Here is a 96,386-nt window from a genome sequence, read left to right as displayed (position 1 = left end):
TCGAAGGAATCAGCATCAGCGGCGTCGGCCACCAACTCCCCATGACCGGCCAACTCGCCTACGCCATCACCTTCCTCGGCCTCGACGGAACCTCCACCAACCCCACCCCCACACCGACCCCCACGCCCACGCCCACGCCGACCCCCACTCCCACGCCCACGCCGACTCCCACCCCGACGCCGACCCCCACGCCCACGCCCACTCCTACGCCCACGCCGAGCGGCGGACCGGGTGCCTGCCGCGTCAGCGACACGGTCAGCGCGTGGAACACCGGGCTGACGGAGAGCATCACCATCACCAACACCGGCTCCTCCGCCGTCAACGGCTGGTCGCTGGCCTTCACCCTTCCGGGCGGGCAGACGATCACCTCCGGATGGAACGCCACCTACACGCCCACCAGCGGCCAGGTCACGGCGAAGAACGTCGACTACAACGGCTCGCTGGCGCCCGGCGCCTCCACCACCATCGGCTTCCAGGCCACCCACACCGGTAACAGCGGCGCTCCCACCGCCTTCACCCTCAACGGCGCGACCTGCTCGGTTTCCTGAGCGAACCGGAGGCGTTCCCCGGACCCGGAAGGCGCAGGACGACCTGCGTCCCCCGGACTCCGGGGGACGCCTCCGGCGTCATTCGAGCGTCGTCGCCCGCCCTCCGGGGCCGCGGATGCCGTCGAGGACGAGCTGGAGATGGCGTCGCCAGTCGCGGTGGCCGCCCGGTTTGAAGTACATCGTCGAGATGACGCCGCTGGCCACGACGGTGAAGTCGGCCAGGGTGAGGTCGGCGCGCACCTGGCCGGAGGCCACGGCGCGGTCGATGACGCGGGTGACGGCCGCGGCGAACTCGGCCTTCTGCCGTCCGATGCGCTCCCATTCGAGGTCGTCGGAGCCCATCAGCGCCAGTTGGAAGGCCGCGTCGCCGTCGGCGGCCTCCAGGTAGCCGCGCAGCATCGCCTCGAAGGCGTCGCCGGGGTCGGTGATCTGCTCGGCGGCGCGCGCCAGGTCCGCCATGCCGTGGAACCGCTCGCCGACCATCGCGATGAGCAGCGCCTGCTTGTTGGGGAAGTGGCGGTAGAGGGTTCCCATGCCCAGGCCGGCGCGGGCCGCGATGTCCTCCATCTGGGCTTCGCGCCCGTGCCGGGCGAACAGCTCGCCGGCGGCGGCCATAATCCGCTCACGGTTGCGGCGCGCGTCGGCGCGCAGGGGTCGTTCGATCTCAGTCATCGCTCACATGTCTCGGTCGCCGCTTGACAACCGGAATCTTAGTTCCGTAACGTGCGTGGCGCTAACAGGAAGAGTAGTTCCGGTTCCGCTAAGCCCACAGCGAGGTCTGAGGTCTCATGATCGTCATAACCACTCCCACCGGCCAGATCGGCCGCGAGGTCCTCCAGAACGTCCTGGACGGCCCAGAGCCGATCCGGGTCATCGCCCGCGACCCGTCCCGCCTCTCCCCCCAGGTGCGCGAACGCGTCGAGATCGTGCAGGGATCGGCGGACGACGCCGGCGTCGTCGACAAGGCGCTCACGGGCGCTGACACCGTGTTCTGGGTTCTCCCCCCGAACCCCCGCGCCGAGAGCCTCCCGGCCCACGTCCTGGACTTCGTCCGGCCGCTGTGCGACGCGATCGGCCGCCAGGGCGTCAAGCGGGTGATCGGCGTCTCCAGCCTGGGCCGAGGAACGGCGAGGAAGGCCGGGCAGATATCCGCGATCTTCGCCATGGACCATCTGGTCGAGAGCATGGGGGTGAGCTACCGCTCACTGTGCCCGCCGGGGTTCATGGAGAACATGCTCAGGCAGGTCGCGCCGATCAGAGACCGGGGCGTGTTCTCCCTCGCGATCTCCGGCGATCGCAGGGTCCCGATCTGCGCCACCCGCGACATCGCCGCAGTCGCGGCGGACCTGCTGCTCGACGGCTCCTGGACCGGGCAGGAAAGCGTGCCGATCCACGGCCCCGAGGACCTGTCCCACGACGACATGGCACAGATCATGTCCGAGGTGCTGCGACGGCCGATCCGCTACCAGCAGGTGACCGGCGAGGAGTACAAGGCCACCCTGATCCGGCACGGCGCGACCGAGGCGTGCGCCCAGGGCATCGTCGACATGTCCGCCGCGGTCGACCAGGGCCTCTACGACACCGACCCCCGCACCCCCCGGTCCACCGGCCCCACCACCTTCCGCCAATGGTGCCAGGACACCCTCAAGCCCGCCGTCCTCGCCTGAAACCCAAGGACGAATCCCCCGGGGCGGCGCACCCCGCGCCGCCCCGGGGGTGTCGGGTCAGTCACCGAGGAGGGCGTCGGTGAAGACCTCCGGGTCGAAGGGGGCGAGGTCGTCGGGGCCTTCGCCGAGGCCGACGAGCTTCACCGGGACGCCCAGCTCGCGCTGGACGGAGATCACGATGCCGCCCTTGGCCGTGCCGTCGAGCTTGGTCAGCACGATGCCGGTGATGTTGACCGCCTCGGCGAAGACCTGGGCCTGGCGCATGCCGTTCTGGCCGGTGGTGGCGTCGAGGACCAGCAGGACCTCGTCGACCGTGGCCTTCTTCTCGATGACGCGCTTGACCTTGCCGAGCTCGTCCATCAGGCCGGTCTTGGTGTGCAGGCGGCCCGCCGTGTCGACGATGACCGTGTCGACCTTGTCGTCGATGCCCTTGGACACCGCGTCGAAGGCGACGGAGGCCGGGTCGGCGCCCTCGTCCTTGCGGACGACCTCGGCGCCGACGCGCTCGCCCCAGGTCTGGAGCTGGTCGGCGGCGGCGGCCCGGAAGGTGTCGGCGGCGCCCAGCAGCACCTTGCGGCCGTCGCCGATCAGCGCGCGGGCGAGCTTGCCGGTGGTCGTGGTCTTGCCGGTGCCGTTGACCCCGACGACGAGCACGACCGCCGGCCGCTCACCGTGCGGGGCGGTGTGCAGCGTACGGTCCATGTCGGGGTTGATCAGGGCGAGGAGCTGCTCGCGCAGCAGGCCGCGCGCCTCGTCGTGGCTGCGCGAGCCGAGGACCTTGACCTTGGTGCGCAGCTCTTCGACCATCGTGCGCGTGGGGCTCACGCCCACGTCGGCGGTGATGAGCGTGTCCTCGATCTCGTCCCAGACCTCGTCGTCCAGGCGGTCGCGCGACAGCAGCTCGAGCAGGCCCTTGCCGAGCGTGCTCTGTGAGCGGGCGAGCCTGGCCCGCAGCCGCACCATGCGGCCGGCGGACGGGGGCGGGATCTCGATGGCCGGCGCGGGCGGCGCGACGGGTTCGACCGGCTTGACCGGCGGCGGGACGGTGGTCGTAAGGGTGTCGTCCTCGATGACACCGGTGGCCGGAGGCCGCCTCTCCTCCGGGATCGTCGGCGCCTCCGGCGGCGCGACGGGCGGAGCGTGCCTCTGGCTCGGGCGGAACAACAGGAACATCCCGCCCGCCGCGAGCAACGCGACGACGATGACGATCAGAATGATGCCGAGGTACCCATCCACAAGAAGTCAGTTTTCCAGACGGGCGGCCATGCTCACGCCCCGGCTTGCCCGCGCCGCGCCGGTTACACCGATATGAAGCGTTCAACGCCCCTCATCCCCACCCTGCCGCCCGGCGCTCCCCCACCCCCGGCGCCCCGCGCGTCCCCTGAGCGTGGCCGCAGCATGCACACGGGAGAACCGCCGGGTGGGGTCAGGCGGGTTCGCGTTCGCGGAGGCGCTGGCTGACGACCTGGGTGACGCCGTCGCCGCGCATGCTGACGCCGTAGAGGGCGTCGGCGATCTCCATGGTGCGCTTCTGGTGGGTGATGACGATGAGCTGGGAGCTCTGCCGCAGCTCCTCGAACAGGGTGAGCAGCCGCTGGGTGTTGGTGTCGTCCAGCGCCGCCTCGACCTCGTCCATGACGTAGAACGGCGACGGCCGCGCCTTGAAGATCGAGATGAGGAACGCCACGGCGGTCAGCGAGCGCTCGCCGCCCGACAGCAGGGACAGGCGCTTGACCTTCTTGCCCGGCGGCCTGGCCTCGACGTCGACGCCGGTGGTCAGCATGTCGGAGGGGTCGGTCAGCAGCAGGCGCCCCTCGCCGCCGGGGAAGACCCGGGTGAAGATGGTCTCGAACTCGCGGGCGACGTCCTCGTAGGCGGCCGTGAAGACCTGCTCGACCCGCTCGTCGACCTCCTTGACCACGGTGAGCAGGTCGCGCCGGGTCTTGCGCAGGTCTTCGAGCTGGGAGTTGAGGAAGGCGTGCCGCTCCTCCAGCGCCGCGAACTCCTCCAGCGCCAGCGGGTTGACCTTGCCGAGCTGGGCCATCTGCCTGTCGGCGACGCGGGCGCGCTTCTCCTGCTCCTCGCGGACGTAGGGCACCGGCTCGCCGTCGCCGACCGGCACGGGCTGCTCGGGGCCGTACTCGGAGATCAGGGCGTCCATCTCGACGCCGTACTCCTCCATGGCGCGCTGCTCCATCTGCTCAAGGCGCAGCCGCTGCTCGGTGCGGGCCACCTCGTTGCCGTGAGCCCGGTTGACCAGCTTGTCCAGCTCGGACGCCAGCTCGCGCACCCGGACGCGCACCGCCTTGAGCTCGGCGTCGATCTCGCCGCGCGCCCGCTCGGCGTCCTCGCGCTCGTCGGCGGCCAGGGTCAGGGAGGTCTCCAGCACCCCGAGCGCGCGGGCCGCGCCCCGGACGACGGCCTCGGCCACCTGGGCCTGGGCGCGGCGGCGCTCGCGCAGCGCGGCGGCCCCGGCCCGCTCGTGGCGCTCGCGCTCGGCCGCCCTCATGAGCTGGTCGGCGCGGCCGGCGATGCCGCGGACGCGCTCCTCGGCCGTGCGGACGGTCAGGCGGGCCTCCATCTCGGCCTGCCGGGTGACGTCGCGGACCCCGGCCAGCTCGTCGCGGGTCTCGGTGGTCGGCTCCGCGGCCAGCTCGTCGGCGTACTCGGCCTCGGCCAGGCGCTCCTCCAGCTCGACGACGCCGGCGAGGTCGCGGTCGCGCGCCTGCTCGGCGGCGGCGACGCTGCGGGCCAGCCGGTCGCACTCGTCGCCGGCGGCCCTGGCGGCGGCGTCGAGCTGGGCCAGGCGCCGTGCCGCGAGGGCGACCCGCTGGTCGGCCTCGCGCTGCCTGGCCCGCACGCGGTCGAGCTCGCCCTGCGCGGCGTTCACGCCGGCCTGGGCGGTGTTGACGCCGGTCTGCGCCTGCGCGGCGCGCGCCTGGACGGCCTCCACGGCCTGCTGGGCGGCGCGCTCGGCCTCGGCGGCGCGTTCGAGCTCGCCCGCGGCGCTCTCGGCGGTGGCGCGGGCCTGCTCGAGATCGGCGACGGCCTGGTCGAGGGCGGCGCGCACCTGGAGGGCCGAGCCCGCGCCTGCGCCCGAGCCGCCGTGCGCGAAGAACGCGCCCACCAGGTCGCCCGACCAGGTGACGGCCCGGACGTCGGGGCGCTGCTCGACGATCTTCCTGGCCACCGGCACGTCCTCGACGACGACCACGCCGGCCAGCAGGCTCTCGACGGCGGGGCGGAAGGCGTCGGACACGCTCACCAGGTCGCAGACCCACTCGGCGTCCTCGACGGGCACCGGCCTCGCCACGGCGGCATCGGAGGCGACGACCAGCGCGGCCCGGCCGGCGTCCTCGGCCCGCAGCAGCTCCACCGCGTCCACGACGGTGGACAGCGACTCCACCGCGACGGCCTCGGCGGCGGCGCCCAGCACGGCGGCCACGGCCACCTCGGCTCCCGGCCGCACGGTCATCATCGCGGCGAGCGGCCCGAGCACTCCGGACAGGCCGGCGGACATCAGCGCCGCGCCGCCGTCGGCGCCCCCGGCGAGCCCCATGCGCAGGGCCTCCCCGCGGGCCTCCAGGGCGGCGATCGCCCGCTGGGCCTCCTGGTCGGCGGCCCGCGCCGCCCCGACGGCCGCGCGGGCCTCCGCCAGGGCCCTGCGCGGGGGCTCGGCGGCGGCCTTGGCCTCCTCGACGGCGGCCCGCGCCTCCTCCACCGCGGCCTTGGCCTCCTCGACGCCCTGCTGTGCGCGCGCCAGCTCGTCGGCGAGGGCGGGGTCGGCGGCGGGCTCGGCCTCCTGCTGCGCGTCGTGCTCCTCGCGGGCCCGCTCGCTCCTCTGACGGGCCTCCCCCAGGGCCTTGGCCAGGCGCCCGATCTCCTCCTCGGCGGCCCTGGCGCGGCCCCGCACGGCGGCCACCTCGCCGCGCAGCCTGGCCAGGCTCTCGCGGCGGTCGGCGGCCTCGCGCGCGGCGGCGGCCAGGCGGCGCTCCTCGACGGCCAGAGCGCTCTCGGCCTCACCGCGCCGCCAGACGGCCTGTTCGAGGATCTCCTCGGCCTGCTCGAGCTCGGCCTTGAGCGCCTCCTCGCGCTCGCGCACCTCGGCGGCCTCGCGCTCGTACTCCTCGGGGTCACGCCCGCGCCGCTCGATGGAGGCGGCCTCGACGGCGTGGCGGTGCCGCTCGGCGGCCAGCGTCTCCACACTGTGGAAGCGCTCCTTGAGCGCGGCCAGGCGGTAGTAGGTCTCCTGGGCGACGGCGAGGCGCGGCTGGGCGGCGCTCTCGGCGGCCTCCAACTCGGCCTCGCGGCCCTGCCCCTGTTCGAGGCCGGCCTCCACCTCGGCGCGCCTGGCGCGGACGGCGGCCTCGTCGGCGGCCTCACGGTGGAGGTGGTCACGCAGGCGGACGACGTCGTCGGCCAGCAGGCGCAGCCGCGCGTCGCGAAGGTCGGCCTGGATGACGGCGGCCTTGCGGGCGATCTCGGCCTGGCGGCCCAGCGGCTTGAGCTGGCGGCGCAGCTCGGCCGCGAGGTCCTGCACGCGGGTGAGGTTGGCCTGCATGGCGTCCAGCTTGCGCAGCGCCTTCTCTTTGCGCTTGCGGTGCTTCAGGACGCCCGCGGCCTCCTCGATGAACGCCCTGCGCTCCTCGGGGCCGGCGTGCAGGACGGTGTCGAGCTGGCCCTGGCCGACGATGACGTGCATCTCGCGGCCGATGCCGGAGTCCGACAGCAGCTCCTGGATGTCCAGCAGCCGGCAGGTGTCGCCGTTGATGGCGTACTCGCTCTGGCCGGAGCGGAACATCAGCCGGCTGATCGTGACCTCGGTGTAGTCGATCGGGAGGGCGCCGTCGGTGTTGTCGATGGTCAGCGTCACCTCGGCGCGCCCCAGCGGAGGCCGCGAGGAGGTGCCGGCGAAGATGACGTCCTCCATCTTGCCGCCGCGCAGGGACTTGGCGCTGTGCTCGCCCATGACCCAGGCGAGGGCGTCCACGACGTTGGACTTGCCCGACCCGTTGGGGCCGACGACGGCGGTGATGCCGGGCTCGAACTTCAGGGCGGTGGCGGAGGCGAAGGACTTGAAGCCGCGCAGCGTGAGGTTCTTGAGATACACGCGCGCCGACCTCCCCGTTCCGCTCGGGGACCGCCTTCCTGCCTCCCGGGTCCCTTCCGCTCTTCGGGGCACACTACCGGCTCGGGACGCCCTCGGGTGTGCTCACCGGGTATGCGGCCTGCAACGGAGCACGCGGAACCGGCGCGCGCAGCGCCGAGCCAGTGCCGAGCCAGTGCCGGGCCGGTGCCGGGCGCGCGGGGACGCCGGACCGGGCGGGGCCGGCCGCCGGAGGTGTGCGGCCGGGCGAGGCCGGCCACCGGAGGTGCCGGAAAATGACAAGGGACGCCTTTGCGGGGCGTCCCTGACAGTGTGTTGCCGTCCGTACCGAACCTCAGGTGAGGGCCGGCTCGCGATCTTGCAGGCGAGAGAACGCCTCATCTCGCGACTGGGCCGCGAGAGCGTCGTTCTGGGCCTGGAGCCTTGTGAGCTCTGCCTCCAGATCCCGGATTCGCTGCTGGAGACGGCGCATTTCCGAGACCATTCGAGGGTCGAGACCGCCGACGTGGCCGAGTAGAGCCTTCGCCATGGTTAAGGGTCCTCCACGCTGAGTGACCAAACTGGTTCGCGCACTTCTTGCCGCGGGAGGGGTGCGCGTGTTTCCTATCAAGAGTCGCACCGGCAATGGAGGCGGTCAAGTTGAACGCTCTCCATGAATGCGCCAATGGGCACTCCCGACATGTAAATATACCGCATTTAGGGGGTTTAAGGGAAGCGCCTACCGCTCCACGAATCCACCAAAACCACCGCGAACCGGTGACCAGCGCTCCACCACGGTATCTACCCGCCCCGGGGTGTCACCACCCCTGAGCAGGGCGAGAAGCTTCTCACAGGCCTCGCGCGGCCCCTCGGCGACGACCTCGACCCTGCCGTCGGCAAGGTTCGACGCCGACCCGACCAACCCCAGCTCAAGAGCCCGGGACCGCGTCCACCAGCGGAAACCCACCCCCTGCACGCGACCGCGCACCCATGCGTTGAGACGGATGTCACTTGCGCCGGGCGCGGCGTCCCCGCTCATGTCGCCACCCGGGGTTGACAACGGGGGCAACTGTAGGAGGACCTGTTCATGAAAGCCTCCCGGACGACCGGTGCGCCACAGCGGGGGCACGGCTCGCCCTCCCGGCCGTACACGTTGAGCGACCGGTCGAAGTAGCCGCTCTCGCCGTTGACGTTGACGTACAGGCTATCGAAGGACGTGCCGCCCTGGCCGAGGGCCTCGGTCATCACCGCGCGCGCCGCCGCCAGCAGCTCTTCGACCTTGCGCCGGCTCAGCGACCGCGTGGGCACGCCGCCGTGCAGCCCCGCCCGCCACAGCGACTCGTCGGCGTAGATGTTGCCCACCCCGCTGATCAGCGACTGGTCCAGCAGCGCCCGCTTGACCTCGGTCTGCCGGGTGGCGAGCCGCATGGCGAACATCTCCTCGTCGAACGCCTCCTCCAGCGGATCGGGCGCGATGTGCGCGATCGGCTCGGGGACCGGCCGCTCCAGCGGCAGCAGAGGAGCCACCAGCACGTGGCCGAAGGTGCGCTGGTCGACGAACCTCAGCTCAGGGCCGCCGTCGGAGAACCCCAGGCGCACCCGCAGGTGCTTCTCCAGCGGCGAGCCCGGGTCGACCACCAGCAGTTGGCCGCTCATGCCCAGGTGCGCCAGCAGCGCCTCGGACGCGCCGTGCCGGGCCTCTCCCGCCGGACCGGCCTGAGGAAGATCCGCTCCGGCGTCTCCGCTGTCCTGCGGGAGATCCGCAGAGCCGCCTGCCGGGGCCTCGGAGCCGTTCAGCGCCTCGGCCAGGGGCAGCCACAGGTATTTGCCCCGCCGCTCGGCCGAGACCAGCGTGCGGCCCGCCAGCCGTCCGGCGAACTCGGCCGACCCGGGCGCGTGCCTGCGGATCGCGCGAGGATGCAGGACCTCGGCGAAGGCGATCGTGCGCCCGGCGACCCAGCGTTCCAGCCCGCGCCGGACGACCTCGACTTCCGGCAGCTCCGGCATGGGTCAGCTGGCCTTCTTGTCCCGGGCCTCGGCGGCCGCGCGGATGGCGTTCCAGGCGGCCTCCGCGGCCTGCTGCTCGGCCTCCTTCTTGCTGCGCCCTGCGCCCGAGCCGTACTCCTGGCCGCCGACCTTGACGATCGCGGTGAACGACTTGGCGTGGTCGGGCCCGCTCTCGTCCACGTGGTACTCGGGCACGCCCAGCATCTCGGCGGCGGTGAGCTCCTGCAGGGAGGTCTTCCAGTCGAGGCCCGCGCCGAGCGAGGCCGACCGCTTGATCAGCGGGTCGAACAGCAGGTGGACCACACGGAACGCCTCGTCCAGCCCCTTGTCGACGTAGACGGCGCCGATGAGCGCCTCGAGGGTGTCGGCGAGGATCGAGGACTTGTCGCGCCCGCCGGTGCCCTCCTCACCCCGGCCGAGCCGGGTGAACCGGCCGAGGTCCAGGGCGCGCGCGACGTCGGCGAGGGCGCGCATGTTGACCACGGCCGCCCGCAGCTTGGCGAGCTGGCCTTCGGGAAGATCGGGATGCCCCCGGAACAGGGTGTCGGTGACCACCAGGCCCAGCACCGAGTCGCCGAGGAACTCAAGGCGCTCGTTGGTGGGCAGGCCACCGTTCTCGTACGCGTAGGAGCGGTGCGTCAGCGCCCGCTCAAGAAGCTGCTCGTCCAGCTTGACGTCCAGGACGCGCTCGAGCTCGTCCCTGGCGATCTCTACCGGTATGGGCTTCCCACCTGCGGCCACGTCTCCTCCTCGGACGGTGTCTCTCTGGCCGTCACGCAGCACGTCACGACCATGGTCGCGATGGCGGATGGAACGCGGGTGCCCGAAAACGTGGTGGACGCCGGGAGATTGCGGCGGCCCCGGCGCCCACCACGGCCGCGGGCGAACCGCCACCGCACGCCTTTGAACGGTGGACGGTCGTCCCGGCCGGATGCGGGGCATCCGGCCGGCTCACCGGCCACCGCAGGCGTGATCAGGCCGACGGCTCGATGACCTGTCGGCGGTTGTAGGTGCCGCAGGTCGGGCATGCCACGTGCGGCAGCTTCGGCGACCGGCACTGGTTGCAGCTCACGAGCGCCGGCGCGGCGGTCTTCCACTGCGCGCGGCGGGAGCGGGTGTTGCTCCGCGACATCTTCCGCTTGGGGACGGCCACGTCAACCCTCCTGGGTCTTGTTGTTCTCGATGTTCAGGCCCTGCAACGCCGCCCAGCGGGCGTCGGTCTTATCGTGCCGGTGGTCCGGGCCGGCTTCCGCCAGCTTGACCCCACACTCCACGCAGAGACCGGGGCAGTCTTCACCACAGACCGGGCTCAACGGCAGTGCGAGCACCACCGCGTCGCGGAACGTCGGCTCGAGATCGAGGAGTTCACCGTCGAGGAGTGAGTCGTCCTCGGCGGCGTCTTCCGCCGAGTAGAAGAAGAGCTCCTGGAAGCCGACCTCGATCTGCGAGGTCAACGGATCCAGGCACCGCGAGCACTCGCCGGTGAGCGGGGCTCGCGCCGTGCCCGTGACGAGCACGCCTTCCATCACTGCCTCGAGCCGGATGTCCAGCTCGATCTCGGCGTCCACGGGGACGCCGATCATGCCGACGGTGAGATTCGCCGGAGCCGGGAGGGAACGGGAGATCTCGCGCATGGACCCCGGCCGTCGTCCCAGATCATGGGTCGAAATCACCCAGGGGGCCCGGGGGTCGAGGCTATGCAGCGTCTTCCTGCTCTCTTGAGGCATGGCGAATCACCGCCGTCGTACAAGGCCGATGAGAAAGAATACCAGCACTCAGCCGCGGAGCCGTTCGACCAGCATCCGGTGCACCAGATCCGGCACGAGCCCCGAGACGTCCCCACCGTACCGGGCGATCTCCTTCAGCCTGCTCGACGACAGGAAGGAGTACTCGGGGTTGGTCGACATGAACAGCGTCTCGACGCCCGACATGCGGTAGTTGAGCTGGGCCATCTGCAGTTCGTAGTCGAAGTCGCTGACCGCGCGCAGGCCCTTGACGATCGTCGGGATGCCCTGCTGCTTGCAGAAGTCGACCAGCAGCCCGTAGAACTTCTCGACCCGCACGTTGCCGTACTCGCGGGTCACCTCCTCGAGCGTCGCGATGCGCTCGTCCACGGTGAACAGGCTCTTCTTCTCGACGTTGATCAGCACGGCGACGACGACCTCGTCATACAACCGGGACGTCCGGCCGATGATGTCGAGATGGCCGTTGGTGACGGGGTCGAACGACCCCGGACAGACGACGCGACGCAAGGCGTACCCCCAGTTTCACTGGTTCCCGGCGGCGCGACCGTACCAAACGGACGCTTCGCCATAGCGACGGACCCTCTCCTCGCTGAATCCCGAGGGCCAGACCAGGTCCTTCCCCCGCGACTCGCGCTCCACCGCGACCAGGGCGTCCGAAGCCAGCCAGCCGTTGTCGCGCAGCCGTTCGAGCACCTCGGCGACGGCCTCGTCCTTCACCGCGTACGGAGGGTCGGCGAACACGAAGTCGTACGGCTCGGCGCACGGGAGCGCCACGACGCGCTCGACCCGGTCGCCGGTCACGACCGCCCCCGGCAGGCCCAGCGCGGCGATGTTCTCCCTGATCGTGCGCACGGCCTTGACGTCGGACTCCACCAGCAGCGCGTGCGAGGCTCCCCGCGACAGCGCCTCCAGGCCCACCGCCCCGGACCCGGCGTACAGGTCGAGCACGCGGGCGCCGTCCAGCGGGCCGAGCAGGGAGCCGACGGTGGAGAACAGCCCCTCCCTGGCACGGTCGCTCGTCGGGCGGGTGCCACGGCCGGGGGGCACGGCGATGCGGCGTCCGCCGGCGGTTCCTGCGATGACTCGGGTCACCCGCCCATTCTCGCCGCAGCCCGAGCCGCCCCCGCACCGGCCGGGACACGCGGTACGCCCCCACGCCCACCGCGGCCACGCGCAGCCCACGCCCGCCAGAGCCGCGGGGCCGCGCCCGCCGGGGCCACGGGTACGCCCACGCCCGCCGGGGTCACAGGTACCCCACGTCCGCCGGGGTCACGGGACGTCACACGCCCGCCGGGGCCCGAGATGGGGCCCTCGGCCGGCCCGAGAGCCAAGGTCAAGAGTGGCCAAGTGTCGTCGACGAATGCGCAAGGGTCGTTCCGCACGGCGGCCTGAGCCCACATGATGAGTTCTGCGGCCTTCATGGTGACCCAGGGGAAGGCCGACCGGCGTGATCGTGAGCCCTTCCGCGCGCCGGTGCCCTCGGCACCTGACCCGAGGGTGGGCCCAGCCGGGGACGGCATTCGGGGGGAGGCCGTCCCAAGGCTGGGCCCTGGGTCATTTTCTGTGTTGCCGTGTTGCTCGGCCTCGCTCCGCTCGGCGGGCTCGGGGCGCCTTTGAGGCGGCGCCGTTCGTCGTCGTTCACGAGCGCTCGTACCTCGCACTCGCTCTCTCCTCCTCACAGCACCGCCGCGCCCCGAGCACACCCTTGTGGCCGGGCGGACCGTCCCTCATCACCGGTCAAAGCGGTCCTTTCTGCCGGCGCCGGGTCGGCGGGTCGTGGTACGGCGAAGCCGGCGCCACACTACGTCGAGCAACTTGGGCCGTTCACCCACCTCTGGCAGCGATCATGCCTTTTCGAGGTATTCGGCGCGGTCGTCGCCGAGGAGGCGGTCGATCTCGGCGCGGAGCGCCGGGTGGGCGGACAGGTCGGGATCGGCGGACAGCAGCAGCCCGGCCTCCTCGCGGGCGTCCCTGATGACGTCCTCGTCGCGCAGCAGCCGCAGCATCTTCAGCGACGATTTGCGCCCGGACTGGGCCGCGCCCAGCACATCGCCCTCGCGCCGCTGCTCCAGGTCGACCCGGGACAGCTCGAACCCGTCGAGCGTGGCGGCGACCGCGTCGAGCCGCTCGCGGGCCGGGGTGCCCGCCGGGAAGTCGGTCACCAGCAGGCACAGGCCGGGCAGGCCGCCCCGGCCCACGCGCCCGCGCAGCTGGTGGAGCTGCGACACGCCGAACCGGTCGGCGTCCATGATCACCATGACGGAGGCGTTGGGGACGTCCACGCCGACCTCGATCACCGTGGTGGCCACCAGGACGTCGACCTCGCCGCGTGTGAAGGCGCGCATCACGGCGTCCTTGTCCTCGGGAGGCAGGCGCCCGTGGAGGACCTCGACGCGCAGGCCGGCCAGCGGCCCGCCGGCCAGCAGGGGGGCGACCTCCATGACGGCCAGCGGCGGGCGGCGCTCGCCGTTCCCCTCCCCCGCCTCGGCGGCCTCGCTCAGCTCGGCGAGGTCACCGGGCCCGGCCAGGTCGCTCAGATCGCCCTCGTCGCCCTCCTGGTCGCCGATGCGGGGGCAGACGATGTAGGCCTGGCGGCCCAGGCCGACCTCCTCGCGGATGCGCTCCCAGGTGCGTTCGAGGAAGTGGGGCTTGTCGGCCGCAGGGACGACGTGCGTGGTGATCGGGGCCCGGCCGGAGGGCAGCTGGCTGAGCGTCGAGACCTCCAGGTCGCCGAACACCGTCATGGCCACCGTGCGCGGGATCGGGGTGGCGGTCATCACCAGGACGTGCGGCCGTCCGCCGCCGGCCTTCTCGCGCAGCGCGTCACGCTGCTCGACGCCGAAGCGGTGCTGCTCGTCCACGACGACCAGGCCGAGGTCGGCGAACTGGACGTGCTCCTGGAGCAGGGCATGGGTGCCCACGACGATGCCCGCCGCGCCGGACGCGGCCTCCAGCAGGGCGGCGCGGCGGCCCGCCGCGCCCGTGGAGCCGGTGAGCAGCGTCACCGCCGTGCCGCCGAACATGCCGCCGGTGCCGAGGTCGCCGAGCATGCGGACGATGGAGCGGTGGTGCTGCTGCGCCAGCACCTCGGTGGGGGCGAGCAACGCCGCCTGGCCGCCGGCGTCGACCACCTGGAGCATCGCCCGCAGCGCCACGACGGTCTTGCCCGCGCCCACCTCGCCCTGGAGCAGACGGTGCATCGGGTGCGCCAGCGCCAGCTCGGCCGCGATCTCTTCGCCGACGATGACCTGGCCCTCGGTGAGCTGGAAGGGCAGCCGGCCGTCGAAGTCGGCGAGCAGCCCGTCGTCCCTGAGGGGCCGGGGGGTGGCGGGCCACGCGGCGGCGGCCTGGCGGCGCTGGGCCAGCACGGCCTGCAGCATGAACGCCTCGTCGAACTTGAGCCTCTTGCGCGCCCTCGCCACGTCGCCCTGGTCGCGCGGCCGGTGGACGGCCTCCAGCGCCTCGGCCAGGCCCGGCAGCCGGTGGCGGGCGCGCAGGTCGTCGGGCAGCGGATCGGGGATCGGGCCCAGCGTGTCGAGCACGACGCCGATCGCCCTGCGGATCACCCACGAGGTGATGCCGCCCGCCGCCGGGTAGATCGGCACCGGCGCGGCGGCGAACTCGGCCGCCGAGGACGACGAGGACTCGACCTCCTCGAACGGCTCGAACTCGGGATTGCTGAGCTGCCACTTGGCCCGCTCGCCGTGCCCGAACCGCCCCACCTTGCCGGAGAACATGGCGCGGGTGCCGGGCTTGAGCCGGGTCTCCACCACGTGGGACATCTTGCCGAAGAAGGACAGATAGATCTTGTTGCGCCGCCCGTCGACGACCTCGACCTCCAGCCAGGTGCCCGACCGGTTGCGCATCGGCTTGCGCATGAGGCGGGAGACCTCGCCGACCACCGTGACGTGCTCGTCGACCTCCAGGGCGTCGAGCGCGGTGAGCTCGCCCCGCTCGGCGTAGCGCCGGGGGTAGTGGCGCAGGAGCTCGCCGACCGTGGTGATGTTGAGCGAGCCCTCGAGCGGCTTGGCCGTCTTTGGATCGAGCGCCTTGATGAGCGGCTCGTCGAAACGCGTCACGTCAACCAGTTGTACCGCTCGCGGCCGACAAGAACCCCCGCGACGGCCCCGCTCGACGCCGTACGCGCGGCGCGGCGCCCGTCGGCTCGGCCTGGCCGCCCAGGGCGCCGCGGCCGGGCCGGGCGGGCACGGGGGCGCCGCGCACGCCGGCCCGGCGGCCTACTCGACGCCGATGAGCAGCGGGTAGCCGCCCTGGCCGCCCTCGTGGACGACCGTCTCCAGGTCCGGCCGGGCCGAGGCCAGGTGCTCACGGACGGCCCGCGCGGGCCGATCGCCGTCCGCCCCCAGGATGAGCGTCACCAGCTCGCTGGCGGCCGACAGCATGCGGGAGGCGGTCGTGACGGCGACGGCCTCGACGTCGGAGCCGATCAGGGCCACGTCGCCGTCGATCACGCCGAGCACGTCGCCCGGACGGCACAGGCCGGCGCTGGTCATGGCCTCGCGGTCGGCCACCCAGACGTGCCCGTGGCGGGCGTGGCCGGCGCTGTCGGTCATCGCCACCACGTCGTCGTCGAAGCGCCGCAGCGGGTCGTGGACGGCCAGGGCCGCGAGCCCCTGGACGGTCGCCTTGGTGGGCAGCACGCTGACGACCACGCCCTCCTCGCGGGCGATCGCCGCCGCGCCCATGGCCACCGCGTTCACGCCGGTGTCGTTCGGCAGCACCGCGACCTCGGTGCCGGCCTGCCGGATCGCGTCCAGTACGGCCCCGAGCGCGGGGCTCGAGCCGGGCTCGCGGCGCACCACCACGGCTCCGGCCCGCTCGAACAGGCGCGCGATGCCGTCGCCCGCCGCGACGGCCACCACGCCGCGCCCCTGGCCGCGCCGGGGGGCGTGCGCCGCGGCCTCCAGGTAGGCGATCTTGACGCGATGCGGCCGCCCGGCCCGCATCCCCGCCTCGACGGCCGCCCCGGCGTCGTCCACGTGGACGTGCACGTTCCACAGGCCGTCCCCGCCGACGACCACCAGCGAGTCGCCGAGGCGGTCGAGCTCCTCGCGCAGCGCGGCGACGGCGGCCTCGTCCGCATCCAGGAGGAACATCACCTCGTAGCCGAACTCCTCGACGTGCCCGTGCTCGCCCGGCCCCACAGGGGTGAACCGCGCGGCCGGCGCGGGCACCTCGTACCGGCCGACATAGGAGTCGGTGATCACGGCGGCCAGGCTCTCCAGGACGACGGTCATCCCGGCGGCGCCCGCGTCGACCACCCCGTTGCGGGACAGCACGTCGAGCTGCTCGGTGGTGCGGCCGAGGGCGGCGCGCGCGGCGGACGCGGCGCTCCTGGCGACCTCCGCCAGCTCACCGGCGGCGTCCAGGCCGTCCGCCGCCTCCTCCGCCTCCTGCGCGGCGCGGGCCGCCGCGCTCAGCACGCTCAGCACGGTGCCCTCCACCGGGCGCGCCACCGCGCTCCTGGCCAGCTCGGCCGCCCTGGCCAGCGCCTCGCGCAGGTCGCGGCCGACGCCCTTGGCGGGTTTGAGCACCTCGGCCATGCCGCGCAGGGCCTGGCTGACGATCACCCCCGAGTTCCCCCGCGCGCCGATGAGCGCGCCGTGCGCCAGCGTGCCCCAGGTGGCCTCGGCGTCCGCGTCGTGCGGCAGCCCGTCGAGCGCCTCGGCCGCCGACAGCATCGTCAGGTGCAGGTTCGTCCCGGTGTCGCCGTCGGGGACGGGGAAGACGTTCAGCGCGTCGATCTCGGCGCGGACCCTGCCGAGCGCCTCGGCGCACAACCTGGCCCAGCGGCGCACCGCGGCGGGGTCGAGGATCCGCAGCGACTCCCCGGCGTCGGCGGGCTGCGAAGGCATGGGGGGCTCCCTCCTGCGCGCGGCGAATCGACCCCGCGCGGCACGTCGCACGGTGGTTCGCGCGCACGGGACCGCGCCGGCTCCGATGATGCGCTACGGTTGGTGATACGAGATTATCCCCGTTCGCCCGCCCCTCCGTTTGGTGAGCACCGGGCGACATCGGATACCCTCGTGTGGCCAGCCGGTAGTCCCGGCATGCCCGACCGCCGCTTCTACCTCGGTTTCGGGCCTATTGACTGATCTAAGGAGCGATGACCGTGGCTTCCGTCTGCGACGTTTGCGGCAAGGGGCCGACTTTCGGCAACAACATCTCGCACTCGCACCGCCGCACCCGCCGCCGCTGGAACCCCAACATCCAGCGTGTGCGCGCCATGGTCGGTAGCACGCCGAAGCGGCTGAACGTGTGCACCTCCTGCATCAAGGCGGGCAAGATCGCCCGCTAGCACCGGCTTCGATGGCCCGCCACCCACCATGGGTGGCGGGCCATCGCCGTTCCCGGACTCCCTCGGCCAGCGCCCGTGCGCCTGCCGGGCGCGCCCTGTGCCTGCGGGCGCGCCTTTGTGCACTACGGCGCGTCCCCTGGCGCTACGGGCGCGTCCTGAGACGGTCAGGCGAGTGAGCAGACGCTCCTGAGCCCGCTGGCGTGCCCCCGAGACGGTTCTGGTGGGGTGTGCAGGCGCCCCTACGCCCCAGGTGCGCCCTGAGAAGTCCAGGCGAGTGAGCAGCGGCTCTCTACGTCGGCAGGCGCGTCTTGAGCGCCTCAAGGGAGCGGGCCAAGCGCCGCGTGTGTCTCCGCGGGCGGGTTCTCGGCCGGATCAAGGCCCGTGCGGCCGGATCAGGCCCGTGTGCCCCCGCGCCAGCGCCAGGCGTGGTCGACGGGGCCGATGCCCGCGCCCAGGGGGAACCCGTGGGCGATCGCGCCGGTGACGTACTCCTTCGCCTTGGCCACCGCGCCCGGGACGTCCTCCCCCAGCGCCAGGTGGGAGGCGATGGCGGAGGCCAGCGTGCATCCGGTGCCGTGGGTGTGCCGGTTGTCGAGCCGCTCGGCCGAGAAGCGGTGCTCGGTGACGCCGTCGGTGAGCAGGTCGACCGGGCGGCCGGGCAGATGGCCGCCCTTGATCAGCGCCCAGGCGGGCCCGAGGGCCAGCACCGCCTCGGCGGCCGGCCGCAGGTCGTCCTCGTCCTCGACCTTGAACGAGGTGAGCTGCTCGACCTCCCACAGGTTCGGCGTCACCACGGTCGCCACCGGCAGCAGGCGCGAGGTCACCGTGTGGACCGCCTCGGGGGCGAGCAGCGGGTCGCCGTGCTTGGACACGCCGACGGGGTCCACGACCACGGGGACCTCCACGCCGGCGAGCACCTCGGCGACCACCTCGACCAGTCGCGGGGAGGCCAGCATGCCGGTTTTGACGGCCTGCGCGCCGATGTCGCCGAGCACCGAGTCGAGCTGCGCGCGCACCGCCTCGGGCGGCAGTTCCCAGTAGCCCTGCACGCCGAGGGAGTTCTGCGCGGTCACCGCCGCGATCACGCTCATGCCGTGGACGCCCAGCGCCAGCATGGTCTTCAGGTCGGCCTGGATGCCGGCGCCTCCGCCCGAGTCGGAGCCGGCGACCGTGAGCACGCGGGGAGGAGTCACGCGTCCATCAAACCAAACTCCCCCTCCGTCCCGGGGCCAGGAGGGGCCGCTATGCCGCTGGGAGCCCGCTGGAGGGGGGAGAGGAGGTGGCTTACTGAAGGGAGATCTCGGGGGCGACCTCGGAGGAGAAGGCGTCGTCGGTGCGGAGGCGGCAGCTGCCTCCGGTGAGCTGGCAGGTCTCCGGGGAGGCGGAGTCGCCGTCGGCGGTGAACGACACCACGACCGTCTCGCCCTCGCCCAGCGTCGCGGCCGAGGACAGCACCAGGAGGTCGCCCTTCTGCGTCCATTCCGCCCCGTCGGCGCCGGTCACCTCGCCGCCGACCGGCACACGGACACTCCAGCCGTCCAGCGCGGCCCCGGTGTTGGTGATCGTCAACCGGCCGGTGTACCCGGCGGGCGTCACCGCCGACACGCCGAAGTCGACGGCCACCCGGCCCGGCGCGACCAACGGGTCGGCGTCATCGGCCTCAGGCGTCGCTTCGGGCGAGGTGGTGATGTCGGTTTCCTCTGGGTCCGGCGTGGGGTCCGCGGTGTCCTCCTGCGGGCTCGGCCGCCCGGTGGGGGTCGTCCGGGTGCGCTCCGGCGTCGGCCGGGCCGAAGGCTGCGGCGTCCGGTGGGCGGGCGGACGGCTCGCGCCGGAGGTGGGCGCGGAGGAACGGCGGGACGACGAACTGGGCGACCCGGCGCTGGGGGAAGCGGACGCCTCGTCGGAGGGGGCGCCGGTGTCGGGCGTCTCGGTGTCGCTGGGCGGGGTGTCCTGCCGCTGTGGCTTGCCGGGGGCGATGGCCGCGCAGACCTGGCCCTTGGGGCAGTCCGGCGGCCGGACCAGGTCCACCTGGCCGGAGGACAGCTTGACGCCGATCACGGCGGTCGTGATGGCGGTGACCACGGCCACGGCCGACAGCGCCGCGAGGCGCCCCCGCCGGGGCTTCGGGCGGTCCTCGCCGTCCTGGCCGCGCCGCCGGCCGCGCCTGCGGCCTCCGCCGTCGTGCGGGCCTTCGGTGGCGGGGCCGCCGGAACGCTCGTCACCGCCCGGCGCCAGCCCGACCCGCAGGATGTCATCCTCCGAACGCGGCCCCGGTCCCACGCGCGGAGGGTCGCCTTCCGAGCTCGGCCCCGGGCCGACGCGCGAAAGGTCGTCCTCCGACCTCGGCCACGGGACGACGCGGGGAAAGTCGTCCTCGTAGCCGGCCCCGGGACCGGCCCTCAGGCTGTCGCCGGAACCGGCCGGGTAGCCGGCACGCGGCGTGTCCCCGCCGGCGGCGGACCAGGGCGACATCCGCGCCAGGTCCTCCCCGAAACCAGAGCGAGGCCCTCCGGCCGGCACGTCCTCGCCGGGAAGCGGCCCAGGGACCACCCTCGGCATGTCCCCGGCGGGCGGCGGCGCGTGGGCCGTTCGCGGCGCGTCCTCGGCGGGACCGGCCGATTCCGGCTCGTCGCCCCAGGCGGTCGGCCAGGCGGGGGTGGGCACGGCGTCCCACGCACTGGACCTCGACGGCTCGGCCTCCCCGCCCGCACCCGCGGACGACTCCGGCCACGCCGAAGGGCCAGGAGGCGGCGACTCCGGCCACGCCGAGGGGCTCGCGGACGCGGGCTCGGACCACGCGGAGGGGCTAGGGGACGAGGGTTCCGGCCACACCGTGGCCCCTGTGGACGGCGGCTCGGACCACGCCGAAGGAACAGGAGACGGCGGCTCAGGCCACGCCGAAGAGCCGGGAGACGGCGACTCCGGCCACGCCGTGGCGCCCGTGGACGGGGGTTCGGGCCAGGTTGGGGTGCCAGGGCCGGAGGAGGCGCCGGAGGCCGGCGGGGGCCAGGCGGGGGTGCCAGGGCCAGGGGAGGCGGCGGAGGCCGGTGTGGGCCAGGACGGGGCGTTGGGGTCGTCGTCGGGCCAGGCGGCGGGGGCCAGCCATTCCTCGGTTCCCCGGTCGTCGTCGCGCCGGCTCGAGGCTCCGCGCTCGTCCGCCCCGTCAGGGTCGGACCCTCGGCCTCGCGATGACGTGTGGCGTCCCCGTCCCATGAAGCGCCTTCCTCCTAGAAACCACAGCGCGTCACTTCATAACACCTTCAACACGTCTTTGTCACAATTTTCACGTTAATCACGGAAGTGATCCCAGCCACTCCTCTGCCCCACCCGCCCTCTGACCTGCACGCCTTCCCCCTCCGCCACCCGCCCGATGATCTTCCACTCAGCGGGCAGCGAGACGTCCGGCGGGAACGCGGCGACCAGCGCGTGGTCCTCGCCGCCGGTCAGCACCCACTCCACCGGGTCCTGGCCGAGCTCGGCCGCGGCGTCGGCGAGCAGTGCGGGGATGGGCAGGGAGGCGGGGTCCACCTCGACGCGCACCCCGCTGGCGGAGGCGATGTGCCCGAGGTCCTGCACCAGCCCGTCGCTGACGTCGGCCATGGCGGTGGCGCCGAGGACGGCAGCCCCCGGCCCGCACGCGTACGGCGGCCTGGGACGCCGGTGGGCGTCGGCCAGTTCGGGGAAGGCGTCGTCGGCGCGGCCCGCCAGCAACAGCGCGAGCCCGGCCGCGGCGTGGCCGAGCCGCCCCGCCACGGCCACCACGTCGCCGGGACGCGCTCCGGAGCGGGTCACGGGGGCACGTCCGCCGAGGTCGCCGAGTGCGGTGACCCCCAGCACCACCAGGTCGGACCTGGCGATGTCGCCGCCCGCCACGCTCGCGCCGACCAGCGCGCACTCCTCGCCGAAGCCGTCGGTGAGGCCGTCCACCCAGTCGGTCGCGGTGTCCCCGGGCATCCCGAGGCCCACCACCAGGGCGGTGGGATCGGCGCCCATGGCCACGACGTCGGCGAGGTTCTGCGCCGCCGCCTTGCGCCCGATGTCGTACGCACTGGACCAATCGCGACGGAAGTGCCTACCCTCGAGTAGGAGATCTGTCGTCACAACCACCCGTCCATCAGGGGCGCGGACCACCGCGGCGTCGTCCCCAGGACCGAGCAATACCGCCGGAAATTGTGGCAAACGTCCGGCAATACGGGCAATGATCCCAAATTCGCCAAGATCTGCGGCTGTGATAGCACACCTCCAGGTCTGTTGCATGTACGGTTGCGATTCGGACTGATCGAGTAACGGCACTGAAACAAACCAGCTTCGCCCCCGCGGGAGGACGTGATGGTGCAGGCCTACATCCTTATCCAGACAGAAGTCGGCAAGGCCGCCGCGGTCGCAAGCGCGATCGCGGGCATCCAGGGTGTGACACGCGCCGAGGACGTCACCGGCCCGTACGACGTGATCGTCCGCGCCGAGGCCAACAACGTGGACGAACTAGGCAAGCTGGTCGTCGCGCAGATTCAGGCCGTCGAGGGGATCACGCGTACCCTTACTTGTCCGATCGTGCACATCTGAGCGTCGAGGTCTTCGGGGGGAGCCATGGGGCGGGCCGTCGTGGCCGCGTCGTGCCTGGCGGCGCTGTCCCTGACCGCCGGCTGCGGCGCGGCGGTCCGGGTGCAGCCTCCGGCCCCCCAGGGTGCGACGGCGGCCGCCTGCGCGTCCCTGGACGGCCGGCTCCCCCGCACGCTCGACGGCGCGGAGCGCGTCCCGTCCGAACCCCCCTCGCCGTACGTGGCGGTGTGGGGCTCGGGCGAGATCGCGCTGCGCTGCGGCGTGCCGCGCCCCGCCGCGCTCGATCCCACCGAGCAGGTTCCCGAGATCAACGGCGTGCCGTGGTACGCCGACCCGGCCAGGCCGTCGCTGTTCACGGCCCTGGTCCACGGCGACTACGTCGAGCTGACGATCTCCTCCAGGCACCAGGCCGCGGCCGTGCTCGTCGACCTGGCCGCCCCGATCAAGACGGCGTTCCCCGGCCACTGAAACCCGCGGCCGAACCCGACGCCCACCGCGACCCGCGCGCCGACGCCCGCCACGACTCGCACGCCGACGCCCGACGTCCCTGACCGGAGCGGCCGCCGCGGGCGGGCCGACGGCCCTTCCGCCCGCGATGACGCGCTCCGGCCGTTCCACCCGCGGCGACCCCCTCCGGCGGCTCAGCGCAGGCCGACGGGGCGGTGCAGCGCGAGCTGGATCAGATGGTCCACCAGCTCGGCGTAGGAGAGACCCGTGGCCGCCCACAGCTGGGGCGCCACCGACATGGCCGTGAAGCCGGGCATCGTGTTGATCTCGTTGAGGATCAGGTGCCCCGTCGGTGTGTAGAAGAAGTCCACGCGCGACAGCCCTTCGCACCCGAGCGCCTCGAACGCCCGTACGGCCATCGCCCGAAGCTCCTCCGCGACCGCCTCGGGGATGTCGGCCGGCACGCTGAGCGCCATGTCCGACCCGATGTACTTGGCCGAGAAGTCGAAGAACTCGTGCGACTCTTCCACCAGCACCTCGCCGGGCAGGCTCGCCCGCGGCGGTTCGTCGCCCGGCCACTCCAGCACCGCGCACTCGATCTCGCGGCCCTCGATCGCCGCCTCGACCAGGACCTTCGGGTCGTGCTCACGGGCCAGCTCCACGGCCCGCTCCAGGTCCTGGACGTCGTCCACCCGGGTGATGCCCTGGCTGGACCCGGCCCGGGAGGGCTTGACGAAGACCGGCATGCCCAGCGCTTCGACGTCCTTGAGCACCCGGTCGCGGTCCAGGCGCCAGTCGCGGTCGCGCACGACGACGTACGGCCCGACGGGCAGCCCGGCCGAGGCCAGCAAAGCCTTCATGTACGCCTTGTCCATGCCCACGGCGCTGGCCAGCACCCCCGAGCCGACGTAGCTCACGCCGGCCATCTCCAGCAGTCCCTGGATGGTGCCGTCCTCGCCGAACGGGCCGTGCAGCATCGGGAAGACGACGTCCACCTGTCCCAGCGAGGCCGGGATCGTCCCGGCGTCCAGCGCCACGAGGGGACCGCCTCCGGACGGCAGCGCGAGCGCCGTGCCGGCCGGGTCCACGCTGGGCAGCTCCTCGCCCTCGATCTCGAACCGCTGGTCGTCGGTCGCCAGCACCCACCGCCCGTCCGGCGAGATGCCGATGGGCACGACGTCGTACTTCGACCGGTCGATGGCCGAAAGGACACTGCCCGCGCCCATGAGCGACACCGCGTGCTCGGAGTTTCGGCCCCCGAAGACCACCGCCACCCGTACGCGCGGCTGGGATTCCTGCTGCTCGTTCATGATGCCCGAATCTACCTTGCGTCACTGTCGTCCCTGCTTGTCAGGTGCGCGGCGCGTCGTCCCATGACGCCCGCCGACGGACCGGAATGGTCAGGCGCGGGTGGCGGTGTTCGAGCGCAGGGCGTCGAGCGCCTCGGTGACGTCGGCGATGAGGTCCTCGGCGTCCTCCAGGCCGATGGAGAAGCGCACGGCCCCCGCGTCGACGCCCGAGCCGGCCAGGGCGGGCTCGTCGAGGCGGCGGTGGGTCGTGGAAGCCACGTGGGCGACCTTGGTCTCGGCGCCGCCGATCGAGGCGGCGATGCGCGGCAGCCGCACGGTGTCGGCCAGCGCGACCCCGGCCTCGTAGCCGCCGTTCGGGACGACGGTGACGCACGCCCCGTACCTGGTGCCCTCGGGGCCGGCGTCGAAGAGCTGGCGGGCGAGCTGGTGGCCCGGGTGGCCGGCCAGGCCGGGGTAGTCGACGCGGCGCACCGCCGGGTGCTTGGCGACGGCCGCGGCGAAGACCATCGCGGTGGCGCACATGCGGCGCACCCGCAGCGTCAGCGTCGCCAGGCCCCGGCGCAGCAGGAACGCCTCGTCGGGGGCCAGGGCTCCGCCGGTGTCGATGCGCACCTCGCGGATCTGCGCGATCAGGTCGGGACGCCCCACGACAGCGCCGCCCGTGGCGTCGTCGTGCCCGCCGATGTACTTGGTGGCCGAGTGGACGACCAGGTCGGCGCCGTGTTCCAGGGGCCGGCAGACCACGGGGGTGGCGAAGGTCGAGTCGACGACCAGCAGCGCGCCGGCGTCCCGGGCGATGCGGTAGAGCCCGCGGATGTCGGCGACCGCCATCGTCGGGTTGCTCAGCGTCTCGGCGTAGATGATCTTCGTGGTGCGGCGCACGGCGGCATGGACGCGGCGCAGGTCGGCGTAGTCCACGAAGTCGACCGACACGCCGAACCGCGACAGCACGTTCGACAGCAGCGAGTAGGTGCCGCCGTAGACGTGGGCGGGCGCGACGACGTGCGCGCCGGCCCGCAGGAACGTCATCAGCACCCCGCTGACGGCCGCCATACCTGAGGCGAACGCCTGCCCGGCGACGTCCTCGGGGGCCGCGGCGCCCTCCAGCGCGGCGATGCCCGAGGCGAACGCCGCCACGGTGGGGTTGTCGACCCGGCTGTAGGCGAACCCCGGCGCCCGGTCGCCGAGCACGTCGGCGTACTCGGCGGAGCCCTCGAAGCTCCACGCGGAGGTGCGCCAGACGGGCAGCCCGATGGGAAGCTGGCGGGAGGCCGGGACCGGTGGCAGGTGGACGGCCCGGCTGTTCTCGCCGAGCCTCCTGCGCATGCGTCGGGAGGAAGTCACACGCCGTACCGTTCGGGCTTGGGAGTCCGTGACATCAGCAGCATCGCGGCCTCGCTCGGGGTCATTCCGTCATGGACGACGCCCACCACGACCTCGGTGATCGGCATCTCCACGTCGTGCTTCCTCGCCAGGTCGAGGACCGACTCGCAGGACTTGACCCCCTCGGCGGTCTGCCTGGTGGCCGCGATGGTCTCGGCCATGGTCATGCCCCGGCCGAGATTCTCGCCGAAGGTGCGGTTCCTCGACAACGGGGAGGTGCAGGTGGCGACGAGGTCTCCCATGCCGGCGAGGCCGGCGAAGGTGTGCGGGTCGGCGCCGAGCGCCGCGCCGAGCCGGGAGATCTCCGCCAGGCCGCGGGTCATCAGCATCGCCCGGACGTTGTCGCCGAGCCCCATGCCGGCGGCCACGCCCACCGCGAGCGCGATGACGTTCTTGACCGCGCCGCCGAGCTCGACCCCGACCACGTCGGTGTTGGTGTAGGCGCGGAACCACGGCAGGTGGCAGGCCTCCTGCAGCCGCGCGGCCACCTCGTCGTCGACGCTGGCCACCACGGTCGCGGCCGGCTCGTGCCTGATCAGCTCGCCCACCAGGTTGGGCCCGGAGACCACCGCCACCCGCTCGGCGGGGACGCCCGCGACCTCGCAGATGACCTCGCTCATCCGCCGCGAGGTGCGCAGCTCGATGCCCTTCATCAGGCTGACGAGCACCGCGTGCGAGGGGATGTGCGGGCTCCACTGGGCCAGGTTGCCGCGCAGCGTCTGGGAGGGCACCGCGAGCACGACGAAGTCGGCCCCCTCCATGGCCTCGACCGGGTCGGTGGTCGCGCGCACCGTCGCGGGAAGCCGCACGCCGGGGAGGTACTCGGGGTTCTCGCGCCTGCGGTCGATGGACTCGACCACCTCGGCCCGCCGTCCCCACAGGGTCGTCGGCGTGCCGGCCTCCGCCAGGATCATCGCGAAGGTCGTCCCCCACGAACCGGTTCCGAAAACGACGGCCTTGGTCATCTGCTCACCGTACGCCCACTCCGCGGCACATGGCCGTCTCTGACGGTCACGGCCGGATCGTTCACTGTCATGGCCACCGCGACGCCGGCGGACGAGGCCGCCGGCGCGCCGTCACCCGGCGCGGGTCTCGGGCTCGCCGAAGGGGGCGTCGGGCGCCTTCTCGCCGCGCAGGTCGGCGAGCTGGGAGGTGATGGCGGCCATGATGTCGGCCGTGGCCTCCTTCAGGACCTGGGAGCGCATCGGCAGGCCCGCGTACTTGGACAGGTCGACGGGCGGCCCGGCGATCACCCGGAAGGTCTTGCGGGGGAACAGCCGGGGCTTCTTCTGGCCGTACGGGAGCAGCTCCTGGGCGCCCCAGTGGGCGACCGGGATGACCGGGACGCCGGTGGCCAGCGCCAGCCGGGCGACGCCGGTCTTGGCGCCCATGGGCCAGAACTCGGGGTCGCGGGTGATCGTGCCCTCGGGGTAGAAGATCACGCAGGAGCCCTCCCTGAGGGCCTGCTCGGCGTCCTTGAGCGAGCGCGCGGCGTCGGTGCTGCCGCGGTGCACCGGGATCTGCCTGCACTTCCTGACGATGGTGCCGACGACCGGGATGTCGAAGACCCCGGACTTGGCCAGGTACACCGGCCAGCGGCCGTTGTTGTAGGCGAAGTGGGCGAACAGCAGCGGATCACTCCACGACAGGTGATTGGCCGCGATGATCACACCGCCCTTGCGGGGAACGTTGGAGCGGCCCCGCCAGTCGCGCTTGGTGAAGAGCAGCAACACCGTCTTCACGATCACGGTAACGAGGGCTTCCCAGAAAATGGGCGGACGTCCGGGGCGGCTCATCGACTCCTCCAGTCATGCCTGTGCGCCCTAAGTCTCCCGGGTGCCTCCACGGAATGTCGAGGCGGGATGCTTAAGCCATGCGCCGTACGCAACCTGGCGGGCCCGGCCCGCGGCCCGGCTGGACCATGGTGGTGCCGGTCAAGACCCTCATCGCCGCCAAGACGCGCCTGGCCGCGGCGGCGGGTCCGCACCGGGCCGCGCTGGCCGTGGCGATCGCCTGCGACACGGTCGCGGCCGCGCTGGCCTGCCCGGCGGTGGCCCGCGTCGTGGTCGTCACCGGCGACCCGGTGCCCGCCGAGGCGCTGTCGGCGCTCGGGGCGCACGTGGCGCCCGACCCACAGGCCGGGTTGAACGCCGCGCTGCGGGCCGGCGCGGCGCATGCCCTGGGGCTGGCGCCGGACGGGCCGGTCGGCGCGCTCCAGGCCGACCTGCCGGCCCTGCGCCCGGCGGAGCTGGGCGTGGCGCTGGCGGCGGCGGCCGAGTTCGACCAGGCGTTCGTCCCGGACGCCGCGGAGGTCGGCACCACCTTCTACGGGGTGCGCCCGGGCGTGGCCTTCCGGCCGCGGTTCGGCGGGGAGTCGCGGGCCAGGCACCTGGGCGGCGGGGCCAAGGAGCTGACGCCCGACGGCATCGTGTCGGTCCGCACGGACGTCGACACCCCCGCGGACCTCGCGGCGGCCCTGGCCCTCGGCGTCGGCCCCCGCACCCGGGCGGTGGTGGAGACGATGAAGGAGTCCCCCACCCGGGAGACTCCTTCCTGACTCTCCTTCCAAGGCGATTCCAACGGATGGGCCACAAGGACCCGCGTCCCGAGCCGCCGAGCGAAGCGGGGCCGGAAACTACGCCTCTTCCTGTTCGCGGGCGTGCTTGGGGAGCAGGAAGGCGACCAGGAACGTCAGCAGCAGCATGCCGTCCACGACCCACAGGATCGTCTTCATCGCCACGCTGAAGCCCTGCTTGGCCGCCTCGGTCCCGGCCGACGCGACGGCCCTGCCGATGGCCGCGCCCGCCTCCGGCCCCTTGGCCGCCGACGCCGCGTCGGCCTGCAGCCGCTCACAGGAGGCGGGCACCAGCACCGGGTCCTTGGCGACCGCGCGATCGTGCACGCAGGCGCGCACGCCCTCGACCAGGCGGTCCTGCGGGGCGCCGGTCACCTGGACGACGGCCAGTTCGGCGCGCAGCTTCGGCGCGGTGTCGTCCGCGGCGGCGCCGACGTTGCCGCCGAGCAGGCCGAAGAAGACCGTGCCGAGGAGCGCCACGCCGAAGGCGCTGCCGAGCTGCTGGACGGCGGTGAGGGTGCCCGAGGCCGAGCCGGTCTCGTGCTGCTCGACGCCGGCGAGCACGATGTCGAAGAACGGCGCCATGAGCAGGCCCATGCCGATGCCGGTGACCGCGAGCGCGGGGGTGAGCTGCCAGGGGGTGACGCCGACGCCCGCGAGGTTGAGCGTGACCAGGATCGCGAGCACGCCGACGGCCATGAGCAGGGTTCCGCCGTGCAGCAGCTTGCGCCCGTACTTCTGCAGGGGCTGGGCGATGCCGAAGCCGACGACCATGCCGAGCGACCATGGCACCATCGACAGGCCGGCCTTGAGGGTGGAGTAGCCGAGGCCGATCTGGGTGTAGAGGTTGAACACCAGCGTGAAGCCGATCATGCCGGAGAAGAAGACCAGCCCGGTGACCAGGCCGCCGGTGAAGGCGCGCTTGCGGAACAGGCTCGGCACGACGAGCGGGTCGCCGCCGGCCCTGGCCTTGCGCGACTCGTACCACCCGAAGACCGCGAACACCACGACGGACCCGGCGATCATCAGCAGCGACCAGAGCGGCCAGTCGTGCTCGCGGCCCTGCACCAGCGGGAAGATGATCAGCAGACCGGCCAGCGAGGCGAGCACCATGCCCGCGACGTCCAGTTTGAGCGGGTGGGGCGAGCGCGACTCGGGCAGGAAGCGCAGCCCGAACAGCACGGCGGCCAGGCCCAGCGGCAGGTTGATCAGGAAGATCATGCGCCAGCCGGTTCCCCAGAAGTCGGCGTCGACCAGCCAGCCGGCGAGGATCGGGCCGCCCACCGAGGAAAGGCCCATGACCGGGCCGAACATGCCGAACGCCGCCTGCATCTCCTTGGGCGGGAACATCTCCTTGATCATGCCGAGGCCCTGCGGCAGCATGACCGCGCCGAACAGCCCCTGGACGACGCGCGCGGCGATCAGCAGTTCGGGGCCCTGGGCCACGGCGCACAGCAGGGAACCGAGGGTGAATCCCGCGGCGCCGATGATGAACATCTTCTTGCGGCCGAAGATGTCGCCGAGCCGTCCGCCGGTGATGAGGCCGACGGCCATGGCCAGGGTGTAGGCGGCGCCGAGCCACTGGATGACGGCGGCGCTGCCGCCCAGTTCGGCGCGGATGGTCGGCGAGGCGATGTTGGTGACCATCGCGTCCAGCAGGTCCATCACCTCGGCGGCGAGGATCACGAACAGGGCCGCCCACCGCCAGCGGTAGGGCGCCGTCCCGGGTGGCGCCGCCGGCGCGGTCGCGTCTGTGGTGGTCATGAGAACTCCTTCTGCGGGGGGTCGGCGCCGGGCGGCCGGCATCGTCGATCTGAACAGTGTTCACCATAGCCGATCGCCGTTCTACAATTGAACGACGTTCGCTGGCCTGTTCGGCGTTCTCAAGATATGTCGCATTCGACCGCGACACAAGATATATCGCGAAAGAGAGCGGCGTTCACCACTGCGAGCGGCGTTCGACCGGCCAACTAGACTCCGTGGGTAGCGATCAGGAACGAGGCGGTGAGGCATGAGCGAGCCACGGAGTGAGGAGAACGAGGTCCCCGCGCCCCCGTGGGAGCGGTCACGCAGGCGCGCCGCCCCCGCGCGCGTGCCGCTCACCCTCGGCCGCATCGTCGATGCCGCCTTCACCGTCCTCGACCGCGAGGGGTACGACGGCCTGAGCATGCGCCAGGTGGCCGCCGAGCTGGGCGTCGCGGTCTCGGCGCTGTACGCCCACGTCGCGAGCAAGGACGAGCTCCTCGAGCGCATGTACGCCCGGCTGTTCGAGGGCCAGGAGCTCCCCGAGCCCGACCCCGCGCGCTGGCGCGAGCAGGTCAGGGACTACGCCGTCCAGGGCCGGGCACGGCTGCTCAGCCACCGCGACATGGCCCGCATCTCCATGGCCCATGTGCCCTTCAGCCCCGAACTGCTCCCGCACGTCGAGCGCATGCTCGCCATCTTCCGCGCCGCCGGGCTGCCCGACCGGGTGGCCGCCACGGCGGGCGACATGATCTCCACGTTCCTCGAGGGGTTCACCTACGAGCAGAGCATGTGGCAGGAGCGCCAGCGCAACACCGACGCGCGCACCTGGGAGGAGATGCGGGCCACCATCAAGGCGTACTTCGACACGCTGCCGCCCGACCGCTTCCCGAACCTGCTCGCCATGGCGGACATGATGTTCGGCGGCACCTACGACGCCCGGTTCGAGCTGGGGTTGGAGATCATCATCCGCGGCCTGGCCAGCTACATCGAGCCGGGAAGCCCGGCGGGCCAGAACGGCGACACCGACGCCCCGGTGGAGGGCGGTGGCCCGGGTGCCCCCGGGGACGGCGGTGGCTCCGGTGCTGCCGGGGACAGCGGTGGCTCCGGTGCCCCCGGAGAGCGGTAGCGCTACAGGCGGGTGATCCGCCGGAAGGCGACCAGCACCGGCACGTGCGCGAGGGCGATGACGCCCGCCGCCGCCCACAGAGTGTCCCCGACCCCGCGCCACTCCCCCACCAGCCCGCCCAGGATGCCGCCGAACGGCATGGCGCTCCACATCAGGAACCGCATGGAGGCGTTCATCCGGCCGAGCAGGCGCGGCGGGCACATCGCCTGCCGGTAGCTCAGCTGCGTCACGCTGAACACCGTCCCCGCGAGCCCGGCCACGGCCAGGCCGAACGGGAAGAGCGCGACGCGCCAGCCGGGCGCGGCCAGGCACGCGACGAGGGTGGCGGGCAGCGCGACCGCCGCCGCGCCGTACAGCGTGCGGCCCGTCCCCCAGCGGGCAACGGCGCGCGGGGCGGCCACGGCGCCCAGCAGGCCTCCCACGGCCGAGGCGGAGATCACCGCGCCGTACAGGCCGGGGCCGAGCCGGAGCTCGCGCAGCACGAACAGCGCCTGAGCCGACGTCCACGCGCCGTACCCCAGCATGTTGAGGGCGCCGACGAGCGCGATGACGCGCAGCACCGGATGGCCCGCGACGTATCGCACCCCCTCGGCGACCTCGGTGAACAGGCTCGGCCTGCCGGAGTCGGCGCGGGGCGGCGGCGTCCCGGCGGCGGGGATCGCGCTGAGCATCACCGCCGACAGCGCGTAGCTGACGGCGTCCGCGAGCAGGGCCAGCGGCGCGGTGACCACCTGGACGAGCCACCCGCCGAGGCCGGGCCCGGCCAGCGACGCCGTCGAGCGGATGGTCTCGATGGTCCCGTTGCCCCGGGCGAGGTGGCGCCGGTCGACGATGGACGGCAGGAAGCTCATGTGGGCGACGTCGAAGAACACCGTGCCGACCCCGGTGACGAACGCCACCGCGTACAAATGGGGCAGCGACAGGCCGCCGGCCACCACCGCCACGGGGATGCTCGCGAGCGCCACCGCGCGCAGCAGGTCGGCCGCGACGAGGATGCGCCTGCGCGGGAGCCGGTCGGCCCACACCCCGGCGGGCAGTCCGATCAGCAGGAAGGCCGCCATCTGGGCGGCCGTCAGCAGGCCGACCTGCAGGGGCCCCGCGTGCAGGCTCAGCACCGCGACGAGCGGCAGGGCGACGAGACTCACCTGCGCGCCGGCCTGGCTGACCGCGTCGGCGCCGACGAACAGGACGTACGACCTGCCGCGCCACAGACCACCGGATCCACGAGGTCCACGGGATCGGTCGGGCGCGACCGGCGCATCGGACATATCCGCCGCATTCGGCACGTCCGCCAGATCTGACACGTCCGCCAGATCTGACACGTCCGCCGCATCCGACCCGTCCGCCATATCCGGCCCGTCGGGCGTGTCCGGCGTGTCGGTCCTGTCGGTCGTGGCCATGGACGGCACCATGGCCGCTCTCCGGGGACCGGTCAAACGAATATCGGCGGAGTAGACTGGCCGGCGTGCAGGCCACGGTGCGGAGCTTCGACCCGGACACCCGGTCGGGCTCGCTCTTCCTCGACGACGGCAGCGAGATCCCCTTCGGCGCCGCGGCCTTCGACGCGGGCCCGCTGCGGCTGCTGCGCCCGGGCCAGCGGGTGAACTTCGCCCTCACCGACGGCACCGTCACCGTGATCACCCTGTCGACCTTCCCTCTGCCCGAGAGCGGCGCGTAACGCCCCTCGCGGAACGTCCCCGGGCGAGGTCGGCCCCGGACACGCGGAGCCCGGTCGAGGACCCTCTGGTCGGCCCTCGGACAGAGCACGCGGAGCGCCGGGCATGGACCCGGACAAAGTGCGGAGCGTGGGCAGAGGGCCGGGCGCGGAGCGCGGGCAGAGCGCGCGGAGCACCGGCGGAGGGGCGGGCACGGACGGCGGCGCCCGGGATCCCTGGTGGGGATCCCGGGCGCCGTTATCGCCGGTCAGGTGCTCATGGGTCAGGTGATCACTTTTTCTTGGCGAGCTTCTTCCCCGCGGCGTTCACCTGGTCCTTGAAGTCGGCGCCGGGCCGGAACTTGGGCGCCCAGCTCTCGGAGACCTTGATGGGCTCACCGGTCGAAGGGTTCCTTGCCTGGCGGGCCGGCTTGTGCGCCATCTCGAACGCTCCGAAGCCCGTGATAGAGACTTTGTCCCCGTTCGAGACAGCGTGCTGGATGGCCTCGATTATGGCGTTCACGGCCTCTGTGGCCGTCTTCCTGTCGCCGACCCGATCGGTGATCGCGTCGACGAGTTCTCGCTTGTTCATCTAGCTTGCTCCCCCTGTTACCGCTGTCTGAGGATGAACATCGCGGCCGGCAGTGCGCGACCCCGTTCTCACCCGGTGTGCCAGGTGCGGGGTTTCGGCACGCACCCACCAGTCAACGGTCAGAAACCCCTTACCCGCTTGAAATTAAAGGACACACGGCCAGGACTCAATCACATTCCGCGATGTTTCGCCTACCCGGCGTGTCGGATTCGGCTTCGAGGTCGGCGAGAAAGGCGTCCAAGCGGGCGCAGGCGTGATCGACATCACGCTTCGCACTGTCACATATGGCCACAAAGCGGCGCGCGAAGCGTTCCTTGTTCTCAGGGGACATGCGTGCGGCGGCCACCCGACGGTAAACGTCGCGCAACCGCCGCGCCAGCTCGTCTTCGGAGCCCGCGGTGTCGTTCAGACGGTCGTCGGCAGCCATGGCTGCCGACCATTCTCGTACGCCGCCACATCGTCGGCGTGCGTCAGGGTCAGCCCGATGTCGTCCAGCCCCTCCAGCAGGCGCCAGCGGGTGTAGTCGTCGATCTCGAAACCGGCCGAGCCGCCGTCCCAGCGCACCTCGCGGCCGACCAGGTCGACGGTCACCTCGGTGGCCGGATCGGCCTCGACGGCCGCCTGCAGCGCCTCGACGGTCGCGGCGGGCAGCACGACCGGCAGCAGGCCCATCTTGGTGGCGTTGTTGCGGAAGATGTCGCCGAACCGGGCGGCGATGACGGCGCGGAAGCCGTACTGCTGCAGCGCCCACACGGCGTGCTCGCGCGAGGAGCCGGTGCCGAAGTCGGGCCCGGAGACCAGCACCGTGGCGCCGGCGTAGACCGGGTCGTTCAGGACGAAGGCCGGGTCCTCGCGCCAGGCGGCGAACAGGCCCTTCTCGAACCCCGTGCGGCTGACCTGCTTGAGCCAGACCGCCGGGATGATCTGGTCGGTGTCCACGTTGCTGCGGCGCAGCGGCACGGCCCGGCCGGTGTGGGTGGTGAAGGCTTCCATGGTCGCGAGCTCCTTACAGGTCGGCGGGCGCGGTGAGACGGCCGGTGACGGCGGTGGCGGCGGCGACGGCCGGCGACACCAGGTGGGTGCGCCCGCCCTTGCCCTGGCGCCCCTCGAAGTTGCGGTTGGAGGTGGAGGCGCTGCGCTCGCCCGGCGCGAGGGTGTCGGGGTTCATGCCCAGGCACATAGAGCACCCGGCCTGCCGCCACTCGGCGCCCGCGGCCTGGAAGACCTCGTGCAGGCCCTCGGCCTCCGCCTCGGCCCTGACCTGCATCGAACCGGGGACGATCAGCGTGCGCGTCTTGACCGTGCGTCCGCGCAGCACGTCGGCGGCGGCGCGCAGGTCCTCCAGGCGGCCGTTGGTGCACGAGCCGACGAAGACGGTGTCCACCTCGATCTCGCCGAGCGGCGTCCCCGCGGTGAGGCCCATGTATTCCAGGGCGCGCTGGGCGGCCGCGGGGTCGGAGGTGTCCTCGGGGGCGGGGATCGCGCCGGTGAGCGGCGCGCCCTGCCCCGGGTTGGTGCCCCAGGTGACGAACGGCGACAGCGTCGAGGCGTCGATCTCGACGACCGTGTCGAAGACGGCGTCGTCGTCGGTGCGCAGCGAGCGCCAGTACTCCACCGCGGCGTCCCACGCCTCGTCCGTGGGGGCGTGCGGACGGCCCTGGAGATAGGCGAACGTCGTCTCGTCCGGCGCGATCATGCCCGCGCGGGCGCCCGCCTCGATGGACATGTTGCAGACGGTCATGCGGCCTTCCATCGAAAGGTCGCGGATGGCCTGGCCGCGGTACTCGACGATGTGGCCCTGGCCGCCGCCGGTGCCGATCTTGGCGATGATGGCGAGGATGAGGTCCTTGGCGGTGACGCCGTACGGCAGGGCGCCGCTGACCTCGATGGCCATCGTCTTGGGCCGGTAGGCCGGGAGGGTCTGGGTGGCCAGCACGTGCTCCACCTCGGAGGTGCCGATGCCGAAGGCGAGCGCCCCGAAGGCGCCGTGGGTGGAGGTGTGGGAGTCGCCGCAGACGATGGTCATGCCCGGCTGGGTGAGACCGAACTGCGGGCCGATGATGTGCACCACGCCCTGGCCGGCGTCGCCCATCGGATGGAGGCGGACGCCGAACTCGGCGGCGTTCTTGCGGAGGGTCTCGACCTGCGCCTTGGAGACCGGGTCGGCGATCGGGCCGAGCACGGTGGGAACGTTGTGGTCCTCGGTGGCGATGGTCAGGTCGGGCCGGCGCACCTTGCGCCCCGCCATGCGAAGGCCGTCGAAGGCCTGCGGGCTGGTCACCTCGTGGATGAGGTGAAGGTCGATGTAGAGCAGGTCGGGCTCGCCGTCGGCACGGCGGACGACGTGCTGCTCCCATACTTTCTCGGCCAGTGTGCGACCCATGTCCTGAACGCCTCCTTGCGTCTCGGTCCCCCGGAAAACGTCTCATATGACAAGACGGAAATTTCGGGATATGGACAGCCTACCCGCCCCTCTCCCATATGCCAGTTGCATCTCGGATAGCGAGACGGCAGTATCGGGGTATGGACAACTCTAGCGGAGTCGGCGTACTCGACAAGGCCGTCCTCGTGCTCAACGCCCTCGAAGCGGGCCCCGCGTCCCTGGCACAGCTCGTCCAGGCCACCGGCCTGGCCCGTCCCACCGCCCACCGGCTGGCCGTCGCGCTGGAACACCACCGCATCGTCTCCCGGGACACGCAGGGCCGCTTCATCCTCGGCCCCCGCCTGTCCGAGCTGTCCACCGCGGCGGGCGAGGACCGCCTGCTCGCCGTCGCCTCTCCCGTCCTCACCCAGCTCCGCGACCTGACCGGCGAGAGCGCCCAGCTCTACCGGCGGCAGGGCGACGAGCGCGTGTGCGTCGCCGCCGCCGAGCGGGCGAGCGGCCTGCGCGACACGGTGCCGGTCGGCAGTTCCCTGCCCATGACCGCCGGCTCGGCCGCCCAGGTGCTGCTGGCCTGGGAGGAGCCCGACCGGCTGCACCGCGGCCTGCGCGGGGCCAAGTTCACCGCCGCCACGCTGGCCAGCGTGCGCAGGCGCAGCTGGGCGCACAGCGTCGGCGAGCGCGAGCAGGGCGTGGCCAGCGTCTCGGCGCCCATCCGCGGCGCGGGCGGCAAGGTCATCGCCGCCGTCTCGGTCTCGGGGCCGATCGAGCGCCTCACCCGCACGCCGGGCCGCATGCACGCCGCTCCGGTCGTCGCCGCCGCCGAGCGCATCACCGAGGCGATGCGCCGCGCCAACTGATCGGTGACCGGCCGGGAGCGCCCGGCCGACGGCGCCGTCCCCGACCCGTGCGAACTGATTAGAGACGGCCGCCGCCAAGCACTAGCCTGGCGGAGTGACAGATCGCATCGAGGCAGCCGCGACGGAGCTGCGTCCCCTCCTTCAAGAGTTCATTCTCTGGGCACCCGACAACGCACCGGACAGTGATCCCGACCTGGTGGGACCCGCCGCTCTCTGGCACCGCCTGATCGCTCGCGACGACGTCCACCTGTGGAAGCGCGAAGACCTGCGCATGGTGCTGGTCGAACGCCTCCCGCAGGTCGTCGAGGATCCCGACGCGGCCGCCGACGGCATGGTCCCGGCCGTGCGCTCCTACCTGACCTTCCTGTCCGAGACCGGCCGCCTGGCCGAGGGCTCCGACGACCTGGACGATCTCCTCGACGAGCTGGACGCCGTCGAGGAGGACTTCGTCGAGGCCATGGAGGAGGTCCTGGGCGAGCGTGACTGGGAGGAGGAGGACGACGAGCTCGACGAGGAAGAGGTCGAGGGCCTCGGCGACTTCGAGCCCTTCACCGACGAGCTGGCCGATCTGCCCACCATCCGCCTGCGCCCCGACGCCGAGCTCGCCGACGCGGCGCGCGAGGTCCCGCTGATCCACAAGGCTCGCGACCTGGCCGTCTGGGTCGGCAGGTCGCGCAAGGTCGGCGAGGACAGCCTGCTGAGCGACGACGAGATCAGCCAGGCCCTGGCCGTTCTCGGGCTGCCCGAGCCGGACGAGAAGCCGTTCGCCCACGCCGTCCCGGCCCTGTGGAACCTGTGGAACCTCGCCGTCGACCTCGAGTTCCTCACCCCCGACGGTGAGGACACCGTCAGCGTCGACGCCGACACCGCCGCGTGGCCGTTCGAGAACGACGAGGACGTCCTGGACGCCTGGATGCTCGGGCTCCACTCGGTCGACTACGGCGACCCCGAGCTGGACGACGACGATCTGACGCTCTCGCTCTCCGGCCTGACCCGCGCGCTGCTCGTCAGGCTGCTGGTCGCCGAGGGCGAACGGCCGCTCGGCGAGCTGCGCGAAGAGCTCGCCGAGGCCGCCGCCGAGTTCGACGACCTCGGCAGTGCCGCCTGGGAAGAGGCCGGCGACCCGCTCGCCTCCGTCGTCGAGTGGCTGTCCGGCTACGGCATGGTCACCGTCGAGGACGACCGCGTGCGGCTCACCGCCCTCGGCACCGAGGGCGTGGTCCACCTGCTGGACGACGACGACATCGAGGTGGACGCGCGTCCCGCGATCGACGCGATGACCGCGCTCGACCTGCTGTCGCTCAGCGCCGACCTGCCCGAAGAGGAGGCCGACGCCGAGTTCGCCGCCTGGATGCGCCTGCGCGAGCCCGCGACGGCCGCTGAGGAGCTCCTGGAGGCCGCCGCGGAGGACGAGGCCGACGCGCTGATCCGCGTCCAGGCGGCCAGCCTGGTCGGCTCGCTCGGACCGGTCGCCGTCCCCGCCTGGCGGGAGGCGCTGAACGAGCCGTCGCTGCGGCCCTACGCCGCCACCCACCTGGCCCAGCTCGGCATCGACGACGCGCCGGAGCCGAGCCAGAGCGACACCCACTGGCTCATCCTGGACATGTGGACGATCTCGGCGGGCCTCGGCCGGCCCGAGTTCGTCAGCAGCCTGCACGACATCGGCCCGGCGCCCGTGCTCAGCAGTCTGCTGGAGGTGATCTGGAAGATGCCGCACCCGCACGTCGAGGAGCTGCTGGAGGCCATCAGCGAGGCCCACCCCGACAAGCAGGTCGCCAAGGCCGCCAAGCGCGCCCTGTTCAAGGCCCGCTCCAAGGCCGCGCCCGACGCCGCCGAGTAGGCCGCCGGCTCCTGCGCTTGTCCCCGCGGACCGACCGTCCGCGGGGACCGACCGTCCGCGGGAACCCGCGCTGCGGAAGAAGAGGGGCGGAAATGCGAAAAACCCCCGGAAGACGAGCTTCCGAGGGTTCCCGAGCTGCGGTGTAGCCCCGACCGGATTCGAACCGGCGCTACCGCCTTGAGAGGGCGGCGTCCTAGGCCACTAGACGACGGAGCCAGGCCGACAGGCCTTGCGGCCATGTCACTGCAGAGTAGTCCCGACCGGATTCGAACCGGCGTTACCGCCTTGAGAGGGCGGCGTCCTAGGCCACTAGACGACGGGACCCTGCAGCTGTCCTAATCGACGGAGGCGCCCTTGCGGACGCCCCGGCAACGGCCGTAACTCTACCGCACCCCGCAGAGCACGACCAAACCGTTACCGCCCACCGGCCACCGGCCCAGGCCCGGCCCGGCCCGGTCGGCCCAGGCCCGGCCAGGTGAGGCTGCACGCCGCAGGACCGCGTGATCGACCAGGCCGAGCCGGCAGCGGCGGGCGGGCGAACGGGCGCCGAAAAAAACGAAGCGCCTATGTCCTTCACGGACATAGGCGCTCAGCAGGAAACCTGCTGGGGTACCAGGACTCGAACCTAGACTAGCTGAACCAGAATCAGCCGGGCTGCCAATTACCCCATACCCCATTGCTCACGGCCCCTGCTCGTCGCCGGGCCCGCTCGCGACTTCCGAAAGAATAGCCCAGCTTGGGGGCCAAGACCAAAACGATTGCCCAACCACGAGATTCCCCCTGGTCGGCCCCTGAAGCGGGCGGTCGTCCACAGGATCGCCGCTTGATGTGCCGAGCACGGCCAGGCTGTGTAACGCTGCAAGGAGAGCCGTCGCCACGTGAGGAGCCCGCGCGTTGACCGAGAACCCCTTCTTCGCCCCCAGTGCCCTGCCCTACCGCCTGCCTCCGTTCGCGGAGATCCGCGAGGAGCACTACGCGCCCGCCTTCGAACGCGGCATGGCCGAGCAGCTCGCCGAGGTCGAGGTCATCGCGGCCGGCGAGGAGGCGCCGACCTTCGACAACACCGTGGCAGCGCTCGAGCGGTCCGGTGAGCTTCTGTCGCGCGTCTCGACGGTGTTCTTCAACCAGGCGTCCTCCGACACCAACCCCGCCGTCCAGGAGATCCAGAAGGACGTCACGCCCAAGCTCACCAAGCACAGCGACGCCATCCACCTCGACCGGCGGCTGTTCGCGCGCATCAAGGCCATCCCCGTCGACGGCCTGGACGCCGAGGAGCGCTTCCTGCTCGAACGCTACGTCACCGACTTCGTCCGGGCGGGCGCCGAGCTCGAGCCGGCCGATCAGGAGCGGCTGAGGTCTCTCAACGAGGAGCTGTCCACCCTCTCCACCCGTTTCGAGCAGAACCTCCTCGCCGCCACCAACGCCGCGGCCATCGTGGTCGAGGACGCCGCCGAGCTGGACGGCCTGTCCGAGGACGCCATCAAGTCCGCCGCCGAGACCGCGAAGTCCCGGGGCCTCGATGGCAAGTACGTCCTCACCCTGGTGCTGCCCACCGGCCAGGCCGCGCTGGAGGAGCTGACCGACCGCGCCCTGCGCGAGCGCATCCACCGCGCCTCTGTCGAGCGGGGCCTCGCAGAGAACTCCGAGCTCGTGGTCCGCATGGCGAAGCTCAGGGCCGAGCGGGCGGCGCTGCTCGGCTACGAGAACCACGCCGAGTACGTCGTCGCCGACCAGACCGCGCCGGGCACGCGCGCCGTCACCGAGATGCTCGCCAAGCTGACCCCCGCGGCCGTGGCCAACGCCCACCGCGAGGCCGACGAACTGCGCGCCGAGGCCGGCTTCGACATCGCCGCGTGGGACTGGTCGTTCTACGCCGAGAAGGTGCGCGAAGCGCGCTACTCGATCGACAGCCGCCAGATGCGCCCGTACTTCGAGCTCGACCGCGTCCTGCGCGACGGGGTCTTCCACGCGGCCGGCAAGCTCTACGGCCTGCGGTTCGCCGAGCGCTCCGATCTGGTCGGCTACCACCCCGACGTGCGGGTCTTCGAGGTGACCGACGAGGACGGCTCCCCGCTCGGGCTGTTCCTCGGCGACTTCTACGCCCGGGCGTCCAAGCGCGGCGGGGCGTGGATGAACAGCCTGGTCAAGCAGTCGGAGCTCGAGGGCACCCGGCCGGTGGTGGTCAACAACCTCAACATCGTCAAGCCCCCGGCCGGCGAGCCGACCCTGATGACCTGGGAGCAGGTCAACACGATGTTCCACGAGTTCGGGCACGCCCTGCACGGGCTGTTCTCGGCCGTGCGGTTCCCGAGGTTCTCCGGCACGGCCGTGCCGCGCGACTTCGTCGAGTATCCCTCGCAGGTCAACGAGATGTGGGCCACCTGGCCCGAGGTGCTGGCCAACTACGCCCGCCACCACGAGACCGGCGAGCCCATGCCGCAGGACCTCGCCGACCGCATGCTGGAGGCCCAGAAGTTCAACCAGGGCTACGCCACGGTGGAGTACCTCGCGGCCACCCTGCTCGACTGGGCCTGGCACACCTTCACCGAGGAGCCCCGCGACGCCCAGGAGTTCGAGCGGCAGGCGCTGCGCAACGCCGGCGTCGACCTGCCCCTCGTGCCGCCGCGCTACCGCAGCACCTATTTCGCCCACATCTGGGTGGGCGGGTACAGCGCGGGCTACTACTCCTACATCTGGAGCGAGGTCCTCGACGCCGACACGGTGGAGTGGTTCAGGGAGAACGGCGGCCTGACCCGCGAGAACGGCGACACCTTCCGCCGCGAGCTGCTGTCCAAGGGCGGCAGCGTGGACGCCATGACCGCCTTCCGCGCCTTCCGCGGCCGCGACCCGCGCATCGAGCCCCTCCTGGAGCGCCGCGGCCTCCTGTGACCCACGCCGCGCCACGGACGCGTCCGGGCCCGAAGGCCCGGACCGCGCCCGGGAGTCTCAGCTCACCGCGCCTGGGATTCTCAGGTCGCCGCGCCCTGCAGCTTGGCCAGGGCCGCGCGCAGGCGGTCCAGGGCGCGCTCGCGGCCCAGCACCTCGATCGACTCGAACAGCGGGAGCCCGACCGTCCGGCCGGTGATCGCGACCCGCACGGGGGCCTGGGCCTTGCCGAGCTTGAGGCCGTGCTCGGCGCCGACCTCCTCAAGGGCGGTCTTCAGAGACTCGGGGTCGAACGACACCGACTCCAGCCGCTGGAGGTAGCCCGCCAGGATGTTCTCGGCGCCCGGCTTCATCGCCTTGTCCCAGCTCGCCTGGTCGAAGACCGGCTCGTCCAGGAACAGGAAGTCGACGTTGGCCGTGATCTCCGACAGCACGGCGATGCGGGTCTGCGCCAGCGGCGCCACCTTGGCGAACGTCTCGCGCCCCCACGAGGGGTCGAGCCAGGGCTCGCAGCGCGCGATGAAGGTCGCGAGCGGCAGCGCCCGGATGTACTCGCCGTTGAACGCCCGCAGCTTCTTCTCGTCGAAGAACGCCGGGGAGGGGTTGACGTCTTCGAGCTTGAACAGCGGCACCATCTCAGACCACGGCATGATCTCGCGGTCGCCGCCCGGCCCCCAGCCGAGCAGCATGAGGTAGTTGACCATCGCCTCGGGCAGGTAGCCCTCGTCGCGGTAGGACTCCAGCGCCACCTTGTCGCGGCGCTTGGACAGCTTCTGCCGCTTCTCGTTGACGATCACCGGGACGTGCGCCCACACGGGAGGCTCGACGCCGAGGGCCCGCCACAGCAACTGCTGCTTGGGCGTGTTGGACAGGTGCTCCTCGGCGCGGACGACGTGGGTGATGCGCATCTCGATGTCGTCGATCACGTTGGCCAGCACGAACAGCGGAGAGCCGTCGCCGCGGGCGATGACGAAGTCCTCCATGGCCTTGTTCGGGAACTCCACCCGCCCGCGGACCAGGTCGTCCACCACGGTGATGCCCTCGTCGGGGGTGCGGTAGCGCACCGCCCCCTCGGCGAGCCCGCGGTCGCGGCAGAACCCGTCGTACCCCTGGTGCTCGGAGCCGGTGCGGGCCTTGACGTCCTCGCGGGTGCAGGTGCAGTGGTAGGCGTTGCCGTCCGCGACCAGCTTGGCGGCGGCGGCGCGGTGCTGCTCCTCGTACGCCGACTGGAAGTAGGGGCCCTCGAAGTGCGGGGAGTCGCCGTGGATGCCGATCCAGGAGAGGGCCGAGATGATGCCCTCGGTCCACTCGGGCCGGTTGCGGGCGGCGTCGGTGTCCTCGACGCGCAGCACGAAGCGGCCGCCCGACTGCTCGGCCAGCGCCCAGTTGAACAGCGCGGACCGCGCGCCGCCCACGTGGAACATGCCGGTCGGCGAGGGCGCGAACCGCACCCTGAGCGTGGGCTCCGCCGAGCCCTCCTGCAGATCAGTCACGGGAGACCACCCGGTTGGTGAGAGTGCCGATGCCTTCGATGCCCACGCTGACCTCGTCGCCGTCCTCCAGCGGGCCGACTCCCTCGGGCGTGCCGGTGAGGATCACGTCGCCCGGGATGAGCGTCATGACGTCGGTGATGTAGGCGATGAGCTTGGGGATGTCATGGATGAGCTGGGAGGTGCGCCCGCTCTGCTTGAGCTCGCCGTTCACCGTGGTCGTCAGGGCCAGGTCGGCGGGGTCGAGCTCGGTCTGGATCCACGGCCCGAGCGGGCAGAAGGTGTCGAAGCCCTTGGCCCGCGTCCACTGCCCGTCCTTGCGCTGAAGGTCGCGGGCGGTGACGTCGTTGGCGCAGGTGTAGCCGAAGATGACCTCGTGGGCGCGCTCGACCGGCACCTCGCGGCACAGGCGCCCGATCACGACGGCCAGCTCGCCTTCGTAATCGACCCGCTCGGAGAGCTTGTGCGGGTAGGCGATCGCCTCGCTCGGGCCGATCACCGACGTGGACGGCTTGCTGAAGATCAGCGGCTCGGCCGGCGGCTCGCCGCCCATCTCGCGGGCGTGCTCGGCGTAGTTCTTGCCGACTGCGATGATCTTGCTCGGCAGCATCGGCGTCACGAGCCGCACTTCCTGCAGCGGGTAGCGCTCGCCGGTGAACTGGATCGCGCCGAACGGATGCCCGTCGATCCTGGAGATGAACTCCTCACCCTGAGCGCCCTCGACCACGCCGAACGCGACACCCTCACCTGTGGAGAACCTTGCGATACGCACCCTCCAAGGCTAGTGCCGCCCACCGGCCCCCGCTGCCATCGCCACCAGCACCCCGCCGAGCCCTCCCCGGGCACCGGCGCGAGTGGCCCAGGTCACTCCTCGGCCGCCGTTTCCGCCGGCAGATCGGGCAGATCCTCGATCGAGAAGTCCGCCGAGCAGCAGGCCAGGTGCCTGGTGATGGCCTCGTTCAGCTCGGCGGACGGGGTGGCACGCGCCAGCGCCTCCGCCAGTTCCTCATGGGTCGCCCGGAGCGAAACAAAGGTCCTCAGCGTCGCCTGGACAGGTTCACCATGATCACTGATCATCGACTCCAGCAGTGCCGTACGCGACGCGGAGGCGTCCGGCCGTTGACCCAGCGCGTGCACGGCAAGCCGCCGGATCAACATGTCTTCTTCGATCCGAGCGCACTCCATCAGCGCCGCACGTACCGCGACGTCCCCGTTCAGTCGGTCCAGCACCAGAAGGGCATTGACCTGCATGTCGATGGACCCGTCGGTGGCGGCGGTGATCAGTAGGCGCCGCGCCTCGGGTTCGTCGGCCAGATTCGGCAGGACCGTGATCGCCGCGGCCCTGCTCTCGCGTCGTTCGTCGACGGCCATCGCCAGGATCACGTCTCGCACCTGGGGGTCGCCGGCCGCTTTGCCCAGAGCGGTCACGGCGGCCCGCTGGACCTTGCCTTCGGAGTCGGCGCAGAGTCCGATGAGTGCCGTCCGGACAGCGGGATCATGGACGGCGCCCGCCAGGGCCTCCGCCGCCGCAGTACGGATCTCCTCGTCCTCGTCGGCGGTGCACCGCAGCACGGCCGCGCGCACGCCCGGATCGGCGACCGCGCCGGCGCCCGCGCGCACGGCGATGGCGCGGATCTCCGGGTCCGGGTCGGCCACCGCCCGCATCAACGCCTCACGTACATCGGGGTCGTCCGGCGGCGCATGGCCGAGTGCGGCGAGAGCGGCCGCGCGAAGCTCATGATCGCCACCGGCCGCGTACCGCAGCAGGAGGGCCAGCCCACCGGGATCACCGGCGACGTCCCGGAGATGCCCCCGGGCGACGATGGCCGGCTGATCATGATCCGTGTACCGGATCACGCTGTACTCGTCCCTGGTCCAGCGCAGGATCGACGGGAGCACGTCGGGGTCGGCGGCGATGCCGCCGAGTGCGCGCGCCACGGCGGTCTGGACCTCCGTGGCCGCGTCGGCGACCCGGTCCAGCACCGCCCGGCGGACCGCCGGGTCGTCCAGCATGCCTGACAGCGCCGTCACCGCGGCGGCACGGACCCGCCAGTCCTCGTCGGCCGTGCACTCCAGCAGCAGGGGCGGCACAGCGGGGTCGTCCAGAGCGCCCGCCAGACCCGCCACCGCCCCGGCGCGTACCTTTCCTCCAGGTTCCACGGCATGCAGCAGAGTGGCGCGGTGGTCCGGGTGGCCGAAGAACCGCTGGAGGGCTTCCTGCGCCGGGGACATCAGCGACGGCCACGCGACCGGCAGTGCACCGTCTGTGTCGAAGGCGGATCCTTCGCGGGAGTAGCGCGCCTGCACCATCGTCAGCAAGGCGTCCGGCAGCCGACGGTCGCCCGGGATCAGCGCGACGGCGATCCCCGCCGCCACCTCGACAACCGCTCTCCAGGGCTGGTGCGCCCCGCGCCGGAGGAACCATGCCAGGTAGGTCTCGCGTCCCGGCCATTCCGAGCCGAGAGTCTGGACGGTGGTCAGGATCTGCAGGCCGAGCACCACGGCGAACAGGTCCCGCGTGTCGCCGCCGTATTCCAGTGTCTGCACGATACGCACGATCACCCGGCCGCCCGCCTCCTCCAGTTCGGCCGAGGGGCGTTTCTCCGCCAGGCACTGGGCGGCGAGGATGACGTTCCACGGCAGATCGCCGCCGGAGATGGTCCAGGGCCAGGGCCAGTTGACCTGGTCGGCCAGGTAGGTGACGATCTCGGCGGTGCGGGCGTCGGTGACCATGCCGGCGATCAGGCGCAGCACCTCGCGCCAGGCCGGGTCGTTCCAGTGCGCGCCGAACACCTCGGTCTTGAGCTCGTCCAGGCTCAGCGTGCCGTCGCGTTCGAGCTGCCAGCGGTAGGCCTCGGCGCAGAAGTACTCCAGCAGGGCCCGGTGTACGAACCCGTACAGCTCGGTGCCGTACCGGCTGAGGACGAAGTTGCGCTCGCGGAACTGACGGATCATCACCCGGGCGATGCGCGTGGCCTCGGCCGGCGGGTGCCGGAACCGGGTCGTGAGGTAGTCCTCGAACTCCTCCCGCAATTCCTCGGCGGTCAGGTAGTTGCCACCGGTCCCGCCCCGGCCGCCGAGCTGCATGCGCAGGGCGACCCGGCGCAGCAGCTCGCCCTTCTCCTCCTCGCCGATGTGGTCGACGTGCGGGCTCTCGTCGCGCAGATAGCGCTCGACGTCCCAGCGCTGCACGAGCACCGTCGCGGCGTACTCGTACACCTTCCAGCGCTCGCGCGGCAGCTCCTGGTGCCGTCCGATGATCGCCAGGATGGTCAGCAGCAGCGGGTTGCCCGCCATCTCGCGCACCGACCGGATGTTCTCCACCGCGTCCGCGATGCGCTCGGTACGGCTGACCGCGTCGGCGGGGCGGTCGTGCAGCGCGAGGTGGTACCAGGAGGTGAGGAAGGACCTGATCTGCTCCGGGGCGAGGTCCTGCAGGGTGGCGTGGGCGAACCCGGCGTCCGCCAGGGTGGCCTTGGCGTAGCCGATGATCCGCGAGGTGACCAGGACGCGGGCCGACGGGTATCGCTCGGCGAACCCGGCGATGCGGCGGGTCACGGTGGCCCGCTCCCCGGGGTCGAAGATCTCGTCCAGGCCGTCGAAGACGACCAGTGCGGGCCCGCCGGCGCCAAGGTAGACGTGCAGGTCGTCGCTGGTCAGGCCGAGCGACTCGGTGTGGCACAGGTGGTCCAGGTAGTCGAGGAACCTCGCGCGGCCCGACCCCGCGTAGGACTTCAGCTCGACCAGCAGCGGCAGGTGCCCCTTGAAGGCCGGCAGTTCGGCACCGGTCCCGGCGAGCGCGAGCATCAGGTAACGGGCCAGGGTCGACTTGCCGGCGCCCGGGTCGCCGAGCAGCACGGTGTTGCGGACCTCGCCGCCGGTGAGGAACTCCAGCACCTTGCGCCGAGGGCGCTCCCGGTAGGCGGTGGCGAGGCGACGGACCTCCTCGCGGTCGACATGGTCTGGAAGATCACGCGCATCGAGGTTCCCTTCGGCGCGGATCCACTGCCACAGCTTCTTGGGCAGGTCCAGCGGCGGCACGTCCTCCCGGACGTCCTGTTCCACGAACACCGAGCCGAGGGCGAAGCGCATCTCGTCGGCGTACCGCGGCGGGGTCAGCGTCTCCAGGTCCAGCCTGCTGTACTGCCGGATGAGCCGCTGGTAGTAGGTCCGGACGGCGCCGGAGTCCAGGTGCGGGGCGGACGGCAGAGCGGGTCGCTGATCGCCGAGCGTGAGGTGGACGGCCGCCGCGACCTGGCGGCCCAGCTCCTGCGGAGAGGTGAAGAAGCTGATGATGTGCCGGTCGGCGAGTTCCGCGCGTAAGGCCTCGATGCGGGTGACGTCCGTGTCCATCTTCGATCGAGGCCAGGGGGCGTCCTCGTGCAGCAGGAAGATCAGCACGGGTATGCCGGCCTCGACCGCCGCCCGGTACTCCAACTCGGTGATCGCCCGATCGTGGCCTGGCGGGACATATCCGTAACGCCAGGCGAAGATGCCGACGTAGAGGTCGCAGTCCCGTACGTCCGCCAGGCACTTCCCGGTGGCGGGACGGGCGTCGGCGACGTACGCCTCCATGGCGAGGTCCGCGACGCGCATCTCGCGCAGCGCCTGCCGTACGACCGCGCGCTCGTCCCGCAGATCCCGGTAGGTCGAGGAGACGTACGCCTTCTTCATCACCGATCGCCCCAACCTGATCCCATGGAATTCCCGAAAAACGGCACGCCGGAATTGGCCCATGTGGAGACCTCGCCTCCGACCGATCCCGTACAGCCCCTCCCGCGTCGGCACCGCCGCCCGCCACCCTGATCAAAGGCCGGAATTCCCCCGATCTCCGGCGCAGCACGAGTATCCAGGAGAAGGCCCACCTATATCGCAGAAACCGAACATCAGCCGGCGCCGGAGATGGCATTGCGTCCGCGTGGGCGACGGGGGCGGATCGTAGGGTGGCTGTGCCGGGTCAGGGTCCGTCACCACGTTCCGCGCGCGGGCGGCCGCGGGCCTGGCTACGACGTCACGTGGCGAGGAGTGGACATGTCGGTTGTGAAGATCAACGCTCTGATCGTGCCCGACGAGATGCGGGAGGAACTGGAACGCCGGTTCGCGGGACGGGCGGGGATGGTGGAGTCCTCGGACGGCTTCGAGTGGTTCGAGCTGCTGCGTCCGCTGGAGGGCACCGACCGCTACCTGGTGTACACGCGGTGGCGCAGCGAGGAGGACTTCCAGCGCTGGCAGCAGAGTGAGTCCTTCCAGCGGGGCCACGCGCGCGCCGCGGCCGACGCCGCCGCCCAGGGCCAGGCGTCCGGGCAGGGCCACGGCCACGGCGAGGCGGCCGAGCAGGGCCAGGGCCATGGGCACGGTCAGGGGCACGGCCATGGCCAGGGGCCGGCCGCGACCGGCTCGGAACTGTGGACCTTCGAGGTCGTCCAGAGCACCGGCCACAAGAAGTCCTGACCGGCGCGCGGCGCGGTGAGCGGTCCCCCATGACCACCGGAGGGCGACGCCTCGGGAGTGCCGACCGGCGGTCCCGGTGGTGCGGTCCGAATGCGGGCCGCACCTGGGAGAAGCCTGTGTCCGACGCATCTGGTTGTTAACGATGCGGCGGAAGAGGCGCGAGCGACTTGACCTGTTCGTCATGATTCGGACAGCATGATCCGCCCCCATCTTCGGTCACGGAAGGAACTGGCGTGCGCCGCCGGACACGAGCCCTCGCTTTCCTCACCACCCTTCTGCTGACCTGGGGCTGGACCTTCCAGGCCGCGCCCGCGGGCGCCGACCGCTCCGCCGGGGCCGCGGCGGTGAAGCAGAGCGCCGAATGCCAGGGCGACTGGCTGCCCGCCACGCCGACCTCCGCGCAGGTCATGTCCGGCGAGGTGCAGTTCCTCGACCTGCCGCCTGTCAAGATCGGCACCACGATCAACTGGCGCTGGAGCCCGTACAAGAACCGCTCCTGGGACATGGTGTTCTCCTCCCTGCGCTGGGTCGGCCGGCTGGTCGCCGACTACGAGACCTCCGGGGACGAGAAGCTGCTCGACCGCGCGACCGCGCTGGTCAAGAGCTGGGTGGAGAGCAACCCCCGGGGCAGCTCGCGCGCCAGCGCCTACGCCTGGGACGAGCACCCGATCGCGTTGCGCGCGCCCGTGCTGGTCTGCCTGAGCCGCCACGTCAAGGCGTCCTGGCTGACCGGCAGTCTGGTCGACCACGCCAGGATGCTCTCCGACCCGGCCCTGTACGAGAAGGGCCACAACCATGGGATGGACCAGGACATCGCCCTGCTGCGCATCGGCTGCCGCACCGGGCACAAGGAGTGGACCGACCTGGCCGTCCGCCGCATGACCGGCTCGGTGAAGCTCGACATCGACTCCCAGGGCGCGCTGCAGGAGCAGGCCCCGCGTTACGGCATCTACGTGCACGAGCGGCTGAAGGTCGGCATGGAGGCCATCACCGACTGCGGCAGGAAGGTGCCCTCCGAGATCGAGAAGCGCTGGGAGTCGCTGGAGGGGTACATCACCCACGCCACCGAGCCCAGCGGGTTCATGGTCCCGATCGGCGACGGCGGCGCGGACGTCAAGCCGGCGGGGTACAAGCACGCGAACAAGACCGTGCAGGTGTTCCGGACCGGCTACGTCTTCGGGCGGACGGCGTGGGACAAGCCCGAGTCGGCGTACTACTCGATCAGGTTCGGCCCCGGCCTGAAGTTCCACGGGCACGAGGACCACCTGGGCGTGACCTACTACGCACAGGGGCACGACGTGCTGGTGGAGGCCGGGTTCCACTCCTACGAGCGGACGGCGTACCGCTACTGGACCATGTCGCCCGAGGCGCACAACGTGCCCGTCGTGGTCGGCAAGCCCTTCCGCGGGCGCACGGCGACGTCCCTGACCCGCTCGTCGATCAAGGACGACCGGCAATCGTACAAGCTCACCGACAAGGCCTACGGCGTGAGCAGGAACCGCTCGGTGCTGGTCAACCACGGCGACGACCTGATGGCCGTGCTGGACACGGTGGCCTCCGGCGCGAAGACCCGCAGCTACTGGCACCTGGACCCGGCGCTGACCCCGGTGTCCACCAGCGGCGGCCGGGTCGTCGTGAAGGACAAGTCGGGATGGAAGGCCACGCTCGTACAGCTCGCCATGCCGTCCTGCGCGCCGATCGGCGGACAGTCGGTCGTGCGGGCCCAGACCAACCCCTACCAGGGCTGGATCTCACCGTCCTACATGGCCAAGGTGCCCGCCTCGGTGGTCGTCTCCCCCGCGGCCGGCGACCTGCTCACCATCGTCGTCCCGGGCACCGCCGAGCCCAACGTCACCTGCTCGGGCACCCGCGTCACCGTCGAGACCTCCGACGGCCGGACCTCCTTCCGCGCCTCCGCCGGCACCCTCTCCTGAAGCGACCGGGAGGGCCTCGCGGGGCCCTCCTGGAACCCGCTGTCTCCCCCATCGCGGGTCGCATCGTGGCCGGCCGACGCCCGCCCGCCCTTCCCACCACTGTGGAGAAGACCTTCAGGAACGCCCGCCGTCGCACCTTCGACCCACGAACGCGACCTATCCGGGCTTGTCCGGCGGATACAGCTTGTCGAAGGCGATTCCCGTCAGGACGGAGACGGCGACCGCGATCATCCACGGGTCGATGCCGGTGGCCTGGTTGATGAACTGGGCCGCCTCGCCGAAGTTCAGACTCGCATCCGCGCATGCGGCCAATGCCATCGCGAACGCGGCGCCGGTCATCACCCTGCGCCGCGATGCTCGTGAAGCGACGGAGAAACGTGCCTGCGGAGCCGCGAGCACGCCCGGCACTCCCAGGGATGGCGCCTGCTCAGGTAAGCGCGCGAGCAGATGTGGATTCGGCCAAATAGCGGAGCCGGGCATGCGGAACAGCGGCTCCCATTCGGGCCGCTCGGGGACGGCTTCACGAACGGTCTCGGTGAAGAACGTGAAATCGCCGACGAAATCGACGAGCCACTGGACGCACACACTGCGCGTGTCGAGATCGAAGTACGAGATGAAGAAAAGCGGCGCATTGCCGCTTCCATCGGCTGTCGCCGGAGGCGCCGGCGGACGCCCAGGGGGCGCGCCATGTCCAGAATGGACCAGGAGCCGGGGAGGAGAACGGACAATGCGCCCGGCAGCCGGGGAAAGAGTCGCCACTGTCACCGCCCGACTCTACCTCCACCTCCCAAGAGACGGGCAGATGCGTGACCACCCCATCTCATAGCGCGGAACCTTTACACACCCCGTCCCCTTCCGCCGATCATGTCCATCTCTTGAAGGTCGGGCCAAGACGCTCACCGTGCCCTGGCGGTGACCACAACGGCACACCAGGCAGTCCCTCTTCGGAGCGGTCGACCCTCCTGTCCGATCCGGCATGTATACGGCGTACATATGGAGCGTATACGGTGTAGACATGACGGAAGGACAGACCGCGGAACGCATCGCGGCGGCGGCGCGGGCGATTCTGGTCGAGCGGGGGGCCGATGCCGTCAGCATGCGGCGGGTGGCCGAGGCCGCCGGCATCACGCCCATGGCGATCTACCGCCACTACCCGAACAGGGACGCGCTGCTGCGGGCCGTCGCCGAGACCTCTCTCCGTGACCTGGCCCGGCACTGGGGCGGGCGCAGCCGGGGAGACGACTGGGACGGCCGGATGTTCGGCCTGCTCGACGACTTCCTCGACTTCGCCCTCGGCACCCCGCACCTGTACACGTTCCTGATGACGGAGGAGCGGGACCAGGCCCGCCGCTTCCCCGAGGACTACCGCAGCGGCGACGCGCCCCCGTTCAGCCAGATCGTCCGAGGCATCGAGGAAGGGATGCGCCTGGGAATTTTGCGGCCGGACGACCCCCTGGAGGTGGCGCTGGCCCTCACCGCGCAGACCCAGGGCCTCGTCCAGCTCTATCTCGGCCGGCGCATCGGCATGTCAGAAGAGGACTTCCGCTCCCTGTGCGAGCGCTCAGCGAGAAGGATGCTCAATGGACTCACCTCTTAGCGCACCAGAGAACACCTCACCGGAAGCCGCCCGAACGAGTCTGGACCGCGTAGACGCCGGTGGAGGGACGATCCGTTCCGCCTCCTCGGCGAGTGGCGCCTGGTCGTGGGCGGCCGCCGCGTGCTCGGCGGTGCTGCTGTACCTCGGCACCGGCCTGTCGCCCGTCGCGGCGCTGACATGGATCGCGCCCCTGCCGATCTTGCTGCTCGCCCCGAGGGTGACCGCCCGCCGGGCCACGGCGCTCGCGTTCCTGGCCTACCTGGCCGGCAGCGCGAACAGCTGGGACTATTTCCTGCGCCCGCGCCCCTCCCTCGCCGTCCCGCTGCCCGCCGCCCTGAGCATCCTCATCGGCGGCTCGGTCCTGTTCGCGACGGCGGTGCTGCTCTTCCGCGCCCTGATCGTCCGGCGCCACGCCGTGCTCGCCACGCTGGCGGCCCCCGCCACCTGGGTCGGCGTGCTCTACCTCACCTCGCTGGCCAGCCCCTCGGGCGTCATGGGCACCCTGGCCACGACACAGGCCGACGTCACCACCGTGGTGCAGATCGCCTCGGTGACCGGGTTCTGGGGCGTCGAGTACCTGGTTCTGCTCGTGCCAGCCGCGATCGCCGCCTGTTCCGCCACCGGCATCCCCGTCATCGCACGGCTGCGCGCCGGGGCCGCCGGGCTGGTGATATCGGCCCTCGCACTCGGATACGGGACGTTCCGCCTGCACGACTCGCCCGCCGCCGCGAGCTCGCGGCACGTCGTCGTCCTCGCCCGGGACCAGGGCCACTGGGCGGCCGATGTCGCGACTCCGGAGGGGCGCGAGCTGGTCGCGGCCTACGCGGAGCGCATCGCGGGCCTTCCGGAGGGATCCGGGATCGTGGTGCTGCCCGAGGCGGGGTTCGCCGCCGACGACGCGAGCCTTCCCGCCCTCGTCGGCCCGATGGAACGGGCGGGCCGCGCCCGGGGGGCCGACATCGTGATCGGCCTGCTCCACACCACAGGGGGCGTCCGGTACAACTCCGCGCTCGCCGTCCCGGCGGGCGGCGGCGCCCCGGCCGAGTTCCACAGGTGGAACGCCGGGATGGATCAGGTGAGCCGGACCGGCCACGACCTCGCCTACCTGCCGGGCACCCCCTGGGCCGGGATGGTGGTCTGCGGGGACGTCAACTTCCCCCGCCCCACCCGCGACTACGCCGCCGCCGGGGCCCGGCTGCTGGCCGTCCCGGCCTCCGACGAGGACGTCGACGGCCGGCAGCACAGCCGTACGGCGCTGCTGCGCGGCGTGGAGAACGGCCTGGCCGTGGCCTGGTCCGACCAGCGCGGCGTGCCGATGATCTCCGACTCGTGGGGACGGGTGCGCGCCGAGACCAGGACCAGACCCGACGCCGGCCCCGACTCCTTCGCCATGGCCGCCGCCACCGTTCCCGCCGGCCCGGGAGCCACTCCCTACACCCGCTTCGGCGACTGGTTCCCCTGGCTCTGCCTCCTCACCACCCTCGCCGCCTCGCTCTTCGTCGTGGCCGCCAGGCTGCGTGAGAGGCCGGGGCGGGCTTGACCTTGCCACCGGCGTCAACCTCTAGCATCGTCCGGTCCGGACGGCCCGGACCAGGTCGGACGCCGGACGGCGATCGACCCGTTCCGCCCCTCCGGGAGTGACCCGTTGAGCACCTCGCCCACCGCCGACGACCGCGCATCACTGCTCGACCACGACCGCCGCTTCTTCGACGCCCTGGTCGCCGCCGACGCCGCCGAGCTCGCTTCCCTGCTGGCGGACGACTTCGTCATGGTCGCCGTCGGCGACGGCGCGGTCGTGACCAGGGACGACCTGCTGACCGCGGTCTCCACCGGAGCGGTGCGATTCCCCGTCATCGAGTCCTTCCCCGGCGAGGCCGTCGTCCGGCGCGTCGGCGGCACCGGCATCGTCGTGGGACGGACCGGGATGAGCTTCACCGGCCCGGACGGCGCCCCCTTCACCGCGGACAGCCGGTACACCCACGTCTTCACCACCACACCGACCGGCGGATGGCACCTCCTGTCGGCCCAGGGAACCCAGATCAAGCCGCCCGTGGCGGGTGAGGCGGCGGCGGTGTGACGTCGGCGGGTGACCGGCCGCCTGGGTTGGTGCACACGCTACGGGCGGTTGCCGGTTAGGCGAGTGCGGCGGCGCGTTCCTTGGCCGCCAGCAGCACCGTGAGAGCGGCGTCGAGCTCAGCGGGATCGATGCCCTCGAAGGCGGCGTCGGTGACCTCGCGCGAATGCGCGTACAGGGCCGCGAAGTGGTCGTCGCCGGCTTCGGTCAGTTCCGCTGTAGCGGGAGAGTTCTCGGGCCGGTATGCGACGTGGCCCGCCGCGGCGGCGCGCTCGAGCACCCGGAGGGTGTCCGCCTCGGCCAGGTCCATGCGCTGATTGAGTTCCTTGGCCACCTCGTCGATGGGCAAGGGAACGTTCTTCTCCTTCAGCAGGGTCAGGAGCATCTGGGTGGGGAAGTCGGAGTCGAGGTCCGCGAGGGCGCGACGGTGCAGCTTGCCGATCAGGCGCGCGGTCTCGCCGAGCGCGCGGCCGAAGCTGGGGCGCGATTGGGGGTTCACGGTCATCTGAGTCTCCTTGTGACGTGCCGGTCGAACGGGAAGGGATGGACAACAGCACTCGACCGCCCTGATGGCGGACCCCGTCATTGGTCACTCTAATGATGGAGCGACCAATGTTGGCGTGGCCAACATTACACGAGATTGATGGTGCCGCCAACAATCGATTACTCTGGCGAGGTGAACAGCACCGCGAACCCGACACCCGCCCGGCTGCGCACCCTTCCGAGCTGGGTGATCAATCAGACGGCGATCGCGGCCAACCGGCTGACCGACCGTGCACTGGCCGGCACGGGTTCCCGCCGGCACCACTTCGCGATGTTGGCGGCCCTGGACGAGTTCGGCCCATCCAGTCAGGCCGATCTCGGTCGATGCACCGGGATCGATCGCAGCGACGTGGTGGCGGCGGTCACCGCGATGGCCGAGCGAGGTTTTCTCGAGCAGCGTCCCGACCCTGCCCACGGCCGGCGCAATATCGTCACGCTCACTCCCGCGGGGAAGGACCACCTGGAAGGGCTCAGCGCCCTCCTCGCCGACGCCCAGAACGAACTACTGCACGCCCTCTCCCCGGCGGAATCCAGAACGATCGTCGAGCTGCTCACACGAGTCCTCGACAGCCGCTGACCATCACGAGGACGCCGCGTCGCGCTCCGCGGCGTCGCCGCTCCCCCGCTCATATCTCACCTCGAACCAGACCGTGCGCCCGGCGTCGTCCTGGTGTACGTCCCACCGCTGGGAGATGAGCTCGACGAGCATCAACCCTCGGCCGCCCTCTCCGAGCGTTTCGCCGCAGACGCGCGGCGCGGACTCGCCTCCGGCGTCCACCACGTCGACGTGGACGAGGTCATGGCGGTCTTCGATGGCGAGGGTCACCTTTCCACCGTTCCCTGAATCGGAATGGAGGATGGAATTGGTGACGACCTCGGACACCAGCAATGTGACGTCGTCAATGGCGGGATGAGCCTCACCGAGTTTCGCCCTGACGAACTCCCTGGCCTGTGACACCGACTCCGGGGAGCCGGCCAGTTCGATAACGCCCAACAGCCGGCCTGCCGCCATGCGCGAACACCTTTCCTGCGCCGGTAATGGACACGCGTCCTGAGGACTTCACCGCACCAGAATGTCAACGCACGGCTACCATCGGTAGTGAATTCGGCGCACACCCCAGGCACAGTAGGGGTGATCCAGGGGGTGAGGCGTCTACCCGAATGCCATTCTCCCCGGCAGGTGAATATGACAGCTTCTAATGAGATAAATCCGCATGACTCCCCGCGCGCCCTGTTCGTCTTCGAGCTGCGCCGGCACAGGACCGCCGCCGGCCTCACCCAGAAGCAGCTCGCGGAACGCATCGGATTCTCCGAGTCCATGGTCGCCATGATCGAGTCCCTCAAGCGGACCCCGTCCCAGCGCTTCGCCGAACTCTGCGACCAGGCCCTCGACCTCGACGGCGCCATGACCAGGCTCCACGTCGCCACCACCTGGCACAAAGCCCCCGAACACTTCAGACCCTGGCTGGAAGAAGAACAAGACGCCACCGCCCTCCACGGCTGGGAGCCCGTGCTCGTCCCTGGCCTGCTCCAGACAGAGGCGTATGCGAGAGAGTTGTTCGCCGCCGAGCCCGGCATCGGTACCGACGAGATGGACGAACGCCTCGCGAGCCGCATGCAAAGGCAGACGGTCCTCGATCGCGAGGATGCCCCGTTCGTCGTGGCCCTGATCGACGAAGCCGTCCTTTATCGGCCCATCGGCACCGCCGAAGTCCGCAAAGAACAACTGACACATCTATTGGAAGTCGCTCAACGCCCTCAAGTGACCATTCAGATAGTGCCTCGCGCGGCGCAGGCACTCTGCGGACTACTGGGCGGATTCATCATCGCCGAGCGCAACGGCTCCTCGTACGCCGCATACGTGGAAGGACAGCCCAACGGGCGCATCGTGGATGATCGTCCCACGATCGCCAGATTGCTCCGTAGGTATGACGCTCTCAGCTCCGAAGCCGTACCGTACAGACAATCACTCAAGCTCATACACGAGGCGGTGGACCAGGATGCATGATCTTCGGGACGCTCAGTGGCGAAAGAGCACCTACAGCGGCGGCGACGGCGGCAACTGTGTCGAGGTGGCATCGAACCTGACCAGCATCGTCGCCGTACGTGACACCAAGAACCCGTCCAGCCCGGCCCTGGCCTGCACCCCCGCCAACTGGTCGACTTTCCTGAGCGGCCTGAAGAACGGCGCCCTCGGCGCCTGAACCAGCCCCTCCCCTGCAACGCGGCATCGCCCCCACACGGACCGACACCGGCCGACACCGCCTTAACCTCGGTACTCCCGTACACCTGGGCCGGTCAGAAGGGCGCCGACGCGGAGGGAAGATGGTCGGCGAATACGGCGCCCTCCTACGGCGAACAACTTGGCCACCGCCCTGGTCGGCCGCCGTAGTAGGCGCCGCACTCACCGACCTGCATCCCACCGCCCCGGCGCCGAACCAAGCACCACTGATCGAGAGGTAAGGCGAAGCCCCGCCCGGCACAGTGTCTGGAACGACTTGGACGTCCGGGGAGCGCGAGGGGCCGGCAGGCCCCTCGCCGGGGGTTCGGGGGCGTGCCCCCGAGACGACACGGCCCGAGCGCTGAATGCGCGAAGCGCGCCGTGGCTCGGACCATGCCTTACGCACCTCAAAAGGCCGAGTGCCCTTGCGCGAAGCGCGCCATAGCTCGGACCTAACCCGCGCCCTCCGAGGACCCGAGCACCGTTGCGCGTAGCGCGCCGATGGCTCGAGCCATGCCTTATGCGCTGGTGCGGGAACGGGCGAGCCGGGACAGGGCGGCCTGGATGACTTCGGGGCCGTCGTCGTCGTGGGTGCGGCTGCGGGCGAAGAGCCACAGCGGCTCGGGGTAGTGGTACCGGTCCAGGTCGCCGGGGACCAGCAGGTGCAGGTCCACGAGGGACTCCAGCAGCGCGGCGGTGTGGCCGAGGGGCAGTTCGAGCACGGCCGCGGCGGCGGCGAGGGAGATCTCGGGCTCCTCCGCGACCGACAGCAGCCGGAACGCCCGGGCCTGCGCGGGTGAGAGCCGCTCCAGCACCGACGCGTACGGCCGCTCGATGGCCCGGCACTCCGCCGGGAGCACTGGCGAGCCAGGAGCGGGCCTGCCGATGCGCTGCCTGGCCTCGGCCATGCTCCAGCCCGGCCGGGAGGCGATCCGCGCGCCGACGGCCTGCACGATCTGCGGCAGTCCGGCGGTGCGCCTGGCCAGTTCGCGCACTTCGCCGGGCTCGGGCCGCACCCGGTCGGCGCCGATGATCCGTTCCAGCAACGCGACCGCGTCGTCCTCTTCCAGCCCGGCCAGCCGCAGCCAGTGGGCCGACGCCAGGTCGTACAGCCGCTGTCGCGCGGTGACCAGGACGGCGGGCCCGCCCGGGCCGGGCAGCAGCCGCCGCACCTGCTCGGCGTCGCGGGCGTCGTCCAGCACGACCAGCAGCCGGCGGCCGGTGGTGAGCGTCCGCCACAGCGCCATCCGCTCGCTGAACGACTCGGGCAGCCCCGTGTCCAGGACGCCGACGCCGCGCAGCAGCTCGGCCAGCGGCTCGCCGGCGGTGCCGAGGTCGACGAACAGTTGACCGTCGGGGAAGTCCGCGGCCACCTCGTACCCGAGGTGCACGGCGAGGGCGGTCTTGCCGACGCCGGCGAGTCCTTCGAGGCCGACCACCGGGACGCTGGCCCGGGACGGGGTGAGAGCGCCGGCCATCAGGGACCGTTCCTGATCACGACCGACGAAGTCCGGCAGGTCGGGCGGAAGCTGGGTGGGACCGCCGGGCGCGGCGACGGCGGACGGCGGAGCGGGCGCGGCGGGGGCGAGCAGCGCCGGGTCGGAGGCGAGGATGCGGCGCTGCATCTCCCGCAGGTCCGGACCCGGATCCAGGCCGAGTTCGCCGGCGAGCAGCCGCCGCGCGTCCTCGAACACGGCGAGCGCGTCCGCCTGCCGGCCGGACCGGTAGAGCGCCAGCATCAGCAACTCGCGCGGCCGTTCGCGCAGCGGCTGCTCTCCGATGACCTGCGCGAGCCCGGCGGCGGCCTCGGCGTGCCGGCCGGAATCGATGTCGGCGGCGGCCAGGTCCTCGATCGCCGTCAGCCGCAGTTGCTCCAGTCGTACACGCTCGAACTCGGCGTAGTCGCCGTTGACGCCGGCGAGCGGAGTGCCGTGCCACAGGCTCAGCGCCGCGCGTAGTGCGGTCGCCGCCGCGGGCGCGTCACCGGCCCGGCGGGCCTCCCTGGCGAGGCCGAGGTGCCGCTGGAACTCGGTGAGATCGAGATCGCCGGTGCGTAGCGCATAGCCGCCGCCGACCGACTCGATCACCGCGGTCGAGTGGCCCGGGTCGAGCACCCGGCGCAGCCGTGAGACGTAGGAGCGGACGACGCCGACGGCGGCCCGGGGCGCCGCACCGCCCCAGATCGCGGCGATCAGCTGGTCGGGCAGGGCCGGCAGGCCGGTCTGCAGCAGGAGGATCGCGAGGATCGCCCGTTGCTGCGGGCTGCCCAGGTCGATCTCGTCGTCGCCGCGCCAGGCGCGCACCGGCCCGAGCACTTCGAAGCGCAGCCGCTCCCCCACCGATGACTCCCTCCAGCCGCTCCCCCTGGTCGTCACCGGCAACGACCTGCGACAACCCGGTATTCCGCCTCAGCCGGCGCCGAGGAGGTCGGTGAAGGGGGTTGGCGTGAAGGGGTCGCGGACGTCGGGCGCGGCCCGTCGGCGGATCTCGGCGGCGAACTGGGTCGCGGCGCGGTCGATCCGGTGGGCCAGCAGGTCGGGTGCGGCGGCGCCGCCCCAGTCTTCCGGCGCCGCGAAGACCGACGTGGGCACGACCACGGCTCCCAGATAGGCGAACAGCGGCCGTACCGTGCTCTCCAGCACCAGCGAGTGGCGCGCGGTGCCGCCGGTCGCGCCGATCAGCACCGGCTTACCGCCCACCGCGTGGTCGTCCATCAGATCGAGGACCTCGAAGAACGCCTTGAACAACGAGCTGTGGGAGGCGGCCAGCGTCGGGGTCACGGCGATCAGGCCGTCGGCCGCTGCGACCGTTTCCAGCGCGGTCCGCAGTCCCGGGTCCGGAAAGCCGCTGACCAGGTTGTCCACCAGGCCGTGCCCGTGCTCGCGCACCTCGATCACGCGCGTCTCGACCTGGTCTCCCCACTCGCGCAGCTCACGCTCGGCCGAGGCGGCCAGCCGGTCGGCGAGAAGCCGGGTCGAGGAGGGGCGGCCGAGCCCGGCGGAGACCACGGCGATGGTGCGCCTCGTCGGCCCCGCGCTACCGTCGCCGGTCGGCCCTGTCACCGCTCCGCCGCTTTGGGCGGTTCGCGCGGCCACCGTTCGGTCCCTTTCGACGGTCCACGCGCCCGTCGCCGCGCCGCCCTCACCGGCAGACGTGCTCATCGCTTCCCCGCCATCACCGGTTGACGTGCTCATCGCTGGGCCGCCTTCAGGGACTCGTGCGTCGGAGCGTCCGGGATGTGTGCCGGTCGGAGGGACGCGAACTCCTTGCGGAGGACCGGAACGACCTCCTCGCCGAGGAACTCGATCTGGTCGAGGACCGCGTGGTGCGGCAGGCCCATGCCGTCCACGTTGAACAACTGACGCTGGTAGTCGCCGAAGTCCTCCCGGAACCGGAGCGTCCGGTCGATGATCTCCTGCGGGCTGCCCACCGCCAGGGGCGTCTGCCGCATCGTCTCCTCCAGCGACGGCCCGTTGCCGTACGTCGGGGAGTTGTCGAAGAACGGCCGGAACTCGGCGATCGCGTCCTGCGACCTTCGCCGCATGTAGACCTGCCCGCCGAGTCCCACGATCGCCCGGTCGGCCGGTCCGTGCCCGTAGTGCTCGAAGCGGGTGCGGTACAGCTCGATCATCCGGCGCGTGTGCTCCTTCGGCCAGAAGATGTTGTTGTGGAAGAACCCGTCACCGTAGTAGGCGGCCTGCTCCGCGATCTCCGGGCTGCGGATGGAGCCGTGCCAGACGAACGGCGGCACGCCGTCGAGCGGGCGCGGGGTCGAGGTGAACGACTGCAGCGGCGTGCGGAACCTGCCCTGCCAGTCGACCACGTCCTCGCGCCAGAGCCGGCGCAGCAGGGCGTAGTTCTCCACGGCGAGCGCGATGCCGTCGCGGATGTCCTTGCCGAACCACGGGTAGACCGGGCCGGTGTTGCCCCGGCCCATCATCAGGTCGACCCGGCCCTCCGCCAGGTGCTGGAGCGTGGCGAAGTCCTCGGCGATCTTCACGGGGTCGTTCGTGGTGATCAGCGTGGTCGACGTCGACAGCAGGATCCTGCTGGTGCGCGCCACGATGTAGCCGAGGATCGTGGTGGGCGAGGACGTCACGAACGGCGGATTGTGGTGCTCGCCCATCGCGAAGACGTCGAGACCCGCCTCCTCCGCCTTCAGCGCCGTCTCCACCATCCGTCTGATGCGCTCATGTTCGGTCGGTGCGCGCCCGGTGGCGGGATCGGGCGCGATGTCGCCGACCGTGAAGATGCCGAACTGCACGGCGATCACCTTTCAGGAGTAGGCCGTGACCGATGGTTCCGGTCACGTCCCGATGAAAGCGCCGCGACGATGACAGCCGCTGCACGTCCGATTCACGCGCCCTGCACGCCCCGCGCGAAGCGCACCACCGCAGGACCGCGTCACGCGAGATCATTTGCGGTACGTGCCGCGCATCGACCGCTGGGAGGCTCCGTGGATGAGGTGTCCGTCCGGGACATGACGGTGGAGGACGTCCCGGCGGTGTCGGCCGTCCGGGTCACCGGCTGGAAGACCGCCTACGCGGGGATGATTCCCCGCGAGTTCCTGGACCTGATGACCGTCGAGGCCGACAGCGAGTACCGCAGGAGCGCCTTCCGGAGCGACTCCCCGGTACAGAACCTCGTCGCGGAACGGGACGGGACGGTGGTGGGCTGGGCCGCGCTGGGCCCCTGCCGCGACGAGGGCTGCACGGCCCTGGACGGGGAGATCTACGCGCTGTACGCGTTGCCGGACGCGATCGGCACGGGCATCGGCCGCGCGCTGATGCGCGAAGTGCTCGCCCGCGCCCACCGCGCGGAGTTCACCACCCTGCGCCTGTGGGTGCTGGAGGCCAACCGCCGCGCCCGCCGCTTCTACGAGCGCGCCGGCTTCCACGCCGACGGGGGACGGTCACTGTGGAACATCGGCCTGACGTCGGTCCCCGAGGTCAGCTACGTCCGCGATCTTCTCGGCGACTCCGGCGCCCGGCCCGCAGCGGGCTGAACCCTGTGTGACGGGCCGAACGCCAGGCCGGCCGAGCGCTACGCGGCGTGGCCCGCCCGCAGGAGGCCGTAGGTCACGGCCTGCTCGAGCGCCTGCCAGGAGGCCTCGATGATGTTCTCGTCCACGCCGACCGTCGCCCACTCGCCGCTGGCGTCGCTGGAGGTGACCAGGACGCGGGTGACGGCCCCGGTGCCGTGGGTGCCCTCGACGATGCGGACCTTGAAGTCGATCAGCTCCACCTCGGCCAGCTCGGGGTACAGCTTCTCCAGGGCCAGGCGGACGGCGCGGTCGAGCGCGTTGACCGGGCCGTTGCCCTCGCCGGTGGCGACGATGCGCTCGTCCTTGGCGTGCAGCTTGACCGTGGCCTCGCTGACCACGTCGCCGCCCGGGCGCCGTTCGACGATGACCCGCCAGGACTCGACGGTGAAGTGCCTGCGCCGCTCGCCGGTCACGGTGTCGCGCAGCAGCAGCTCGAAGGAGGCGTCGGCGGCCTCGAAGGTGTGCCCGCGCGACTCCAGGTCCTTGACCCGGTCGACCAGCTCGCGCGACTGCTGGGAGGTGAGGTCGTAGCCGAGCGCCTTGCCCTTCAGCTCCACCGAGGCCCGCCCGGCCATGTCGGAGACGAGCATGCGCATGTCGTTGCCGACCTCGGCGGGGTCGATGTGCTGGTAGAGGTTCGGGTCGACCTTGATCGCACTGGCGTGCAGCCCGGCCTTGTGGGCGAACGCCGAGACGCCGACGTAGGGCGCGTGGGAGTTGGGCGTGACGTTGGTGACCTCGGTGATCGCGTGGGCGATGCGGGTCATCTCGGCCAGGGACTCCCGGGGCACCAGGTCGAAGCCCCGCTTGAGCTGCAGGTTGGCGACGACGGTGAACAGGTTGGCGTTGCCGGAGCGCTCGCCGTACCCGTTGGCGCAGCCCTGGACGTGAGTGGCGCCCGCCCGCACGGCGGCCAGGGTGTTGGCGACGGCGCAGCCGGTGTCGTCGTGGCAGTGGATGCCGATGCGGGCGCCCGTGCCGGCCGCCTGGTGGACGACGTCGGCCAGTTCGTCGGGCAGCATGCCGCCGTTGGTGTCGCACAGCGCGATGACCGAGGCGCCGGCCTCGGCGGCGGTGCGCAGCACCTCCAGCGCGTAGGCGGGGTTGGAGTTGTAGCCGTCGAAGAAGTGCTCGGCGTCCAGGAAGACCCTCTGCCCCTCCGCGCGCAGGTGGGAGACCGTGTCGCGGATCATCGCGAGGTTCTCCTGGAGGGTCGTGCGAAGGGCCAGTTCGACGTGCCGGTCGTGACTCTTGGCGACAAGGGTCACGACCGGCGCGCCGGATTCGCGCAAGGCGGCGACCAACGGGTCGTCGGCCGCCTTCACTCCGGCTCGGCGGGTCGCGCCGAACGCGGCGAGCTGCGCGTGCTTCAGGTCGAGCTCGGTCCGAGCCCGCCGGAAGAATTCGGTGTCCTTGGGGTTGGCCCCCGGCCAGCCGCCTTCGATGAAGCCGACGCCCAGGTCGTCCAGGTGGCGGGCCACGGCGAGCTTGTCGGCGACGGTGAGGGACAGCCCCTCCTGTTGCGCGCCGTCGCGCAGCGTCGTGTCGTACACATGGAAGCGGTCGTCGGCCATGGTTTGTCTCCTTCGCGGGGTGCCTTCTTGCGTTCGCCGCGCGCGATGTCCGCCGTCGGGCCCGGAAAGCCGGCCCAAACAAAAAGACCCCTCACGGACGTGAGAGGTCTGCGCGCCGGCGGTGTCCCTTTTCAGCCAGCGCGCCTGCTGATAATGAGCAGACCGTAGAACATGGTGCCCGTAGTCTGCCACACGCCGCCACCATATGGCACATCGATCTCACCATCCGGACGTCCGCCGTCACCGCCGCCCCGCCTGCCCCACCGGCATCCACAGGCATTCTCGATTTCCGGCGGACCGCAACTCACCCCCCTTACGCTAAGCGACGGTAAAGCGACGTTACGCAACCCACCTGGAGGGGATGATGCGCCTATGGCCAAGGTCCTGGACAAACCCGCCGCACCACCGATGGGAGATCAAGATATGCCGCCCATCACTCCACATATCGGCACGGCGCCCCTTGATGCAGCAGCGACGGACGACTACGCACAGCTGGAGGAGATCTATCTCGATCTCGACACCCGCCTGGGCAAGGCACGCAAGCTGGAGATCATCGACGGCCGGATCGTGGTGAGGGAGATGCCGACCGGAGAGCACAATGACATCGTCTTCCTGCTTCTTTCCCAGCTGCTCGCCGTCGCCGTCGAGCGCGGTTGGAAGGTCTGGAACGACATCGCCATCTTCCTCGGACCCCAGATGGACCGCTACCGGCCAGACCTCACCGTGGTCCCGGCCAACCCTCCGATGTGGGGCAGCGACCAGGTACATGGCTATGCGTCCCTACTCGCCGTGGAGGTCGTCTCCAAAAGCAGCGTCCACGACGATCACGTGACCAAGCCCAAGAACTGCGCCGCGGGCGGAGTCCCACTCCTTCTGGTGATCGACGGATTCGAGCGAAAGGCTCGACTCTTCAGCCGCCCCGCTCCAGACGGCTACGAGCAGCAGACCGAGGTGACTCTGGGAGCTCCGTTGGAGCTGCCGGAGCCGTGGGGCTTCATACTCGACACCGGCAAGCTGGGAGGCTGAGAGAAGCGAACGTCCAGCCCGGTCACGGACGACCGGGCTGGACGTGGTGGGTCAGCAGATCTTGTGGACCCAGTTGTGGGGGTCGGGGCGGGTGCCGTACTGGACGCCCATGAGTTCGTCGCGGAGTCGGAGGGTGAGCTTGCCGGGGGTTCCGTCGCCGACGGTCCAGCCGCCGTCGACGCCCTTGACCGAGCCGACCGGGGTGATGACGGCGGCCGTGCCGCAGGCGAAGACCTCGGTCAGCTCGCCGGACTCGCAGCCCGCGCGCCACTCGTCGATGGAGATCTTTCCCTCCTCGGCGGTCAGGCCGAGGTCGTCGGCCAGGGTGAGCAGCGAGTCGCGGGTGATGCCGGGCAGCAGCGTCCCGGTGAGGTCGGGGGTGAGCAGGCGGTCGCCGAAGACGAAGAACAGGTTCATCCCGCCCATCTCCTCGACGTAACGGTGCTCGAAGGCGTCGAGCCAGACGACCTGGTCACAGCCGTTCTCGACGGCCTGCCGCTGCGCCACGAACGCGGCGGCGTAGTTGCCGCCGCACTTGGCGAACCCGGTGCCGCCGGGCGCGGCGCGGGTGTAGTCCTGCGACAGCCACACCGAGACCGGCTTGACGCCGCCGGAGAAGTACGCCCCGGCCGGCGAGGCGATCACCATGTACCTGTAGGTGCGGGAGGGGTAGTTCACCCCGAGCGCCGGCTGCGTCGCGATCATGAAGGGGCGCAGGTAGAGGCTGTGGCCCTCGGTGGTCGGCACCCAGTCGCGGTCGGTCTGCACCAGCAGTTCCAGCGACTCCACGAAGGTCTGCTCGGGCAGCTCGGGCATCGCCATGCGGGCGGCCGACCGGTTGAAGCGGGCCGCGTTGGCGTACGGGCGGAAGGCCACGATCGAGCCGCCGGACTGCCGGTAGGCCTTCAGCCCCTCGAACAGTTCCTGGGCGTAGTGGAACACCGAGGTGGCCGGGTCGAGCGTCAGCGGCCCGTACGGGGTGAGGCGGGCGTCGTGCCAGCCGCGTCCCTCGGTGAAGTCGATGGAGATCATGTGATCGGTGAAGGTCTGCCCGAAACCGGGGTCCGCCAGTACGCGCTCGCGCTCGGCCGGAGTGCGAGCGGCGCCGGAGAGCTGCACGTCGAAGCTGAGCTGCTGAGCGGTCGTCATGTCGGATCCTTCTCTGCTCTGTCGGTCGCGCCTGCATCCATTCTGCGACGGACCAGGTAACGGGAAACTACTGCATCAAATGGGCATACGGGAGTGTGTCGGTATGGCCTTGCCCCGGTGGCTCACCTGGTGCGCAGAACGCGAAAACGCGCACGGCGGCCCCGGGCGGGGGCCACCATGCGCGTCGGTCGGCGTAGGGCGGCCCCTCAGCCGGTTACTCGTGCGGTGATGTCGTCGCCGATCTCGCGGGTGGTGCGCGAGACCCAGTCGGCCTGGCGCTCGACGAGGTCGACGGCCACGGCCTGCTCGATGCGGGCGGCCTCGGCGGTCAGCCCGAGGTGGTCGAGCATCATGGCGACCGACAGGATCGCCGCCGTCGGGTCGGCCTTGCCCTGCCCGGCGATGTCGGGGGCGCTGCCGTGGACGGGCTCGAACATGCTGGGCGCCCAGGACGCCGACCCCGGCGTCGCGGGGTTGACGTTGCCGCTGGCGGCCAGGCCGATGCCGCCCGCGACGGCCGCGCCGAGGTCGGTGAGGATGTCGCCGAACAGGTTGTCGGTGACGATGACGTCGAAGCGCTTGGGGTCGGTCACGAAGAACATGGACGCGGCGTCGACGTGGCAGTAGTCGGTGGTGATCTCGGGATACTCGGCGGAGACCCGCTCGACGACGCGGGCCCACAGATCGCCCGCGTAGGTCAGCACGTTGGTCTTGTGGACCAGCGTGAGCTTCTTGCGGGGACGGGTCATGGCCTTGTCGAAGGCGTAGCGCACGACGCGCTCGACGCCGAAGGCGGTGTTCAGGCTCTCCTGCGTGGCGATCTCCTGCGAGGTGCCGCGGCGCATGACGCCGCCGGCGCCGGCGTAGGGGCCCTCGGTGCCCTCGCGGACGACGATCATGTCGATGTCGTCGGGGCGGGCCTTGCCGAGCGGGGTCTCGACGCCGGGGAAGAGCTTGACCGGGCGCAGGTTGACGTAGTGGTCGAGCTCGAAGCGCAGCTTGAGCAGCAGATCGCGCTCGAGGACGCCGGGCGGCACGCTCGGGTGGCCGACGGCGCCCAGCAGGATGGCGTCGTACCCGCGCAGCTCGGCCAGGGTCTCCTCGGCCAGGATCTCGCCGGTGGCGTGGTAGTGGGCGGCGCCCAGCGCATAGGTGGTGGTCTCCACCTTCAGACCGAGGGCCTGGAGGACCTTCAGCCCTTCCGCGACCACTTCACCGCCGATGCCGTCTCCTGGGATGACGGCCAGACGGATGTCGTGAGAATCCCGCATGCACGTAGCCTACCGGTCCGTCTCGACGGCCGGGCACGTCATCTCACCGCTCGGACACGATCGGCGCGTCAGAGCGGGGGAACCTGGGCGACGGCTCGCTCGAAGACCAGGTCGCGGGCCGCGGTGAGGCCCACGGCCATCGCGCCGAGCAGCACCGCCTCCGTGCCGAGGTCGGAGGCCTCGATCATGGGGACGCGCAGCGCCACCAGGTCGCGCAGGCAGTCGGTGACCGGGCCGATCAGCAGGTCGCCCGCCTGGACGCCGATGCCGCCGCCCAGCACGACGAGCTGGGGGTCGAGCACGGCGATCACCCCGGCCAGGGCGTGCGCGATGTGGTCGGCCTCGATGGCGACGACCCGGCGGGCGACCGGGTCGGCGGCCCGTGCGGCGTCGAAGACGTCCTTCGCGCTGGTCACGCCCTCCATGCCGAGCCGGGTGGCGAGCGCGACCACGCCGTCGGCGGACGCCACGGACTCCAGCATGCCCCGGCCGCGGTTGACCAGCGGGTCTCCCTCGCCGACCGGCATGTAGGAGATCTCGCCGGCGGCGCCCTGCGCGCCGCGGTAGAGCTTGCCGTCGATGACGACGCCCATGCCGATGCCGGTGCCGATCCAGACCAGGGCGAAGTGGTCGACCCCCTGGCCGAGGCCGTAGGCCCCCTCTCCGACGGCGGCGAGGTCGACGTCGTTCTCCACGACGTACGGCGCGTCGGCGGCGACGCCCGCCAGCAGTTCGATCGCTCCGGGCCGATCCCAGCCGGGGAGGTTCGGGGCGAGCTGGAGCGAGCCGGTCTCCTTGTCGTGGATGCCGGGCGTGCCGAAGACCGTCAGCGTGATGTCCGCGAGCGCCGCGCCCGCCTCGTCGACCAGTTCGCGGGCCAGGCCGCCCAGCCAGGCGACGAGCTCGTCGGGGGTCTCGCCGCCTCTGCGGTGCTCGTCCCTGCGGGCGGCGATGTCGCCGACCAGGTCGGCCAGGGCCAGCCGGACGAACTCCCTTCCGACGTCGACGGCGAGGACCCAGCCGGCCTGCGGCCGGATCTCGTACAGCAGGGCGGCGCGCCCGGTGTTGCCGGCGCGCAGGCCCACGGGCCGTACCAGGCCGGCGCGCTCGAGACCGGTCAGGGCCATGGAGATCGTCGGCTTGGACAGCCCGGTGGCCTGCGCGAGCTCGGGCCGGGACACCTTGCCCAGCTTGAAGATCTCCGCGAAGACCGCGCGCTCGTTCATGACGCGCAGCACCGCTGTCGTGCTGGCCGTACCGCCGCTGCTCACCACGCCCCCAGATTGGCACAGGCCGCCTCGTGTCACGGTCGCGCGCAAGTTTGTTAAAGACCTTGCCAAACGCGGCCCGCGAAGTCCAGCATGCTGCCAAGAACTCCTCGAACCACCTGAGAGGCAAGCATGAGGGCGAAATGGTTCGCGGTCCCCCTGGTCGCGGCGGCGCTGGCGACAGGCTGCGGCGCTTCCACCGGCACGACCACCTCAACCACCGGACAGGCCGGCACCGGCGGCGAGAACGGCGAGAAGGCCCCGACCATCGCGCTCTTCCTCCCCGAGTCCAAGACCACCCGGTACGAGTCCTTCGACCGGCCGCTGTTCGAGGCCAAGGTGAAGAGCCTGTGCCCCGACTGCCGGCTGCTGTACTCCAACGCCGACCAGGACGCCGCCAAGCAGCAGCAACAGGTCGAGGCGGCCCTCACCCAGGGCGCCGACGTGCTCGTGCTCGACGCGGTGGACGCCGCCGCGGTCGCACCCCTGGTCAACCAGGCCAAGCAGAAGAAGGTCCCGGTCATCGCCTACGACCGGCTGATCTCGGGCATCGGCTACGACTACTTCGTCTCCTTCGACAACGTGCGGGTGGGCGAGATGCAGGGCCAGGCCCTCCTGGACGCGCTCACCAAGAACGGCACGGCGGCCAAGGGCCAGATCGTCATGATCAACGGTGCGACCACCGACCCGAGCTCCGCCGACTACAAGAAGGGCGCCCACAACGTCCTGGACGGCAAGGTCAAGATCGGCCGGGAGTTCGACACCCCCGACTGGAGCCCCGACAAGGCCCAGCAGGAGATGGAGCAGGCCGTCACCGCCCTCGGCCGCGACCAGATCGTCGGCGTGCTGTCCGCCAACGACGGCATGGCGGGCGGCGCGATCGCCGCGATGAAGCGCGCCGGGTACGACCCGACGCCGCCCATCACCGGCCAGGACGCCGAACTGGCCGCCGTCCAGCGCATCCTGACCGGCGAGCAGTACATGACCATCTACCTCGACATCAGGAGCGAGGCGGAGAAGTCGGCCGAACTGGCGGTGGCGGTCGGCAGGGGCGACAAGCCCGCCGCCGCGACCACGGTGAACAACGGCACCGCCGACATCCCCGCCTTCCTGCTCGACCCGATCGCGGTCACCGCGGACAAGGTGAAGGACACCATCGTGAAGGACGGCTTCTACAAGGCCGCGGACATCTGCAAGGGCGAGACGGCCGCCGCCTGCGCCAAGGCGGGCATCAGCTAGATGATCCGCGCGAAGGACATCTCCAAGCGGTACGGCGCGGTCCAGGCCCTGGAAGGCGTGAGCCTGGACCTGCGACCGGGCGAGGTGGTGGCGCTCGTCGGCGACAACGGCGCGGGCAAGTCCACCCTGGTCAAGGCCATCTCCGGCGTCATCTCCCCCGACAGCGGTGAGATCACCATCGACGATCGCCCGGTCCGCGTCGGCAACCCGCACGACGCGCAGGCCATGGGCATCTCCACCGTCTACCAGGACCTCGCCCTCTGCGAGAACCTCGACGTCGTGGCCAACCTGTTCCTCGGCTCGGAGCGGCGGCGCTGGTCCGTGCTCGGCCACATCCGCATGGAACGGGCGGCCCGCGACCTGCTCACCCAGCTCGACGTGCGCATCCGCGACATCCGGGTGCCGGTCGCCATGCTGTCGGGCGGACAGCGCCAGTCGGTGGCGATCGCCCGCGCCCTGATCGGCGAGCCCCGGCTGGTCATCCTCGACGAGCCCACCGCCGCCCTCGGCGTCGAGCAGACCGCCCAGGTCCTCGGCCTGATCCGGCGGCTGCGCGACCGCGGGCTCGCCGTCCTGCTCATCTCGCACAACCTGGCCGACGTGCGGGCCGTCAGCGACCGCGTCGTCGTGCTGCGCCTCGGGCGCAACGCCGGGGAGTTCCGTACGGCCGACACCTCACAGGAGTCCATCGTGGCCGCCATCACCGGAGCCGCCGCATGAGCTCGACGACCGTGCGGCCCGCGCACAAGCCCTACAGCCCGAAGCGGGCCGTCGAACGGATGCGGCGCGGCGACCTCGGCGCCTGGCCCGTCGTCGGCGGCCTGATCGCGATCGCCGTGGTGTTCGGATCGCTGAACGAGCACTTCCTGTCACCGGAGAACCTGACCAACCTGGCCCTGCAGATGGCGGCCACCGGGACGATCTCGCTGGGCATCATCATGGTGCTGCTCCTCGGCGAGATCGACCTGGCCGCCGGCTCGGTGAGCGGCCTGTGCGCGGTCATCATGACCATCATGAACGTCCGGCAGGGCTGGAACCCGCTGCTCGCCATCGTGGTGGCGGTCGCGGCCGGCGCGGCGATCGGGCTGGTGCACGGCCTGCTGTTCACCAGGGTCCGGATGCCGTCCTTCGTGGTCACGCTGGCCGGGCTGATCGGATGGCAGGGGCTGCTGCTGTTCCTGCTCGGCGAGCGCGGCACCATCAACCTGCCCTTCGACGGATTCGTGGCGAAACTGAGCGACACGTGGCTGCCGCCATGGCTCGCCTGGACGCTCGCCGTGGCGCTCGTCGGCGCCTACGGCGGCTCCCTGCTGCTCGGCCGGCGGCTCCGGATCGCCGCCGATCTGCCCGTCGGGCCCGCCTCCTGGGCGGTGGTGCGCGCGGGCCTGCTCGCCGTGGTGCTCGCGGCGGCGGTCGTCGTGCTGCAGGCCGACCGGGGCGTGCCGTTGCTGCTGGTCATCTTCGCGGCGCTCGTGGTCATTCTGGACCTGGTGCTGCGGCACACCGCCTTCGGGCGCTGGATGTACGCCGTGGGCGGCAACGCCGAGGCGGCCCGGCGCGCGGGCATCAACGTGACCCGCATCCGCGTGCTCGCGTTCGTGCTGTCGGGAAGCCTCGCCGCGTTCGGCGGCATCCTGGCGGCCAGCCGCCTGTCGGCGGTCAACCAGAGTTCCGGCGGCAGCGACATGCTGCTGATGGCCATCGCGGCGGCCGTCATCGGCGGCACGTCTCTGTTCGGCGGACGGGGACGGACCTACGCGGCGCTGCTCGGCATCCTGGTGATCCAGGCGATCACCAACGGCATGCTGCTGCTGAACCTCGACTCCTCGGTGCGCTACATGGTCACCGCGAGCGTCCTGGCCCTGGCCGTGGCGATCGACTCGCTGGCCCGCCGCGGAAGCACCCCGTGAGCCGGCGGGTCCTGCTCGGCATCGACTTCGGCGGCACCAAGGTCGCCCTCGCCACCGCCTCGGCGGACGACGTCGACCGGCCGCTGCGCAAGGTGCGGCTGCCGACCCGGGGCGACGAGGGCGCCCAGCAGGTGCTGCGCAGGTCCCTCGACGCCGCCGCCGAGCTCGCGGGCCGGTCCGGAACGCTCCAGGCGGTCGGGGTGTCCACGTTCGGGGTGATCAGGGGGGAGACGGTGCGGCTCGCGCCTACCGTGCCCGGCTGGGAGGGGCTGGAGCTTCCCCGGCTGCTCCGGGAGGAGTTCGGCGACACGCCGGTCGCGATCGACAACGACGTCAACGCGGCGGCCGCCGCGGAACTGCGCTGGGGCGCGCTCCGCGGCGTCGGAACGGGGCTCTACCTCAACCTCGGCACCGGCCTCGCGGCGGCGCTCGTGGTCGACGGGAGGGTGGCGCCGGGGGCGCACGGCGCGGCGGGCGAGATCGGGTACCTGCTCGGCGAGCCGGGGGACCTCGCGTTCAGCGAAGGCCACGCGCCGCTCGAGGAGATCATCTCAGGGCACGCGCTGGCGCGGCAGGGAGCGGCGCTCCTGGGACGGCCGGTGAGCGCCGCCTCGCTCTTCGAGGCCGGCGACGATCCGGCGGTGCGGGCGCTGCTGGACAGGGCCGTCGCGGCACTGGCGATGGCGGTCGCCAACGTGTGCGTGGTGCTCGACCCCGAACGCGTGGTGGTCGGCGGCGGGCTGATGGGCGCGTCGCACCACATCATGCCCCGGCTGACGGCCGAGATCCGCCGGGCGGTCCCGTTCCCGCCCGAGATCACGGCGGCCAGATTCGTCGACGACGCGCCGCTGTTCGGCGCGCTGGCGCTGGCGCTGACCGCGAGCGGCCGCCCGGTACGGGAAGACGCGAGCCGGCCGGGAGGGGCGTGACCGCTGGTCGTCCAGCGGGCCGTGGCGGTCTCCAGCGGGCCGCGGGTTGCTCCGGCGGGCTGCCGGTTCTCCAGCGAACCGTCAGTTCTCCGGCAGGCGGTCAGTTCTCCGGCAGGCGGTCAGTTCTCCGGCAGGCCGCCGTTGTCGCGGCGGTCGAGCGCCGTCTGCACGGGGTCGGGCGTCTCGTCCTCGTGGCGGTGCTCTTCGGTGGTGGGACTGTTCCAGGGATACATGTCGTACATGGCACGTCTCGCTCGCTGGTGGGCATGCGCGCGTCGGCGCACGCGGTCGGATGGGTCGGACGGAACTTCGACGAACCTCGATGGACCTCGACGGACCTCGACGGACCTCGGCGGAACCTCGGCGGAACCTCGGCGGAACCTCGGCGGAACGATGAACACGGTGAAACAGCCGGATGGACTGGATCGGCTGGATCGCGCGGATCTCGGATCGCGAACCCGCACTCCGGGCGGCTCCCCGCTCCGGGTCACGGAACGGAAGTGCCGCGGGTCTCACGGCCGGGCGAACGGCGGCATCACCGCGGCGGGTCGCCGGCCTGCCCTTATCAGGCCCCGCCGCGGCAGGCAAGGACTACGAGTACCTGGCGCGTCATCTCCGACCACGTTACCTGCCAGTAGCGAGCCTGTCTGCTAGGAAGACCTAGTATCTCGATATGTGAGACGACAAAGGCCCGCCACCCGGACGGGCGGCGGGCCTTCGGCCATCGCTCAGCGTGCGAAAAGGGGTGCCGGCCTCCCGCGGAACCGAACCGGGAGGCGGCGGGGCGATCAGTCGGCGAGGTCCACCGTGCGGCCGCCCTCGGCGCCGATCTCCTGGGCGATCTGGTCGACGACCTCGGCCGGGATGGAGGAGTCCACGGTGAGCGCGATGAGCGCCCGCCCGCCCTTGGCGTCCCGCGAGACCTGCATGGAGGCGATGTTCACCTCGCGCTCGCCGAGGATCTTGCCCACGATGCCGACGATGCCCGGCCGGTCGGCGTAGGTGAAGAACGCCAGGTGCTCGGTCGGCTCGATCTCCATCTGGAAGCCGTTGACCTCGACGATCTTGGTGATCTGGCGCGGCCCGGACAGCGTGCCGGACACCGACACGGTGCGGCCGTCGGCCAGCACGCCCCTGACGGTGACGACATTGCGCCAGTCGGGGCTCTCGTCGCTGGTGACCAGCTCGACCGTCACGCCGCGGTCCTTGGCGAGCAGCGGGGCGTTGACGTAGGTCACCGAGTCCTCGACGACGTCGGTGAACACGCCCTTCAGCGCGGCCAGCTCGAGCACCCGCACGTCATGGGCCGCGATCTCGCCGCGGATCTCGACGTCCAGGCGGGTGGCGACCTCGCCCGCGAGGGCGGTGAAGACCCGGCCGAGCTTCTCGGCGAGCGGCAGGCCCGGCTTGACGTCCTCGGCGACGGCGCCGCCCTGGACGTTCACGGCGTCCGGGACGAACTCGCCGGCCAGCGCGAGCTTGACGCTGCGGGCGACCTGGGTGCCGGCCTTCTCCTGGGCCTCGTGGGTCGAGGCGCCGAGGTGCGGGGTGACCACGACGCTGTCGAGCTCGAACAGCGGGCTGTCGGTGCAGGGCTCCTTGGCGAACACGTCGATGCCGGCGCCGGCGACCCTGCCCTCCTTGATGGCGGCGTAGAGGGCGGCCTCGTCCACGATGCCGCCGCGGGCGACGTTGACGATGCGGACCGACGGCTTGACCGTGTGCAGCTCCCGGTCGCCGATGAGCCCGATGGTCTCCTTGGACTTGGGCAGGTGCACGGTGATGAAGTCGGCCTGCTTGAGCACCTCCTCCAGCGAGACCAGCCGCACGCCCATCTGCGCGGCGCGGGCCGGCTGCAGGTAGGGGTCGTAGGCGATCAGCTCGACGCCGAACGGGGCCAGGCGCTGCGCCACCAGCTGGCCGATGCGGCCCAGGCCGAGGATGCCCACGACCTTCTCGTCGAGCTCGACACCGGTGTACTTGGAGCGCTTCCACTCGCCGTTCTTCAGCGCGCCGTGCCCCTGGGCGACGTTGCGGGCGCTGGCGAGGATCAGGGCGACGGTGTGCTCGGCGGCGCTGGTGATGTTGGAGGTCGGCGCGTTGACGACCATGACACCGGCCTTGGTGGCGGCTTCCACGTCGACGTTGTCCAGGCCGACCCCGGCTCGGGCGACGACGCGCAGGCGGGGCGCGTGGGAGAGCGCCTCGGCGTCCACCTGGGTGGCACTGCGCACGATCAGCGCGTCCACCTCGGCGAGAGCGGGCAGGAACTGCGAGCGGTCGGCGCCGTCGGTGTGACGGACCTCGAAGTCCGCTCCGAGCACGGCCAGACCAGCTTCGGACAGCTCCTCTGCGACCAGGACGACGGGCTTGTTCACGGGTAGTCCTTTGGGAAGTGCGGATGCACGGACAAGGTTCGAGTCTATCCGGGCTTGTGAAAGCACTCACGAGCGTCCGCCATCCGAGACGCCGCGCCGCCCGCGGCCACATGGGGCATCCGGGACGACCGACCACGATCGGGCCGCGCGGGGTCCGGAACGATCGATCACACGAGATTCTGCGGCCGCCTGCGGCCGGCCCGGTAGGCCGCGGGAACCTTCTCGGCGCCGCCGAGGCCCAAAACGTCCACTATGTGAGATGATTTCGCCGCCACCGACCGCTTCGCAAGGCACGCCGACCTGGGTGTTCTGTCCGGTATGCGAGGTTATTCGGCCCAGTCGAGCCGTCCAGCATGTGAGACGTGGGGCGCTTACCCACCTGCGCGGGATTCCACGCGCGAGCCGCCATCTTGGTATTGCTCACAACATTTCTTGACGATTAGGCTGATAAGCCGTGTCCTACTACCTATCGTTTGTCGTATGAGCATCGGGAACCCCGCTCTCGGAGAAGTGCTCGCGCAGCACGGCAGCCCGCACCGACTACTGGCGGCTCTTGCCGAGTGGGGCATCCTGGTGGCCGTGCGCCCCGACCGGTCCGTCGTGCTCGGCACGACGCAGGCCGGCGATCGCGTCCTGCTCGGGTACACCGGTCCGAGCACCTACGCACGGCACCGCGGCAACCACTCGTTGTCGGCGTGCGACGCCGACACCATCCTCGACATCCAGCGCGTCACCGGTGTGCGGGAGATCGTCATCGACGCGGCGGGACCGGCGGCGGCGGCCGTCCCCATCGAGGACCTGCAGCGCTATCTCGCCTCCACGCGGAGCGGCCAGCACGCGCCGGCCCTGTCCAGCGCGTCGCCCACGGCCTACGCCACCGGCGCGATGGCCACGGTGTCCCGCCACAGCACCGTGCCGAGCGCGCCGGCCTTCGGGCGGAACGAGACGCTGACCGCCCCCGTGGCGCAGAGCGCGCACGACGCCCCCGCGAGGGCGTGGATCCCCGCTCCGCGCCCCCACCTGTCGGGGCCGATGCAGCAGGTCGATCCCGGGTACAAGCGGTGCGCCCATCCGATCCTGCCGGCGCTGCGCGTGGCGATCTCCGAGCTGCTGCGCGACTTCCCGCTGGTGCACCACGTCTGGATCTCCGAGGCCCGCACGGTCTCCGGCTCCTCGGGGATCATGCTGCACGTCAAGGTGCACACCCGTGACGCCGAGGACATCGTCCGCGACCTGCACCGCATGGTCCGCGCCCGGCTGCCGCAACTGGCGGCCAGCGAGGCGCCTGTGCTCATGGCCCGCGTGGCGGACGCCAACACCGAACGCCGCATGATCGAGCTCGGCGCCCACGTCGTGTGCGCCGACGTCTCCGACTGCTGACCCCGGCCGCCACTGATCCCCGGCCACCGTCGAGCCCGGCCGCTGCCGATCCGCGGCCGCCATCGCGGCCGGCGGCCGCCGTTCCACGGCCGCCGCCGAGCCCGGCGCGGCCGGGGACGGGCGACCGCCCGCCGTCCCGCCCCCGCGCCGCGCTCTGACTCCGGTTCCTGACTTTCCGGCCCGGCCCGCGCCGCCTCCCGGAAGCCCCGAAACGACCGGGCCCGCCGCCTTGACCACGCCTCGGCGAAACGCCGGTCAAGGCCGAAGGGACGGTCCACGGGAGCCGGCGGACGAACCGGAGCCCGGACCGCTGGAACCGCCGGCCGAACGGTGTGGCGAAGGGCGCCGGACGGGACGGCGAGGACCGCCGACGGGGTGGCGGCATGGCAGGCGGAGCGGGCCGGGCATGGCAGGCGGGGTGGCGCCGCACGATCGTCACCGAGCTGCGGCCCGGGAGGGCTGGCGGCCAAACGCTTGCTGGTCTGTAATGGCGCAATGGTTCCTTCGACCACGGCGACTCCCGTCACGGCCGTCCCGCGAAGCGTCCGGCTCGGTTACGGTGTGGGCTCGTTCTGCACCGCCACCTTCAGCGCCATCCCCGGCCTGCTGCTGCTGTTCTACATGACCAACATCCTGGCGGTCCCGCCGCTGCTGGCCGGCGTCGTGGTCTTCGCCCCCAAGGCGTGGGACCTGGTCATCAACCCGCTGGTCGGCCAGTGGTCGGACCGCACCGTCTCCCGCTGGGGCCCGCGGCGGCCCTGGCTGCTGGCCGGCGCGGCGATCCTGCCGGCGGCCTTCGCGCTCACCTTCTCCGGCCCGCCGCTGACCGGCACGCCCGCCGCCCTGTTCGTCGGCGCCTTCTTCCTGCTGGCCGCCACCGGGTACGCGTTGTACGAGGTGCCGTTCAAGGCGATGCCCGCCGAGATGACCGGCGACTACCACGAGCGCACCTCGCTGCTGCAGTGGCGCATGATCTTCGTGGCGCTCGCCATCGCGCTGAGCGGCATCATCGCGCCCGCCATCGCGGCTCACTCGCTGGACGGCTACCGCACGATGGGCATCGCCTTCGGGGCGCTGCTGCTGCTGTCCATGCTGGCCTCCTTCCTCGGCACGGCCAAGGCCCCGATGACCGGCGCCGTCGAGCCGGAGTCGAGCCTGCGCACCCAGCTCGCCGCGGCGCGGGCCAGCCGTCCGTTCATGTGGCTGCTCGGCCTTTCCAGCGCCCAGACGCTCGCGGCCGGGGTGATGCTGGCCGGCGCCCCGTACTTCGCCTCGTACATCGTCCAGGACGTCTCGGCCACCAGCACCCTGTTCGCCGCGCTGGTGGGGCCCATGCTGATCACCATGCCGCTGTGGGTGTGGACGGCGCGCAAGATGGACAAGCGAGGGGCGATGCTCCTGGCCGGCGCGCTGTTCCTCGTCGGCGGCCTGGCGGTCGCGCTCACCCCGGTCTTCGGCGCGCTCTACGCCCACCTGGCGACGCTGGTGATCGGCGTCGGGTACGCCGGCCTGCAGCTCCTGCAGTTCTCCATGCTGGCCGACGTGATCGCCCACGACTCGGCACGCAGCGGCAAGCGCAGGGGCGGGGTGTTCACCGGCCTGTGGACGGCCGTGGAGAGCGCGGTGGCCGCGCTCGGCGCCGCGGTGGTCGGCGTGGTGCTCGCGGCGGGAGGCTTCGTCTCCTCCGACCCCGAGCACCCGGTCACCCAGCCCGGCAGCGCGCTCACCGCGATCATCCTGGCGCAGGCCGTCATCCCGGCCGTCATCGTCGGCCTCGGCATCTGGATGACGGTCAAGTACGACCTCACCGCCGACGACCTGGCCAAGGCCGACACCGCCGAGCCCGCCACCGCGGACGGCACCGCCTCCCGTGGCACCCCGGCCTGACCCGGCCTGCTGGTCGACGACCCCTGCCCCGTGTGCGAGGGCAGCGACCGCGGCCCTTGCGCCCCGCACCCGGCGAGCCGGTCGCCTCAGGTCGTGCGGCGAGGCGGTGTGACCCGGGCTCGGGTGAACGCCGCGGCGACCAGACCCGCCAGCAGGGGCAGCGCGACCACCAGCGCGGCGATGGAGCCCCACGGAACGGTGATGGGGTTGTAGACCGGCACTCGGTGCGCGATGGACGTCGACTCCATGGCGGCCACGCCGAGGGACAGACCCGCGACCGTGCCGGCGGCCATCCCCGTCACGGCCACGAACCACGCCTGCCCGAGCGTCACCAGCCGCCGCAGGCCGGGCGGCGCGCCCACCGCGCCGAGCGTGGCCAGGTCCGGCCGGGCGTCGGCCACGGCCAGGCCGGTGGCGGCGAACGTCCCGCCCAGGACCAGGACGACGGCCGCCCCCGCCAGGACCAGCAGCGTGACCTCCATCGGGTTCACCGGGCCCCGCTCGACGTAGACGTAGACGCCGGACCGCCATGCCTTCGCCAGGCTCTGGACCTTGTCCACCTCCTCCGGCGTCACCTGGTGGCGGCCGGGGTCGACGACGAACCCCGTGAGCCGCGGCCGTAAGCCGAGCTCCGTCGCCGTCCGCGTCGGCACCAGGACGTCGGTGACGGCGGCGCGAGTCGCGCGCACCTCCACGGCCGGCACGCTGACCTCTCGGGGCTCACCGCCGAGCACGCGCAGCCGCACCGCGCCCGCACGCACCGCGCCGGGCCGGAACACCAGGACCTTGCCCGCCGCCAGGGCGGCCGCCGCTCGGGGGTCGTCGCGGCCGGCGAGATAGCGTGCCAGGTCGGGCCCCCCGATGCGGGAGGCGTTGCCATCGTACGGGTTTCCGCACTCCGTCCTGGTCGCGCAGTCGGCGAGCTGCATCCCGTAGGCGCTCACGCTGTCCGCGGGCCGGTACACCTCGGCCAGCGGCACTCCCGGCAGCGCGCTCCGCAACGCCGTGCGCACGCGTTCGGCCCGCTCGTCCGTCGGCTGGCCGATGTCGACCGTCAGTGCGCCGGCCACCTCCTGGGGGTGGTAGTCGTGCAGCCAGCGTGTCTCCGCGCTGGCCGCGGCGATCATGCAGGCTGCCAATCCGGCCGTCGCGGCGGCCACGGCGGCGACCGCCGGGGCGGTACGTCCCCGGTTGCGCACCGCGTCCCGCGCGGCCAGCCGGAACGGCAGCGGCAGGCGGGCGGCGAGCCGGCCCGCGACCCGCACCAGCCACGGGGTGAGCAGGACGAGCCCCACCATCGTGCAGAACGCTCCGGCCGCGAGGCTGAGGTCGCTCAGCAACGAGATGACGCGGCGGTTCGCTCTCCAGCCAAGAGTGATCACGAAGCCGGCGGCGACGAGCGCGAGGCCGGCCAGAGGAAGGCCGTTCCGGACGCGGGCCTGCGCCGGCCGTCCGGCCAGCGCCGCGACGACGTCGGCGCGGGCGGCCCGGCGGGCGGGCATCACCGCGGCCGCCACCGCGCTGCCCAGGCCGAGCACCGCGACCGCGGCGACATAGCGGATCGGCACCTCGTACGGTCCGGCGATGGCGCCGTTCACGCTCTCCAAGATCGGGATGGCGCCGCGTGCGGCGGCGAGCCCCGCGGCCAGGCCGAGCACCGTGGCGACACCGCCGAGCACGAACCCGTCGGCGAGCACGATGGACCGCAGGTGGCGGGCGGAGCCGCCCTGCGCGGCGACCAGCGCCAGCTCGCGGCGGCGGCGCCGGATGCCCACCGCGAACGCGGGACCGGCCAGCAGGACGATCTCCAGCACCACCATCGTCACGACCAGCCCGCCGACGGCCAGGTCCACGGGTCTCATCCTCGGAGCCGACCGGATGCGCCATGAAGTCCCGGAATCCCTGCCGGTCACCACGGCGCGCGAGGTCACCGACAACCCTTCGGCGTTCAACCGCCGCACGTCCTTCCATCGCACGGGCCCCGGCGTGTCCACCAGCCATTCGACCGCTCGCTCGCGCGCCTCGGGCGCGGGGAGCGTGACCACCACGTCGAGGTCGAGGCGGTCGGCGTCGTCCACGACCCCGACGACCGGATGGTCGGTGGCCGAGCCGGACAGCCGTATAGGCGACCCGAGCGGAGCGCCGTGCCGGGCGAGCCAGGAGGACACCACGACTTCGTCCGGGTTCGCGGGGAACCGCCCCTGCCGGAGCGGATAGAGACCCTGAGTCAGTGGGTCACGCAGGTCGAGCTCGACCACCCTGGTGGGGTCGAGAGCAGGGCCCGCGTAGAGCTCCCGTCCGGGCGTGATCGGCACAATGCGGGTGCCCGGAGGCAGCAGTGCGGCCAGCCGGTCCGTCGTCACCGGCCGCGTCTCCTGCGTCGTCCGCGGATCCTTGGGTGTCCAGAATTGCCCCGTATCGTCCTGCTGCACCGGCCGGCCCGGCGCCCTGGCGACGATCCGCGCGTCCGACGTGCCCAGGTCGCGGTTCAGCCGCTCCCGAGGGGTCAGGTCGAAGGTCACGAGGAGGACGGCCATCGCCGTGACCGCCAGGACGGGCAAGCCGATCATGATGACGACCAGGGCGCTCCTGCCCTTGAACCGCCGGGCGTCCCGCCAGGACAGCCGCAGGGCCGCTCGCAGCCCGCTCACGCGGTCACCGCCGCGGTGCTGTCGGCGATCACGCCGTCGCGCAGGAAGACGACGCGGTCGGCCCAGGCGGCCAGGCGGGGTTCGTGGGTGACCAGCAGGACGGCGGCGCCGGCGTCGCAGCGGGCGCGTAACAGGGCCAGGATGTCCTCGCCGGTCGCCGAGTCGAGGGCGCCGGTCGGTTCGTCGGCGAGCAGCAGCCGCCGCTCCCCCACCAGCGCGCGGGCGATGGCCACCCGCTGCCGCTGCCCGCCGGAGATCTCGTCGGGGAAGCGGTCGGCGACCTCGGCCACGCCCACCTCGCCGAGCGCCGCCACCGCCTCGCGCCTGGCCTGGCGGGCGCGGACGCCGTCCAGCTCGCGCGGCAGCATGACGTTCTCGGCGGCCGTCAGCGAGGGGATCAGGTTGAGGTCCTGGAAGACGTACCCGACGTGCCGCCGTCGCAGGCGCGCCAGTTCACGGGCCGACAGCGCGCCGAGGTCGGCGCCCTCGACGGTGACGTCACCGGCCGTCGGGCGGTCCAGACCACCGGCGACGTTCAGCAGGGTGGACTTGCCCGATCCGGACGGACCCATCACCGCGACCAGCTCACCGGGGGCGACCTCCAGGCTCACGTCTCTGAGGGCGTGCACGGCTCCGGCGCCCTTGCCGTGGATGCGCGCCACGCCGGTGAGGCGGACGACGCGGTCAGTCGTCATTGGTGGTCTCCTGAGAAGTGGCGGGTACGGCCTCGGTGGTCTCCGGGGGACCGGCGGACACGACCGTTTCCCGTGATGTGGCGAGCACGGCCTCGCAGTGGTCGAGCCAGCGCTGCTCGGCCTCGGCCTGGAAGATCATGGAGTCGAGCACCAGCCGCTGCGCGGCCCCGGTCACGGCGCGCTTGGCGCGGGTGAGCTCCTGCAGGGCGCGCATGGTGGCGGTGCGCTGGGTCTGGACGACCCGCCGGACGTCGGCCGCGGGCGCGGTGACCGCCATCGCCAGCTTGATCACCAGCTCGTCCCTGGGCCGGTCGGCCTGGGCGATGGGGGTGGCGAACCACCGGTCCAGCTCCGACCGGCCCTTGTCGGTGAGCGCGTACACGACGCGTCCCTGGTCGTCCTGCTCGCCCGGCGCCACCATCCCGTCGCGCTCCATGCGTGAGAGCGTCGTGTAGACCTGGCCGATGTTGAGCGGCCAGGTCGCCCCCGTGGACGCCTCGAACTCGGCGCGCAGTTGGTAGCCGTACCTCGGCCCCTGTGACAGCAGGGCGAGCAGGCCGTGCCTGATGGACATGAATACCGAGTATGCATACTCAGTATGCCCGGCGCAACAGATCCCGCATAATCTGGACACCTCACCGTTGCCAGCCTGATACTCGGGACATGAGCTCGACGCACCCGCCTGTGCGCGCCTCCGATGGGGACCGCGATCGCGCCATCAACGAGCTCCGCGATCACGCCCTCGAGGGTCAGATCTCGCACGACACCTTCCTCGGACGGGTCGACCGCGCGCTACGGGCCCGCAGCCAGGTCGAGCTCACCGATCTGGTCTCCGACCTGCCGCCGTCCGGGCGGTGGCGCCGCCGGTTGACCGAGGCCGTGGCCTCGGTGTCCGACCTGACCACGCGCATCGAGACGGCCTGGCGCCGCCCCCGGCTGCCCCGGCTGGCGCTCCCCGTCGACAGCCGCACCCGCTACGTCGTGGGCCGCGGCTCGGAGTGCGACCTGGTGCTGACCGACCTGACGGTCTCGCGCGTGCACGCCGAGCTGCGCCGCGAGACCGAGTCGTGGCTGCTGGTCGACCTCGGGTCGCTCAACGGCACGCGGCTGAACGGCTGGCGCCTGGTCGGCCCGGCCCGCGTCCGTGAAGGCGACGAGATCTCCTTCGGCGAGTGCGCCTTCGTCCTCGCCCCCCCGGTGGCCTGACCTCCGTCGTTCACCGACCGGCGCCGCGCTGCGGGCGGCGCCCGTACACCGAGGCCGAAGGCCGCATCGACCGATCACGGCCAAAAGAAACGGGCGAGTCTCCCAGAGACCCGCCCGTTCGTCCGTTCCGCGGAACACGAGTAATCGATCGACCTGCGAGCGCACGGCAGAGGCCCGCAGGTCGATCACGCCGTGTCGGCCTCCTGGTCAGCGGCACGTGCCCAGGAATGCCTTCGGCAGATCAGGAAATCAGGAACTTCTCGTAATCGCCGACGCTGTCCGCCCGGGCCCGGAGCATGGCGTAGCCGCCACCCGTGTAGGCCAGCTCAGCGCTCACGTACTTCCCATTGACCAGGGACTTGATGGTGTAGTAGCCCTGTGCCTTGTTGTGCTCGATCTGGAACTTCTCGAACGAAGCGACACTGGTCGCGCGTGCCCGCAACATACCCTTGTCCGCGCCCGTGTAGTTCTTCTCGGCACTCACGTAGCGCTGGGCACCGTACGAATAGATCGTCTGGTAGCCGTCCTGTGGGCAGATCGAGAACTTCTCCCAGGCTCCGACGCCTCCCGACCGCGCGCGAAGCTGACCGGATACATATCCGCCGTATTCCACCTCGGCGGCGACGTACTGGTTGTTGGCCTTCGACTTGATCGTGACGTCGGCGCAGCTGTCGTCGCCGAGGTCCCAGTCGGGAATCGTGCGCCTCTGCTGCACGACGGTGGCGGTGTCGGCGATCGCCGCGGGCATCGCGGCCATCATGACCGGCCCCGCCACCGACACCATGCCGAGCGCGGCGATGATATTTCTAAGCTTCATTTTCCTGCTTTCTCTGGTCTTTCCGCGTGATCGGCCGGCTGCACGGCCATGCCGGCAGCCGCCCGTCCTGACCTGGCACCGCGCACGATCCACCAGCGGCCGCCCCTGAGGAGTCGGCCACCTACGGCCCCCGCCTTTGCCGCTGCAGACGATAGGAAGAACCACGGCGAGCGGTATGCGTAATTCTGCACAGATAGCATGTGATCAGCGCCACAGACGCAATGAAATAAGGCATTTATAAATCTTCACTCGTCATCAACCGATGGCCGGGAATCGAATTCACTTTCCGTCCGGTGGACGATGTCCGACCACTCCGGCGGATATCCGCCGCCGGGCACGCGACGCATCATCCGCCCGTCTCCGCCCTCGACCTGCCCCGGTTATCGCGTGCCCGCCGCGCGGGCCTCTGCTACCGTGACCGGCATGAAGCGCGCTGGTTCGACGACGACGCCGAGGAGTGTCCCGGCGCGCTGACAGCTGACTCTGAGTCCGAAGCCCCGGGGCGAGTGCCCCGGGGCTTCGCCGTGTGGTCACCCGCCTCGACACCCGCGAGGAGACCACGATGCGGATGCACGACCACCGCAGACTCGGCCGCGAGCTCGGCCTGTTCGACACCGACCCGCTGATCGGCGCGGGGCTGCCGTACTGGCTTCCGGACGGCGCGGCCGTGCGGCACGCCCTGGAGGAGTACATCCGCGGCGCCGAGCGCCGGGCCGGCTACCGGCACGTCTACTCCCCCGTGCTGGGCAAGAGGGAGCTGTACGAGATCTCCGGGCACTGGTCCCACTACAGCGACGACATGTTCCCCCCGATGGACCTGGGGGGCGAGCAGGTCGTGCTGCGGCCGAGCCTGTGCCCGCACCACGCTCTGATCTACCGCTCCCGGGGGCGCAGCTATCGCGACCTGCCGCTGCGGATGGCCGAGCTGGGCGGCATGTACCGCTCGGAGCTGTCGGGGGTGCTGGGCGGGCTCACCCGCGTCCGGGCGATCCAGTTGAACGACGCGCACATCTTCTGCACCCTGGACCAGGTCGAGGAGGAGGCCGCGGCGGCGCTGGCGATGATCGTCCGGGCCTACCGCGCCCTCGGCATCCGCCCGGCCCGCTACCGGCTGTCCCTGCCCGGGCCGGGCGGCAAGTACGTCGCCGGCGCAGAGCTGTGGCGGCGCTCCACCGACCTGCTCGTCGGGGCGCTTTCGGCCTGCGGCCTGGACTACGAGGCCGTCGAGGGCGAGGCGGCGTTCTACGGCCCCAAGATCGACGTCCAGATCGCCGACGGCGCCGGCCGTGAGTCCACCCTGTCGACCGTCCAGGTCGACTTCCACCAGCCCGAGCGGTTCGACCTGCACTACGTCGGCCCGGACGGCGCCCGGCACCGGCCGGTCATGGTGCACCGCAGCATCATCGGCAGCGTGGAGCGGGCCGTCGCCCATCTCATCGAGGTGCACGGCGGCGCCTTCCCCGCCTGGCTCGCCCCCACCCAGCTCACCGTCCTGCCGGTGTCGCAGGCCGAGGTGCCCCGCGCCGACGGACTGCTGCGCCGCTGCGCCGAACTGGGGCTGCGCGCCGAGGTCGCCGGGCCCGAGCACGGCAGCCTGGGAGCCCGCGTCCGGGCCGCCCGGCTGGTGCCCTACCACCTGGTGATCGGCGCCAGGGAGGCCGCCCGCGAGGAGGTCGCCCCGCGCCTGCGGGACGGGCGACGCCTGGACGCGCTGCCCGCCGCCGAGATGCTCGCCCGGGTGCGCGCCCTGGTCGAGGCGCACAGCACCGATCTGTGGGACGACGCCGCCGCCCCGGACGACCAGGGCGTCCGTCCCTGACACACCGGCGCCAACCGTCCGGGCGGCGGCGCCGGGGTCGCGGGGGTATGAGATCACCGGGTGGACATACGTAGGTTTCCGTATTGTCGGCCGGAGCGGTGTTGTCGATGATCCCACCAGGCCGAGCCCTCATGGAGGCACCCCGTGCACAGACGTAGACAACTCACCACAATGCTGGCAGCCGCCGCCCTGACGGCCACGCTGACGCAGGCGACCGGAGGCGGGCCCGCGAGCGCGGCCGACCCCGCCCCCGGCGTGGCCGACCTCACCAAGGACATCGACCAGGTCCTCAGCGCGTCCAACCTGGTGGTGGCCCGCGCCGGGGTGGTGGTCAAGAGCGCCGCGACGGGCGAGCAGCTCTACGCGCAGGACGCCGGGAAGATCTTCCTGCCCGCCTCCAACACCAAGCTGCTCACCTCGGCCGCCGCCGTGGACACCCTGGGCCTGGACTACCGCTTCACCACCAGCGTGCTCGGCACGGGCCGAAAGGCGGGGTCGGCCCTCACCGGCGACCTCTATCTCAAGGGCACCGGCGACCCGACCATGCTCGCCGCCGACTACGACGCGCTGGCGGCGAAGGTCGCCGGCGCCGGCGTGAAGCTCGTGACGGGCCGGCTGGTCGCCGACGACACCTGGTTCGACGACGTGCGGCTCGGCACCGACTGGGCCTGGGACGACGAGCCGTACTACTACGCGGCCCAGATCTCGGCGCTCACCGCCGCACCCGACACCGACTACGACGCGGGCTCGGTGATCGTCTCGGTGGCACCCGGCGCCGCGGCGGGCGCGCCCGCCAAGGTGACCACGACGCCCGAGACCGACTACGTCAAGATCGAGAATCACGCCACGACCGGCGCCGAGACCGACGTCGTGGTCAACCGCGTGCACGGCACCAACACCGTCGTGATCACCGGCACGGTCGCCGACACCTACGACGAGTGGGTGGCCGTCAACGACCCCACCGGGTACGCCGCCTCGCTGTTCCGCAAGGCGCTCGCCAAGCACGGCGTACGCCTGCTCGGCCCGACCACGCGCGGCGCCGCGCCCGAGGGGGCCAAGGCCCTGGCCACCCGCGAGTCGATGCCGCTCTCCCAGCTCCTGGTGCCGTTCCTCAAGCTCAGCAACAACATGCACGCCGAAATCCTGACCAAGGCGATGGGCCGCAAGGTCTCCGGCAAGGGCACTTGGGACGCCGGGCTCGCGGTCACCACCGTCTTCGCCAAGGCCAACCGCGTCAAGAACGTGCGCCTGCGCGACGGCTCAGGCCTGTCGCGGCTGGACGGGGTCACCCCCGGCGAGCTGACCGACTACCTCATCGCGCTGCGCGCCAAGCCGTGGTTCAGCACCTGGTACGACGCCCTGCCGATCGCCGGCAACGCCGACCGCTTCACCGGCGGCACGCTGCGCAGCCGCATGGCGGGCACCGCGGCGGCGAACAACGTGCACGCCAAGACCGGCTCGCTCACCAGCGTCTCGGGCCTGTCGGGCTATGTGACCAGCGCCGACGGCGAGCCGCTGGTGTTCTCGATCATCACCAACAACTACCTGACCGGCAACCCCAAGCCGGCCGTCGAGGACGCCATCGCCGTACGCCTCGCGCAGTTCAAGCGCGACACCCCCGTCGACACCCCCGCCCAGCTCAGGACCGCCACTCCCGCGGGAGCCGAGGACACCGGCCTCGAATGCTCCTGGCTCAAGCCCACCCCCTGCTGACCGGCCCATGACCTCGGGCCCGGCTTCGACGAGCCGGGCCCGAAGGCAGGCGTCCGCGAGCCGCCCGACAGGGATTTCCGGGCGCCCCACGCGGCATGGTCAAAACCACGTCCGGCGAACCAGGCCGAACTCCATGTTCCGCGCCATGTGACCGGCCGGGTGACCGGCCGTGCGCCTAGGCCGAGGTTCGGGCCGGTGAGGTCAGCAGCGGCCGCGACGGGTGGGGCTGTAGACCGGGCGGTTCGCGGCGACGACCCACGCCTCGGTCATGTAGGTGAACTTGTTGCCCCTCTTGCAGTTGGCGTAGAGCGTCCGAGGGCCAGGCCCGCGCCAGGTGATGTACTTGATGGTCTGCCAGCCCCATGCGCGCTTGCGCATCAGGTTGGTGCCGAAGAGCACGCCGCGGCAGCCGGGCGCCCAGACGGTGGCGGCGATCTTGCCGGGACGCACCTCGGGGCGGTACATGTGCAGGCATGTCGCGGCCCGTGCCATCGCCTCCGCGGCAGCCGGCGACCCGGCGGCGACGGCGGTCTCCTTGCCGCGGGCGGCCTGGACGGCGGTGCTCTTGAACGCCTGGGCGGCGGCCGAGCTCAGGGGAACCGAGGAGGTGGCCGCCTGGACCGTCGGCGCGGCGGTGATCGTGCCGGCCACCAGGACGGCGCCGAGCGCGACGCTTCTTGCAACGTGCATTGCGTGAGTCCTTCCGCTGAGGTGTCTCGCCTGGATCGGCCAGGCACAGCCAGCTCACCTGGGCGGAAAGGTGTCCAACAAGCGGCGCAACACTATTGGACGCGATTGACTGATCTCGTACGGCGGGCGTAAGACGCAAGAGGTCCAGCCGATTGCCACGCTCTCCGATCTCAGGAAGGTGATCTTCAGATGGGCGATGCGGTGACCTCGCCTCCGCCGGACCCGGCAACCGCAAGCACCCCCGGAGAATTCGTCGACGCGCTCGATCGGCTCAGGCTCTGGGCGGGACGGCCCTCACTGCGCCGGCTGCGCCATCTGGCCGGCCGCTCGACCACCCCCGACGGCCAGCAGGTGGACGCCCTGCCGCCGAGCACCGTGTCCTACACGCTCAATGGACGGGGCCTGCCCGGCCTGCCGCGACTGGCCTTCGTCGAGGCCTACGTAACGGCGTGCCTCACCGCCTGCGACCTGCCGTCCGAGCAGATCGAGGAGCAGGTCGCGCGCTGGCAGGACGCCTGGCGGCGGCTTGCCACCCCGGGCGACCTCGAGCCCGCCGCCCAAGAGGCCGAGGGAGCGACATCCCAGCCCCACCCCCCGGACCAGGCGTCCTCCCGGGCGGGCCGCACCCGCCTCATGCTGGCCGGCCTGGCCGGGCTCGCGGCCGGCGCGCTGATCGCCACGGTGGTGACCCTGTTCCTGCGGCCCGCCGCCGGGCAGGGCATCCCCCTTCGCGGTGAGGATCCCAACCGATGCGATTCGCCCTACGTCTGCTTCTACGATCACGGTCAGACCGGCCGGTTCCGCGACGTCACCGACGAGTACCAGCCGCTCAACGACAGCCGCGACACCTCGGCCATGGCCAACCCGCGCAAGGACGACGTGGTGTGGCTGCGCTGGGAGGACGGCCACACCGAGTGCACGCTGCCCTTCGCGACCTACCGCCTGGCTCCGAAAGTGGCCGACATCCGCATCAGCCGCGACTACCACTGCCCTTCGCGGACCGGCGAACGCCGCGCCGTCCTCGACCCCGCCGCGGTCGTGCCTGCCCCCCTGCCTCCCTGCTACGCCACCACCCCGCCCCGACCGCAGGCAGGTGACTCCCCGACCCCGACCTGAGGCCTCGGCCCGACGGGACGGACGCCGGAGATCTCGCAGCCACGGGTCAAGCAATGACTTTCATGTTTCCATAGAGTGGTCAAGCAAATACGGATAGTGTTCACGTCGTGCCTACGAGAGAACACCAGATCTGGCTCGAACTCATACGAGAGCGCCCGTCCCTGGCGGCCGACCTGCTGGGATGCGTCCAACCCGACGCCGTCCCCGTCTTCGCCGAGGCCCGCGTGGAGTCGGCCGACCTTACCGAGCACAACCCCACCGAGTACCGTGCCGACACCGTGGTCAGCCTGCTCAGCGGAACCAAACCCGCCATGGCCGTCATCGTCGAGGTGCAACGCCACCAAGACAACGACAAACTATGGAGTTGGCCCGCGTACCTGGCGACCCTCCGCGCCCGCCGGCGCTGTCCGGTCGTGCTCCTGGTCATCAGCCCTCAGCGGGAAACCGCCCGATGGTGTGCCCGGCCCATCCCTCTCGGCCACCCCGGACTGGTGTTCAAGCCGCTAGTGCTGGGCCCCGACGAGATCCCAACGATCATCGATCCGCAGCAGGCGAGGACCAACCCGGAACTCGCGGTCCTGTCGGCAATGATCCATGGTGATGGCACCGACCGCGAGAAGATCTTCGCGGCGATGCTGGAAGGGCTCGAGAACATCGAGTCCGAGCAGGCGCAGGGTTATATTGACGAAGTGCTGGCCATCCTTCCGGAAGCGGCCCGGGATGTTCTGGAGGAGATCATGAAAACCGGTACACGCGAGTACAAGAGCGACTTCGCTCGCCACTACTACGGGCGCGGCCTCGCCGAGGGCGAGGCGAGGGGCGAGGCCAAGATGTTGCTGCTCGTGCTGGACGCACGGGGCATCGAGCTGCCCGATGACGCGCGAGCCAAGATCTTGGAATGCTCCGACCTGGCGCAGATCGAAAAATGGGGACGACGCGCCGGTACCGTCGGCTCCGTTGACGAGCTGTTCGCCTGAACCACCCGGAACGAAATGATCGCCCGAGCCGGAGGGCGGCTCGGGCGATCACTTGTCGATGTGCGGGTTACTTCTCCTTGAGCCAGCTCATCATCGGGCGGAGCTTGGCGCCGGTCTGCTCGATGGGGTGCTGGGACAGCTCCTCGCGGTACTTGCGGAAGTTGCCCTGGCCGCCGTCGAACTCCTCGACCAGCTCGCGGGCGAAGGCGCCCGACTGGACCTCGCCCAGGATGCGCTGCATCTCCTTCTTGGTCTCGGAGGTGACGACGCGCGGGCCGCGGGTGTAGCCGCCGAACTCCGCGGTGTCGGACACCGACCAGTACATCTTGGAGATGCCGCCCTCGTACATGAGGTCGACGATGAGCTTCATCTCGTGCAGGCACTCGAAGTAGGCGACCTCGGGCTGGTAGCCCGCCTCGACCAGCGTCTCGAACCCGACCTTGATCAGCTCGGAGACGCCGCCGCACAGCACGGCCTGCTCGCCGAACAGGTCGGTCTCGGTCTCCTCGGTGAAGGTGGTCTTCAGCGCGCCGGCGCGGGTGCCGCCGATGCCCTTGGCGTAGGACAGCGCGAGCTGCCAGGCGTTGCCGGTCGCGTCACGCTCGACGGCGACCAGCACCGGAACGCCGCGGCCGGCGGTGAACTGGCGGCGCACCAGGTGGCCGGGGCCCTTGGGGGCGACCATCGCCACGTCGACGCCCTCGGGCGCCTCGATCAGGCCGTAGCGGATGTTGAGGCCGTGGCCGAAGAACAGGGCGTCGCCCTCGACCAGGTTCGGCGCGACGTGCTCGGCGTACAGGTGACGCTGGATGTGGTCCGGCGCGAGGATCATGATGAGGTCGGCCTCCTCGGCCGCCTCCCCCGGGGTGACGACGCGCAGGCCGTCGTTCTCGGCCTTCTCGCGGCTCTTGGAGCCCTCGGGCAGGCCCACTCGCACGTCTACGCCGGAGTCGCGCAGCGACAGCGCGTGGGCGTGGCCCTGGCTGCCGTAGCCCAGCACCGCCACGTGCCGGCCCTGGATGACCGACAGGTCGGCGTCGTCGTCGTAGAAGATCTCAGTCACTAGCTTGCCTTTCATGGATTCTTACGGCTCGCGCCCGCAGGGCTCACGCGCTGCGGTCCAGGGCCCTGAGCGAGCGGTCGGTGATGGAACGGGCGCCGCGGCCGATGGCCACCATGCCCGACTGGACGAGCTCTTTGATACCGAACGGCTCCAGCACCCTGATGAAGGCGTCGAGCTTGTCCGGCGTGCCGGTGACTTCGATGGTCACCGCGTCCGTGGCCACGTCCACACAGCGGGCGCGGAACAGCTGCACCAGTTCTAGCACGTTGGAACGGGTGTCGGCGTCCGCGCGGACCTTGATGAGCGTGAGCTCCCGCTGCACGGACTGGGAGGGGTCGAGCTCCACGATCTTGATCACGTTGACCAGCTTGTTGAGCTGCTTGGTGACCTGCTCCAGCGGCAGCTCGGCGACGTTGACGACGATGGTCATGCGCGAGACGTCGTCGTGCTCGGTCGGCCCGACCGCCAGGGAGTCGATGTTGAACCCGCGCCGGCTGAACAGCGCGGCGACCCGGGCCAGGACACCGGGCTTGTTCTCGACGAGAACCGACAGCGTGTGGCGGCTCATGCGTTCCCTCCTGCGAAACCGGTGGATGGTCCGTGGGCCCGTGCGCTCATGACTCCTCCTCGTTGTCCCACACGGGAGCCAGGTCACGAGCGAACTTGATCTCGTCGTTGCTGGTTCCGGCGGCGACCATGGGCCACACCATCGCGTCCGGGTGCACGACGAAGTCGATGACCACGGGCACGTCGTTGATCTCCATCGCCTTGCGGATCGTGGCATCGACGTCCTCGGGACGCTCGCACCGCAGGCCCACGCAGCCATAGGCGTCGGCCAGCTTCACGAAGTCGGGGATGCGGCGGGGCGACTGCAGGTCGGTGTTGGAGTAGCGCTCGTTGTAGAACAGCGTCTGCCATTGACGGACCATGCCGAGGTTGCCGTTGTTGATCACGGCCACCTTGATCGGCACCCCTTCGAGCGCGCAGGTGGCGAGCTCCTGGTTGGTCATCTGGAAGCAGCCGTCGCCGTCGATCGCCCACACCGTGGCCTCGGGCTGCCCCATCTTGGCGCCCATCGCCGCCGGCACCGCGAAGCCCATCGTGCCCGCGCCGCCGGAGTTGATGAACGTGCCCGGGTTCTCGTAGCCGATGAACTGGGCGGCCCACATCTGGTGCTGGCCGACGCCGGCCACGTAGTAGGCGTCCGGCCCGACCAGAGCGCTGAGCCGCTCGACGACGTACTGCGGCGCGAGCGAGCCGTCGTCCGGCGAGTCGTACCCCAGCGGATAGGTCTGGCGGTAGCCGTCGAGCACCGCCCACCAGGCGGTGTAGTCGCCGGAGCGGCCCTCGGCCTGCTCGTGCTTGATGGCGCCGAGCAGGTCGGTGAGCACCTCGCGGCAGTCGCCCACGATCGGGACGTCCGCGTGGCGGTTCTTGGAGATCTCGGCCGGGTCGATGTCGGCGTGGATGATCTTGGCGTGCGGGGCGAAGGTGTCCAACCGGCCGGTCACCCGGTCGTCGAAGCGCGTGCCGAGCGCGATGAGCAGGTCACTGCGCTGCAGGGCGCCCACGGCGGCGACCGTGCCGTGCATGCCCGGCATGCCGAGGTGCAGGTCGTGGCTGTCGGGGAAGGTGCCCCTGGCCATGAGGGTGGTGATCACGGGGATGCCGGTCAGTTCGGCCAGTTGCAGCAGCTCGGCCGAGGCGCGGGCCTTGTGCACGCCGCCGCCGACGTACAGCACCGGCCGCTTGGCCTCGGCCATGAGGCGCGCGGCCTCTCTGATCTGCTTGGAGTGCGGCCGGGTCACCGGGCGGTAGCCCGGCAGGCGCATGACGGGCGGCCAGGAGAAGGCGGTGGTGGCCTGCAGGGCGTCCTTGGAGATGTCGACCAGGACGGGGCCGGGCCGGCCCGTCGAGGCGATGTGGAAGGCCTCGGCGATGGTGCGGGGAATGTCATCGGCGTCGGTGACCAGGAAGTTGTGCTTGGTGATCGGCATGGTGATGCCGGAGATGTCGGCCTCCTGGAAGGCGTCCGTGCCGATCAGCGGCGCCGCGACCTGCCCGGTGATCGCCACGATGGGCACCGAGTCCATGTACGCGTCGGCGATGGCGGTCACCAGGTTCGTGGCGCCCGGTCCGCTGGTCGCCATGCAGACTCCGACCCGGCCGGTCGCCTGGGCGTACCCCTCGGCGGCGTGGCCCGCGCCCTGCTCGTGGCGTACGAGGACGTGCCTGACCTTGGTGGAGTCGTAGAGCGGGTCGTAGGCGGGCAGGATCGCGCCGCCCGGGATCCCGAACACCGTGTCGACCCCGACCTGCTCCAGCGCCCTGACGAGGGCCTGCGCACCTGTCATCTCTTCGGTCATCGGCTCGTTTCCTTGCGTGGCTGAGCTGGGCTGTGGCCATAAAAAATGCCCCGCTCGCCGGAGAGGCGATGCTGGGGCTGCGCGCAGGCTGGGGACTCTTCGTCAGCGACCCGCGCGCCGGCGAAGTACTACACCGTCAAGCCGAGGCTGCTGCAGCCCGGCAATCGAGTCCCCAGTGATACGCATGCGGCAACCATAGCCCCTGACACGTCGCAGGTGTCAAATCTCCGGACACAAGTCTCACAATATGGGATGAGCTTGCCCATCCCCTCAGGCGGTCTCCTGGAGAGGAGACAGGCTGGGGCGCATGAGGGAGTCGACGCCGCGGGCGGCCATGGGGCGGGCGACCAGGTAGCCCTGACCCCGGGTGCAGCCCATCTCACGGAGCAGTTCGAGCTGCTCGGGGCGCTCGATGCCCTCGGCCACCACGATGAGGCCGAGGTCGTGGCCGAGCCGGACGATGGTGCGGGTGAGCAGCGTCAGCGTCTCGTCGCGTCCCAGACCGGACACGAACGACGGGTCGATCTTGATCATGTCGACGGGAAGCTGCCGCAGGAACGCCAGCGAGGCGTACCCGGTGCCGAAGTCGTCGATCGCGAGCCGCACGCCGAGGGCGCGCAGCTCCGACAGCCGGCTGATGATCTCGTCGGCGTCCTCGACGAGCATCTCCTCGATCACCTCGAGGGTCAGGGCGCTCGCGGGCAGGCCGCTCTCGGCCAGGGCCGCCTCGACCGTCTCGACGAACCGCGGCGCGGTGATCTGGCGGCTGGACAGGTTGAGCGACAGCCCGATGTCCCAGGACGAGGCCCGCCAGGCGGCCACCTCGCGGCACGCCTCGCGCAAAATCCACTCGCTGAGCGGGACGATCAGCCCGGTGTCCTCGGCGGCGCCCAGGAACTGCTGCGGCGGGACGAGGGTGCTGCCCCGCCACCAGCGCACCAGGGCCTCGACCGCGGTGACCCGGGAGGTCGCCAGGTCCACCACGGGCTGGTACTCGATGGCGAACTGGCCGGCCAGCAGCGCCCGCTGAAGGTCGGCGGCCAGCTCCAGGCGGCGTACGACGTCGGCGTGCATGTGGGCGGCGAACACCTCGACGCGGCGGCCGCCGAGCTCCTTGGCCCGGGTCGTGGCCACGTCGGAGTTGCGGATGAGGTCGCCGGCCGGGACGCCGTCCTCGGCGAAGGCGACGCCGACGCTGGCGGTCAGCGCGATGTCGCGGTCGGCCACCCGGAAGGGCTCGGAGGACACCGCGCGCACCAGCCGCTCGGCCAGGTCGATGGCCGACTGGGCGTCGGCGGTGCCCGAGCCGGTCGACGGGCCCGAGCCGCCGGACTCCAGCAGCACCGCGAACTCGTCTCCGCCCCAGCGGGCGAGGGTGTCGTCGGAGTGGACGGCCGCGCGCAACCGCCGGGCGGCCTGGCTCAGCAGGTAGTCGCCGCCGGCGTGCCCCACCGAGTCGTTGACGCCGGTGAAGCCGTCCAGGTCGATGAACACCACCGCCGTGGTGCCGCCGCCCCTGCGCGCCAGCACCTCGCGGGTGCGCTCCTCGAAGTAGGCGCGGTTGGGCAGGCCGGTCACCCCGTCGTGGAAGGTGAGGTGGGCGACCTGGTTGCGCAGTGCCACCTGGTCGCTGACGTCCCGCGTGGAGATCAGGACGAGGTCCTCCCCCTCGCTGGGGTGACGGGTGGCGACGGACTCGGCCGGCCGCCAGGTGCCGTCGGCGGCGCGGACGCGGCAGGCGACCCGGCACGCGCTCTGCCGTTCCAGCGGCGGTTCCTCATCGGTCGTCAAAGACTTCAACGCGGCCTGGACGCCGGGGGCGTCCTCGGAGTGGACGTAGTCGAAGATCGAGCGTCCGATCAGATCGCGGGGGTGGTAGCCGTACAGGGCCTCGACCCCGGCGCCCATCTCGCGCATGACGCCGTCGTTGTCGCAGACCAGGACCATGTCACCGGCGCTCTCGGCCAGGTGGATGAGCCGGCGCTCGCTGGAGTCCAGATTGCCGCGCATGCTCGCGGTCTCCACGGCCAGCACGAACACCTTGGCCAGCAGCACGACCACGACCGAGCCGACCACGAAGGGCAGAACGGCCACCGGCCGGTCGGGGCCCTGGGTGATCACGCGGACGAGGAGCACGACGGTGGCGACGGCGGCCAGGACGAGCGGCGCCCCCTCCACGATGGCGGAGGACGGCGCCCGCACCGGGCGGGTGCGGGGTCGGCTCGCCCACGGGGCGGCGGCCAGCAGCAGATAGGCGATCGGCGCCACCAGGCCGGCGGCGAGCGGAAGAGCGCCGCCGACGGTCACGCGAGCCATCGCCGTGGCCAATTCCTGCACGGTGACCGTCGCGAGCACGGCCAGCGCGGCCAGGCCCACCCGGCGCCCGGCCGAGCGCGACGCCAGCGCGGCCGGGGCCACGGCGCACGTCGCCAGCAGGCAGACCACGGGCGCGGCGAGCGTGCTCGGCTCGTCGGACCTGGCGTACAGCGGAGCCAGAAGCACGACCCAGCCGATGGTGAACAGCGACGCGGCGCTGATGTAGGCGCTGGTGGCGTACTGGAGCAGCGACCTGCCGTACGCCCGGCGCCGCGCCGTGCGGCCGCAGCCGATCGCGAGCAGCACCCCGCCCGCGATGAGCAGGACGTCGGCGAAGGTCAGCATGAACGGCGTGCCCTCGGCGAGCGGGCGCACCCCCACCCCGGCCAGCCAGGCGGCCGTGCCGGAGGCGAGCCAGCGCCAGGCGGACGACTGGTGGCGCCAGCCCGGCGCGACGCGGGCGGCCGCCACCAGGAGTGAGACGGCGGCGATGAGGCCGGCCACCACCCCGGCCACCGCGGTGACCGTCGCGGCGGCGGCGTCGACGAGGAGGGCAGCCGTGAGGCCCACCGCGCCGAGACCGGCGGCGGCGGTCAACGGGACCCTTGGGTCACGAAGGCCGTTCAACGTCGTCGCCCATGCGGCTCATCCCTGTCACGTGGCCAGTGTCGCGCCCGCCCGGGGGCGGAGGAGGCGACAACCGCTCAGTCGTCACCGATCTGATAACCGCCTTGCTCGCTGTCAGGAACGGTGGCGCGGTGAGACTCACCGTACGCATCGGAGGTCACGAGGCAGCCACGGCTTGGGTTTGCTTTCCTATCGTTACGAGTCAGAAACGAGAGTCAAGCCGTTCAGTACGACCCCGTGATCACGTTGTTCAGCGGTTCCCCGGACAGGTATCTCAGCATCTGAGATCGCATGAGTTTCAGCGTCCGCCGCAGCGACGCCGGGGTGCTGCCCGCCACGTGCGGGGTGATGAAGACCCCCGGCGCCGTCCACAGCGGGTGGTCCTTGGGCAGAGGCTCGGGGTCGGTCACGTCCAGGGCGGCCCTGAGCCGACCGGCGCCGAGCTCGGCGACGAGCGCGTCGGTGTCCACCACCGAGCCGCGCGCGGCGTTCACCAGCACCGCCCCGTCCTTCATCATGGCGAGGAAGGCGGCGTCCACCATGCGCGCGGTGTCCGGGGTCTGCGGCACCAGCAGCACCACGACATCGGCCTCGGGCAGCAACCGCGGCAGCTCGTCCTCGCCGTGCACGCCGTCGCGCGCGGTGCGCGCGACGCGCACGACCTCCACCTCGAACCCGTCCAGGCGGCGTTCCAGCGCCTGGCCGATCGAGCCGTACCCGATGATGAGCACGGTGGCGTCGGCCAGCACGCCGGTGTGGTGGTAGGTCCACTCCCCGCGCTGCTGGGCGCCGGCGAAGGCCGGGAAGTCGCGCAGCACGGAGATCATCGCGCCGACCGCCCACTCGGCGGTGCCCGCGTCGTGGACGCCCCGCGCGTTGCACAGGATCACGCCGTCGGGCAGGTGGGGACGGTAGGTCTCGACGCCGGCCGTCACCGTCTGCAGCAGGCGCAGCTTGGGCATCCGGCCGAGCAGTTCGGCGGTCGTGCGGGGCGGGATGAGCGGGGGGATCCACACCTCGACGTCCTCGGCGTTCTCGGGCGGCCGCTCGCCTCCGTCGTACAGGACGCATTCCACATCCGGCAGATCGGTCAAGACATCGACGATGGCCTGCGAGGGAGCCCAAATCTTCATGACCATCAACCCTAACGACCCCCCGCCGGGGGCGGGAACCTCGCCTGCGGGACGTCAGTATGGAGTGACGGAGGAGGTTCTTGATGCCCGACGGATCACCG

83 protein-coding genes and 3 tRNA genes are annotated in these 96,386 nt (G+C 71.6%); 32 read left to right on the top strand and 54 right to left on the bottom strand.

The window, feature by feature from the left end:
• A partial coding sequence (locus ACFQSB_RS25535) for a cellulose binding domain-containing protein (protein WP_380829491.1) occupies nt 1-548 on the top strand: 548 nt, incomplete at its 5' end.
• A 78-nt stretch (nt 549-626) separates the two neighbouring features.
• On the opposite strand, the gene ACFQSB_RS25530 is transcribed toward ACFQSB_RS25535, so the two are convergent.
• Nucleotides 627-1,220 (bottom strand): TetR/AcrR family transcriptional regulator, encoded by a 594-nt coding sequence (locus tag ACFQSB_RS25530; protein WP_380829490.1) that lies wholly within the window; start codon nt 1,218-1,220, stop codon nt 627-629.
• A gap of 116 nt (nt 1,221-1,336) precedes the next feature.
• Between ACFQSB_RS25530 and ACFQSB_RS25525 the strand changes: the two genes are divergently transcribed.
• Entirely contained in the window at nt 1,337-2,215 is an 879-nt protein-coding gene (locus ACFQSB_RS25525) for an NmrA family NAD(P)-binding protein (protein WP_380829489.1), read from the top strand.
• A 57-nt stretch (nt 2,216-2,272) separates the two neighbouring features.
• On the opposite strand, the gene ftsY is transcribed toward ACFQSB_RS25525, so the two are convergent.
• The 12 genes from ftsY to ACFQSB_RS25465 all read right to left on the bottom strand — a co-directional run bounded on the left by ftsY (nt 2,273) and on the right by ACFQSB_RS25465 (nt 16,929).
• Nucleotides 2,273-3,451 carry a signal recognition particle-docking protein FtsY gene (ftsY, locus tag ACFQSB_RS25520; RefSeq protein WP_380829488.1) on the bottom strand — a complete coding sequence of 393 codons (1,179 nt, stop codon included), beginning with the start codon at nt 3,449-3,451 and terminating at the stop codon, nt 2,273-2,275.
• A 190-nt stretch (nt 3,452-3,641) separates the two neighbouring features.
• Complete coding sequence (gene smc, locus ACFQSB_RS25515; RefSeq protein ID WP_380829487.1) at nt 3,642-7,325, bottom strand: chromosome segregation protein SMC; 3,684 nt, start codon at nt 7,323-7,325, stop codon at nt 3,642-3,644.
• A 331-nt stretch (nt 7,326-7,656) separates the two neighbouring features.
• Nucleotides 7,657-7,851: a hypothetical protein gene (locus ACFQSB_RS25510; RefSeq protein ID WP_248958190.1), complete on the bottom strand. Its 195-nt coding sequence runs from the start codon at nt 7,849-7,851 to the stop codon at nt 7,657-7,659.
• Nucleotides 7,852-8,040: 189 nt separating this feature from the next.
• On the bottom strand, nt 8,041-8,340 hold the full coding sequence (locus ACFQSB_RS25505) for an acylphosphatase (protein ID WP_354847509.1): 300 nt from the start codon (nt 8,338-8,340) through the stop codon (nt 8,041-8,043).
• A complete protein-coding gene (gene mutM / locus ACFQSB_RS25500) occupies nt 8,337-9,308 on the bottom strand; it encodes a bifunctional DNA-formamidopyrimidine glycosylase/DNA-(apurinic or apyrimidinic site) lyase (protein WP_380829486.1) in 972 nt (323 codons plus the stop codon). Before mutM ends, ACFQSB_RS25505 begins: the two co-directional genes overlap by 4 nt.
• Before the next feature lie 3 nt (nt 9,309-9,311).
• Nucleotides 9,312-10,016 carry a ribonuclease III gene (gene rnc, locus ACFQSB_RS25495; RefSeq protein WP_380829496.1) on the bottom strand — a complete coding sequence of 235 codons (705 nt, stop codon included), beginning with the start codon at nt 10,014-10,016 and terminating at the stop codon, nt 9,312-9,314.
• Nucleotides 10,017-10,281: 265 nt separating this feature from the next.
• On the bottom strand, nt 10,282-10,461 hold the full coding sequence (rpmF, locus tag ACFQSB_RS25490; RefSeq protein WP_189161846.1) for a 50S ribosomal protein L32: 180 nt from the start codon (nt 10,459-10,461) through the stop codon (nt 10,282-10,284).
• 1 nt (nt 10,462) lies between these two features.
• Nucleotides 10,463-11,035 (bottom strand): YceD family protein, encoded by a 573-nt coding sequence (locus ACFQSB_RS25485; RefSeq protein ID WP_354924935.1) that lies wholly within the window; start codon nt 11,033-11,035, stop codon nt 10,463-10,465.
• Nucleotides 11,036-11,083: 48 nt separating this feature from the next.
• Complete coding sequence (coaD, locus tag ACFQSB_RS25480) at nt 11,084-11,560, bottom strand: pantetheine-phosphate adenylyltransferase (protein ID WP_354847500.1); 477 nt, start codon at nt 11,558-11,560, stop codon at nt 11,084-11,086.
• 15 nt (nt 11,561-11,575) lie between these two features.
• Nucleotides 11,576-12,145 (bottom strand): 16S rRNA (guanine(966)-N(2))-methyltransferase RsmD, encoded by a 570-nt coding sequence (rsmD, locus tag ACFQSB_RS25475; protein ID WP_380829485.1) that lies wholly within the window; start codon nt 12,143-12,145, stop codon nt 11,576-11,578.
• Nucleotides 12,146-12,897: 752 nt separating this feature from the next.
• Nucleotides 12,898-15,132 carry an ATP-dependent DNA helicase RecG gene (gene recG / locus ACFQSB_RS25470; RefSeq protein WP_380829484.1) on the bottom strand — a complete coding sequence of 745 codons (2,235 nt, stop codon included), beginning with the start codon at nt 15,130-15,132 and terminating at the stop codon, nt 12,898-12,900.
• A 159-nt stretch (nt 15,133-15,291) separates the two neighbouring features.
• On the bottom strand, nt 15,292-16,929 hold the full coding sequence (locus ACFQSB_RS25465) for a DAK2 domain-containing protein (protein WP_380829483.1): 1,638 nt from the start codon (nt 16,927-16,929) through the stop codon (nt 15,292-15,294).
• Between the two features lie 257 nt (nt 16,930-17,186).
• Between ACFQSB_RS25465 and rpmB the strand changes: the two genes are divergently transcribed.
• The gene (gene rpmB, locus ACFQSB_RS25460) at nt 17,187-17,372 is read left to right on the top strand and encodes a 50S ribosomal protein L28 (RefSeq protein WP_354847547.1); all 186 of its coding nucleotides are present in this window, start codon (nt 17,187-17,189) and stop codon (nt 17,370-17,372) included.
• Between the two features lie 392 nt (nt 17,373-17,764).
• Here the strand turns inward: rpmB and thiD are convergent, their stop codons facing one another.
• The 3 genes from thiD to ACFQSB_RS25445 form a co-directional block, all read right to left on the bottom strand.
• On the bottom strand, nt 17,765-18,565 hold the full coding sequence (thiD, locus tag ACFQSB_RS25455) for a bifunctional hydroxymethylpyrimidine kinase/phosphomethylpyrimidine kinase (RefSeq protein WP_354847488.1): 801 nt from the start codon (nt 18,563-18,565) through the stop codon (nt 17,765-17,767).
• Between the two features lie 91 nt (nt 18,566-18,656).
• Nucleotides 18,657-19,844 carry a cellulose binding domain-containing protein gene (locus tag ACFQSB_RS25450; protein ID WP_380829482.1) on the bottom strand — a complete coding sequence of 396 codons (1,188 nt, stop codon included), beginning with the start codon at nt 19,842-19,844 and terminating at the stop codon, nt 18,657-18,659.
• 816 nt (nt 19,845-20,660) lie between these two features.
• Nucleotides 20,661-21,629, bottom strand: coding sequence for a thiamine-phosphate kinase (locus tag ACFQSB_RS25445; RefSeq protein WP_380829481.1), 969 nt, complete (start codon nt 21,627-21,629; stop codon nt 20,661-20,663).
• Between the two features lie 72 nt (nt 21,630-21,701).
• On the opposite strand from ACFQSB_RS25445, the gene ACFQSB_RS25440 reads away from it, so the two are divergent.
• The gene (locus tag ACFQSB_RS25440; RefSeq protein WP_354847479.1) at nt 21,702-21,935 is read left to right on the top strand and encodes an Lrp/AsnC ligand binding domain-containing protein; all 234 of its coding nucleotides are present in this window, start codon (nt 21,702-21,704) and stop codon (nt 21,933-21,935) included.
• Nucleotides 21,936-21,959: 24 nt separating this feature from the next.
• The gene (locus tag ACFQSB_RS25435; protein WP_380829480.1) at nt 21,960-22,400 is read left to right on the top strand and encodes a DUF3515 family protein; all 441 of its coding nucleotides are present in this window, start codon (nt 21,960-21,962) and stop codon (nt 22,398-22,400) included.
• A 173-nt stretch (nt 22,401-22,573) separates the two neighbouring features.
• On the opposite strand, the gene ACFQSB_RS25430 is transcribed toward ACFQSB_RS25435, so the two are convergent.
• The 4 genes from ACFQSB_RS25430 to ACFQSB_RS25415 form a co-directional block, all read right to left on the bottom strand.
• Nucleotides 22,574-23,689 carry a D-alanine--D-alanine ligase family protein gene (locus ACFQSB_RS25430; protein ID WP_380829479.1) on the bottom strand — a complete coding sequence of 372 codons (1,116 nt, stop codon included), beginning with the start codon at nt 23,687-23,689 and terminating at the stop codon, nt 22,574-22,576.
• Between the two features lie 90 nt (nt 23,690-23,779).
• Nucleotides 23,780-25,015: a trans-sulfuration enzyme family protein gene (locus ACFQSB_RS25425; RefSeq protein WP_380829495.1), complete on the bottom strand. Its 1,236-nt coding sequence runs from the start codon at nt 25,013-25,015 to the stop codon at nt 23,780-23,782.
• A gap of 14 nt (nt 25,016-25,029) precedes the next feature.
• Nucleotides 25,030-26,037 (bottom strand): NAD(P)H-dependent glycerol-3-phosphate dehydrogenase, encoded by a 1,008-nt coding sequence (locus ACFQSB_RS25420; RefSeq protein ID WP_354847470.1) that lies wholly within the window; start codon nt 26,035-26,037, stop codon nt 25,030-25,032.
• A gap of 111 nt (nt 26,038-26,148) precedes the next feature.
• A complete protein-coding gene (locus tag ACFQSB_RS25415; protein WP_380829478.1) occupies nt 26,149-26,820 on the bottom strand; it encodes a lysophospholipid acyltransferase family protein in 672 nt (223 codons plus the stop codon).
• Between the two features lie 125 nt (nt 26,821-26,945).
• Here ACFQSB_RS25415 and cofC point away from each other — a divergent pair, with 125 nt between their 5' ends.
• The gene (cofC, locus tag ACFQSB_RS25410; RefSeq protein WP_380829477.1) at nt 26,946-27,629 is read left to right on the top strand and encodes a 2-phospho-L-lactate guanylyltransferase; all 684 of its coding nucleotides are present in this window, start codon (nt 26,946-26,948) and stop codon (nt 27,627-27,629) included.
• A gap of 78 nt (nt 27,630-27,707) precedes the next feature.
• Here cofC and ACFQSB_RS25405 read toward each other — a convergent pair whose 3' ends face one another.
• Nucleotides 27,708-29,411 carry an MFS transporter gene (locus tag ACFQSB_RS25405; RefSeq protein ID WP_380829476.1) on the bottom strand — a complete coding sequence of 568 codons (1,704 nt, stop codon included), beginning with the start codon at nt 29,409-29,411 and terminating at the stop codon, nt 27,708-27,710.
• Nucleotides 29,412-29,658: 247 nt separating this feature from the next.
• Between ACFQSB_RS25405 and ACFQSB_RS25400 the strand changes: the two genes are divergently transcribed.
• Nucleotides 29,659-30,519: a TetR/AcrR family transcriptional regulator gene (locus ACFQSB_RS25400; protein WP_380829475.1), complete on the top strand. Its 861-nt coding sequence runs from the start codon at nt 29,659-29,661 to the stop codon at nt 30,517-30,519.
• A gap of 2 nt (nt 30,520-30,521) precedes the next feature.
• On the opposite strand, the gene ACFQSB_RS25395 is transcribed toward ACFQSB_RS25400, so the two are convergent.
• Nucleotides 30,522-31,787, bottom strand: a complete 1,266-nt coding sequence (locus tag ACFQSB_RS25395; RefSeq protein WP_380829474.1) for an MFS transporter — start codon at nt 31,785-31,787, stop codon at nt 30,522-30,524.
• A 197-nt stretch (nt 31,788-31,984) separates the two neighbouring features.
• Here ACFQSB_RS25395 and ACFQSB_RS25390 point away from each other — a divergent pair, with 197 nt between their 5' ends.
• Nucleotides 31,985-32,197, top strand: coding sequence for a hypothetical protein (locus tag ACFQSB_RS25390; RefSeq protein ID WP_354924909.1), 213 nt, complete (start codon nt 31,985-31,987; stop codon nt 32,195-32,197).
• Nucleotides 32,198-32,465: 268 nt separating this feature from the next.
• On the opposite strand, the gene ACFQSB_RS25385 is transcribed toward ACFQSB_RS25390, so the two are convergent.
• From ACFQSB_RS25385 to leuC, 4 genes are all read right to left on the bottom strand, one after another.
• On the bottom strand, nt 32,466-32,765 hold the full coding sequence (locus ACFQSB_RS25385) for an HU family DNA-binding protein (RefSeq protein ID WP_354847449.1): 300 nt from the start codon (nt 32,763-32,765) through the stop codon (nt 32,466-32,468).
• Nucleotides 32,766-32,931: 166 nt separating this feature from the next.
• The gene (locus tag ACFQSB_RS25380; protein WP_354847446.1) at nt 32,932-33,192 is read right to left on the bottom strand and encodes an SCO5555 family protein; all 261 of its coding nucleotides are present in this window, start codon (nt 33,190-33,192) and stop codon (nt 32,932-32,934) included.
• Nucleotides 33,171-33,758, bottom strand: a complete 588-nt coding sequence (gene leuD / locus ACFQSB_RS25375) for a 3-isopropylmalate dehydratase small subunit (RefSeq protein WP_354924907.1) — start codon at nt 33,756-33,758, stop codon at nt 33,171-33,173. Before leuD ends, ACFQSB_RS25380 begins: the two co-directional genes overlap by 22 nt.
• Nucleotides 33,759-33,771: 13 nt before the next feature.
• Nucleotides 33,772-35,148 carry a 3-isopropylmalate dehydratase large subunit gene (gene leuC / locus ACFQSB_RS25370; RefSeq protein WP_380829473.1) on the bottom strand — a complete coding sequence of 459 codons (1,377 nt, stop codon included), beginning with the start codon at nt 35,146-35,148 and terminating at the stop codon, nt 33,772-33,774.
• Nucleotides 35,149-35,288: 140 nt separating this feature from the next.
• Here leuC and ACFQSB_RS25365 point away from each other — a divergent pair, with 140 nt between their 5' ends.
• Together ACFQSB_RS25365 and ACFQSB_RS25360 are read left to right on the top strand one after the other, a co-directional pair.
• Entirely contained in the window at nt 35,289-36,005 is a 717-nt protein-coding gene (locus tag ACFQSB_RS25365) for an IclR family transcriptional regulator (RefSeq protein WP_354847437.1), read from the top strand.
• Between the two features lie 94 nt (nt 36,006-36,099).
• Nucleotides 36,100-37,845: a hypothetical protein gene (locus ACFQSB_RS25360; protein ID WP_380829472.1), complete on the top strand. Its 1,746-nt coding sequence runs from the start codon at nt 36,100-36,102 to the stop codon at nt 37,843-37,845.
• A gap of 143 nt (nt 37,846-37,988) precedes the next feature.
• On the opposite strand, the gene ACFQSB_RS25355 is transcribed toward ACFQSB_RS25360, so the two are convergent.
• The 3 genes from ACFQSB_RS25355 to ACFQSB_RS25345 form a co-directional block, all read right to left on the bottom strand.
• Nucleotides 37,989-38,061 (bottom strand) — tRNA-Glu (locus tag ACFQSB_RS25355).
• 35 nt (nt 38,062-38,096) lie between these two features.
• A tRNA-Glu gene (locus tag ACFQSB_RS25350) sits at nt 38,097-38,169 on the bottom strand.
• A gap of 280 nt (nt 38,170-38,449) precedes the next feature.
• Nucleotides 38,450-38,521, bottom strand: a tRNA-Gln gene (locus ACFQSB_RS25345).
• Nucleotides 38,522-38,739: 218 nt separating this feature from the next.
• Between ACFQSB_RS25345 and ACFQSB_RS25340 the strand changes: the two genes are divergently transcribed.
• Nucleotides 38,740-40,734 (top strand): M3 family metallopeptidase, encoded by a 1,995-nt coding sequence (locus tag ACFQSB_RS25340; RefSeq protein ID WP_354847431.1) that lies wholly within the window; start codon nt 38,740-38,742, stop codon nt 40,732-40,734.
• Nucleotides 40,735-40,814: 80 nt separating this feature from the next.
• Here the strand turns inward: ACFQSB_RS25340 and gltX are convergent, their stop codons facing one another.
• The 3 genes from gltX to ACFQSB_RS25325 form a co-directional block, all read right to left on the bottom strand.
• Nucleotides 40,815-42,215: a glutamate--tRNA ligase gene (gltX, locus tag ACFQSB_RS25335; protein ID WP_380829494.1), complete on the bottom strand. Its 1,401-nt coding sequence runs from the start codon at nt 42,213-42,215 to the stop codon at nt 40,815-40,817.
• Nucleotide 42,216: 1 nt separating this feature from the next.
• Nucleotides 42,217-42,993: a fumarylacetoacetate hydrolase family protein gene (locus ACFQSB_RS25330; protein WP_354847428.1), complete on the bottom strand. Its 777-nt coding sequence runs from the start codon at nt 42,991-42,993 to the stop codon at nt 42,217-42,219.
• Between the two features lie 92 nt (nt 42,994-43,085).
• The gene (locus ACFQSB_RS25325) at nt 43,086-46,895 is read right to left on the bottom strand and encodes a HEAT repeat domain-containing protein (RefSeq protein WP_380829471.1); all 3,810 of its coding nucleotides are present in this window, start codon (nt 46,893-46,895) and stop codon (nt 43,086-43,088) included.
• 357 nt (nt 46,896-47,252) lie between these two features.
• Here ACFQSB_RS25325 and ACFQSB_RS25320 point away from each other — a divergent pair, with 357 nt between their 5' ends.
• Together ACFQSB_RS25320 and ACFQSB_RS25315 are read left to right on the top strand one after the other, a co-directional pair.
• Entirely contained in the window at nt 47,253-47,672 is a 420-nt protein-coding gene (locus ACFQSB_RS25320) for an antibiotic biosynthesis monooxygenase family protein (protein WP_380829470.1), read from the top strand.
• A 233-nt stretch (nt 47,673-47,905) separates the two neighbouring features.
• On the top strand, nt 47,906-49,606 hold the full coding sequence (locus ACFQSB_RS25315) for a heparinase II/III domain-containing protein (RefSeq protein WP_380829469.1): 1,701 nt from the start codon (nt 47,906-47,908) through the stop codon (nt 49,604-49,606).
• 156 nt (nt 49,607-49,762) lie between these two features.
• Here ACFQSB_RS25315 and ACFQSB_RS25310 read toward each other — a convergent pair whose 3' ends face one another.
• Complete coding sequence (locus tag ACFQSB_RS25310; protein ID WP_380829468.1) at nt 49,763-50,371, bottom strand: hypothetical protein; 609 nt, start codon at nt 50,369-50,371, stop codon at nt 49,763-49,765.
• A gap of 250 nt (nt 50,372-50,621) precedes the next feature.
• On the opposite strand from ACFQSB_RS25310, the gene ACFQSB_RS25305 reads away from it, so the two are divergent.
• The 3 genes from ACFQSB_RS25305 (at nt 50,622) to ACFQSB_RS25295 (ending at nt 53,280) form a co-directional block, all read left to right on the top strand.
• Nucleotides 50,622-51,203 (top strand): TetR/AcrR family transcriptional regulator, encoded by a 582-nt coding sequence (locus tag ACFQSB_RS25305; RefSeq protein WP_380829467.1) that lies wholly within the window; start codon nt 50,622-50,624, stop codon nt 51,201-51,203.
• A complete protein-coding gene (locus ACFQSB_RS25300; protein WP_380829466.1) occupies nt 51,187-52,743 on the top strand; it encodes a nitrilase-related carbon-nitrogen hydrolase in 1,557 nt (518 codons plus the stop codon). The genes ACFQSB_RS25305 and ACFQSB_RS25300 overlap by 17 nt, the downstream gene beginning before the upstream one ends.
• Nucleotides 52,744-52,848: 105 nt before the next feature.
• Nucleotides 52,849-53,280 (top strand): YybH family protein, encoded by a 432-nt coding sequence (locus ACFQSB_RS25295; protein WP_380829465.1) that lies wholly within the window; start codon nt 52,849-52,851, stop codon nt 53,278-53,280.
• A gap of 55 nt (nt 53,281-53,335) precedes the next feature.
• Here the strand turns inward: ACFQSB_RS25295 and ACFQSB_RS25290 are convergent, their stop codons facing one another.
• Nucleotides 53,336-53,782 (bottom strand): hypothetical protein, encoded by a 447-nt coding sequence (locus ACFQSB_RS25290; RefSeq protein WP_380829464.1) that lies wholly within the window; start codon nt 53,780-53,782, stop codon nt 53,336-53,338.
• Between the two features lie 171 nt (nt 53,783-53,953).
• Here ACFQSB_RS25290 and ACFQSB_RS25285 point away from each other — a divergent pair, with 171 nt between their 5' ends.
• A complete protein-coding gene (locus tag ACFQSB_RS25285; protein ID WP_380829463.1) occupies nt 53,954-54,397 on the top strand; it encodes a MarR family winged helix-turn-helix transcriptional regulator in 444 nt (147 codons plus the stop codon).
• 3 nt (nt 54,398-54,400) lie between these two features.
• On the opposite strand, the gene ACFQSB_RS25280 is transcribed toward ACFQSB_RS25285, so the two are convergent.
• On the bottom strand, nt 54,401-54,832 hold the full coding sequence (locus tag ACFQSB_RS25280) for an ATP-binding protein (RefSeq protein ID WP_380829462.1): 432 nt from the start codon (nt 54,830-54,832) through the stop codon (nt 54,401-54,403).
• A gap of 174 nt (nt 54,833-55,006) precedes the next feature.
• Between ACFQSB_RS25280 and ACFQSB_RS25275 the strand changes: the two genes are divergently transcribed.
• On the top strand, nt 55,007-55,828 hold the full coding sequence (locus ACFQSB_RS25275) for a helix-turn-helix domain-containing protein (RefSeq protein WP_380829461.1): 822 nt from the start codon (nt 55,007-55,009) through the stop codon (nt 55,826-55,828).
• Nucleotides 55,821-56,024: a DUF397 domain-containing protein gene (locus ACFQSB_RS25270; protein ID WP_380829460.1), complete on the top strand. Its 204-nt coding sequence runs from the start codon at nt 55,821-55,823 to the stop codon at nt 56,022-56,024. Before ACFQSB_RS25275 ends, ACFQSB_RS25270 begins: the two co-directional genes overlap by 8 nt.
• A 535-nt stretch (nt 56,025-56,559) precedes the next feature.
• Here ACFQSB_RS25270 and ACFQSB_RS25265 read toward each other — a convergent pair.
• The 3 genes from ACFQSB_RS25265 to ACFQSB_RS25255 all read right to left on the bottom strand — a co-directional run bounded on the left by ACFQSB_RS25265 (nt 56,560) and on the right by ACFQSB_RS25255 (nt 60,305).
• A complete protein-coding gene (locus ACFQSB_RS25265; RefSeq protein ID WP_380829459.1) occupies nt 56,560-58,380 on the bottom strand; it encodes an AfsR/SARP family transcriptional regulator in 1,821 nt (606 codons plus the stop codon).
• A gap of 69 nt (nt 58,381-58,449) precedes the next feature.
• Nucleotides 58,450-59,136 (bottom strand): CE1759 family FMN reductase, encoded by a 687-nt coding sequence (locus ACFQSB_RS25260; RefSeq protein WP_380829458.1) that lies wholly within the window; start codon nt 59,134-59,136, stop codon nt 58,450-58,452.
• A gap of 95 nt (nt 59,137-59,231) precedes the next feature.
• Nucleotides 59,232-60,305 carry an LLM class flavin-dependent oxidoreductase gene (locus ACFQSB_RS25255; protein WP_380829457.1) on the bottom strand — a complete coding sequence of 358 codons (1,074 nt, stop codon included), beginning with the start codon at nt 60,303-60,305 and terminating at the stop codon, nt 59,232-59,234.
• 192 nt (nt 60,306-60,497) lie between these two features.
• Between ACFQSB_RS25255 and ACFQSB_RS25250 the strand changes: the two genes are divergently transcribed.
• Complete coding sequence (locus ACFQSB_RS25250; protein ID WP_380829456.1) at nt 60,498-61,046, top strand: GNAT family N-acetyltransferase; 549 nt, start codon at nt 60,498-60,500, stop codon at nt 61,044-61,046.
• 38 nt (nt 61,047-61,084) lie between these two features.
• Here ACFQSB_RS25250 and cimA read toward each other — a convergent pair whose 3' ends face one another.
• Nucleotides 61,085-62,659: a citramalate synthase gene (cimA, locus tag ACFQSB_RS25245; protein WP_380829455.1), complete on the bottom strand. Its 1,575-nt coding sequence runs from the start codon at nt 62,657-62,659 to the stop codon at nt 61,085-61,087.
• 372 nt (nt 62,660-63,031) lie between these two features.
• Here cimA and ACFQSB_RS25240 point away from each other — a divergent pair, with 372 nt between their 5' ends.
• Nucleotides 63,032-63,685, top strand: coding sequence for a Uma2 family endonuclease (locus ACFQSB_RS25240; RefSeq protein WP_380829454.1), 654 nt, complete (start codon nt 63,032-63,034; stop codon nt 63,683-63,685).
• Nucleotides 63,686-63,736: 51 nt separating this feature from the next.
• Here the strand turns inward: ACFQSB_RS25240 and ACFQSB_RS25235 are convergent, their stop codons facing one another.
• The 3 genes from ACFQSB_RS25235 to ACFQSB_RS25225 all read right to left on the bottom strand — a co-directional run bounded on the left by ACFQSB_RS25235 (nt 63,737) and on the right by ACFQSB_RS25225 (nt 67,379).
• Nucleotides 63,737-64,834: a branched-chain amino acid aminotransferase gene (locus tag ACFQSB_RS25235; RefSeq protein ID WP_380829453.1), complete on the bottom strand. Its 1,098-nt coding sequence runs from the start codon at nt 64,832-64,834 to the stop codon at nt 63,737-63,739.
• 206 nt (nt 64,835-65,040) lie between these two features.
• Nucleotides 65,041-66,105 (bottom strand): 3-isopropylmalate dehydrogenase, encoded by a 1,065-nt coding sequence (locus ACFQSB_RS25230; protein WP_380829452.1) that lies wholly within the window; start codon nt 66,103-66,105, stop codon nt 65,041-65,043.
• A 68-nt stretch (nt 66,106-66,173) separates the two neighbouring features.
• Complete coding sequence (locus tag ACFQSB_RS25225) at nt 66,174-67,379, bottom strand: ROK family transcriptional regulator (protein WP_380829451.1); 1,206 nt, start codon at nt 67,377-67,379, stop codon at nt 66,174-66,176.
• A gap of 126 nt (nt 67,380-67,505) precedes the next feature.
• On the opposite strand from ACFQSB_RS25225, the gene ACFQSB_RS25220 reads away from it, so the two are divergent.
• The 4 genes from ACFQSB_RS25220 to ACFQSB_RS25205 are packed head-to-tail and all read left to right on the top strand — an operon-like array spanning nt 67,506 to nt 71,451.
• On the top strand, nt 67,506-68,612 hold the full coding sequence (locus ACFQSB_RS25220; RefSeq protein WP_354924870.1) for a sugar ABC transporter substrate-binding protein: 1,107 nt from the start codon (nt 67,506-67,508) through the stop codon (nt 68,610-68,612).
• Nucleotides 68,613-69,332 (top strand): ATP-binding cassette domain-containing protein, encoded by a 720-nt coding sequence (locus tag ACFQSB_RS25215; RefSeq protein WP_354847355.1) that lies wholly within the window; start codon nt 68,613-68,615, stop codon nt 69,330-69,332. It begins immediately after the preceding gene.
• On the top strand, nt 69,329-70,522 hold the full coding sequence (locus tag ACFQSB_RS25210; protein ID WP_380829450.1) for a sugar ABC transporter permease: 1,194 nt from the start codon (nt 69,329-69,331) through the stop codon (nt 70,520-70,522). Before ACFQSB_RS25215 ends, ACFQSB_RS25210 begins: the two co-directional genes overlap by 4 nt.
• Nucleotides 70,519-71,451 carry an ROK family protein gene (locus ACFQSB_RS25205; protein WP_380829449.1) on the top strand — a complete coding sequence of 311 codons (933 nt, stop codon included), beginning with the start codon at nt 70,519-70,521 and terminating at the stop codon, nt 71,449-71,451. The genes ACFQSB_RS25210 and ACFQSB_RS25205 overlap by 4 nt, the downstream gene beginning before the upstream one ends.
• 119 nt (nt 71,452-71,570) lie before the next feature.
• On the opposite strand, the gene ACFQSB_RS25200 is transcribed toward ACFQSB_RS25205, so the two are convergent.
• Nucleotides 71,571-71,693: a hypothetical protein gene (locus tag ACFQSB_RS25200; protein ID WP_354924863.1), complete on the bottom strand. Its 123-nt coding sequence runs from the start codon at nt 71,691-71,693 to the stop codon at nt 71,571-71,573.
• A 546-nt stretch (nt 71,694-72,239) separates the two neighbouring features.
• Complete coding sequence (serA, locus tag ACFQSB_RS25195) at nt 72,240-73,829, bottom strand: phosphoglycerate dehydrogenase (protein ID WP_354847344.1); 1,590 nt, start codon at nt 73,827-73,829, stop codon at nt 72,240-72,242.
• A gap of 480 nt (nt 73,830-74,309) precedes the next feature.
• Here serA and ACFQSB_RS25190 point away from each other — a divergent pair, with 480 nt between their 5' ends.
• Nucleotides 74,310-75,209: a hypothetical protein gene (locus tag ACFQSB_RS25190; RefSeq protein WP_354924861.1), complete on the top strand. Its 900-nt coding sequence runs from the start codon at nt 74,310-74,312 to the stop codon at nt 75,207-75,209.
• A gap of 495 nt (nt 75,210-75,704) precedes the next feature.
• Nucleotides 75,705-77,096 (top strand): MFS transporter, encoded by a 1,392-nt coding sequence (locus ACFQSB_RS25185; RefSeq protein ID WP_380829448.1) that lies wholly within the window; start codon nt 75,705-75,707, stop codon nt 77,094-77,096.
• A gap of 86 nt (nt 77,097-77,182) precedes the next feature.
• Here the strand turns inward: ACFQSB_RS25185 and ACFQSB_RS25180 are convergent, their stop codons facing one another.
• The 3 genes from ACFQSB_RS25180 to ACFQSB_RS25170 are packed head-to-tail and all read right to left on the bottom strand — an operon-like array spanning nt 77,183 to nt 81,016.
• Nucleotides 77,183-79,747 carry an FtsX-like permease family protein gene (locus ACFQSB_RS25180; RefSeq protein WP_380829447.1) on the bottom strand — a complete coding sequence of 855 codons (2,565 nt, stop codon included), beginning with the start codon at nt 79,745-79,747 and terminating at the stop codon, nt 77,183-77,185.
• Entirely contained in the window at nt 79,744-80,442 is a 699-nt protein-coding gene (locus ACFQSB_RS25175; protein ID WP_380829446.1) for an ABC transporter ATP-binding protein, read from the bottom strand. Before ACFQSB_RS25175 ends, ACFQSB_RS25180 begins: the two co-directional genes overlap by 4 nt.
• On the bottom strand, nt 80,432-81,016 hold the full coding sequence (locus ACFQSB_RS25170) for a PadR family transcriptional regulator (RefSeq protein ID WP_380829445.1): 585 nt from the start codon (nt 81,014-81,016) through the stop codon (nt 80,432-80,434). Before ACFQSB_RS25170 ends, ACFQSB_RS25175 begins: the two co-directional genes overlap by 11 nt.
• Before the next feature lie 89 nt (nt 81,017-81,105).
• Here ACFQSB_RS25170 and ACFQSB_RS25165 point away from each other — a divergent pair, with 89 nt between their 5' ends.
• A complete protein-coding gene (locus ACFQSB_RS25165) occupies nt 81,106-81,648 on the top strand; it encodes a DUF1707 and FHA domain-containing protein (protein ID WP_354847326.1) in 543 nt (180 codons plus the stop codon).
• 241 nt (nt 81,649-81,889) lie between these two features.
• On the opposite strand, the gene ACFQSB_RS25160 is transcribed toward ACFQSB_RS25165, so the two are convergent.
• The gene (locus ACFQSB_RS25160) at nt 81,890-82,465 is read right to left on the bottom strand and encodes a fascin domain-containing protein (protein WP_380829444.1); all 576 of its coding nucleotides are present in this window, start codon (nt 82,463-82,465) and stop codon (nt 81,890-81,892) included.
• A gap of 526 nt (nt 82,466-82,991) precedes the next feature.
• Here ACFQSB_RS25160 and thrS point away from each other — a divergent pair.
• Together thrS and dacB are read left to right on the top strand one after the other, a co-directional pair.
• Nucleotides 82,992-84,284, top strand: coding sequence for a threonine--tRNA ligase (gene thrS, locus ACFQSB_RS25155; protein WP_380829443.1), 1,293 nt, complete (start codon nt 82,992-82,994; stop codon nt 84,282-84,284).
• 144 nt (nt 84,285-84,428) lie between these two features.
• Entirely contained in the window at nt 84,429-85,997 is a 1,569-nt protein-coding gene (gene dacB, locus ACFQSB_RS25150; RefSeq protein ID WP_380829442.1) for a D-alanyl-D-alanine carboxypeptidase/D-alanyl-D-alanine endopeptidase, read from the top strand.
• A gap of 201 nt (nt 85,998-86,198) precedes the next feature.
• On the opposite strand, the gene ACFQSB_RS25145 is transcribed toward dacB, so the two are convergent.
• Nucleotides 86,199-86,687 (bottom strand): hypothetical protein, encoded by a 489-nt coding sequence (locus ACFQSB_RS25145; RefSeq protein ID WP_380829441.1) that lies wholly within the window; start codon nt 86,685-86,687, stop codon nt 86,199-86,201.
• A 189-nt stretch (nt 86,688-86,876) separates the two neighbouring features.
• Between ACFQSB_RS25145 and ACFQSB_RS25140 the strand changes: the two genes are divergently transcribed.
• Together ACFQSB_RS25140 and ACFQSB_RS25135 are read left to right on the top strand one after the other, a co-directional pair.
• Nucleotides 86,877-87,803: a hypothetical protein gene (locus ACFQSB_RS25140; RefSeq protein ID WP_380829440.1), complete on the top strand. Its 927-nt coding sequence runs from the start codon at nt 86,877-86,879 to the stop codon at nt 87,801-87,803.
• A 107-nt stretch (nt 87,804-87,910) separates the two neighbouring features.
• Nucleotides 87,911-88,780: a hypothetical protein gene (locus tag ACFQSB_RS25135; RefSeq protein ID WP_380829439.1), complete on the top strand. Its 870-nt coding sequence runs from the start codon at nt 87,911-87,913 to the stop codon at nt 88,778-88,780.
• A gap of 67 nt (nt 88,781-88,847) precedes the next feature.
• Here ACFQSB_RS25135 and ilvC read toward each other — a convergent pair whose 3' ends face one another.
• The 5 genes from ilvC to ACFQSB_RS25110 form a co-directional block, all read right to left on the bottom strand.
• Entirely contained in the window at nt 88,848-89,834 is a 987-nt protein-coding gene (gene ilvC / locus ACFQSB_RS25130; protein WP_380829493.1) for a ketol-acid reductoisomerase, read from the bottom strand.
• Between the two features lie 52 nt (nt 89,835-89,886).
• Nucleotides 89,887-90,411 (bottom strand): acetolactate synthase small subunit, encoded by a 525-nt coding sequence (ilvN, locus tag ACFQSB_RS25125; RefSeq protein ID WP_354847308.1) that lies wholly within the window; start codon nt 90,409-90,411, stop codon nt 89,887-89,889.
• Between the two features lie 46 nt (nt 90,412-90,457).
• Entirely contained in the window at nt 90,458-92,296 is a 1,839-nt protein-coding gene (locus tag ACFQSB_RS25120) for an acetolactate synthase large subunit (RefSeq protein WP_380829492.1), read from the bottom strand.
• Nucleotides 92,297-92,479: 183 nt separating this feature from the next.
• Nucleotides 92,480-95,122 carry an EAL domain-containing protein gene (locus ACFQSB_RS25115; protein ID WP_380829438.1) on the bottom strand — a complete coding sequence of 881 codons (2,643 nt, stop codon included), beginning with the start codon at nt 95,120-95,122 and terminating at the stop codon, nt 92,480-92,482.
• A 254-nt stretch (nt 95,123-95,376) separates the two neighbouring features.
• Nucleotides 95,377-96,246: a 2-hydroxyacid dehydrogenase gene (locus ACFQSB_RS25110; RefSeq protein WP_380829437.1), complete on the bottom strand. Its 870-nt coding sequence runs from the start codon at nt 96,244-96,246 to the stop codon at nt 95,377-95,379.
• Nucleotides 96,247-96,386 lie beyond the last annotated feature (140 nt).

Source organism: Sphaerisporangium rhizosphaerae, from assembly GCF_042665155.1.
Taxonomy (GTDB): Bacteria; Actinomycetota; Actinomycetes; order Streptosporangiales; family Streptosporangiaceae; genus Sphaerisporangium; species Sphaerisporangium rhizosphaerae.
Note: the sequence above shows the minus strand (reverse complement) of the source record. Positions and strands in the feature narration are given on the sequence as shown.

Coding starts and splice junctions, on each gene's coding strand:
- ACFQSB_RS25530 (WP_380829490.1), bottom strand. CDS start 1,220: ATGACTGAGATCGAACGACCCCTGCGCGCCGACGCGCGCCGCAACCGT.
- ACFQSB_RS25525 (WP_380829489.1), top strand. CDS start 1,337: ATGATCGTCATAACCACTCCCACCGGCCAGATCGGCCGCGAGGTCCTC.
- ACFQSB_RS25510 (WP_248958190.1), bottom strand. CDS start 7,851: ATGGCGAAGGCTCTACTCGGCCACGTCGGCGGTCTCGACCCTCGAATG.
- ACFQSB_RS25505 (WP_354847509.1), bottom strand. CDS start 8,340: ATGAGCGGGGACGCCGCGCCCGGCGCAAGTGACATCCGTCTCAACGCA.
- mutM (WP_380829486.1), bottom strand. CDS start 9,308: ATGCCGGAGCTGCCGGAAGTCGAGGTCGTCCGGCGCGGGCTGGAACGC.
- ACFQSB_RS25485 (WP_354924935.1), bottom strand. CDS start 11,035: ATGCCTCAAGAGAGCAGGAAGACGCTGCATAGCCTCGACCCCCGGGCC.
- ACFQSB_RS25465 (WP_380829483.1), bottom strand. CDS start 16,929: ATGCCTTCGCAGCCCGCCGACGCCGGGGAGTCGCTGCGGATCCTCGAC.
- ACFQSB_RS25450 (WP_380829482.1), bottom strand. CDS start 19,844: ATGTCGCCCTGGTCCGCCGCCGGCGGGGACACGCCGCGTGCCGGCTAC.
- ACFQSB_RS25445 (WP_380829481.1), bottom strand. CDS start 21,629: ATGCAACAGACCTGGAGGTGTGCTATCACAGCCGCAGATCTTGGCGAA.
- ACFQSB_RS25440 (WP_354847479.1), top strand. CDS start 21,702: ATGGTGCAGGCCTACATCCTTATCCAGACAGAAGTCGGCAAGGCCGCC.
- ACFQSB_RS25435 (WP_380829480.1), top strand. CDS start 21,960: ATGGGGCGGGCCGTCGTGGCCGCGTCGTGCCTGGCGGCGCTGTCCCTG.
- ACFQSB_RS25430 (WP_380829479.1), bottom strand. CDS start 23,689: ATGAACGAGCAGCAGGAATCCCAGCCGCGCGTACGGGTGGCGGTGGTC.
- ACFQSB_RS25425 (WP_380829495.1), bottom strand. CDS start 25,015: ATGCGCAGGAGGCTCGGCGAGAACAGCCGGGCCGTCCACCTGCCACCG.
- ACFQSB_RS25420 (WP_354847470.1), bottom strand. CDS start 26,037: ATGACCAAGGCCGTCGTTTTCGGAACCGGTTCGTGGGGGACGACCTTC.
- cofC (WP_380829477.1), top strand. CDS start 26,946: ATGCGCCGTACGCAACCTGGCGGGCCCGGCCCGCGGCCCGGCTGGACC.
- ACFQSB_RS25405 (WP_380829476.1), bottom strand. CDS start 29,411: ATGACCACCACAGACGCGACCGCGCCGGCGGCGCCACCCGGGACGGCG.
- ACFQSB_RS25400 (WP_380829475.1), top strand. CDS start 29,659: ATGAGCGAGCCACGGAGTGAGGAGAACGAGGTCCCCGCGCCCCCGTGG.
- ACFQSB_RS25395 (WP_380829474.1), bottom strand. CDS start 31,787: ATGTCCGATGCGCCGGTCGCGCCCGACCGATCCCGTGGACCTCGTGGA.
- ACFQSB_RS25385 (WP_354847449.1), bottom strand. CDS start 32,765: ATGAACAAGCGAGAACTCGTCGACGCGATCACCGATCGGGTCGGCGAC.
- ACFQSB_RS25380 (WP_354847446.1), bottom strand. CDS start 33,192: ATGGCTGCCGACGACCGTCTGAACGACACCGCGGGCTCCGAAGACGAG.
- leuD (WP_354924907.1), bottom strand. CDS start 33,758: ATGGAAGCCTTCACCACCCACACCGGCCGGGCCGTGCCGCTGCGCCGC.
- leuC (WP_380829473.1), bottom strand. CDS start 35,148: ATGGGTCGCACACTGGCCGAGAAAGTATGGGAGCAGCACGTCGTCCGC.
- ACFQSB_RS25365 (WP_354847437.1), top strand. CDS start 35,289: ATGGACAACTCTAGCGGAGTCGGCGTACTCGACAAGGCCGTCCTCGTG.
- ACFQSB_RS25325 (WP_380829471.1), bottom strand. CDS start 46,895: ATGAAGAAGGCGTACGTCTCCTCGACCTACCGGGATCTGCGGGACGAG.
- ACFQSB_RS25320 (WP_380829470.1), top strand. CDS start 47,253: ATGTCGGTTGTGAAGATCAACGCTCTGATCGTGCCCGACGAGATGCGG.
- ACFQSB_RS25305 (WP_380829467.1), top strand. CDS start 50,622: ATGACGGAAGGACAGACCGCGGAACGCATCGCGGCGGCGGCGCGGGCG.
- ACFQSB_RS25300 (WP_380829466.1), top strand. CDS start 51,187: ATGGACTCACCTCTTAGCGCACCAGAGAACACCTCACCGGAAGCCGCC.
- ACFQSB_RS25290 (WP_380829464.1), bottom strand. CDS start 53,782: ATGACCGTGAACCCCCAATCGCGCCCCAGCTTCGGCCGCGCGCTCGGC.
- ACFQSB_RS25280 (WP_380829462.1), bottom strand. CDS start 54,832: ATGGCGGCAGGCCGGCTGTTGGGCGTTATCGAACTGGCCGGCTCCCCG.
- ACFQSB_RS25275 (WP_380829461.1), top strand. CDS start 55,007: ATGACAGCTTCTAATGAGATAAATCCGCATGACTCCCCGCGCGCCCTG.
- ACFQSB_RS25270 (WP_380829460.1), top strand. CDS start 55,821: ATGCATGATCTTCGGGACGCTCAGTGGCGAAAGAGCACCTACAGCGGC.
- cimA (WP_380829455.1), bottom strand. CDS start 62,659: ATGGCCGACGACCGCTTCCATGTGTACGACACGACGCTGCGCGACGGC.
- ACFQSB_RS25240 (WP_380829454.1), top strand. CDS start 63,032: ATGGCCAAGGTCCTGGACAAACCCGCCGCACCACCGATGGGAGATCAA.
- ACFQSB_RS25235 (WP_380829453.1), bottom strand. CDS start 64,834: ATGACGACCGCTCAGCAGCTCAGCTTCGACGTGCAGCTCTCCGGCGCC.
- ACFQSB_RS25230 (WP_380829452.1), bottom strand. CDS start 66,105: ATGCGGGATTCTCACGACATCCGTCTGGCCGTCATCCCAGGAGACGGC.
- ACFQSB_RS25220 (WP_354924870.1), top strand. CDS start 67,506: ATGAGGGCGAAATGGTTCGCGGTCCCCCTGGTCGCGGCGGCGCTGGCG.
- ACFQSB_RS25215 (WP_354847355.1), top strand. CDS start 68,613: ATGATCCGCGCGAAGGACATCTCCAAGCGGTACGGCGCGGTCCAGGCC.
- ACFQSB_RS25210 (WP_380829450.1), top strand. CDS start 69,329: ATGAGCTCGACGACCGTGCGGCCCGCGCACAAGCCCTACAGCCCGAAG.
- ACFQSB_RS25200 (WP_354924863.1), bottom strand. CDS start 71,693: ATGTACGACATGTATCCCTGGAACAGTCCCACCACCGAAGAGCACCGC.
- ACFQSB_RS25190 (WP_354924861.1), top strand. CDS start 74,310: ATGAGCATCGGGAACCCCGCTCTCGGAGAAGTGCTCGCGCAGCACGGC.
- ACFQSB_RS25185 (WP_380829448.1), top strand. CDS start 75,705: ATGGTTCCTTCGACCACGGCGACTCCCGTCACGGCCGTCCCGCGAAGC.
- ACFQSB_RS25175 (WP_380829446.1), bottom strand. CDS start 80,442: ATGACGACTGACCGCGTCGTCCGCCTCACCGGCGTGGCGCGCATCCAC.
- ACFQSB_RS25170 (WP_380829445.1), bottom strand. CDS start 81,016: ATGTCCATCAGGCACGGCCTGCTCGCCCTGCTGTCACAGGGGCCGAGG.
- ACFQSB_RS25165 (WP_354847326.1), top strand. CDS start 81,106: ATGAGCTCGACGCACCCGCCTGTGCGCGCCTCCGATGGGGACCGCGAT.
- ACFQSB_RS25160 (WP_380829444.1), bottom strand. CDS start 82,465: ATGAAGCTTAGAAATATCATCGCCGCGCTCGGCATGGTGTCGGTGGCG.
- ACFQSB_RS25145 (WP_380829441.1), bottom strand. CDS start 86,687: ATGCACGTTGCAAGAAGCGTCGCGCTCGGCGCCGTCCTGGTGGCCGGC.
- ACFQSB_RS25140 (WP_380829440.1), top strand. CDS start 86,877: ATGGGCGATGCGGTGACCTCGCCTCCGCCGGACCCGGCAACCGCAAGC.
- ilvN (WP_354847308.1), bottom strand. CDS start 90,411: ATGAGCCGCCACACGCTGTCGGTTCTCGTCGAGAACAAGCCCGGTGTC.